77 protein-coding genes and 1 riboswitch (1 of these 78 running past the window's edge) are annotated in these 92,749 nt (G+C 43.8%); of the genes, 35 read left to right on the top strand and 42 right to left on the bottom strand.

Annotated features, from left to right (window positions below; translation table 11 throughout):
* The 4 genes from mukB to cmoM form a co-directional block, all read right to left on the bottom strand.
* Window positions 1-2,301: the 5' portion of a chromosome partition protein MukB gene (mukB, locus tag ACED45_RS03935; protein ID WP_371713346.1), read on the bottom strand. The gene continues 2,160 nt to the left of window position 1, outside the view; only the first 2,301 of its 4,461 coding nucleotides appear in the window; its start codon is at window positions 2,299-2,301; the stop codon falls past the left edge of the window.
* Window positions 2,298-3,098 carry a chromosome partition protein MukE gene (gene mukE, locus ACED45_RS03940; RefSeq protein ID WP_061018447.1) on the bottom strand — a complete coding sequence of 267 codons (801 nt, stop codon included), beginning with the start codon at window positions 3,096-3,098 and terminating at the stop codon, window positions 2,298-2,300. The genes mukB and mukE overlap by 4 nt, the downstream gene beginning before the upstream one ends.
* Entirely contained in the window at window positions 3,079-4,416 is a 1,338-nt protein-coding gene (mukF, locus tag ACED45_RS03945) for a chromosome partition protein MukF (RefSeq protein ID WP_017055049.1), read from the bottom strand. The genes mukE and mukF overlap by 20 nt, the downstream gene beginning before the upstream one ends.
* 125 nt (window positions 4,417-4,541) lie before the next feature.
* Window positions 4,542-5,327, bottom strand: a complete 786-nt coding sequence (gene cmoM / locus ACED45_RS03950) for a tRNA uridine 5-oxyacetic acid(34) methyltransferase CmoM (protein WP_146492181.1) — start codon at window positions 5,325-5,327, stop codon at window positions 4,542-4,544.
* 115 nt (window positions 5,328-5,442) lie between these two features.
* Here cmoM and elyC point away from each other — a divergent pair, with 115 nt between their 5' ends.
* Complete coding sequence (gene elyC / locus ACED45_RS03955) at window positions 5,443-6,297, top strand: envelope biogenesis factor ElyC (RefSeq protein ID WP_146492182.1); 855 nt, start codon at window positions 5,443-5,445, stop codon at window positions 6,295-6,297.
* Window positions 6,298-6,390: 93 nt separating this feature from the next.
* Here elyC and torR read toward each other — a convergent pair whose 3' ends face one another.
* Window positions 6,391-7,104: a two-component system response regulator TorR gene (gene torR, locus ACED45_RS03960; RefSeq protein WP_146492183.1), complete on the bottom strand. Its 714-nt coding sequence runs from the start codon at window positions 7,102-7,104 to the stop codon at window positions 6,391-6,393.
* Between the two features lie 256 nt (window positions 7,105-7,360).
* On the opposite strand from torR, the gene torD reads away from it, so the two are divergent.
* From torD to ACED45_RS03985, 5 genes are all read left to right on the top strand, one after another.
* Window positions 7,361-8,008 carry a molecular chaperone TorD gene (torD, locus tag ACED45_RS03965; protein ID WP_371713347.1) on the top strand — a complete coding sequence of 216 codons (648 nt, stop codon included), beginning with the start codon at window positions 7,361-7,363 and terminating at the stop codon, window positions 8,006-8,008.
* A 316-nt stretch (window positions 8,009-8,324) separates the two neighbouring features.
* On the top strand, window positions 8,325-9,329 hold the full coding sequence (purR, locus tag ACED45_RS03970; protein WP_017063507.1) for an HTH-type transcriptional repressor PurR: 1,005 nt from the start codon (window positions 8,325-8,327) through the stop codon (window positions 9,327-9,329).
* Window positions 9,330-9,499: 170 nt separating this feature from the next.
* Window positions 9,500-9,585: riboswitch (cyclic di-GMP riboswitch) on the top strand.
* A 127-nt stretch (window positions 9,586-9,712) separates the two neighbouring features.
* Entirely contained in the window at window positions 9,713-10,303 is a 591-nt protein-coding gene (locus ACED45_RS03975; RefSeq protein ID WP_019820997.1) for a TfoX/Sxy family DNA transformation protein, read from the top strand.
* 134 nt (window positions 10,304-10,437) lie between these two features.
* Complete coding sequence (locus ACED45_RS03980; protein ID WP_017072239.1) at window positions 10,438-11,118, top strand: TVP38/TMEM64 family protein; 681 nt, start codon at window positions 10,438-10,440, stop codon at window positions 11,116-11,118.
* Between the two features lie 64 nt (window positions 11,119-11,182).
* Window positions 11,183-11,500: a putative signal transducing protein gene (locus ACED45_RS03985; protein ID WP_017062099.1), complete on the top strand. Its 318-nt coding sequence runs from the start codon at window positions 11,183-11,185 to the stop codon at window positions 11,498-11,500.
* A 131-nt stretch (window positions 11,501-11,631) separates the two neighbouring features.
* Here the strand turns inward: ACED45_RS03985 and ACED45_RS03990 are convergent, their stop codons facing one another.
* The 4 genes from ACED45_RS03990 to topA form a co-directional block, all read right to left on the bottom strand.
* Window positions 11,632-12,429 (bottom strand): alpha/beta fold hydrolase, encoded by a 798-nt coding sequence (locus ACED45_RS03990; RefSeq protein WP_017062100.1) that lies wholly within the window; start codon window positions 12,427-12,429, stop codon window positions 11,632-11,634.
* A 285-nt stretch (window positions 12,430-12,714) separates the two neighbouring features.
* Window positions 12,715-14,169, bottom strand: a complete 1,455-nt coding sequence (glgA, locus tag ACED45_RS03995) for a glycogen synthase GlgA (protein WP_371713348.1) — start codon at window positions 14,167-14,169, stop codon at window positions 12,715-12,717.
* Complete coding sequence (gene glgC, locus ACED45_RS04000) at window positions 14,159-15,388, bottom strand: glucose-1-phosphate adenylyltransferase (protein ID WP_080582251.1); 1,230 nt, start codon at window positions 15,386-15,388, stop codon at window positions 14,159-14,161. Before glgC ends, glgA begins: the two co-directional genes overlap by 11 nt.
* Before the next feature lie 524 nt (window positions 15,389-15,912).
* Window positions 15,913-18,543: a type I DNA topoisomerase gene (gene topA / locus ACED45_RS04005; RefSeq protein ID WP_371713349.1), complete on the bottom strand. Its 2,631-nt coding sequence runs from the start codon at window positions 18,541-18,543 to the stop codon at window positions 15,913-15,915.
* Window positions 18,544-18,982: 439 nt separating this feature from the next.
* On the opposite strand from topA, the gene ACED45_RS04010 reads away from it, so the two are divergent.
* Window positions 18,983-19,228 carry a YciN family protein gene (locus tag ACED45_RS04010; protein ID WP_017062104.1) on the top strand — a complete coding sequence of 82 codons (246 nt, stop codon included), beginning with the start codon at window positions 18,983-18,985 and terminating at the stop codon, window positions 19,226-19,228.
* Window positions 19,229-19,273: 45 nt separating this feature from the next.
* Here the strand turns inward: ACED45_RS04010 and aroA are convergent, their stop codons facing one another.
* Both aroA and ACED45_RS04020 read right to left on the bottom strand, forming a co-directional pair.
* The gene (aroA, locus tag ACED45_RS04015) at window positions 19,274-20,554 is read right to left on the bottom strand and encodes a 3-phosphoshikimate 1-carboxyvinyltransferase (RefSeq protein WP_048659670.1); all 1,281 of its coding nucleotides are present in this window, start codon (window positions 20,552-20,554) and stop codon (window positions 19,274-19,276) included.
* 162 nt (window positions 20,555-20,716) lie between these two features.
* On the bottom strand, window positions 20,717-21,172 hold the full coding sequence (locus ACED45_RS04020; protein WP_050634895.1) for a glycine zipper 2TM domain-containing protein: 456 nt from the start codon (window positions 21,170-21,172) through the stop codon (window positions 20,717-20,719).
* Window positions 21,173-21,225: 53 nt separating this feature from the next.
* On the opposite strand from ACED45_RS04020, the gene aat reads away from it, so the two are divergent.
* From aat to infA, 3 genes are all read left to right on the top strand, one after another.
* Window positions 21,226-21,936: a leucyl/phenylalanyl-tRNA--protein transferase gene (aat, locus tag ACED45_RS04025; protein ID WP_019820980.1), complete on the top strand. Its 711-nt coding sequence runs from the start codon at window positions 21,226-21,228 to the stop codon at window positions 21,934-21,936.
* Window positions 21,936-22,634 carry an arginyltransferase gene (locus ACED45_RS04030; protein WP_371713350.1) on the top strand — a complete coding sequence of 233 codons (699 nt, stop codon included), beginning with the start codon at window positions 21,936-21,938 and terminating at the stop codon, window positions 22,632-22,634. The genes aat and ACED45_RS04030 overlap by 1 nt, the downstream gene beginning before the upstream one ends.
* Window positions 22,635-22,715: 81 nt before the next feature.
* On the top strand, window positions 22,716-22,934 hold the full coding sequence (infA, locus tag ACED45_RS04035) for a translation initiation factor IF-1 (protein ID WP_001040192.1): 219 nt from the start codon (window positions 22,716-22,718) through the stop codon (window positions 22,932-22,934).
* Between the two features lie 200 nt (window positions 22,935-23,134).
* Here infA and clpA read toward each other — a convergent pair whose 3' ends face one another.
* Both clpA and clpS read right to left on the bottom strand, forming a co-directional pair.
* Window positions 23,135-25,408, bottom strand: a complete 2,274-nt coding sequence (gene clpA / locus ACED45_RS04040) for an ATP-dependent Clp protease ATP-binding subunit ClpA (protein WP_371713351.1) — start codon at window positions 25,406-25,408, stop codon at window positions 23,135-23,137.
* Between the two features lie 39 nt (window positions 25,409-25,447).
* The gene (gene clpS, locus ACED45_RS04045) at window positions 25,448-25,768 is read right to left on the bottom strand and encodes an ATP-dependent Clp protease adapter ClpS (protein ID WP_004737430.1); all 321 of its coding nucleotides are present in this window, start codon (window positions 25,766-25,768) and stop codon (window positions 25,448-25,450) included.
* 585 nt (window positions 25,769-26,353) lie between these two features.
* Between clpS and cspD the strand changes: the two genes are divergently transcribed.
* Window positions 26,354-26,575 (top strand): cold shock domain-containing protein CspD, encoded by a 222-nt coding sequence (gene cspD / locus ACED45_RS04050; RefSeq protein ID WP_004736548.1) that lies wholly within the window; start codon window positions 26,354-26,356, stop codon window positions 26,573-26,575.
* Window positions 26,576-26,904: 329 nt separating this feature from the next.
* Here the strand turns inward: cspD and ACED45_RS04055 are convergent, their stop codons facing one another.
* Complete coding sequence (locus ACED45_RS04055) at window positions 26,905-29,130, bottom strand: NADP-dependent isocitrate dehydrogenase (protein ID WP_371713352.1); 2,226 nt, start codon at window positions 29,128-29,130, stop codon at window positions 26,905-26,907.
* A 320-nt stretch (window positions 29,131-29,450) separates the two neighbouring features.
* Between ACED45_RS04055 and ACED45_RS04060 the strand changes: the two genes are divergently transcribed.
* On the top strand, window positions 29,451-30,179 hold the full coding sequence (locus ACED45_RS04060; protein ID WP_371713353.1) for a pseudouridine synthase: 729 nt from the start codon (window positions 29,451-29,453) through the stop codon (window positions 30,177-30,179).
* Between the two features lie 133 nt (window positions 30,180-30,312).
* Here ACED45_RS04060 and ACED45_RS04065 read toward each other — a convergent pair whose 3' ends face one another.
* A complete protein-coding gene (locus ACED45_RS04065) occupies window positions 30,313-31,314 on the bottom strand; it encodes a porin (RefSeq protein ID WP_108020658.1) in 1,002 nt (333 codons plus the stop codon).
* Window positions 31,315-31,828: 514 nt separating this feature from the next.
* On the opposite strand from ACED45_RS04065, the gene dinG reads away from it, so the two are divergent.
* The 5 genes from dinG (at window position 31,829) to ACED45_RS04090 (ending at window position 36,732) form a co-directional block, all read left to right on the top strand.
* Complete coding sequence (dinG, locus tag ACED45_RS04070) at window positions 31,829-33,904, top strand: ATP-dependent DNA helicase DinG (RefSeq protein WP_371713354.1); 2,076 nt, start codon at window positions 31,829-31,831, stop codon at window positions 33,902-33,904.
* Window positions 33,905-34,031: 127 nt separating this feature from the next.
* The gene (locus tag ACED45_RS04075) at window positions 34,032-34,811 is read left to right on the top strand and encodes a sulfite exporter TauE/SafE family protein (RefSeq protein ID WP_048659683.1); all 780 of its coding nucleotides are present in this window, start codon (window positions 34,032-34,034) and stop codon (window positions 34,809-34,811) included.
* Window positions 34,812-34,833: 22 nt separating this feature from the next.
* Window positions 34,834-35,382 (top strand): primosomal replication protein, encoded by a 549-nt coding sequence (locus ACED45_RS04080; protein ID WP_048659684.1) that lies wholly within the window; start codon window positions 34,834-34,836, stop codon window positions 35,380-35,382.
* Window positions 35,372-35,542, top strand: a complete 171-nt coding sequence (gene rsmS, locus ACED45_RS04085; protein ID WP_017111064.1) for a pleiotropic regulatory protein RsmS — start codon at window positions 35,372-35,374, stop codon at window positions 35,540-35,542. Before ACED45_RS04080 ends, rsmS begins: the two co-directional genes overlap by 11 nt.
* A 56-nt stretch (window positions 35,543-35,598) precedes the next feature.
* A complete protein-coding gene (locus tag ACED45_RS04090; protein ID WP_333918251.1) occupies window positions 35,599-36,732 on the top strand; it encodes a ribosomal protein uL16 3-hydroxylase in 1,134 nt (377 codons plus the stop codon).
* 127 nt (window positions 36,733-36,859) lie between these two features.
* Here ACED45_RS04090 and ACED45_RS04095 read toward each other — a convergent pair whose 3' ends face one another.
* Entirely contained in the window at window positions 36,860-38,977 is a 2,118-nt protein-coding gene (locus ACED45_RS04095; protein WP_371713355.1) for a methyl-accepting chemotaxis protein, read from the bottom strand.
* A gap of 498 nt (window positions 38,978-39,475) precedes the next feature.
* Here ACED45_RS04095 and emrD point away from each other — a divergent pair, with 498 nt between their 5' ends.
* From emrD to xthA, 3 genes are all read left to right on the top strand, one after another.
* Window positions 39,476-40,681 (top strand): multidrug efflux MFS transporter EmrD, encoded by a 1,206-nt coding sequence (emrD, locus tag ACED45_RS04100; RefSeq protein WP_371713356.1) that lies wholly within the window; start codon window positions 39,476-39,478, stop codon window positions 40,679-40,681.
* 336 nt (window positions 40,682-41,017) lie between these two features.
* A complete protein-coding gene (locus ACED45_RS04105; protein ID WP_371713369.1) occupies window positions 41,018-43,108 on the top strand; it encodes a S9 family peptidase in 2,091 nt (696 codons plus the stop codon).
* Between the two features lie 161 nt (window positions 43,109-43,269).
* Window positions 43,270-44,076: an exodeoxyribonuclease III gene (gene xthA / locus ACED45_RS04110; RefSeq protein ID WP_048607429.1), complete on the top strand. Its 807-nt coding sequence runs from the start codon at window positions 43,270-43,272 to the stop codon at window positions 44,074-44,076.
* Between the two features lie 135 nt (window positions 44,077-44,211).
* Here the strand turns inward: xthA and ACED45_RS04115 are convergent, their stop codons facing one another.
* From ACED45_RS04115 to ACED45_RS04135, 5 genes are all read right to left on the bottom strand, one after another.
* Entirely contained in the window at window positions 44,212-47,082 is a 2,871-nt protein-coding gene (locus tag ACED45_RS04115) for an ImpA family metalloprotease (protein ID WP_371713357.1), read from the bottom strand.
* A gap of 227 nt (window positions 47,083-47,309) precedes the next feature.
* Window positions 47,310-47,987, bottom strand: a complete 678-nt coding sequence (locus ACED45_RS04120) for an ABC transporter permease (protein WP_060982332.1) — start codon at window positions 47,985-47,987, stop codon at window positions 47,310-47,312.
* 2 nt (window positions 47,988-47,989) lie between these two features.
* Window positions 47,990-48,730, bottom strand: coding sequence for an ABC transporter permease (locus ACED45_RS04125; RefSeq protein WP_146492202.1), 741 nt, complete (start codon window positions 48,728-48,730; stop codon window positions 47,990-47,992).
* Between the two features lie 78 nt (window positions 48,731-48,808).
* A complete protein-coding gene (locus ACED45_RS04130; protein ID WP_048659693.1) occupies window positions 48,809-49,579 on the bottom strand; it encodes an ABC transporter substrate-binding protein in 771 nt (256 codons plus the stop codon).
* A gap of 136 nt (window positions 49,580-49,715) precedes the next feature.
* Window positions 49,716-50,486 carry an ABC transporter ATP-binding protein gene (locus tag ACED45_RS04135; protein ID WP_004736532.1) on the bottom strand — a complete coding sequence of 257 codons (771 nt, stop codon included), beginning with the start codon at window positions 50,484-50,486 and terminating at the stop codon, window positions 49,716-49,718.
* Window positions 50,487-51,277: 791 nt separating this feature from the next.
* On the opposite strand from ACED45_RS04135, the gene ACED45_RS04140 reads away from it, so the two are divergent.
* The 5 genes from ACED45_RS04140 to ACED45_RS04160 all read left to right on the top strand — a co-directional run bounded on the left by ACED45_RS04140 (window position 51,278) and on the right by ACED45_RS04160 (window position 58,231).
* Window positions 51,278-52,819, top strand: a complete 1,542-nt coding sequence (locus ACED45_RS04140) for a DUF3360 family protein (RefSeq protein WP_048664665.1) — start codon at window positions 51,278-51,280, stop codon at window positions 52,817-52,819.
* Window positions 52,820-53,126: 307 nt separating this feature from the next.
* Window positions 53,127-55,403, top strand: a complete 2,277-nt coding sequence (pflB, locus tag ACED45_RS04145) for a formate C-acetyltransferase (protein WP_146492203.1) — start codon at window positions 53,127-53,129, stop codon at window positions 55,401-55,403.
* Window positions 55,404-55,603: 200 nt separating this feature from the next.
* Window positions 55,604-56,605, top strand: coding sequence for a lipid A deacylase LpxR family protein (locus ACED45_RS04150; RefSeq protein WP_285953225.1), 1,002 nt, complete (start codon window positions 55,604-55,606; stop codon window positions 56,603-56,605).
* A gap of 164 nt (window positions 56,606-56,769) precedes the next feature.
* Window positions 56,770-57,510, top strand: coding sequence for a pyruvate formate lyase 1-activating protein (gene pflA / locus ACED45_RS04155; protein WP_060982328.1), 741 nt, complete (start codon window positions 56,770-56,772; stop codon window positions 57,508-57,510).
* Between the two features lie 220 nt (window positions 57,511-57,730).
* Window positions 57,731-58,231, top strand: a complete 501-nt coding sequence (locus tag ACED45_RS04160; protein WP_017066932.1) for a YfbU family protein — start codon at window positions 57,731-57,733, stop codon at window positions 58,229-58,231.
* Window positions 58,232-58,331: 100 nt separating this feature from the next.
* On the opposite strand, the gene ACED45_RS04165 is transcribed toward ACED45_RS04160, so the two are convergent.
* On the bottom strand, window positions 58,332-59,045 hold the full coding sequence (locus ACED45_RS04165) for a MipA/OmpV family protein (RefSeq protein ID WP_371713370.1): 714 nt from the start codon (window positions 59,043-59,045) through the stop codon (window positions 58,332-58,334).
* 396 nt (window positions 59,046-59,441) lie between these two features.
* Between ACED45_RS04165 and ACED45_RS04170 the strand changes: the two genes are divergently transcribed.
* The 3 genes from ACED45_RS04170 to ACED45_RS04180 all read left to right on the top strand — a co-directional run bounded on the left by ACED45_RS04170 (window position 59,442) and on the right by ACED45_RS04180 (window position 64,343).
* Window positions 59,442-61,376 (top strand): PrkA family serine protein kinase, encoded by a 1,935-nt coding sequence (locus ACED45_RS04170; RefSeq protein WP_065676845.1) that lies wholly within the window; start codon window positions 59,442-59,444, stop codon window positions 61,374-61,376.
* 103 nt (window positions 61,377-61,479) lie between these two features.
* Window positions 61,480-62,751 (top strand): YeaH/YhbH family protein, encoded by a 1,272-nt coding sequence (locus tag ACED45_RS04175; RefSeq protein ID WP_065676844.1) that lies wholly within the window; start codon window positions 61,480-61,482, stop codon window positions 62,749-62,751.
* An 11-nt stretch (window positions 62,752-62,762) separates the two neighbouring features.
* Entirely contained in the window at window positions 62,763-64,343 is a 1,581-nt protein-coding gene (locus tag ACED45_RS04180; protein ID WP_371713358.1) for a SpoVR family protein, read from the top strand.
* A 198-nt stretch (window positions 64,344-64,541) separates the two neighbouring features.
* On the opposite strand, the gene sohB is transcribed toward ACED45_RS04180, so the two are convergent.
* Window positions 64,542-65,603, bottom strand: a complete 1,062-nt coding sequence (sohB, locus tag ACED45_RS04185; RefSeq protein ID WP_371713371.1) for a protease SohB — start codon at window positions 65,601-65,603, stop codon at window positions 64,542-64,544.
* A gap of 142 nt (window positions 65,604-65,745) precedes the next feature.
* Between sohB and ACED45_RS04190 the strand changes: the two genes are divergently transcribed.
* The 4 genes from ACED45_RS04190 to ACED45_RS04205 all read left to right on the top strand — a co-directional run bounded on the left by ACED45_RS04190 (window position 65,746) and on the right by ACED45_RS04205 (window position 72,030).
* Entirely contained in the window at window positions 65,746-66,486 is a 741-nt protein-coding gene (locus tag ACED45_RS04190) for a YciK family oxidoreductase (protein ID WP_371713359.1), read from the top strand.
* 154 nt (window positions 66,487-66,640) lie between these two features.
* Window positions 66,641-67,348 (top strand): translesion DNA synthesis-associated protein ImuA, encoded by a 708-nt coding sequence (gene imuA, locus ACED45_RS04195; RefSeq protein ID WP_146492210.1) that lies wholly within the window; start codon window positions 66,641-66,643, stop codon window positions 67,346-67,348.
* Between the two features lie 3 nt (window positions 67,349-67,351).
* Window positions 67,352-68,839, top strand: coding sequence for a Y-family DNA polymerase (locus tag ACED45_RS04200; RefSeq protein ID WP_371713360.1), 1,488 nt, complete (start codon window positions 67,352-67,354; stop codon window positions 68,837-68,839).
* A 98-nt stretch (window positions 68,840-68,937) separates the two neighbouring features.
* Window positions 68,938-72,030, top strand: a complete 3,093-nt coding sequence (locus tag ACED45_RS04205; RefSeq protein WP_371713361.1) for an error-prone DNA polymerase — start codon at window positions 68,938-68,940, stop codon at window positions 72,028-72,030.
* A 336-nt stretch (window positions 72,031-72,366) separates the two neighbouring features.
* Here ACED45_RS04205 and ACED45_RS04210 read toward each other — a convergent pair whose 3' ends face one another.
* Window positions 72,367-73,308 (bottom strand): chemotaxis protein CheV, encoded by a 942-nt coding sequence (locus tag ACED45_RS04210; RefSeq protein ID WP_017062139.1) that lies wholly within the window; start codon window positions 73,306-73,308, stop codon window positions 72,367-72,369.
* 167 nt (window positions 73,309-73,475) lie between these two features.
* Window positions 73,476-74,693, bottom strand: coding sequence for a sugar metabolism global transcriptional regulator Mlc (mlc, locus tag ACED45_RS04215; RefSeq protein WP_048607464.1), 1,218 nt, complete (start codon window positions 74,691-74,693; stop codon window positions 73,476-73,478).
* A gap of 319 nt (window positions 74,694-75,012) precedes the next feature.
* Here mlc and pyk point away from each other — a divergent pair, with 319 nt between their 5' ends.
* A complete protein-coding gene (gene pyk / locus ACED45_RS04220; protein ID WP_371713362.1) occupies window positions 75,013-76,458 on the top strand; it encodes a pyruvate kinase in 1,446 nt (481 codons plus the stop codon).
* 146 nt (window positions 76,459-76,604) lie between these two features.
* Here pyk and ACED45_RS04225 read toward each other — a convergent pair whose 3' ends face one another.
* Together ACED45_RS04225 and cydH are read right to left on the bottom strand one after the other, a co-directional pair.
* Window positions 76,605-77,819 (bottom strand): patatin-like phospholipase family protein, encoded by a 1,215-nt coding sequence (locus ACED45_RS04225; protein ID WP_371713363.1) that lies wholly within the window; start codon window positions 77,817-77,819, stop codon window positions 76,605-76,607.
* 41 nt (window positions 77,820-77,860) lie between these two features.
* On the bottom strand, window positions 77,861-77,950 hold the full coding sequence (gene cydH, locus ACED45_RS04230; RefSeq protein ID WP_122053551.1) for a cytochrome bd-I oxidase subunit CydH: 90 nt from the start codon (window positions 77,948-77,950) through the stop codon (window positions 77,861-77,863).
* Between the two features lie 145 nt (window positions 77,951-78,095).
* Here cydH and ACED45_RS04235 point away from each other — a divergent pair, with 145 nt between their 5' ends.
* Window positions 78,096-78,689, top strand: a complete 594-nt coding sequence (locus ACED45_RS04235) for a porin family protein (RefSeq protein ID WP_371713364.1) — start codon at window positions 78,096-78,098, stop codon at window positions 78,687-78,689.
* A 112-nt stretch (window positions 78,690-78,801) separates the two neighbouring features.
* Here ACED45_RS04235 and ACED45_RS04240 read toward each other — a convergent pair whose 3' ends face one another.
* From ACED45_RS04240 to yceD, 15 genes are all read right to left on the bottom strand, one after another.
* The gene (locus ACED45_RS04240; RefSeq protein ID WP_017062144.1) at window positions 78,802-79,206 is read right to left on the bottom strand and encodes a hypothetical protein; all 405 of its coding nucleotides are present in this window, start codon (window positions 79,204-79,206) and stop codon (window positions 78,802-78,804) included.
* A gap of 229 nt (window positions 79,207-79,435) precedes the next feature.
* Window positions 79,436-80,866, bottom strand: a complete 1,431-nt coding sequence (ptsG, locus tag ACED45_RS04245; protein ID WP_048610590.1) for a PTS glucose transporter subunit IIBC — start codon at window positions 80,864-80,866, stop codon at window positions 79,436-79,438.
* A 445-nt stretch (window positions 80,867-81,311) separates the two neighbouring features.
* The gene (locus ACED45_RS04250; protein WP_371713365.1) at window positions 81,312-82,079 is read right to left on the bottom strand and encodes a TatD family hydrolase; all 768 of its coding nucleotides are present in this window, start codon (window positions 82,077-82,079) and stop codon (window positions 81,312-81,314) included.
* Window positions 82,070-83,035: a DNA polymerase III subunit delta' gene (locus ACED45_RS04255; protein ID WP_017070536.1), complete on the bottom strand. Its 966-nt coding sequence runs from the start codon at window positions 83,033-83,035 to the stop codon at window positions 82,070-82,072. The genes ACED45_RS04250 and ACED45_RS04255 overlap by 10 nt, the downstream gene beginning before the upstream one ends.
* Before the next feature lie 6 nt (window positions 83,036-83,041).
* Window positions 83,042-83,674 carry a dTMP kinase gene (gene tmk / locus ACED45_RS04260; protein WP_171732063.1) on the bottom strand — a complete coding sequence of 211 codons (633 nt, stop codon included), beginning with the start codon at window positions 83,672-83,674 and terminating at the stop codon, window positions 83,042-83,044.
* Window positions 83,675-83,684: 10 nt separating this feature from the next.
* Complete coding sequence (mltG, locus tag ACED45_RS04265) at window positions 83,685-84,701, bottom strand: endolytic transglycosylase MltG (RefSeq protein ID WP_371713366.1); 1,017 nt, start codon at window positions 84,699-84,701, stop codon at window positions 83,685-83,687.
* Window positions 84,698-85,576 (bottom strand): aminodeoxychorismate lyase, encoded by an 879-nt coding sequence (gene pabC / locus ACED45_RS04270; protein ID WP_065583975.1) that lies wholly within the window; start codon window positions 85,574-85,576, stop codon window positions 84,698-84,700. Before pabC ends, mltG begins: the two co-directional genes overlap by 4 nt.
* Before the next feature lie 104 nt (window positions 85,577-85,680).
* Window positions 85,681-86,925: a beta-ketoacyl-ACP synthase II gene (gene fabF / locus ACED45_RS04275; protein WP_019821243.1), complete on the bottom strand. Its 1,245-nt coding sequence runs from the start codon at window positions 86,923-86,925 to the stop codon at window positions 85,681-85,683.
* A 93-nt stretch (window positions 86,926-87,018) separates the two neighbouring features.
* Complete coding sequence (acpP, locus tag ACED45_RS04280; RefSeq protein WP_004737381.1) at window positions 87,019-87,252, bottom strand: acyl carrier protein; 234 nt, start codon at window positions 87,250-87,252, stop codon at window positions 87,019-87,021.
* 166 nt (window positions 87,253-87,418) lie between these two features.
* Complete coding sequence (gene fabG / locus ACED45_RS04285; RefSeq protein ID WP_029235138.1) at window positions 87,419-88,153, bottom strand: 3-oxoacyl-ACP reductase FabG; 735 nt, start codon at window positions 88,151-88,153, stop codon at window positions 87,419-87,421.
* Between the two features lie 24 nt (window positions 88,154-88,177).
* On the bottom strand, window positions 88,178-89,101 hold the full coding sequence (gene fabD / locus ACED45_RS04290) for an ACP S-malonyltransferase (RefSeq protein WP_102478249.1): 924 nt from the start codon (window positions 89,099-89,101) through the stop codon (window positions 88,178-88,180).
* A gap of 80 nt (window positions 89,102-89,181) precedes the next feature.
* Entirely contained in the window at window positions 89,182-90,132 is a 951-nt protein-coding gene (locus tag ACED45_RS04295) for a beta-ketoacyl-ACP synthase III (protein ID WP_371713367.1), read from the bottom strand.
* A gap of 5 nt (window positions 90,133-90,137) precedes the next feature.
* Window positions 90,138-91,163 (bottom strand): phosphate acyltransferase PlsX, encoded by a 1,026-nt coding sequence (gene plsX, locus ACED45_RS04300; protein WP_017062152.1) that lies wholly within the window; start codon window positions 91,161-91,163, stop codon window positions 90,138-90,140.
* A gap of 9 nt (window positions 91,164-91,172) precedes the next feature.
* Complete coding sequence (gene rpmF, locus ACED45_RS04305) at window positions 91,173-91,343, bottom strand: 50S ribosomal protein L32 (RefSeq protein ID WP_004737376.1); 171 nt, start codon at window positions 91,341-91,343, stop codon at window positions 91,173-91,175.
* Between the two features lie 35 nt (window positions 91,344-91,378).
* Window positions 91,379-91,906 carry a 23S rRNA accumulation protein YceD gene (gene yceD, locus ACED45_RS04310; protein ID WP_017062153.1) on the bottom strand — a complete coding sequence of 176 codons (528 nt, stop codon included), beginning with the start codon at window positions 91,904-91,906 and terminating at the stop codon, window positions 91,379-91,381.
* 149 nt (window positions 91,907-92,055) lie between these two features.
* On the opposite strand from yceD, the gene ACED45_RS04315 reads away from it, so the two are divergent.
* A complete protein-coding gene (locus tag ACED45_RS04315) occupies window positions 92,056-92,637 on the top strand; it encodes a Maf family protein (protein WP_371713368.1) in 582 nt (193 codons plus the stop codon).
* The last annotated feature ends 112 nt before the right edge of the window (window positions 92,638-92,749 follow it).

Raw genomic sequence — 92,749 nt, forward strand, 5'->3', positions numbered from 1 at the left:
TTGGCGATCGTTCAGCTGAACACACACCGCGCCTTCAAGCTCATCGGCATTAAACGAGCTGTCATCAAACGCGTCTACATCGCCTTCTAGGATGTAAAGGTCTTCTGGACAATCATCAAGATCCACCAGCTTCTCTTTAATACCATCAAGATCCGAAACCACAATCGCGTGACGAGCTGGGCCGTACATCGCACTAAAGTACGGCGCATCACCAATCGTGATGTCATCGTAGATCTCAGAAAGCAGCACGCCACCCAGCGTATCCGCCAGGCCTTTCAGGCGAGGATCGTTAGAACCACCTGGCGAAGCTAAACGCTCAATCTCTTGCTCAAGTTCAGCTCGGCGCGTTGCCAACTGATCTTTTGCTACCGCTTGAGATTTCTCATCTTCAAGTACTTGCTGCATTTGAGTCATTACCGCTTGGCTATCTTCTAGCTCAGCGTCTGTTTGATCTCTTAAAGCTTCAAGTGCATCGTTTGCCGTGATCCACGCAGGAGCAATTGACTCAAGTTTTTGAATCTCTTGGTCGTGGTTTTGTTGTATACGACGTTGCTCGCTCTTCGCTTCACGCAGCTCTTCTTGAGCGTACTCAAGGGACTCGATCTGCATAGCATGACGTTCACGTTCTTCATCGAAAACCGCTTCATCAGTCAGTGAGATGTTGTGCTGTTTTTGGTATTCAGTCGCAAGCTCTTTTGCTTGACGCTGCTGAGCCACATCACGAGCCATGTCGCGGTGCTGAGCGCGCCACTGCTGTTCGTTCTCAACAACGTGTTTTGCGTTACGACCTTTTTCTAAAGCTTGCTTAGCGCTGCTAGACGCTTCTTTGCGCTCCACGTCACCAACGATGCTCTTAACTAAAGACAGTACTTTGTCGAACTGTGCTGAAGCTGCAGAAGACATATCTAGCTTGTGCTTAGTAGCCAGTAGCACTTGAGTGCTTGATTCTTCTTGTGCTTTTAGCTCAGAAACAAGAGTTAATGCACTTTCTGCCGTAATCGATTCATCACCAAGCAACTGCTTAGTTTTCTCTAATGCTTGAACCGCTTGCTGGTACTGAAGTGCACGAGTCTGCTGAACATCCAACGCTTGTTGGTAATCAGCAAGCTGAGTTTTCAGGCTATCCACTTCTTCTTCAGTGATGGTTGCCTGCTCTTCAGCAAGAAGTACTCGCTCTTGAGCTTCTTCCACTACCATCATCTGCTCTTCTAGACGCTCATTAAGCTCTTCTAGATCTTCGCTATAGCGAGCAATCTTCTCTTGCTGGCGAAGTGCAGTTTGAACCAATTGAAGATGATCCGAAGCCGCTTGATAATCTTGCTCTAGTGCCGACTCTTGATCGACCAACAGCTCTAATTCTTCTTGAACACGGTTCAACAAGTTGTTTTGATCATGCAAGGTTTCACGCGAACCAAACAGTTCACCACGGAACTTCATGGTTTGATCAAGCTTGTTACGACGGTCGTTGGCATGGCGCATGTAATCTGCTGCCACGTAGTTCGTCGATTCAGTGATCAAGTGTTTGAACAGGTCACGGTCCGACTGAGTTGTCTTGATCGCTTCTAGCGTCATGCGGTTCTCACGCAGTGCTGATTCCATGTCTTGGAATGCTTTCTTCACACCACCGTTTTGCGGTAGAAGATAATCGCGCAGAGAACGCGTAATCGCACTAGAAATACCGCCGTAAAGCGATGCTTCGATCAAACGGTAGAACTTAGAGCGGTCGCTGCTGTTACGCAGTTTCTTAGGTACCACACCGTATTCAAACATTTGCGAGTGGTAATCAACAATCGAAGAGAAGGCTTTAAAATGAGCGCCTTCGTATTGCGCTACCGCCGCTTTCACATCATTCAACTGACATACGCGAGCGTGGCTGTCTGAAACATTCTGAATCAACACATCCGTTGGTTTCACATGGCTTGGAAGGCCTTGGATTACGAACGGTTTGATGTCTACTTTCTTGTCACGACCGGCAACTTGCTGCAGTTTTACTGCAAACAATAGGCGTTGATTACGAGAGTTCACAACATCTAGTGCAGCATAACATGCGCCAGGTTGAAGCTTACCGTAAAGGCCTTTATCACGAGATGACTGTGAGCTACCCGCTTCCGTTGTGTTACGGAAATGCAGAAGGCTTTGGTCAGGAATCAGCGCTGTGATGAATGCCGCCATAGTGGTCGACTTACCTGCACCGTTACCGCCAGAAAGCGTTGTAACCAATCCATCAATATCAAAAGTACGCGCAAAGAAGCCGTTCCAGTTGACCATGGTTAATGATTGATACTTACCTCTTTCAATCATGCTTCACCTTCTACTTTTGTTTGTTCGCCATCGTTTGACTCAAGGTCAAAGTCAGCTTGATCGTTAAAAATGTCTTGTTGACCGTTTTCGTCCACGTCTACTTCTGATACGGCTTCCGCCTGTTCTTCATTCAACAAGCTACCTTGGTTAGGCTCTTGGGTATGAACCACAGCTTCACCATCACGGATAAGACGTAATTGCGCTTCTTTCATATCGTCACCAACACGAACGTCAGCGCCAAAGCGGAATACCGCTTCGCTGATACGGAACTTGCCGGTTTCACCAATCGCAATCAACATGCCGATACGGCGCAAACGACGTAAAGAAGTACGTACTTTTTCGAAGAGCTTTTCTTTATCTAGGTCAGAACCAGACGCACGGTTGGTTGCAAGCTTCATGAGTTTTTTCTCATCCGCTAACGACATCAATTCATCAAACAGTTCTTGGTTGGTGAAGATACCTTCATGAGCCAGACGTTCTGGGCTTAGGTATAAGAAACACAACACCTTGCCAACCAACATGTCTAGCTCAGACAACACACTACGACCAATTAGAGACGTAGAACGCGGACGCAGGTAGAAGAAACCTTCCGGTGCTTTTACCAGTTCCGTATTGTAGCGTTGATAGAAATGCTGAAGCTCAACTTCAAAATCAGACAGTAACGCGTGGTTATCTAGGTCTTCTGTTGAAACATGCTTACCTGAACGCAGCATGCTGTCTAGCGCAGGGAACAGTGGGTTCGCTATCGCTTTTACCAGTTTCTCTGGCATGTAATCATCAGTACTTGTTAATGACATTTGCTTGTACCTTTGCACCGAAATCGTTGATTGCCTGCCAATCTGGCTGAATAGCCTGATAGTCAGACTCTGAGTAACCTAAGCGTACGGCTTGGTCGACAACAATTCTGGCTAAATCAAAATGGTGTGTGCGAGGGTGTGCAGCGAGGTAATCGCGTAACACAAGGCCAAGATCAATTGGCGCGCCTTGCTGTTTGTGAGCTTTTAACATCTCTGCAATTCGATCGGAAAGCAGGTCATTCACTTGCTCAAATTCTTCGTACTCTACGTCGATTGGTGCTTGTCCCATCACTTCGTCATCACGAAGCACAAGCGCTTCATCACGAAGATCCGTCAGCTTCTCAGCGTCAGCGTAAGTCAATAACCAAGGTGCATCAAAGTAGTCAGTGACTGACTGACGCAAGCGCTGGCTAAAGGCTCGGTTTTTATCCATATCAATCGCGGTACGAATAAACTTGTGAACATGGCGGTCGTAGCCGATCCATAAATCGATGGCTTGTTGGCCCCAACTGGTGATTCGGTCTAGCTTCATCTGCAAGCCGAACAGGGTTTCGCCAACGAACTCGAGTTCATCGTCACCGTAAACAATTTCTTGAATATCGAGGATCTGTGTTTGCAGTTCATCACCCGCCGCTTGCAAGGTGTCTTGCAACTCTTTTAGCGTGGACGAGGTTTCTGAAAGCAAGGTTTCACAGTTGTTAATCGCCTCTCGCCAATCTTTGTTTAAAAGGTCAGCAATTTGCTGCTTAACTGTTTGCTGCTGCTCATCCATAACACGTTGGTTAAGATCAATTTGATCGAAAATTTCACCAACAGAATACTTGAGCACGCCGTAAACATTCTTTCTCCAATGTCCTGGAGTTCCGCCTTTTTGTGCTGCTTCAATGGCTTTTGCCATCTCGTCCGCAACCATTGAAAGCTGGATAGACAGTTTCAACTTAGAGAACTGACGGTGGCGTAAGTAATAATCTGAAATACCAATCGCCAATGGTGATAAGCGATAAATACTCGCACCATCGGTGATTTCGCTAGTAAAGCGGCTAATCAACTTTTGTTTAACTAACTCGTTGATGGCATTGTTGGCACGAAACGCGGACGCTTCGCCAGTATCTTCAAACAGTCGAGTGACGATGGTAAATGCATCGTGCAGTTCCCCCTCGCCCAACTCTTCATCGAACCTTTCATTGCTTAGTACTGCGATAGCAATCAAAAATGCTAAGCGCTCTGGTGGCAAGTTTAATGAAAAATCATGCTGCTTGACCCAGCCCACCAACTCATCAATTGGCTGCTCTTCGGCAGTTTGAGTCATTTCACTCATTGTGGTTCCTGTTACTGTTCTTCGTCATATCGAATGTATTAGATATGACGCCTATTTCTTTATGACGCGGGCTTCTTACGATGGCATAGCGCATGTTGTGGCTTCTTTTACCACATTCAGCGCTATTATTGCGCAGGTTTTTGAGCCCAAACGTGAATATAACGGCCTAGTGACAGATATGGCTCTTGGCGACATAGCTGTTTTTCCAGTTCCAATACATCTTCAAATTGGTAATCGCCCATGTACTCCATATTACCTATGTAGTCACTGAAAGAGCGAATGCCTGATTTACCACAGATTTCTAGACCAGCGTCTTCTATCCATTGGTAAACCTCTTCCGGCTTCAAGCCTTTTTGTGGTTGCAGCTTAAACCGTTTTCGATGTGGCATCCCATTCAATACATGAGGAATATTGCCACAAATCACATTTTTCAGGACTAATCCGTGGTGGTTGTAAAACATTATCGAGGCAACGCCACCCGGTTTAACTTGTTCAAGCAATAAATCAAGCGCCTCTTTAGGATCGGCTAACCATTCCATTACGGCATGAAACATCACAAAATCGACTTTTCCATCGAGATGTTCTGCGACTTTTTGTACCGGTGAATGAATAAATCGATATTGCTCTAACAAACCCGCTTCGCTGATACTTTCTTCTGCGAGCTTCAGCATTTCAGAAGAGAGGTCACACAGAGAAACGTTATGCCCAAGCGACGCAATTTTTTGCGACATCTGTGCAAGTCCGCCTCCAGCATCAAGCACATGCAGTGGCGAAGCTGATTGTTCAAATTTGCTCAAAGCTTGTTCTAAATCTTCCCATACGATGATCTGACGGATCTCTCCTTTGTCAGAACCGTAAATATTTTTTGCAAATTTGTGGGCAATATCGTCGAAATTACGGTCTTCAGTCACGGCTACTTGAGTTAGTATGTCCTATCGTGCCTGCTATTCTGTCACAGGAATTTCAGGAATAAAGAGGCGATGTCTCTTTTTACTACTAAGTGATGTTTTTTCGGACTATTCGGATATGTTTGAGCTGAAAAAAGTAGTGTCTTCGCTATTGATGCCACTGCCAGCAATGTTAATTCTCGCTTTTCTGGGTTTAGCCCTAGTGATGTTTACTACCAAAAGGAAGACTGGTTGCCTAATCACCCTTTCAGCCCTATGTGGTATTTTCCTAATCGCTTTCCAGCCAGTTTCTAGTCAACTTTTAATGCCAATGGAAAGGCAACACACCGCTTTTTTACCTGTCGATGAAACCGTCGATTACGTGATGGTTCTCGGAAGTGGTCACGTCGTAGATGACCAAATTCCACCGACATCAGAACTTAGTCGCACCGGCCTGATGCGCTTAAGTGAAGGGATTCGTATTCTACGCCTTTACCCTGGTGCAAAACTTATTTTGTCTGGCTATGGCGCAGGCACTGAAGTAAGTAACGCAAGAATGATGGCTAAAGTTGCATTAGCACTAGGCGTAGCAAAACCTGATATCATTCTGCTTGAAACAGCAAAAGACACCTGGGAAGAAGCCCGCCAAGCTGCTGCGTTTGTTAAGAATAAAAGAATGGTGCTAGTGACTTCAGCTAGCCATATGACTCGCGCACTGAATGAATTCAATGCTGCCGGCATGAAACCTCTACCAGCACCAACTAACTACCTTGCACAAGAAGGGATTGTTGAGCCTTGGAATAAGTATATGCCAAAAGCTCTCTACCTTGAGCAGACTGAGCGTTACTGGCACGAAACCATGGGGTTGGTTTGGCAAAGCCTGCGTGATTGGCTTGATACAAGTAATGACCCGGTCGAAGAGCCTATTGTTGTTCCCGAAGCATCCAACCTTGTTGAAGGTGGCAGTGACGTTTCTGCAGCACAGTCTCAATAAGCAGATTGCATAAAATATTCAGTAAAAAAAGCCGAGACATCAAAGATGCCTCGGCTTTTTAACATTCAAATATCCTAATACACTCAACGGGAATTAGTCACCAGCAAACATGTAACCTTCACCGTGAACCGTCACAAAAATTTGTGGGTTCTTAGGATCGAACTCCATTTTTGCACGCATACGACGGATTAGTACGTCGATGGTACGGTCATTAGGCGCATCCACACGGTGGCTAATCATATTGAGAATACGCTCACGGCTTAACACCTGATTTGGGTAAGAAGACAGTGCAACCAATAATTCGTATTCAGCTTTCGTCAGTTTAACCGGTTCACCGTTTTTGCTTAACGCACGACGAGGGATATCAAATGTCCACTCACCAAAACGAACCACTGATTCATCTTCTGGTTCTTCAGCCGCACCTGCTGCCGTTTTACGAGCGGCAGAAATACGCCAAAGTAGGTTTTTAACTCGAACCAATAACTCGCGAAGTTCGAAGGGTTTAGTAACATAATCGTCAGCGCCCATTTCAAGGCCTACAATTTTGTCGATGCTATCCGTGCGTCCAGTAACTAAAATAATTCCAATGTCTGATTGACTGCGTAATTCGCGAGTTAGCATCAATCCATCTTCGCCTGGTAAGTTGATGTCCAGCATAATGAGGTCAACGTTGTTTTCTTCTAACACGCCTCTCATTTGAGCGCCGCTTTCGGCTTCGCTAACTGTGTAACCTTCGTTCTGGAAGTATCCAACCAGTTTACTGCGGGTTACCACATCATCTTCTACGACTAATACGTGATAGCTCATCTACACCACTTTTCTTATTTAATAGTTTCAGTGACTATTCTATTCATAACTCGTAACAATTCTAGTAGTACACGAGATAAAAGCCAGAAACATGGATTTTTTTTGATACAAGACAATCTTAAACCTTGCTATTTATCTTCCATCGCAATTCAATATAGGCATTACTACTAACGAGTAACTTTGCGTTTCGCAAATAACCTTGTTATTCAGCCTTCGTACCCTAGGTATTACGAAAGACGATATTAGGATTAATCAAATGAAAGAAACGAAAGCATTCAACGAGCAAAGAGCCGAAATATACTGGTGGCTATCAAGCTTATTCGCCAAAGAGCTCACCCAAGAAGAACTCGATCACTACCACTCTGTTGAGATTCGTTCTTTCCTAACTGGTTTAGGCGAAAATGAAACACTAAAGCCTGCGATTGATCGCTTAGTCGATGCACTGAACCGTCTCCAAACACGTGAAGATGCCCAACTAGAACTGTCTGCAGACTTTTGCGATCTTTTCTTAAAGACAGACAAACACGGCGCTCTTCCTTACGCTTCCATGTATATCGGCGAAACTGGCCTTTTAAATGATAAGCCTGCAAGAGATATGGAAGAGATCATGGCCAAGCACAACTTAGTCGTGAACCAAGACTTAAAAGAGCCAGCAGACCACATCGCTATCGAACTCGATTTTCTTGGTAACTTGATCATCCGTTCTAATGAAACGGATCTTGAAGAAGAACTCGAAAAATCGTTCGCCGTTCAACAGCAATTTATCGAACAACAACTGCTTACTTGGGTACCAAGGTTCAACGTAAAATGTCATGACGTTGACGAATTCGGTTTCTACGCTTCAGTCTCAGCTCTGCTACTGGCATTCTGCACATTAGACACTCAATACCTCGCTGGTGAATAAGTTTATTGGATGATTTGGTAAACAAATTCAGCAGAATGTGACAATTCACTCGGATTTCTGGGTGAATTTTATTGCGAGTAATTTCTAGTCAGTCTAAAATTGTGACCGCAAACGATAAAATATGAAACATTCACGAAATGCTATGCTTATTAAAGTTCAGAGCATTTCGGTGTTAAGACAAGCCGCTCAATAGCGGTTTTTTGTTTTTTAGCACTTTAGTACCCAAAGAGCCCTACAAATTTAAGCTCTTAGTTAGGTAGCTTAACGGCTACTTCATTCCGTACTTTGGGAAAGTAGCTTCTAATAGGATAAAACCATGGCCACTATCAAAGATGTCGCTCGCTTAGCCGGCGTATCAACAACAACCGTTTCTCACGTAATCAACAAAACTCGCTTTGTTGCTGAAGCGACTCAAGAAAAAGTAAACAAAGCAGTAGATGAACTTAACTATGCGCCAAGTGCAGTTGCTCGTAGTTTGAAGTGCAATACAACACGCACTATCGGCATGCTAGTTACTCAATCAACTAACCTATTCTTCTCTGAAGTTATCGATGGTGTTGAGAGCTACTGTTACCGTCAAGGTTACACTTTGATCCTGTGTAATACGGGCGGTATCTATGAGAAGCAACGTGATTACATTCGAATGCTTGCTGAGAAACGTGTAGATGGCATCTTAGTGATGTGTTCTGACCTAACTGAAGAACTGAGAGAGATGTTAGACCGTCACGCTGACATCCCTAAAGTAATAATGGACTGGGGTCCAGAGAGTTCTCAAGCTGATAAGATCATCGATAACTCTGAAGAAGGTGGCTATCTAGCAACCAAATACCTCATTGAACGCGGTCACTCTAAGATTGCTTGTTTAAGTGGCCACTTAGACAAAGCAGCATGTGTTGAACGTATTGCCGGTTACAAGCGCGCACTCAATGAAGCTAAAATTTCTGCCGATGACAATATGATCATCGAAGGCAACTTCGAGTGTGATACGGCTGTTCTTGCTGCAGAACAAATCGTTGAGATGGAAGATCGTCCAACGGCGGTATTCTGCTTTAACGACACAATGGCACTCGGCTTAATGAGCCGACTGCAAGAGAAAGGAATTCGTATCCCTGAAGATATTTCAGTGATCGGCTATGACAACATCGAGTTGGCTGAATACTTCTCTCCGCCGTTAACAACGGTTCACCAACCCAAACGTCGTGTTGGTAAGAACGCTTTCGAAATTTTGTTAGAACGCATTAAAGATAAAGACCATGAAAAGCGTGTGTTCGAAATGCATCCTGAAATTGTTGAGCGAAGCACAGTTAAAACGTTAAATTAATTGATAAATTCAGTTTAATATAATTAAGCGCACCTTTAGGTGCGCTTTTTTTATCAACAACAGGAATGAACCTGGTATCATACTGGAAAGATCATTAATTGAAGCAATATCACATTTTGAAATAACAAGTGTGAGCCTCATTCAACAAAAACTTTATTCTATTCAATCAGTCACGCACAGGGCAAATCACTTGAAAGAGTGAGACGCAAAGCTTCCGGCCTAAACCACTCGTTGGTATGGTAGCGGGGTTACCGATGGCAAAATGCAGTAACTACTAATAATTTAGTAATTTACGGCTAATTGACAATTTAATTGCAACATTTTGCTAATCTCTCGGACCTGCTTATTTGGTGGCGTAGTTCAAATACACCGAGATAAATAACATGGATAAACCGATACTAAAGGACTCGATGAAGTTATTTGAGTCCCTAGGAAAAATAAAATCACGCTCAATGTTTGGTGGCTTCGGTCTTTTTGCTGATGACACTATGTTTGCTCTGGTTGTAAATGACCAGTTGCACATACGCGCAGACAAAGGCACAACGAAACAATTCGAACAACAAGGGTTTCAACCGTACGTCTACAAAAAACGTGGTTTCCCTGTCGTTACTAAATATTTCGCTTTACCTGAAGGCCTCTGGCAAGACCAAGAGAAAATCTTGCAGCTTGCAACCACGTCTCTAGGTTTTGCTAAAGAAGAAAAAGCTGAGCAATCTTCTGCTAAGCCGACCCGACTCAAAGATCTGCCTAATCTTCGACTCGCTACCGAGCGTATGTTGAAAAAGGCAGGGATCGATTCTGTAGAACGTTTATATGAATCTGGCTCTGTAAACGCATTTAACGCCATCAAAGAATCGCATGCGTCTTCTGTCAGTATTGAACTACTTTGGGCGCTAGAAGGCGCGATTAATGGTACACATTGGTCTGTTATACCGCAGCAGCGTCGCGAAGAGCTTATCAATCGCGTCAATTAACATTGTCAGTGCAATCTATATACATAACTAAGCCGCATTTACTGCGGCTTTTTTTATATCTGGTGAAAGTTAATCTATGCTTTGCCTGTCTATCTATACTATCGGTATGCATTGAAAATTTAGAGGAAGTATCAATGAGTAAGAAAATGATATTGGGTATTGTGTTGGTCGTAACCATCGTCTTGTTAGGCATCAATTTCGGCCAGTACTTAACGCTTGAAAATGCTAAGGCCCAACAAGCTGTGTTAAATGACTACATTGACAGCAACTTTATTGCGGCTGCCGCTATCTATTTTGTCGCGTATGTCATGATTACGGCTTTCTCCATTCCTGGTGCCGCTGTTGTAACCTTATTAGGGGCCGCGCTATTCGGCTTCTGGAACAGCTTGCTACTGGTATCTTTCGCAAGTGCGATCGGTGCGACCTTAGCTTTCTTAAGTAGCCGTTACCTGTTGCGTGACTGGATTCAAACCAAGTTTGGTGACAAATTGGCGACAATTAACAAGGGGGTTGAAAAAGACGGCGCATTTTACCTGTTTTCTCTGCGTCTGATTCCTGTATTCCCATTTTTCCTTATCAACCTATTGATGGGTCTAACACCGATGTCAGTGAGTCGTTACTACATTACGAGTCAAATCGGGATGTTACCGGGGACGGCGGTTTTCTTGAATGCTGGTACTCAGCTCGCAGAAATTGATTCACTTTCGGGCATCGTCTCCCCTTCAGTACTATTGTCATTTGCATTATTGGGGATATTCCCAATAGTGGCTAAATGGTTGATGGGTAAGTTTCGCTCAGCACCCGTAGCTGAATAATGTATATAGCAGAATAGTTTATAATATCTAAATAACACAGATAGCCGAATAAGGTTCTATTTCAATGAAAATCTTCAGTGCATCGAATCCGACAGAAGCTCATATCATCTGTGGATTGTTAGAAAGCGAGAATATTGCCTGTGAAGTCCGTGGTGAGGGGTTGTTCGGATTAAAGGGGGAAATCCCATTCACTGAAGAAACTGACCCTTACGTATGGTTATATGAGCCAGAATTGGCCAGTAAAGCTCGCATGCTCGTCAATGACTACCAAAAGCAGCAAGATTCGATCATCTATGAAGAGTGGCGTTGTGGTGAGTGTCATGAAGTCAACGAAGCGCAATTCGGCTCTTGCTGGCAGTGCGGTGCTGCCTCACCTGAATAGCAGGGTTTCAGTGACCTGATAGAACGATTCGGTCAGATACCTCCTCCAATTAAAAACGGGAAGCTAAAGTTAGCTTCCCGTTTTTATTTCAATTCGATTAACTCATCATCTTTGATTTCACGCCTAGAAAATCACTGAATTTGTTTTTGAATAAACGCAATCGAACGCTGATTAAACTCTTCAGGGTTTTCCACGTTACACACGTGTCCACAATTCGGGATTTCTACTAGCTCGCTCGATTCATGCGCTGCAACCATTTCTTTTACAGGCTTAATAAACATGTAGTCACGTTCACCCATCAAATAAAGAGTCGGTATTGGTAGCTCTCTATCTTTAAAATATTTCATCAAGGGGTTTACATCAGCCGTTAAGATAAACCAGCGTTTAAATTCTTTCTGGCACAGTTTTTTGGCTTCGCGGATAAAAAGGTGACGAGACTCTTTTTGGCTTTTTTGTGGCATCACAACATAAGCAAAAAGGCTGTATAACCACATGTAAGGAATGATGTGCTTGCTGAGGTTACCCAACTTGATTAACACTTGAGAGCGAGTGTTTAGCTTGGTGACAGCGCCACCCAGTACCATTGAACGTACACGGCCAGCCGCCAGTTCGGCAACGTTACGCACAATAATCGTGCCCAAAGACATGCCAACGAAATGTGCAGAACGGATCTTAAGATGGTCTAACACTTTAAGAATATCAAGCGTCACCGATTTGAACGTATAACGATTCGAAATCAGCCCTTTAAGTATATTGTCTGATTTACCGTGCCCTCTCAGATCAATGAGAAGTAAGTTGAAATGCTGTTTATACGCTTTGATCTGCTTGAACCAGATGGAGGAACTGCCTCCTGCGCCATGCACAAATACAACCCACTCATCGCTCGTAGGGTGAGTAAATGTTTTATGAAATAGTAAACTCTCAGACATACCTATCGCTTTAATTATTGGAATGGAGCTATGCCTCATCACGAGGCGATGACTAAGGATACCACGCTATTAAGAACTTTAAGTGATAATAGTGTCAAAGCTATCATTAGTCATGTGAATACCTACCTCACCTTTTCTACCTGACAAAAATGAGTTTGCAAGCTTTGTCTTCGTAAACGTGATGTGCTCTGACCAGGAAACAAAAAGGCACTCAACAATTAGAGCGCCTTCATTTATTACGAGCTGTTGTTGCCCGCCCGCTAATTTTAAAGCTAAGTCAACAAGTTAAAATGCTGAATGATACATAGCTAGGTATTCTTTAGCCGCATCTTCCCAACTAAAATCTTGCTGCATCGCATAAAGCTGAGCACGCTTAATTTCAGATGGGTTTTGTGCATAAAGCAGTAATGAACGATGTAACACAGCCAATAACGCCTGCGGTGTTGGCTCTTCAAAAGCAAACCCAGTCGCGACTTCAGGATCTTCATCGTAATCATTCACGCTGTCTTTTAAACCTCCCACAGAACGAACAATCGGCAAAGTACCGTAAGCCATGCTGTAGATTTGGTTTAAGCCACACGGTTCAAATTCCGAAGGCATCAAGAAGAAATCAGAGCCTGCTTCAACCAAGTGCGCAAGTTCATTATTGTACGCTTCTACGAACGAGAACTTATCTGAGTGAAGCGCTGATAGCTCTTTCAATTGACTCGCCAAAACCGGATCGCCAGTACCGACAATCACGATCTGAAGATCATTTTTCAAAAACTGTTCGATGATAGGCAGTAAGTAATGAACACCTTTTTGATTCGTCAAGCGACAAACCATGCCATAAACCGCGCAATCGGCAACGGGTAAACCTACATCTTGTTGCAGTTTTTGCTTACAAGCTGATTTTCCGCGAGCCATGCTGTGCTTGGTCGCTTTGTATTTACGAGGAAGGAAAGCGTCTGTTTCCGGGTTCCAAGCTCCGTAATCGCAACCATTCAAAATGCCGAACAGATCAGCTGATCTGTGTTGGAATTCTGCAGCCATACCGTGGCTACCTAATTCCGTTTTCAACTCTTCTGCATAGGTAGGACTTACAGCGTTCACTTTATCAGCGCACATCACGCCAGCTCTTAGCATAGTGACATGAGTGTCACTCACTGAAGCTTCTGGCACATGATAACTGTGCATCTCTGGCAGGAATTGTAATTCATCGTATGCGAACACACCTTTGAATACCGCATTGTGAATCGAGATAACACTGCGTGTATTTTCAAAGAAATCGTGTTGTTGGTAACGCGATTTAAGCAAGAAAGGAACGAAACCTGTATGCCAGTCATTTGCATGAATGATATCCGGTTGAAAACCAAGTTTAGGAAGCATATCAAGACAGGCTGCACTAAAGAACGAGAAGCGCTCTCCGTTATCAGCATAAGCTTGATTGTTTTCTGCGTACATTTCCGGGCGGTCGAAATACTTGGCACATTCAATACCAAAAACTGGAACGCCTTCTACGCTCAGTTTTTTCACTTGGTAAGCCGTATGAGGCCAATGATCGAGTTCAGTCGATAAAACAACTTCTGCTGAATCAATGTTTGGAATATTTCTATAGGCGGGGATAGTCACTCGAACGTCCTGTTCGAGTGTTTGCAACGCTTTCGGTAGTGCCTTGGCTACATCAGCCAAGCCACCACTTTTAATCAAGCCTTCAACTTCAGACGCTACAAAAAGTACCGAGAGAGTCTTAGTAACCAACTCGTGCTCCTTTAGAAATCACTACGACACCATCGTCAGATACGTGGTAATGCTTTTTGTCTTCTGTCAGATTTACACCAATCTGTGTACCCGGTGCGATATCTGCATCTTTATCAATGATAACGCGGCGCAGGATACAACCCTCACCCACTTTTACATCACCGAGTAAGATACTTTCGCTAATATCACACGCTGATGCGATATTGCTGCGGAAACCCAGTACACTCTTTTCAATACGCGAACCACGTACGTAACTACCGCTACAAACAAGACTATCAATGATCTGAATTCGACCATTTGCCGAATCAGTAAACGTAGCAGGTGGTAGTGGCGGGTAATAAGTGTGTAGAGGCCATTTACGGTTGTATAGCGAGAATGGCGCATCTTTCTTAAGAAGGTCCATATGCGCTTGCCAGTACGCGTCAATCGTACCTACATCGCGCCAGTAAACTTCTTCTTTCTCACCAGTAATACGATTGGTGCTGAAATCATAAACAAACACATCACCACGTGGGAACATGTTTGGAATAATGTCTTTGCCGAAATCGTGTGTCGAACCTTCTCTATCAGCATCTTCCGTTAGTTCAGCAAAAAGCTCTTTCGCTTCGAACACGTAATTGCCCATTGAAACGAGCGCTGATTCTGGATCGCCCGGGATCGACTTCGGATTTGCAGGTTTCTCTTCAAAGCCAATCATACGGCCATCAGCATCAACCTCAATAACACCGAATTCTGATGCTTCAGCAAGCGGCATGCGCAATGCTGATACTGTTAGAGCCGCTTTCTTCTCTTTATGGAAATCAAGCATCTGTTTGATGTCCATCTTATAGATATGGTCTGAACCAAAAATACAGACTTGATCAGGTTCTTCCAACTCCATAAAGCCCATGTTTTGGTAGATAGCATCTGCTGTACCTTCATACCAACGCTTTCCTTTACGCATTTGTGCAGGAATTGGGTCGATGAAACGGTCTGTTATACCACTGATATTCCAGCCTTTTTTCATATGGTGGAACAATGACTGTGACTTAAATTGTGTTAATACGTAGATCTTCATTAGATCAGCATTAACGAAGTTGTTCAAAGCGAAATCAATTAAGCGGTAACTACCACCGAAAGGAACCGAGGGTTTGCTGCGAGATTCAGTTAAAGGTCTTAAGCGAGAGCCTTCACCACCAGCAAGAATCATTCCCAATACACCAGCCATTTTATTCTCCATATATCTATAGCTTGTCGATGTTAGTACTCGTAGAGGTATCTTCCTCTGGGGGATGAGCACCAACACTTATTTCGGTATTTAGCGAATATCCATTCACATACAGTGACAATATCCTAAGCCAAACGTTGTTATGTGTGCACTATTCTTTGCACTTGGTTTTATATACGTTATCGACTTTTCGGCCGAATTCAATTTTTAATACGCCATTCTGTGGTACGTGAGCTGATTGCTTTCCTAAGACTTAAAGCAGCTCACACTACATCGTCCAGACGAAACATTACATTAACACCCGACACACATCAGGTATACAACTAAACGCTGATCTGTGAGTTACAATATTTTAATTAAGTTACATTCTCGTTAAAGTTACATAAGAAGATGTGATTAATTGCTGTTATTTATTTTGCAGTGTGAATTTAATAAATTCTCGCAGACGAAACACCAAATCAATAAGTTGCATATTTAGTCATATTGAGATCAAAAAAAAGCAGCCTAATGGCTGCTTTTTCATTAATAACGTTCAGTTACTTCTCTTTAGGCTTTTTACGCTTATCCGTAACTTCCCACTTACCGCCGATGTACAACGCAGTCCAACCGGACGGTTTTCCATCTACTTCAGTACGAACGTAGTTTTCTTTGGTCTTACGACTAAAACGAACCACTGTCGGCTTACCATCAGGGTCAGCAACTGGTGCTGATGCTAGGTATTGAAACTTAGGTGAGATACGGTCTTTAAAGCGAACCAGCTCTTCCACTAACGGTGCACGTGTTTCACGTGATTTAGGGAAGTTGCTCGCAGCCATAAATAGACCAGAAGCACCGTCACGAAGAACAAAGTACGCGTCTGAATTTTCACACGGAAGTTCAGGGAAATGTACCGGGTCTTCTTTCGGTGGCGCAACTTCGCCATTTTTCAGAATCTTACGAGTGTTCTTACAGTCTTCACTCGTACAGTCCATGTATTTACCAAAACGACCGTTCTTCAGAACCATGTCAGAACCACACTTGTCACACTCAACAAGTGGACCATCGTAGCCTTTCACTTTAAATTCGCCGTGCTCAACCACATAACCTTCACAGTTCGGGTTATTACCACATACGTGCATCTTACGCTTATCATCGATTAGATAAGCATCCATTGCCGTTTCACAAATAGGACAACGCTTTTTAGCTCGAAGTGCTGCTGTTTCAACGTCTTCTTCAAGCACGTTGATAATGCCTTCTTCATCACCAAGGTTGATTGTTGTCTTACAACGCTCTTTTGGTGGAAGTGCATAGCCAGAACAACCAAGGAATACGCCTGTCGAAGCAGTACGAATACCCATTTTACGGCTACAAGTCGGACACTCAATATCAGTTTCCACGATATGATTTGGCTTCATGCCACCAGCGTCTTCGTCTAAATCAGCTTTTTCCAAATCGCCAGTAAAGTCTTCGAAGAAGTTATCTAGCACGCCTTTCCAGCTTGCTTCGCCTTCTGCGATTTGGTCCAACTTCTGCTCCATACGAGCAGTGAAGTCGTAGTTCATTAGGTCGTTAAAGCTACCATCTAGACGGTCAGTAACAATTTCACCCATCTTCTCAGCATAGAAACGACGCTGTTCAACTTTTACATAACCGCGGTCTTGAATCGTCGAGATGATTGATGCGTATGTTGAAGGACGACCAATACCACGCTTCTCAAGCTCTTTAACTAGCGCCGCTTCAGTGAAACGAGCCGGTGGCTTAGTGAAGTGCTGTTTAGGGTCTAGCGCGATCAGGTCAAGCTTATCGCCGATCTGAACTGCTGGAAGGATCGTATCTTCGTTCTTACCCATTGGACGCTGAACACGAGTCCAACCATCAAATTTAAGGATACGACCTTTCGCTTTTAACGTGTACTCATCTGCTTTAACGCTTACTGTCGTTGAATCGTATTGAGCTGGCGTCATTTGACACGCTACGAATTGATTCCAAATTAGCGAGTAAAGCTTGTGTGCGTCTGCGTCTACGCCGTTTAGGTCTTCCGACTTAACATCTACACTTGAAGGACGAATCGCTTCGTGGGCCTCTTGAGCGCCCTCTTTGCTGCCGTATACAAGTGCTTTAGGTGGAAGATATTGCGCGCCGTACTCAGAACCAATGTATTCACGAGCGGCTTCTACAGCTTCTGAACTCAAGTTAGTAGAGTCAGTACGCATATAAGTAATGTAACCCGCTTCATACAAGCGTTGAGCCAGCATCATGGTTTTCTTTACGCCATAACCAAGACGGGTACTCGCAGCTTGTTGCAGCGTCGACGTGATGTAAGGTGCAGACGGCTTACTCTTGGTTGGGCGGTCTTCACGTTTACATACTTCGTATTGCGCTTTTTCTAAAACGCTAACAGCAGCTTGTGTTTGCGCTTCATTTTCAGGTTTAAACGCAACACCGTCTTTCTGCGCTACTTGCAGTCTAAAATCGGTTTTCTCTGCTGTTTTAGTATCAGCATGCACATCCCAGAACTCTTCAGGGATAAAGGCGTTGATCTCGCGCTCACGCTCTACCAGTAGTTTTACCGCTACTGATTGAACACGGCCAGCGGATAGGCCTCGTGCTACTTTTTTCCAAAGCAGAGGTGACACCATAAAGCCAACAACACGGTCCATAAAACGTCGTGCTTGTTGAGCGTTTACGCCATCGATGTTTAGCTCGCCTGGTGTTTCGAAAGCTTGTTGAATAGCATTCTTGGTGATTTCGTTAAAAACCACTCGCTTGTATCGCGTTTCATCGCCGCCGATGATCTCACGAAGGTGCCATGCGATAGCTTCTCCTTCGCGGTCCAAATCGGTTGCGAGATAAACATGGTCTGCGTTCTCAGCAAGTTTTTGCAATTCAGCAACGACTTTTTCTTTACCAGGTAGGATTTGGTAGTTCGCTTCCCACTCTTTATACGGATTAATACCCATCTTTTTGATAAGAGCTTTGCGATCTTTTTCTTTCTTGATACGAGCTTTATCTTCTGGGCTCATACCCTTGGTTGAAACTGCAGCAGCCTTTTGACCAGTACTTTGACCCGCCGTTGGTAAATCACGAACGTGACCTACACTCGACTTAACGACAAAGTCTTTGCCAAGATATTTATTGATAGTTTTAGCCTTGGCTGGCGACTCCACTATAACGAGCGATTTACCCATATTGACTCTAACGTCCTTAATCACGATGCTTCAGCACCAACAATTTAGCTTGTGGGCTTTTACGCATGATATTCTAAATTCATTGCTTCTTTTTTTACTATTGTGCGAGATTACTAGAAGATCAACCGCTTTTTTCAAAATTGGATCTGATCGCTCGACAATTCGACGACTCACAGATAAAAGGGTCACAATATAAAGAAGCTATAAAGTACTCACTAAGAATACTTGCAAGAGCCTATTCATCAGGCATTACGTCTAAACGGGCTCATACTAAGCTTGTCCGCGAATCTAACGCGAGCCCCATTCAATTATTTTTGCCGTAAATCACAAAATAAATTGTGGATGTTTGAAAAGACTCTCTTAATCGGTTGTGAAATCATTGAATTTCTAGTTCGACACCATAAACTCAACGTTATATTCAGTTATCAGAGATAAACTCATGACAAAGAAAGTAATAGCAGAATTTGATTTACTGCTTATCGCAAACCAAATTATCCAATCACATGATGACTACATTGAAGGCATGCGCGCAAACAGCGTAGTAGAAAAAGACGATGTACTCGTCTTCAAAGGTGAATACTTCTTAGATAGCAATGGAATGCCGACCGAGAATACAACCGCGGTATTTAACATGTTTAAATACTTAGCGCACCACCTTTCGAAAGAATTTACAATTCAGCAATAATTAAAAAGCTTGCCATTTAGGCAAGCTTTTTTAGTTCCTGAACCTTTACTGGCTCAGCATTTTCAACTTATCGAAGTAATCAGGGAATGTCTTTGACGTACAACCTGGATCATTAATCGTCACAGGCGTATCGCTCAAAGCAACCAGCGAGAAACACATAGCCATACGGTGATCATCGTAAGTATCAATCGCCGCGTGAGTCAGTTCAGCCACAGGGTTAACAATGATGTAATCTTCACCCTCTTCAACCTCGGCTCCGACTTTACGTAGCTCTGTTGCCATTGCCGCCAAGCGATCTGTCTCTTTCACTCGCCAGTTGTAGACATTACGGATTGCCGTTGTGCCTTTCGCAAACAATGCTGTTGTCGCAATAGTCATCGCAGCATCTGGAATATGGTTATAGTCCATATCAATGCCTTTCAGCTCGCCACAACGAGAAATAACATAGTCGTCACCCCATTCGATTTCCGCACCCATTTTCTCAAGCGCATCAGCGAATTGGATATCACCCTGGATACTGTTTTTACCAATACCAGTGACCTTAATCTCACCACCTTTGATAGCAGCAGCTGCAAGGAAATATGACGCAGATGATGCATCACCTTCTACTAAGAAGTCGCCCGGAGCTGTGTAAGATTGCCCTGTCGGAATCACGAACTCTTGGTAGTCATTATTGATCACGTCCACACCAAATTGTTTCATAATGTGTAGCGTGATATCGATGTAAGGTTTAGAAACTAATTCACCGTCAATTTTGATGGTCACTTCGCCTTCCGCCAGAGGTGCAGCCATCAAAAATGCCGTCAAAAACTGGCTAGAGATAGAACCATCGATTGAAACCGTACCACTCTTCAGGCCTGTACCTGTGATCTTCAATGGTGGATAGTTTTCGTTCTCTAAGTATTCAACGTCGGCACCGGCTTCTCTCAGTGCCGTTACTAAGTGGCCAATTGGGCGCTCTTTCATGCGCGGCTCACCAGTCAGAACGTATTCACCGCGACCTAAACATAGTGCAGCCGCCAGCGGACGCATCGCCGTACCCGCGTTACCTAAGAAAAGCTCTAGAGCTTTATCACTTGAGAATGCACCACCAACACCTGTCACTTCACAAACGGTTTTGTCTGCAGACAACTGGTAATCAACACCTAGCTGCGTCAATGCATTCAACATATGACGAATATCATCACTGTCTAGTAAGTTTGTTAGGCGAGTGGTTCCCGTAGAAAGTGCAGCCAAAAGAAGTGCACGGTTGGAAACGCTTTTTGAACCAGGTAGGTTAACTTCCCCGTTCACTTTTTGAATTGGTTGTAACGTAAGGCTTTCCATTAAATCTTATAGTCCTTGTACCACCCGAAGTCACTGGCGCGTATTTATTTTCGGGTGATGAATAATTCTTCGTACTTGCAGACTAACGAACTTTTCCAACGAACTCCAGAGCTAATCCCGCTCAAACCGATGATTAATTAGCCAATCGATCGTATTTACATACTAGTACGCGAGATCAACTCGAACGCCATCTGAAAAATAGAGAATTCGTACATCATCGCCTCGGTTGAACAACATCGAGTTATCGACATCTTGGATGATGTTGACCAACTTGTCGTCTTTGGTTTTGACCAGTAACTCGACCAGTTTGTACTCAACTTTATACTGTGTGTTACCTCGGTTACGAGCAATACCCGCACCTGCTACTGCACCGACAGCTGTCGCCACTTCTTTACCGGTGCCGCCGCCAAACTGGTTACCAATCAAGCCACCAATCGCCGCACCTAACAAGGTTTCCCAACCATTCGCTTTCGATTCAACGATCTCTTGCTGAGTGATGTATCTAACCGTATCAATCTCACCATAAACCACCTCGTTTACTGGTCGAGCTTGGTTTCTGTTGTAAGCTGCATTTGCCAACATGGGCAAAACAAGTAAAATCCAAAGCAACTTCTTCATGGTAAAACTCCTAAAGACCTCTTGGTCAGTGATTAATCTGTAATGCGGTACTTATGACTATATACCTAACCGAACTTGATACTACTAGTATAGAGTTTCCTTCGCCTTTCGACGCGCTTGATGAACCCAACGGTCTGCTCGCCTTCGGTGGTGATTTATCACCAATGCGAATTTTAAACGCTTATAGCCAAGGTATATTTCCATGGTATGGCCCAGGTGAGCCTATACTTTGGTGGAGCCCTGCACCGCGAGCGGTATTTAATCCTAAGACATTCGAACCGTCAAAAAGTCTTAAAAAGTTTCAAAGAAAGCACAATTACCGTGTCAGCATCAACCAAGCGACGGACAGAGTAATTGGGTATTGCTCTTCACTAAGACCCGAAGAAGAAACCTGGCTAAACAGTGACATGCAGTCAGCCTACCGCAAACTCGCTTCATTAGGTTTCTGCCACTCGGTTGAGGTTTGGCAAGATGATGAGCTAATCGGCGGACTTTATGGCTTACAAAGAGGCCAAGTCTTTTGCGGTGAATCGATGTTCAGCCTAAAGAGCAATGCCTCTAAAATTGCGCTGTGGTACTTTTGTGAACACTTTACACAATTCGGCGGACAAATGATTGATTGCCAAGTCATGAACCCTCACTTGGAATCCTTAGGCGCTATCGAGGTTGATAGGGATGAATTCCTAGGTTCCCTGCAATTACTCAAAGAATTCTCCGTTAACGATGCATGCTTTAAAACCCAATGGCTAAAGGAAATGCCTTAATGAATCCAGATTTACAACAAATCAGAATTGGATTAACAGACAATCACGCTTGCAGCTACTTATCTAACCTCGAAGAGAGAGTGGCGGTCACGCTTGATGAACACATGCACACCTCAGATAACTATGAAGTTCTGCTTGCGAATGGATTTCGCCGCAGTGGAGCAACCATTTATAAGCCACATTGCGATAATTGCTCAGCATGCCAAGCGATTCGGCTTTCTATTCCTGAGGTAAAGCTTTCCAAAAGCCAACGACGAATCCTTAACAAGGGAAAATCACTGCGTTGGGAACTGAAAGATGAGATGGATGACAACTGGTTTGATTTATACAGTCGGTATATCACCGCTCGTCACCGTTCGGGAACCATGTATCCACCAAAGAAAGAAGAGTTTCTACAGTTCTCTAAAAATGAGTGGCTTACTACAAAGTTCATGCATATCTATGATGAGAACAAGTTGGTTGCTATCGCCGTAACCGACATCATGACTCACTGTACAAGCGCATTTTATACCTTCTTCGATCCTGATATCGACATTTCGATGGGAACACTTGGCGTTCTATTTCAGATCCAACATGCCCAGAAAGAACAAAAACAATGGTTATATTTGGGTTATCAAATCGATGAATGCCCTGCGATGAACTATAAAGTACGATTTCAACGTCATCAAAGGCTAGTAAATCAGCGGTGGCAAGGGTAGAATACGCGACAACTTTACATATTTTGATTTTAACGGCACAATCAAGCCGTTGAAAACCGCCAAATTTCGAAAGAGGATTAGATGGCTAAAGAAGACGTAATCGAGATGCAAGGCACTGTCCTTGATACTCTACCAAACACAATGTTCCGTGTTGAGCTTGAAAACGGTCACGTAGTGACAGCACACATCTCTGGTAAAATGCGTAAGAACTACATCCGTATTCTTACTGGTGATAAAGTAACTGTTGAGATGACTCCATACGACCTTTCTAAAGGCCGCATCGTCTTCCGTGCTCGTTAATTTTTAATTATCGACTACGATAAGAAGCGGAGCTTAATGCTCCGTTTTTTATCGCCTAAATTTTTTACCACTCCAACATCTCTCGCATCTCTCGCATCTCTCGCATCTCTCGCATCTCTCGCATCTCTCGCAAGCATAAAAAAACGCACAACCGAAGTCATGCGTTTTATATTTAAACTTTTGAGTTATCAATCACTTCGTTAGTGCATAACCTTTTCTTTAGCACCGACATAAACAAAGTCTAGGTCGTCTTTCTTCAGGGATACCTTCACAGTACCTCCGTCGACTAAACTACCAAACAATAACTCATTTGCCAGTGGCTTCTTAAGCTTGTCTTGAATAACACGTCCCATCGGACGAGCACCCATGGTCTTATCGTAACCTTTATCTGCTAACCAATGGCGAGCATCTTCAGAAACCTCTAAAGATACGCCACGAGCATCCAGTTGAACCTGAAGCTCGACAATAAACTTATCAACAACTTGGCTAATCACAGTTGGATCAAGGCTGTTGAACCAAATGATATTATCGAGACGGTTACGGAACTCAGGAGTAAATACCTTCTTGATTTCACCCATCGCATCTGGCGCATGATCTTGTTGGATCAGGCCAATCGATTTCTTCTCCGTTTCAGCTACACCAGCGTTAGTCGTCATCACTAAGATCACGTTACGGAAATCCGCTTTACGACCATTGTTATCAGTTAGCGTGCCGTTATCCATAACCTGTAGCAACAAGTTAAAGATATCTGGGTGAGCTTTTTCGATCTCATCAAGTAACACAACAGAGTGCGGGTTCTTGATTACGGCGTCAGTTAGCAGACCACCTTGATCGTAACCAACATAACCAGGAGGAGCACCAATCAAGCGGCTCACAGAGTGGCGCTCACCGTACTCAGACATATCAAAGCGTAGAAGCTCAATGCCCATCAATTTAGACAGTTGAACTGTCACCTCGGTTTTACCTACACCAGTAGGACCAGCAAACAAGAATGAACCAACTGGTTTATTGTCTGCGCCCAATCCGGCACGGGTCAGCTTAATCGCTTCACTCAACACATCGATTGCAGGATCTTGTCCGAATACCAACATTTTCATGCGGTCATCCAGTTTCTGTAGCGTATCTTTGTCTGAAGACGATACTGACTTCTCTGGAATACGAGCCATTTTCGCAACCATTGACTCAATGTCCGCCACGCTAACCGTCTTCTTACGACGGCTTGCTGGTGCCAAACGGCTACGAGCGCCCGCTTCATCGATTACGTCAATGGCCTTATCAGGAAGGTGACGTTCATTAATGTATTTAGCTGACAGTTCCACCGCTGCACGCAACGCTTTGTTGGTATAGCGCACTTCGTGGTGAGCTTCGTATTTTGGCTTCAAGCCAATCAGAATCTTGGTAGTGTCATCTAGCGATGGTTCAATAATATCGATTTTCTGGAAGCGACGAGCTAGCGCACGCTCCTTCTCAAAAATACTGCTGTACTCTTGGTACGTTGTTGAACCGATACAACGTAATTTACCACTGCTTAGTAGTGGTTTAATTAAGTTTGCCGCATCAACCTGACCACCAGAGGCAGCGCCAGCACCAATAATGGTGTGGATCTCATCGATGAACAGAATCGCATCTTCTTCTTTCTCTAGTTGCTTAAGAATCGCTTTAAAACGTTTCTCAAAATCACCACGATACTTCGTTCCTGCTAGCAGCGAACCAATATCCAGAGAATAAATCACGCTGCTCTGAATGATTTCAGGCACTTGCCCTTCAACGATACGCCATGCTAAGCCTTCCGCGATGGCAGTTTTACCTACACCCGCTTCACCCACTAACAGAGGGTTGTTCTTACGACGACGACACAGAACTTGAATAGTACGTTCTAGCTCTTTGTCACGACCGATTAGTGGGTCAATATTGCCCTGCTTCGCTACTTCGTTAAGGTTAGTAGCAAAGTTTTCTAAACGGTCTTCGGAATTCGCTTCTTCAGCATTTTCTGCACCACCAAATGAATCAGATGATGAAGGACTGTCTCCTTCATTGCTGGCTTTGGTAATACCGTGTGAGATGAAGTTAACAATATCTAAGCGGCTAATGTCATTTTTCTTAAGAAGATATGCCGCGTGAGATTCTTGCTCACTAAAAATAGCCACAAGTACATTAGCACCTGTTACTTCGCTGCGACCTGAAGATTGAACATGAAAAACAGCGCGTTGAAGTACCCGTTGAAAGCTCAACGTAGGCTGAGTTTCGCGAGTTTCGTCGCTTTCAGGGATAAGTGGGGTCGTTTGATCGATAAAAATATCGAGCTCATTGCGAAGAGCATCGAGATCAGCCTGACAAGCTTTGAGCGCTTCCTTGGCCGCATCATTTTCTAATAATGCTAGTAGGAGGTGTTCGACAGTCATGAATTCATGTCGCTTGTCTCGCGCACGAGCAAATGCGCCATTTAAACTCGTCTCTAATTCTTTATTTAGCATAAGTACCTCCTAAGGGAACAACAGTGTTGTTCGAGCAATTTATACTTGCTCCATTGTACATAGTAGCGGATGCTCATTTTCCTTTGAGTACATCGTGACCTGCGCTACCTTTGTTTCCGCTATTTCAGCACTGTATGTGCCGCATATAGCTTTACCTTCATAATGAACCTTGAGCATCACTTCCGTTGCTTTTTCGATATCTAGTGAGAAGAATCGCTCTAGGATCTCGATTACAAAGTCCATGGGCGTGTAATCATCGTTATTTAACACAACGTTATACATCGCCGGTGGCTTTACTTTTGTTGCTTCTTTCTCCAGTAAATCTGAGCCTGGAGATGCCCATTCAAAGTTTCTGCTCATATCGCTTTGCTAAGGGTTATTTTTCGGAAGTCGTGAGTGTTTACCTAACTCAAATTTACCACATTCACGCTTTACGGTGTACTAAGAAACTGCACCGAGAAACAGTACCAAAAAATATTCCTCTATACTGAGCCTAATCCACCATTTCCATCGCTGCAAATAAAAGATCTCGATTAACAGGATTAACATATGTGATTGATTAAAAAGACGCCATAACTATTGATACTAACGATAAGATCACTGCTAAGTTACTACTTAGTTAATAGTTTGCAGTTAATCTCGAATGTGATTTGTTATTAAAATTGATCACTTTTATACCAATTTACTATTGACTGTGCTCAATCATTAGCTACATTGGAGCTAAAAGGTTTTTTAATACATTTTTGCAACATGATTTAAGATCAGTAACACGCTTCAAAAATTAACAATAAGGAATAATTACGCAGGGTAGCGTTAATTTCCGTAAGCAATGTACGAGATTCAAGCTATTAGCTGAAATTCTTTAGCTGGTAGGAATGATATCAATCGCACTTACAACAATTGATATAACAACGTTAGTAACAAAATGCATGAGGGATGTATAGCATGGCTACAGGTACAGTAAAATGGTTTAACAATGCCAAAGGGTTTGGCTTTATTTGTCCAGAAGGTGAAGACGGCGATATTTTCGCGCACTACTCCACAATACAAATGGAAGGTTATCGAACCTTGAAGGCGGGTCAGCAGGTCGACTATGAAGTAGAAAGTGGACCTAAAGGCTCGCATGCTAGCTCCGTTGTTCCTGTAGAAGGCAGCGCCGCAAAATAGGCGAATGCCAACTCATGTTAACCTCCGTCAATCTTCATTAAAGGCTGACTGGTAAACAGAATATTGAAACCGCTCATTTAATACTTGTAATACAGGATTACGTGAGCGGTTTTTTCGTTTTGGGATCTCTAAAGTTGCTCACTAGACAATTCGTTTGAGGATGTACTCTTATTAAGTTAGATCTTGGGAGTATTATAGATGAACAAAAAAGACGCTTTAACGTTGTCGTTAAAGCGTCTTTGGTTTTGACTTTATCTATAACTTATCTGTCAGACTAAGCAACTCGTTAGCAAATCACGTTCATGATTGACTAACGATGAGCCCAATCACTATGCATCAATAAACGCGTTTAGCGTTGAGCTTGGGCGCATTAGTGTTGAAACCAATGCATCGTCAAGTAGGTAGTAACCACCTAAGTCGCCAGCCACACCTTGAGCGTTGTTCAGCTCTGCAACAATAGCTTCTTCACTTTCAGCTAGTTGACTTGCCACACCTGCGAACTCAGCAGCAAGATCAGCATCAGCCGTTTGCTCAGCAAGCGCCTTAGCCCAGTAAGCTGCTAGGTAGTAATGGCTACCACGGTTATCAAGCTCACCTACTCGGCGTGAAGGAGACTTGTTGTTATCAAGGAACTCACCCGTTGCTTTATCAAGCGCATCAGCAAGAACTTGTGCTTTAGCGTTACCTGTTACTACGCTCAGGTGCTCTAGAGATGCAGCCAATGCCAAGAATTCACCTAGGGAATCCCAACGCAGGTGGTTTTCTTTCTCTACTTGTTGCACGTGCTTAGGAGCAGAGCCGCCAGCACCTGTTTCAAACAGACCACCACCGTTCATTAGTGGAACAATCGATAGCATCTTAGCTGATGTACCAAGCTCTAGAATCGGGAACAAGTCTGTTAGGTAATCACGTAATACGTTACCAGTAACCGAAATTGTATCTAGGCCTTCTTTGATACGAACCAGTGAGTATTGAGTCGCTTCAAGTGGAGCAAGGATCTTAATTTCAAGACCATCGGTATCGTATTCAGGAAGGTACGCTTCAACTTTCTTAATAAGCTGAGCATCATGTGCACGAGACGCATCTAACCAAAATACCGCTGGAACACCCGATGCACGAGCACGCGTTACCGCAAGCTTAACCCAGTCTTGGATTGGTGCATCTTTAACCTGACACATACGGAAGATATCGCCTTCCTCTACGTCTTGCTCTAGAAGCACAGCGCCTGCAGCGTCAACAACTTGAACCTGACCAGCAGCTTCAAGGATGAAAGTCTTATCGTGAGAACCGTACTCTTCGGCTTTTTGAGCCATCAAGCCAACGTTTGGTACGCTACCCATCGTTGTTGGATCGAACGCGCCGTTCTCTTTACAGAAATCAATAACCGCTTGGTAAATGCTCGCGTAGCTACGATCTGGGATCATTGCTTTGGTATCTTTTTGCTTACCTTCTGGATCCCACATTTGGCCAGAAGAACGCAACATTGCAGGCATAGATGCGTCAACAATGATGTCGCTTGGTACGTGTAGGTTAGTAATGCCACGGTCCGAATCAACCATCGCTAATGGTGGCTGCGTCTCGTATACCGCTTGTAGATCAGCTTCGATTGCTTCTTTTTGTTCTTGAGGAAGCGCTGCAATCTTCGCGTAGACATCACCGATGCCGTTGTTAACATCAACACCTAACTCTTCAAATAACTGACCGTGCTTAGCGAATACGTCTTTGTAGTAAACCTTAACCGCGTGACCAAAGATCACTGGGTCAGATACTTTCATCATGGTTGCTTTCATGTGAAGAGAAAGCAGTACGCCTTGCTCTTTAGCCGATGCGATTTCTTTTTCAAAGAATGCTACTAGTGCGGCTTTGTTCATTACTGAAGCATCGATGATCTCTTTATCTTGCAGTGCAAATGCTGGCTTCAATGTTTTCTTAGCGCCATCTTTACCTACAAACTCGATGCTTACTTCTGTCGCACCGTTGATTGTTGTCGATTTTTCACTACCGAAGAAGTCTTTGTCGTCCATACTTGAAACGTGCGACTTAGAATCTGCAGACCATGCACCCATTGAGTGTGGGTTCTTCTTCGCGTAGTTTTTAACTGAAAGTGGTGCACGACGGTCTGAGTTACCTTCGCGCAATACTGGGTTTACTGCACTACCCTTGATCTTATCGTAAGTCGCTTTTACTGCTTTCTCTTCGTCAGTGTTTGCTTCTTCTGGGTAGTTTGGAAGTGCGTAGCCTTTTGACTGTAGTTCTTTGATTGTTGCTTGCAGCTGAGGTACAGATGCAGAGATGTTTGGAAGCTTGATAATATTCGCTTCAGGTGTCTTAGCCAATTCACCTAGTTCTGCTAATGCATCACCAATACGTTGCTCTTCGTTCAAGTAGTCAGGGAAGTTGGCAATAATGCGCCCTGCAAGTGAAATGTCGCGAGTATCAACGTTAATACCAGAAGAAGCTGTAAAAGATTGAATGATTGGCAGCAGAGAGTAAGTTGCTAGCGCCGGAGCTTCGTCTGTAATGGTATAGATGATCGTTGGTTTTTCAGTAGGCATGAAATTTCCCTATAGTTCTTACAAGCTCACTTAAGTAGTGAGAGTGTTATAAATTGACCAGTAAGCCACTCAAAGAGTGAAAACTGCTTACTCGATAGTCGTACTCTATCTTATTTTTCATGCAATCTTGATGACAGCATGAACCAAATCCGTGAGTGCGTTGTTATAATAAAACACGAAGGTATAATTAAACAAATCAGGCTTAAGAGTCCATCAACTTGTTCTATTTTGTGTCATTTAGGCGCGCAAATGATAGCTCAATTCCGTTTCAGTGAAAACTTTTCAGCACACTTCGTTTACATTTTTGCAAGGTAGTTAACATGTCTACTCGCTCACGCAGCGCATCTCGTTCAGACAAACCGGCTCGTTCTGGTGCAACATTAAAACAAAGCGGTAATAGACAGAGCCGAAGCAGCGATAAAAATAACACTGGCAGTTCGCACATAAAGCAACACTCCAGTAAGCACCGATATAAAGGTAAATCAACCAACACAAAACCTAAGGTGGCAATCGAAGATCGCAAAGTGATTCTGTTCAATAAGCCTTTTGATACTCTCAGCCAGTTCACTGATGGTGAAGGGAGAAAAACGCTAGCTGACTTTATTCCAGTGAAAGACGTTTATGCTGCAGGTCGCCTTGACCGCGACAGCGAAGGGTTAATGGTCTTGACCAATGATGGGATATTTCAAGCGAAGCTCACTCAACCCAACTCAAAATCCCCAAAGACTTACTGGGTACAGGTTGAAGGCGCACCTTCTGAGGAAGATTTAGATAAATTGAGAAAAGGTGTCGAGCTAAAAGACGGTATGACACTGCCTGCTCAGGTTGAGGTGATGTCTGAACCTGTTGTGTGGGAAAGAACCCCGCCAGTGCGTTTCAGAGCGGCAATACCGACAACATGGTTAGCGATTACTATCATTGAAGGGCGTAACCGTCAGGTAAGACGAATGACAGCAAATATCGGCTTCCCTACCCTGCGACTTATTCGCTATTCAATGGGTAATATGAACGTGGGTCAGCTCCAGCCTGGTGAGTGGAAAGAGATCTAAAGTAATAATTCGATAAGTAGAGAAATGGTCGCTATATAAGCGGCCATTTTTATATGCGTTGATAAATTTCAGGCACAAAAAAGCCAGTCCTAAGACTGGCTTTTACAGCTTTACTTAACTAAGAGTTAGACTATTAGAAGTAGTAGTAAGCAGCTGCGAATACGTGAGTTTCTTCATCAACGTTATCGAAACCAGAGTCTAGCTCTTGTTTGATATCGATACCCATGTCAATTTTGTCGCTAAGAGTGTACATAGCAGCAACGTTCATGTAAGACTGGTCGATATCTGAAGCAACGTTAGACTCAGTAGTGTTAGTTGCGTAACCAGCAGCTAGAGTAAGTTGCTCTGTTAGTGCGTAACCAGCAGAAGCGTAGAAGCCTGTTAGTTTTAGGTCAGTTGTGTTGTTTTCAACACCAACTTTACCATCATCAATCCAAGCGTTAAGACCTAGTTTTAGTTTGTCTAGAGTTACGTTACCAGAAACAGAAGTTACTGTGTAATCAGAGTCTTCACGAGCTTCGTAGCCAGCGTAGATGTTAAACATTTCTTGCTCTACACCGATGTAACCATTGTAGCCCATTTCGCCTTTATCGCGGTTATCATCAGTATCGAAAACAGAGATACCGTAAGCGATACCAGAAGTAGCACCTTGGAATTTAGCTACATTGAAGCCATCAGAAGCATCACCAGCAGAAGCACCGAATTCATAAGTCATGTCGCCAGCGCCATCAACTTTATCTAGTGCTGTATCATTTTCCCAACCAAGAGAGATAACACCAGCATCAGTAGTAAAACCTAACCATGCTTTATCTACGTCAGTAGAAGGGCCTGATTGGATATCAACTTTTTGCTCATCAGAGCTGTAGTTTAGCTCTAGGTCAGTTTCGAAGTAACCAACCCAACGGTTGTTTTTGTAGCTAATAGCAAGAGTTAGACCAGTAGCCCAATCATCGTAGAATGCTTTAGTACCTGTATCGTAGTAACCACCAACACCCCATGCACCAGACACAGAGAATTGGTCTTTATGCATGTCGTCGAATTCAAAAACTGGCTTAGAGTTTTGAGAGCTTGTTTCAACTGCAAACGCAGAAGTTGATACCGCTGCGATAGCTAGCGCTAATAGAGTCTTTTTCATAATAAATCCACTGCCTTTTCTAAGAATGGGAGATCCTTGCCCGGTTCCCTTTTATTTATTGCGACTGGTCATTACCACTCTTTGTTGGTTAATCACCGTCACTAAATTTCGAGGTCTAGATTGCAAAAGATTATCCTGCGTGTCAAATAAACTAAAAACAAACCTAAAAAAAACACAAACCAATCAAAATCAAACACTTACATTTTTTTTTATCATTTTACGAGCAGCTTATCCTTAGTTTTATCAGCAAATATAATAATCCAAAAAATGTAACAAATAGAATTTAACTCCAACAACAACTCAAATAACAGCCAATCAGTAGAATTTAACACCTATAGGTCAGTGTTTTTTAAAATTTATATTTCACAACATAAATAAAAACGTTAAGTTCCTGATGGTTCAGTTTTTTTTTGTGAACAAGATCTACCTTTGATTCAAAAGCAAGCTATTTTGCGGTAAATGTACCGACTAGTGATATGTGCTACTATCCTCGCTCCGTTACGTAGGTCACAGTATGCTAACTACTAAAATTCAAAAATCTATTCGCACCAGTTATCAAAACCTCCAAGATCAGTTGGACAACTTTGTACCTCGACGTGCTCAAAATTACCTTGTTGCAGAAATAGCGAAGACACTTTGTGGTCAATACCACAAAAGTAATCGCATGATTGTTGCAGAGGCAGGAACAGGGATTGGAAAATCGCTGGCTTATTTAATGGCTACTATTCCAGTAGCAGTGCTCAATAACCGAAAAATAGTTATTTCAACAGCGACAGTTGCGCTACAAGAACAGCTCGTTAACAAAGATCTCCCTCTATATAGAAGACTGACTGATAGAGAGTTTTCTTTTATATTAGCTAAGGGCAGACAGCGTTATTGTTGTTCCGAAAAGCTAGCTGCTGCTTGTGGAGTTGATGGTGGTCAAATGGCCATGTTCGAATCTAAGCCAAAAAAGAAAGATATCGACCAACTTCAAACTATGTACCGTAGCTTGACTCAAGGTAAATGGGATGGTGACCGCGATTCGTGGCCAAAACCTATCGACAATATGATTTGGCAGATGATCGTCAGTGATAAGCACAGCTGTAACAACAGTATGCCGACTCATCGAGACTGCCCTTTCCAAAAAGCACGCTCGGAGCTGGATAAAGCAGACGTGATTATCGCCAATCACAGTTTAGTGATGGCTGATGCTGACTTAGGTGGCGGCGTAATACTGCCTGAGCCAGAAAACAGCATCTATATATTCGATGAGGCTCACCACTTACCACACGTAGCCAGAGATCACTCTTCTGCAGCGGCAAGCTTAAAAGGTGCCGCATCTTGGTTAGAGCGCTTGAATCAATCCATCACCAAGCTTTCGGGCTTGGCGGATGAAAAGCGAGTGGGTCGATTTAGAAATGAATTGCAGGATTCTGTACAACAGCTAATTCCTACTCTGACTCAGCTAAGCAAGCAGTTTGACGCCACCCATTTTGAAGATGGATTGTACCGTTTTGAACATGGTGACTTACCTGAGTGGCTAGAGAATGAATCTAAAGATCTCAAGCAACTCACACAAAAGGCGAGCCAAGCGGTTGCGAAGATTGCAGACCTTATTGCTGAACGTGTTAAAGATGGAGAACTTTCAGCAAAGCTAGCAGAGCCTGCGCTTGCGGAGATTGGCTTCTATATACAAAGAACAGAAAACCTTGCTCAGGTTTGGCGCTTAATGGCCGAACCTAAGCGCGAGAAAGGAGCCCCTTTGGCGCGCTGGCTTGAACTCAATAAAGAGAGCGAAGGCGATTTTGTTGTCAATGTTTCTCCGCTTGAGGTTGGCTGGCAACTTGACCAACAAATCTGGAGCCGCTGTGTCGGTGCGGTGCTTGTTTCTGCAACCATGAGAGCACTCAACTCCTTCAGCTTTTTCTGTCACCAAGCAGGAATCAGTCAAAAAGAAGACGACGGCGTGCAATTTCTGGCTTTGGCATCACCGTTTGATTATCAGAATCAAGCAGAGCTGATCGTGCCAGCCATGAAATACGAACCGCAAGCGCCTCAGTTTACCGAATATCTTATTGAAATTTTGCCTAAGGTAATAGAAGACAACAAAGCCAATCTCGTTCTATTCTCTTCTTACTGGCAAATGAATAAAGTTGCAGAAGCTTTGGCAACAGATTTCGTTAAAAAGTCATGGGCTTTACAGGTTCAAGGTGATACTTCACGCACCGAAATCCTAAAAAAACATAAAAAGCTCATAGACCAAGGTAAAACAAGCGTTCTTTTTGGAACTGGCAGCTTTTCAGAGGGTCTTGATCTACCTGGAGAGCTTCTTGAAAACCTGGTTATTACCAAGATTCCTTTTGGCGTTCCTACGTCACCTGTAGAACAAGCACATTCAGAATATATTGAATCACGTGGCGGTAATCCTTTTATGCAGATTACTGTTCCAGAAGCGAGTAAAAAGCTTATTCAATCTGTCGGTAGACTACTGCGTAAGGAACGAGATTCTGGTAAAGTCACGATCCTTGATAGACGCATAGTCACGAAGCGATACGGGAAATCCCTACTCGACTCACTACCGCCTTTTAAAAGAACAATAAAATACTAATTTTCCTACCCGAAAGGTAGTTATGGGCCAGTTATCGCTAGGCCCTGCATTCACAACCCAACATGATTAATCCATCGATTATTCGTGTGGCTGCCCTAACAGCCGATAACGAGAACACTAGCTATTTATGGAAATGATTGAGCCAACCATGTTGGTTATCCTCGCTCTGGTTGCATTTGCAGCGGGCTTTATTGATGCCGTCGCCGGTGGTGGTGGGATGTTAACCGTTCCAGCTTTACTGTCGCTTGGCCTGCCGCCACATATCGCGCTAGGGACGAACAAGCTCGCTGCAACATTTGCCTCATCGACAGCGGCTTTTACTTACTATCGCAAAAAGCTATTTAAGCCAGAATGTTGGATCAATGCATTCATCGCCACCTTGATAGGTGCAACAATTGGTACTTTAACAGTTGATGCAATCAGCACTGAGTGGTTAGAGAAAGTACTACCATTAGTTATTCTTGCTGCAGCGGTCTATACCATTTTTCACAAGACGCCGAATGCCAATCACAACGTGTCACCGAAACCTTGTCCTGTGCTCAAGAAAAAGCAAAAGTACCAAGGATTCATTCTGGGCTTTTACGATGGCGTCGCAGGCCCGGGAACTGGCGCGTTTTGGACAGTAAGTTCTATGGCTCTTTACCGCCTAAATATCTTGCTTGCTTCAGGCCTATCCAAAGCAATGAACTTTACCAGTAACTTCACTTCTTTAGTGACCTTTGCAATTCTTGGTCATATTGATTGGGTTCTTGGTTTAACCATGGGTGTTTGCTTAATGGCCGGAGCGTTTGTAGGGGCACACTCTGCAATTCGTTTTGGTGCGACGTTTATACGACCGGTTTTTGTTACAGTTGTAAGCGTACTTGCAATTAAACTGGCTTACGAAGCGTGGTTTGTAAACTTATAGCCACCAACAAACGAGAAGCAAAATGAATCAGTTTTCAAAGCTCAAAAGCGTTATTGATACCTTGATTGGCCATTGCTCTCAGGTCGATAAGTCTCGTGGCGCTTATCATCAAGCACTGTTTGATAGAGCCTTGTTTAAGTGTGGAGCATCGACTCTTCTTCCTTATGCCCTTGAAACTCAGGCAACTTATAACACCATTATTCGTGAACAGAGCACCAATCAACTCACTTCATCACGAGCGAATTACCTGACTGAAAGGCTGACCAACCAGATTGCAGCGATTCAACGAGAGTTAGCCAATCACGATTTGCGCCTAGACAGGAAAAGTAAATCAGGAAAAAGCTTAAACGACTTATACAACGAACTCGCACAACACCAAGATTGGCAAAAGCGGCTCGTCGATTTAGTTCAAACACGAAAGTTAGCGTTTGATTCAGCGCCACGCCACCATAAGAAAAAAGCGGAAGAGGCTTGGCAACTCGCAAAAGAACGATTGGAACGCTGTGAGGACTCAATGAAGAACATTGAGAGATTGATTAACTTAGAGAACCCTAAGCGAAATGAGCACTGATAACACATCATCACCACTGGATAACGCACCTGAAGAAGTTAAGTTAGCTGTCGACTTGATCTACTTACTCGAAAGCAACGAGATCGACCCAAAGGTTGCGTTAGAAGCAATTAAGATTGTCCAGCAAGATTTACAAGCCAAACTAGCATCTAGCATCTAGCATCTAGCATCTAGCATCTAGCATCTAGCATCTAGCAAAAAATATACAGGATTCACATGTACCAACTTAGCTTTTCTATGCCCGAGTTTCTTGAAAATTACTGGCATAAGAAACCAACCATCTTAAAAGGTGGCTTCCAGAACTTCGTCGACCCAATTTCGCCGGAAGAACTTGCTGGTTTATCGATGGAAGAAGAAGTGGATTCTCGCTTTGTTTCTAACCTCGACAACAAATGGACAGCCGAACACGGTCCATTCACTGAAGAGAAGTTTGGTGAACTCACTGAAACACATTGGCAATTGATCGTTCAAGCAGCCAACCATTGGCATCAAGGTGCAAATCAGCTGACTGAAGCGTTCCAACAATTACCAAACTGGTTGTTCGACGATCTCATGATTTGCTACTCAGCACCGGAAGGCGGTGTTGGCCCTCATATTGATCAATACGATGTATTCATAATTCAAGGCCAAGGTAAACGTCAATGGAAAGTGGGCGCGAAAGATGTTGGTCAGTACAAAGAGACCGTTCAAGCGTCTGCTCTACGCCAAATAGAAGGCTTTGAGCCAATCATTGATGAAACCTTAGAGCCGGGCGATATCCTTTATATCCCACCAGGTTTCCCACATGAAGGGAACACATTAGAGCCGTCGATGAGCTACTCTATTGGCTACCGTTCCCCTAAAGAGCAAGAGCTAATCAGCAACTTTGCCGATTTTGTGCTTGCTCATGATATGGGTGACGTACACCTGCACGATCCAGAATTCAAAACGCAAGAAGGCTACGGCAAAATTCGTTCATCGGATTTAAGCAATCTCACTGACATGTTGAAATCAGCACTAGAGCAACCTGAAACCATCAGTGAATTCATGGGTTGTCTGCTAAGCCAATCACGCCACCAGCTTGATCTCGTCGCTCCTGAGCCATTATGGACTCAAGAAGAGATTGCTCAACACTTGGAGTCTGAAGGCGAGATCCACCGTGTATCTGGCTTAAAGGCGCTCTACCACGAAAATGAAAACAACACGGCTTACATCAATGGTGAAGTGGTGAAGGTTGAAGAAGCGGATTCTTCATTACTCAACATACTTTGCGATGAAACCGTGATTACTTCAGCTGCTGCTCTATCTCCTTCGGGCGTAACGGTCGTGACTGAACTGGTGAACAAAGGCTACTGGTTTATCGAAGAGTAAGCAGCGTCAACCGCTGGTTATTGACCAGCTTCTAAAGCAACAAATAAAAAAGGGACAAATGAAATCTTCATTTGTCCCTTTTTCTATTCAAGAATTAGTTAAGGCTTAATGCTTATACCTTGAAAAACTATACCTTGAACTGATTAACCAACTTCTGTTGTTGTTGAGACAGTTCGTCAATCTCATTACCGACTTGCTCAGAAGCTGCGGCTTGCTCCAAGATCTTCGCACTCAAGTCGCGAATGTTAACCACGCTTTGGTTCACTTCACCAGAAACCGATTGTTGCTCTTCGGCTGCTCGAACAATCTGACTGTTCATGTCACTGATCGCCTCAATAGAAGTAAAGATCGAACCCAGATCTTCAACCGCTTTTTGAACATGTAGCGCTGTATCATTGGCAAGAATATTACCTTCTTGGATCGCTTCCACCACGTCTTGCGTACCCGCATGGACCTTATCGATCACCGCTCTGATCTCCCCAACGGATGATTGTGTGCGGCTTGCTAGGTTTCTTACTTCATCAGCAACAACCGCAAAACCTCGACCTTGTTCACCTGCCCTCGCCGCTTCAATCGCCGCGTTCAGTGCCAGTAGATTAGTTTGCTCGGAGATCCCTTCAATAACACTTAAGATTTCAGTGATGTTACCGTTATTTTTAGCCAATTCTTCAACAATAGGTACAGCGCTCGACATACGCTCCACCAGCTTTCTCATTTCACCGGCTGAAAGCTCAATAACTTGTTGCCCTTGCTGAGCTGAACGATTCGCTTCGCACGCTGCATCAACGGCCACTTCTGCATTTTGTACCACTAAGCCCGCAGTTTGAGTCATCTCTTCTGCCGCTGTTGCTACCAGATCGACTTCTTTAAATTGAGACTCACTGCTTTCTCGAGTGCTTGATGCCGATGCTTTAGCCTGGCTTGTCGTACTCGCCACTTGCTCAGTGGTATGAATGACTTCTTTGATCGTGTGTTGTAGCTTATCTAGAAACAGATTAAAGCCTTTCGCTAGCTGGCCGATTTCATCCTGAGATTTCACTTCTAAGCGCTGAGTCAAATCGCCTTCACCAGAAGCGATATCGTTCAGTCGCTCCACTACCTGACGAATCGGTTTCACAATAGACAATGAAGCAAACGCGATAATGGCTAGACCAAAAACGATAAAGACCATACCGGCAATCACTTCTGTTCTGATACCTTCACTTAGCTTGGTGCTAATGATGGAATCCAATTTGTTTGCATCAGCGACGACACTTTCTCTCGGTATCTCAAACAACACACCCCAAGTTTGATTAGCTGCAACAACAGGTGCAAACGCAAGTAACCACTCGCCATTCTCACTCCATTGCGTTGTTACTTCGCCGCCGAAGATAAAATCGGTCATTCGATCGCTATTGGTGTTATCACTTTGGAAGGTAGAACCGACTGCAATACTTGAATCATCAGAAGCGATGACTGAACCATCTAGGCTAACCACATAAACTTTACCAGCACCATCAAATAAGCTCTGATCAGATTGAGTGACCACACTCGTTAAGCCATCGAGTCTTAAGTCAATCCCAAGAAAACCAATTGCAACATCATCAACTAAAATAGGAACTGAAATCGAAGATGTCAGAAGTGCTGTACCACCACTATTAACGACTCTAGGTGTGCTGATACAGGTTTGCCCAGAAGATAAAGGACAGTAAAAGCGTTCGCTATTACTGTTGTCACCCAATGTTGATTCTGAAAGTACGTTCGAAAGTACATTCTCACCGTTGTCTGCCACCTTCCAATAAGGTGCAAAACGGCCTTTTTCGTTAGAGCCGACATAATCGGCATCCACATAGTTCGCGTCTTCACTATCGAGCAAGTCTGGTTTAAAGACTAAGTAAGCCCCTTGGATCGAATCAAAGTTTAAAACTGAACGACGCACCATTTCGTCCAACGCAGTACGAAGCTCTTCACTTGGGGTAAAGTTTTCATCGGCATTGTTCTTTAGAAACTGAGCATTCGCCGCTAGCATCTCAGCACGATAAATAGCTTCGTCGACGTAACGTTGAGTTTCTTGAGCATTGAGCTGAGAAACAGACGCCAATAACTGCTGAGTTTTATTGATAACTGATTCTGAGCTTTGAGATTTGATGACTTGTTGATTACTCGTTGCGTTGTAGATCGAGAAACCAATAAGAGACAGTGAAGTAATGATTAGGCAACAACCTGCTAAGAGAGTTATTTTCCACTGTACCGATAGAGAGCGCATTTAATATCCTTATTTAAGCCAAAAGACTTCCATAACCATAACTATCACACCGACAACAAATTGCTGTACACAATGTAAATGAGTTAGACGAATAGCTTAGCGAATAATTACAGCACAAATCGCTTACATATAAAACGAAAGTTTACATAAATGTTAACAAGCCATGCCTTTTACCTATTGCTTCTGCGATTTCAAAATAATCTACTCATACAATCATTGCCAATAGGCCTATTGCTCTAACATTTTGGGTATAACCTAGCATCGATATTTCAAGGAAGCTGACTCTCCCTACATCTTTAAAACGCCGCAATTTCGGATTACTTTTTCTAATCCAAGTTATAGATTTTTATCTTGATCAACTTCACATTTTTTGATTGCTAAGTCGGCAATCAAGCTCTAATATCTCGCGCCTAGATTCCCTGAATACTTTATTCTTTTGGCTCTCTTTAATGGAGTGCTAAGGCTTTTTACGTCTTTAATTTTTGGAGAGATACGCAAATGTCTGCCTCGTTTCCATTAGCGAAACTTACCTTTTTAATCGCTATTCTGACAGCCGTAGGTCAAATGACTCAAACGATGTACGTGCCTTCTATCGGTCATATGGCGGGTGAGTTCTTGGTTTCTGCGTCTTCACTTCAAGCTGTGATGGCGTGCTACTTGATCCCTTATGGTCTGTCGCAATTTGTCTACGGCCCGCTTTCTGATCGCCTAGGTCGTAAACCTATCATCGTGGTAGGTTTGATCATCTACATCATAGGTAGTTTGGTAGCCTTATTCGCTCATGAGTATCAATGGTTCCTAGCGGGTAGCTTTATCCAAGGCTTAGGCATTGGTTGTGGCGGTGCGATGTCTCGAACATTGACTCGTGACTGTTTTGAAGGCGTAGAACTGCATCGTGCAAATAGCTTAATCAGCATGTGTGTGATTTTCTCACCATTGATGGCTCCTGTTTTAGGCGGTTACTTAACAGAAGCTTTCGGTTGGCGTTCTAGCTACTTGTTCCTCGCACTGTTTGGTATCGCGGTTGTGATCACCATGATGACGAGCATGATGGAAACTCTGCCAAAAGAACGACGCAAAAATGAGTCTGTTGTAAACAGCTACAAATTCGTTCTGTCTGACAAACGCTTCCAAGGTTTCCTACTAGTTCTAGTAGCAACATTCGCGGGGGTCGCAGTATTTGAAGCCGCGGCTGGTGTATTACTTGGTGGCGTACTAGGTTTACCTGCAACCACAGTCAGCTTGTTGTTTGTTTTGCCTATTCCGGGTTACTTAATGGGTGCTGGTCTATCGAGTTACATCGCACAACGTCGCTCTGAGCGTCGCGCACTGAATGTTGGCCTAGTGTCGATCTTAGTCGGTTCAGCCGTGGTGCTGATACCGGGTCTGTTTGGTCAAACAACAGCATTAACTTTGATTGGCGGTGCAACCATTTACTTCTTGGGCGCTGGTATCTTATTCCCAGCAGCAACAACGGGAGCACTTTCGCCATTCCCATACCACGCAGGTACAGGAGGCGCGATCTTAGGGGGTATGCAGAACCTAGGTGCTGGTATCGCAACACTATTGGCATCGTTCTTCCCAGCTCAAGATCAACTGCCGCTCGGTTGCCTGATGATTGCTATGTCATTTATCGTGATGCTTGGTTTACGTTGGGTCAATCGCAAGCCTGACCACTCAAACGAAATGCCATTGGCTATCTAAAGTAAAGCTCGAATCCAGCCCAAACGAAGAAAAGGGACATACTGATAAGTGTGTCCCTTTTTTGTTGCCCGTTTTCCCTCACCTCACGCCTGCCTAAATTTCATTTAACATTACTTTGATTTTTTGAAAACAATAACAGACACTTACGTTGAAAGTGCATATCCAGAATCCAATTATAAATAACATCACTGGAAGAAAACTAACCACTAACTAAAGGATGCTGGCATTAAAACGAGTAAGGTGCACATTAAGGATCTACAGATGCGTTTCGCTTTAACCACATTAGCCGTATCGGCCGCGCTTGTCGCCGGATGCAGCAATCAAGGAATAACAACCATGAAACACTACTCTCCATCGCAACTCGTCGCTCAGCAGACACAAGCTCCTGTTGCTAAGAAAGTCCCTCATGCAATGACGATTCATGGTGATACTCGAATCGATAATTACTACTGGATGCGTGATGATGAACGCCAAGATCCAGAGATCTTGCAACATCTTGAACAAGAGAACCAGTACGCAGAGACCGTGCTGAAGCATACAGAATCAACACAAAAACAGTTATTTGAAGAGATAAAAGGCCGAATCGCGAAGGACGACAATTCGGTACCGGTGCGTAAAGGCAGCTACTACTACTCGAATAAAGTCACAGGTGACAACGAATACCCAGTACACTTGCGAGAAAAAGACTTTTTAGGTACAGACAAGCAAGTCATCTTAGACGTTAATGAACTAGCAAAAGAACATGAGTTCTTCAGTATTGACGGCTTAACGATCAGCCCAGACGAAAACTTGTTGGCCTATGGCGAAGATACCCTGAGTCGCCGCATTTACACCATCAAGATTAAAGACCTCATGACAGGTGAATACCTAAACGACGAAATTGAAGGTGCTTCGAGTGCTATCGCGTGGCAAAACGACAACCAAGCCTTTTACTACATCAAGAAAGATCCACAAACACTGCTAGGTTACCAAGTTTACCGCCACGTTTTAGGCACACCTCAAACAAGCGATGAGTTAATCTACGAAGAAACCGACAGCGCTTACTACACCTCATTGAGTAAAAGCAAAGATGGTGAACAGGTCTATATTTGGCACTCGAGCACAGAAACCAGTGGTGTGTCAGTCATCGATGCCAACAACCCAAAGGCTAAAGCCGAAGCTTTCTACCCAAAAGAGACTGGAATTGAGTACAGCATTGCTAAATTGGGTGATTGGTATTACATCTACACCAACTACCAAGCGGTCAACTTTCGTTTAATGAAAGTCGCAGCCGAAGAGATGCATGACCGCTCAAAATGGGTCGATGTCATTGCAGCAGACGATAACACTCAGCTTGTTGATTTCGAGTTGTTTGATGACCATCTTGTTTACGAGCAACGTGCGGATGGCTTGTCTAAAGTCACGGTTCGCCAACTCTCAACAGGTAAAGAGTTCCCACTTAAATTTAACGACACCGCTTTCGCCGCTTACTTAACGAGTAACTATGAGTTAGATAACTCAAAAGTTCGAATCTATTACAGCAGCTTGACTACGCCTGGAACTTACTATGATTTCGACCTAAGTACAGGTGAGTCTGAAATCAAGAAGCAAACACCCGTATTAGGTGATTTCAAAGCGGATAACTATCAATCAGAGCGAATCATGGTAACGGCTCGCGATGGTAAGCAAGTACCTGTCTCTTTGGTCTATCGCAAAGACTTATTCAAAAAAGACGGCACTAACCCAATTTACCAATACGGCTACGGATCTTACGGTTCAACCATTGAACCGACCTTCAGCTCGACTCGTCTCAGCCTGCTTGATAGAGGCTTCGTTTTTGCGATCGCTCACATCCGCGGTTCAGAAATGCTAGGGCGCCCTTGGTATGAAGACGGCAAAAAGCTGACCAAGCAAAACACGTTCAATGACTTTATCGATGTAACTAAGGGCCTAATTGAAGAAGGCTACGGCGCTAAAGATAAAGTATTCGCAGTGGGCGGTTCAGCTGGTGGTCTACTAATGGGAGCGATCATCAACCAAGCGCCTAATTTGTATAAAGGTATTGGAGCACATGTTCCTTTTGTGGACGTAGTAACAACCATGCTTGACGAGTCGATCCCTCTTACGACTAACGAATACGACGAATGGGGCAACCCTAACAATAAAGCCTACTACGATTACATGCTGAGTTACTCACCGTACGACAACATCAAGGTACAAAACTACCCGAACATGTTGGTGACAACAGGCCTACATGATTCACAAGTACAATACTTTGAACCAATGAAGTGGGTGGCGAAACTGCGTGAAATGAAAACAGATAACAATGTACTGGTGTTCAAAACCGACATGGAAGCTGGTCACGGTGGTGCATCTGGGAGATTTAAACGACTAAAAGAAGACGCACTCGAATACGCCTTCTTTTTAGATTTACTCAAGACTCAATAGATTCAACGTAAGTCGTCACGTCGTTTTATGTCGCCATTTTGTCTCTACAAATGGCGACATACATTATTAAGCATGGTTAAATACGATTAACTATCAAACTCACCAAATCAAATAATCTTTGCTGCACTATAGGCAAAGGTTTACGAGAGGTATAAAAATAAATGAAAGTAATTAGCTTCAACATCAACGGCCTAAGAGCCCGCCTTCACCAACTGCAAGCTATTATCGACAAACACCAACCGGACGTAATTGGCCTGCAAGAGATAAAAGTACACGATGAAGCCTTCCCTATTGCTGATGTTGAGGCGATGGGCTATAAGGTTTACTTTCACGGCCAAAAAGCACACTACGGTGTGGCTATGCTGTGTAAGCAAGAGCCAATCTCTGTTCAGAAAGGTTTTCCAACCGACAATGAAGACCATCAAAAGCGTATGATCATGGCAACGTTTGAAGATGAAAACGGTGAAAAGGTTACAGTACTAAATGGTTACTTCCCTCAAGGGGATAACATCAAACATGAAACCAAATACCCTTACAAGCGTGAGTTCTACAAAGACTTGATGACTTACCTAAACGATTACCACAATAAAGATGAACAAGTGATCGTAATGGGCGATATCAATATCAGCCCTATTGATGCTGACATCGGCATTGGTGAACCTAATGCGAAACGTTGGCTGAAAACCGGTAAGTGTTCTTTCCAACCAGAAGAGCGCGAATGGTTGAAAACATTGATGGATTGGGGGTTTGTGGATAGCTTCCGTTTACTGCACCCTGAAGTAAACGATCAATACTCTTGGTTTGATTACCGCTCAAAAGGTTTCGTGGACAACCGTGGCCTTCGTATTGACGTGGTACTAGCAACTCAAAAGCTTGCTGATAAGTGTACTGAAGCAGGCATCGACTACGAACTACGTGGTATCGAAAAACCATCAGACCACGCTCCGATTTGGTCGACGTTTAAATAGTCATTTTTAGGTAACAAAACTTAGCCAGATCAAGTAGCAAGCAAATAGTACTCACAACGCTGATCAGAAGCTAATAACGAAAGAGAGGAGATAATATCTCCTCTCTTTTTATTCGTGACTCTACCTGTCATATACCTAGTTAAGCGGCCAAATGGTCGTGCCGTCAACGTCTAACGGCGTCTTAGCAAACTCATCTAAACAATATCCTTGATTAGACGATGCAAAATATGTCAAAGGCATGTTACTTAGACTAAGAGCTGTGACTTGTTGCTTCGCTTTATCACTGAAACTAAATCCCCACATATCTAAGTATTGCGTCATATTCCGTTCTGCAACGTAACTCAATGCGATAAGCAACCAATCATTGTTTGTAATATCTACCGCTTCTTGTCTCGTATAATCTGAAAAACCAATCGAGCCTTTTCGATCGTTCCAAAGTTCATCACCGCCTTTCAAGCGATTAAACTCTCTCTCAATCAAGTGCAAGCGCCCTAATAAATGCCAACCCGAATTCAATACACCCTGGTGCTCTGCAAGCATCATCATTTGAATGTAGATACGAGCTCCCCAACTCCAACCAGTTTGATTTTGAGCCGCCATAGAAGCACTTGGATCAGGTTGAGTCCGACTCTGCTGTAAAAGCTGATACTGCCCTTTAAAATCTAAGCCTTGGCAAGACGATACTTTTCCTGTGTCTTTATAATATTTTGATTTACTAAAATACGAATAGTAGTTCGTTGTAGAGTGCCCATCCCAACCGCTAAACCTAAATCGACCACGCTCTAAGCCATGCCCTAACTCGTGAAGATCACCATGCCCTAATGGATGAAACGACCAGTAGGCATCATACGGGTTTCCTGAACAACCATAGCCACAGTTAGCTTGGTCTGCGTTCATATGCTTTACAATATCAATGGTCGCAATTTCCCAACCTTTTGCCTCTCCGTATTGATGTATTTCAGCAATTTCATCAATACCCGGCCCTTTAAAGCCTGCAAGTGCATGAGGAAAGTTATGTACATAACGCTCTGTGGCGAGAGCCATATCATGAGGCTGAGCCCAGTCAGCAGCACTGATAGATTCCTTCATTTTGTCCAACTTAGAATGAACCTCAAACCCCGGAGTAATGAGCTCAGCCCAATCAAACTTTCCTTCTTCAAGCTGTGCAACAAAGCTTTCGTTGTCTGCTTCACTGCGCCAGACAGGATGCTGCGCGACATTCTCAAAACGCAGCTCCACATCAATATCATTAGTATCAAAATGAACCTGTAACGTCCCACCATAAGCAGACGTGAGATAAATCGTCTCTCCCGGGTTCACAGGATAGGCTACCGAGGTTAAAAACTTTGGTCTAGCATAGCCATCATCGCCCGAAAACTCGTGAGTAGCTCCACTACGTAGCGTATTAAATGCTATCGATGTAGCTACTTCATTGCTGTCCAAACGAGTCACTTTGATCGTCTTACCAGGCAAAGCATACACGCCTGCCGCACGGAAACTTCTCTTAGACTCTAGGGTTATATTTTGGCTTACTAGAGAGGCATCCTCAAAAGTCTTGGTGCTAAAATTACCTAAGTTTGGTTGTGCCGCATTATACAAACGGCTGTTGTATGCGGCGTAATCACTATAGTAAGAACGAAGAAACTCGATTCTCTCCGTTACACCTTTACCCATCGGGTACTGAACATCTTGGCGATAACGATCCGCAAGTAACAGTAACAACTTTTCATATTCGTAATCATCGGTTGCAAACAGGTCTATTTTTTTACTATCAAGAGTCGTTAGGTGTGAACGAATACTGTTCGCCGCAGTATAGAACTCTTCATCCATATTGGAATCGTCAGGGCAAGATTTGTCCTCACACAAATTCAGGTCAACGGTGAAACTGTTGTCTTTCAATCGCTGTAAAAGCGCTTGTTGCTGGACAATATTACCCGGTATTTGATCAATCAGTTGTGTAGAATCCCAGTTCGACAAACCTAGCTTGCGCCAATAGTTATCGCCAACGTACGTCATGTGCATTTCTGCAAATAGTGCGTTACCTAAGTCCGTCATACCGCCATCAAGATGTAGGTATAACACTGGAATATTTTTACTGAACGCCAAGCGTAAACCTGAAATCACATCTTCAATGTCATCGCCATCATTTAACTTTTGAGACAAAACTAGCAAGTCAGGGTTATTGGCTTCAAGACATTGGCTTAATTTACTGCCATCACAAGTATTGTCAGCGTTGATAACCATAGAAGCGTTAACATTGTCGGTTAACCAGTTTCGTGTCGCTTGGTCATCAGGAAAGTAATGAGATTGATCAAGCTGAGCTAACACAACATTTTGTGGCGAGTCAGTACTAGAAGCCCACCGAACCAAGTTCTTCAACCAAGTATCCATCTCTTCGTTGACAGAACTTGGAAAGCGCTGCTTAGTTCGAAACGGGTTGCTTGCTAATGCGGCATAGCGGCTGTCGTCTGATGTATAACCCGCAATACCAATGACAAGCTCTTGGTCGGCATAGCCATCTTGCATCGCTTTATTGGTTTTCAAGATGATATCGTTAAAACCATAGGTAGGTAAGATAATTGCCGTATCATGTGTTGGATCCCAATGAAGACTACGTAGAGGTTCCCCTTCAGCGTTTAGGGATAAAGCTTGCTTAATATGATTGTAGGCCGAGTTGTATTGAGCGACTAACGCTTGGCTTGCATCAATGAACTCTTTGGAATCAGTCACATAAGAAGCGTCACCTGTGGACAACGCCTTTTGAACAGCAGTTTGTGGAACTGGAGTGATACCAGGCTCACCACTTCCGTCGCCTTCGTTTCCTTCTCCTCCGGAACCACCAGAACCACCAGAACCACCAGAACCACCAGAACCACCAGAACCACCAGAACCAGTTTGAGCACTTTCACCGCTACCACCACCACCACCACCACCACCACCGCATCCTAAAAGTGATAACGCGATAACACAAACAACCAAGCTCAATAGTAAGTTACTCTTTTTCATCATTATTCCATACAACAACAAAATTTTTTCGAGTCTATCTACCACCATACCTAAAGCAATTAATCTCATGAATATGTTAGTTTAATTTGAAGCAAGGTAACTATTTCGATAGAAGGTAAGTAATTGAAAGCTTCAAGGATTCAAAAGCTCACAATACTTGTTTGGTGCCATTAAAAACGGCGCTATAGAAGCGCCGTTTTATTCACTATGATTTATAGAGGATGCTATTAGCTAAGAGGTCTAAGGTAAGCAAGGAAACGTTTCTCCGCGAATTTAAAAATCGCGATGATGATAAACGTTAGCGCCATGTAGAACAGGCCTGCCGTTAGGAAAGACTCGAATGGAGCGTAGTAACGTGAGTTAACCAAACGAGCTGCACCAGTTAGATCCATAATAGTTACGATACCTGCTACCGCAGAGCCGTGAAGCATGAAGATGACTTCATTACTGTAAGCTGGTAGTGCGCGACGTAAAGCACTTGGTAAAATGATACGACGGTAAGTCTTCGGTGTACTCATGCCATACGCTTTTGCTGCTTCAACTTCACCTTTCGGTAACCCGTTAATCGCACCGCGAATGATCTCTGCTGTGTATGCTGATGTGTTAAGAATGAATGCCACCAGAGCACAGAACCAAGCGTTTTCCCATAGTGTATCTTTCACTGGGAAGAATTGATCCATACCGTAATAAATCAGGTACAACTGCACCAATAACGGCGTACCACGGAAGAAATAGATGAACGACCAAGCCGGAGCGTTAATCATCATATTTGGACTGTTACGAGCGATAGCTAATGGTATGGCGACGAATAAGCCAATAATCAAAGCGACGCAAACCATCCAAGCTGTTGTCCATAAACCACCAAGGTAAATCGGCAGGCTTTCAATTATCAATGAAAAGTCCATAACTACCTCGCATGGATACTGAATTTACGTTCAACCAGCTTAAGTAAGCCTGTCGAAACACTGGTGAAGAATAAGAAGATAAGTGCCACCGTCATATAGAAGGTAAATGGCATTTTGGTTGAACCTGCCGCCAATGCGCTAACACGGACCATGTCTTCTAGGCCGATAATCGAAACCAATGCGGTAGTCTTAAGTAGAACTAACCAGTTGTTACCAAAGCCTGGCAATGCATGACGAATCATTTGCGGTAATAAAATACGACGGAACGCTAAAACAGGTCCCATGCCATAGGCCTTTGCCGCTTCCATTTCACCGCTATCAACTGCCATGATAGCACCACGGAAGGTTTCAGCCATGTAAGCGCCAAAGATAAAGCCAATGGTTAAGACACCAGCAATAAATGGGCTGACATCAATATAATCAGGTAAGTAAGAGGTCCATTCGTGATTAGGATCACTGGATGAGAACCACTCATTGAGCCACTCATTGATGGAATACAAACTGTTGTTTAAAAGGATTTGTCCACCAAAGAAAATCAGCATCATCAAGACAAGATCAGGAATGCCTCGAATAACAGTTGTATAGAGGGTTGCAATAGCACGAGCCCAGCGATAAGGCGCTAGTTTTGCTAAGGCACCTAGCATACCAAGAACCATAGCTAAAATTAGCGACAGCAAGGCAACTTCGATTGTAAGCACCGCCCCTTTCAGGATCGAAGCTTCATATCCTTGTAAATCAAACATAATGAATTCCAACAGAACTGCGAAAAAGTTGGTAGACAGGGAGAGGAGAACCTCTCCCTTAAGAAGTGACGCTAGAGATTACTGGCCGTATACGTCGTAGTTAAAGTACTTAGCAGCGATATCTTGGTAGATGCCTTTTTCACGTAGTGAAAGGATTGCAGCATCCAATTGCTTAGTCAGATCTTTATCTTGCTTACGTAGAGCAATACCAAAACCTTCACCGAACCACTTAGGATCTGTTAGTGATGGACCAACAAACTCGTAAGCTTCACCACCAGCTTTGTTTAGTACGCCTTCTTCTAGAGCAGATGCATCACCCAGTACAGCAGCAACACGACCGTTAGCTAGATCAAGGTAAGCTTCATCAAATGAACCGTAACGAACGATCTCTACTGTGTCGCCGTAGTTATCTGTTAGGTACTTGTCGTGAGTTGTTGCTCGTTGAACGGCAATTTTTTGACCACTTAGATCATCAAAATTAAGGCCTGCACCTTTTTTAGCGATGAACTTGTTCGGGATAAGTGCGTATTTACCAGTGAAGTCGATCTTTTTCTTACGCTCTTCCGTGATAGACATTGCCGCGATGATCGCATCATATTTACGAGCAAGTAGAGAAGGAATAATGCCATCCCAGTCTTGTGCAACGATCTTACACTTCACCTGCATTTCAGTACAAAGTGCGTTAGCCATATCGACATCGAAGCCTTTCAGTGAACCGTCAGCTTCTGTCCAGCTAAATGGAGGGTAAGCACCTTCAATACCGAAACGTACTGTTTTCCATTCTTTTGCTTGAGCTACGCCCGTTGCAGCAGTTGCAGCAAGTGCCGCGACTAATAACCACTTTTTCATATCCCTACTCCTGTGATTTAGGTTTTTATGTTTTGCTAGTTTTAATATTGTGTTTGTTGTTACTTATTAACTTACTTGTTGTGTTTTATTGTTAACACCGTCACTGTTTACCTTGGCGGCGGTATTTCAATTCTGATTAGTAAATCGATGAGATAAATTGCTGTAATCGCTCAGATTCAGGTTCCGTAAACAGTTTAGCTGGATCACCCTGTTCTTCCACTAGACCTTGATGCAAGAACATCACATGGTTAGATACATCACGAGCAAAAGCCATTTCGTGAGTTACCACAAGCATGGTTCTTCCCTCTTCTGCTAGATCGCGCATTACACCAAGCACTTCGCCTACTAACTCAGGGTCTAATGCCGATGTCGGTTCATCAAACAGCATCACTTCAGGATCAACCGCTAGCGCTCGCGCAATCGCAGCACGCTGTTGTTGGCCGCCAGACAAATGACCCGGGTAGTAATCTTTACGCTCATACAGACCTACTTTCTTCAATAGTAGCTCTGCATTTTCAATCGCTTGTGCTTTAGGTACACCTAAGACGTGAACAGGCGCTTCGATAACATTTTCGAGAACGGTCAGGTGAGACCACAGATTGAAACCCTGAAAAACCATCGCCAGACGAGAACGGATTCGCTGTACTTGTTTTTCATTGGCAGGCACAGAAACACCCTGGCGGTTGTTTTTCATTTGAATTAATTCACCATTAACCCAAATCTCGCCTGCGGTAGGTGTCTCTAACAAGTTGATACATCTAAGGAAAGTACTTTTACCCGACCCTGAAGATCCGATAATCGATACTACATCGCCTTTATGCGCAGAAAGTGAAATTCCCTTTAAAACTTCATTTTGACCAAACGTTTTGTGTAGATCCTTTATGTCCAGCGCTGGTACATCTTTCATGCGCTTTCTCTCCCAAGTTTGTGAAAATGCAAGGTACTCCGACCTTTTCATGCGATACAAACTAGCACCACACGGAATAACATGCAACAAATTATTAACCTAATAATTTGGAATAAATAGCGATTCACTCTGACTTATTATGCAAAAGGTAGCGTTTTCACCTCAATTTAATGAATGAGTTCTATCAATAAGCTGTAATTAGCCCCCTTACATTGTTTAAATAAAGTTAATCAAAATGAGATTCTCGTAGCTTGATGTCTCACAAGAAAAACAGGTTTTGTGAACTTAGAAACATTGCAACCGGCAAAACATAGCGCGCACATTCAACACATCACCTCTCTATAAATCACAATTATTTTGAGGTTACTGCATTGTAAGCATTTTAGTCAGAATACAGAGCAAGTGAGTAATAGTGAGATAACTCAGTAAACAAGGAGCATTCAATTGATGCCAGAGCGGTAAAGGCTCAAAGAAGATAAGAAAACGACAGTTTGTGAAAACTAATTACACGATTCATCAATGGGAAGTTAATGAATCGCTGCGTTTTGTAGCTTTCTTTCACATACACTCATAAAGTGATCAAGATCAATCACCCTAAAGGGTAAGCTTGTTAGACTTCTCAGCAAAGAATAAGGCATTAAAAATGCCAAACATTTCTTTTAACTTAGCTGCATAAAGCACATCAAGACCGTGCAACATAATGTTAATGAGTTATAACTAAGAAATAACGCAATTACGCGAACTTATAGAATTCAATTTTAGAATTACTAACATAAAAATATGAGGAATCTATGTCAGACGTTGTGAACAATGCGAACTCTGAAGTAGAAGAGAAAAGCTATAAAGAGCTACACCGCCCTGCTTCTGAGTTTGAGAGCCGCTCAGATTATCTAGATCATGAGCTTCAGATCATGAAGCCTCGCCGCTTCGGTTTAAACCTTCCTGGTCGTGACTTCCGTTTTGAACTTGAAGACCTTGTTCCTGCACTTGCTGGTACCATTGGTATCATCGCGATGTACTCAGCAGTAATGATGTCTTGGGCTGATGGCCTAACTCAAGCTTGGGATCACGTAAACCTTGGTAAAGAGTTTGCGATTGAAGTCGCTCGTGTAGAAATGCTTATCCCTGCACTGCTGTTCTGTATCCTTGCTTCTGGTTTCTTTAACCCTAAAGCAAACCTTGCCGGTAACCACGGCCCAATGATTCCTCTTATTGGTACCATCGCTCTAGCTGGTGCTCACCCTCTTGCATTGGCAATCCTTATCGGTGTCTTCGGTCTAATCCTAAGTTTCCTAAAAGGCGGCTCCAAGCTGGTTAACCTGACTTCGGAAGGTACCGCTGGTGGCTTGCTTATCTTCTTAGGCCTAACGGGTACCATGAGCCAAATCAACTCGATTCAAACATGGGCGGTTGGTCTTCAATCTTCTACTGTTGAAGCGGGCAGCATGGGTTACGTTGGTTTAATCGTTCTTGCTATTACTATAGCTATCTACGCTTTCCTAGCAAAAGTGAACAAGCGTTGGTTAGCTATCCCAGTTTGTGCATTCACAGGCCTTGCTATTGCATTGGCGTTAGGTGCTGGTTTCGATATCGTGTTCGAAACTGAAATGGGTATTCCGAACCTAAACCCAGTTTACTGGTGGGGTTCTACTTCTGAAGGTTGGATGCTTGGCTTGCCAAACGTTGAACACTTCATCGCTTCTCTACCATTCGCAATTCTTGCAGTAGCAATGTGGTCACCTGACTTCTTAGGTCACCGTATCTTCCAAGAACTGAACTACCCTAAAAAGTCTGAAAAAGTACTTATGGACGTAGATGACACAATGACTATGTGTTCAGTTCGTCAAATGGTGGGTACTGCAGTAGGTGGTGGTAACATCACTTCTTCTTGGGGTACTTACATGATCCCAGCAGCAATCGCGAAACGTCCAATTCCTGGCGGCGCAATTTTGCTTGGTTCTCTATGTATTATTGTTGCGATTCTTGGTTTCCCAATGGACGTTGCGGTATGGCCACCAGTGATGCGTGTTGCGCTACTTGTAGGTGTATCTCTTCCTCTACTTGAAGCGGGTATGCAAATGGTTAAGGATTCAAAAGATTCTCAAGCAGCTGGTATCTGTATCTTCGGTTCAGCGGTTGTTAACCCAGTATTAGCATGGGCACTGACTATGCTTCTTGATAACAACGGTCTAATTGGTGATAAAGAACGTGCGAAGCGTCTATCATTTGTAGACAAGATTGTTATCCCAGTTGGCGTTTTAGTTATCTGTCTAGTGGCAATGCTTGCAGTTGGTATGCTAGAAAGTCAATATGGCCTAAAAGCTTGGCTATAATGGTTCTTACTACACAAAAGTAGTATTGGGATTAAAAAAAAGTTTGGGTGGCAACCCCTGTCACTCAAATTTTTTCAACTTTTTTTGGCATTTATTGATTTAGTTTAAGGTTTGCAGGAATTTTTTAGCGTAGTCTTGAATACATAGAGTAAAGACAACATATAAAATGTAGTGACAATATATATAACCATATGAATCTAATATGCTCATATATATTGTTATTAATAAGAGTGTACTACCCTTTCGAGGGGCGCTGGCTCAACAGTGTTAATGTACGTATTTTTTCTACTAAAAAGGTAGGTATGTCATGGCAGAGCAATTTGCTAAAGCTTGGGAAGATTTTGCTGCAGGTGAGTGGCAAAGCGAAGTAAACGTTCGTGATTTCATTCAAAAGAACTACACGCCGTATGAAGGCGACGAGTCTTTCCTAGTTTCTGAGGGTACTGAAGCAACTAACAAGCTTTGGTCTTCGGTAATGGAAGGTATCAAACAGGAAAACGCAACTAAAGCACCTGTAGATTTCGATACTTCTGTTATCTCTACCATTACTGCTCACGATGCAGGTTACATTGAGAAAGATCTTGAGACTATCGTTGGTCTACAAACTGAGAAGCCACTAAAACGTGCAATCATCCCTAACGGTGGTGTACGTATGGTTGAAGGTTCTTGTAAAGCATACGGTGAAACTCTTGACCCAATGGTTTCAAAAATCTACTCAGAATACCGCAAAACACACAATGCTGGCGTTTTCGATATCTACACTCCTGATATCCTAAAATGTCGTAAGTCTGGTGTTCTGACTGGTCTTCCTGATGCTTACGGCCGTGGTCGTATCATTGGTGACTACCGTCGTGTTGCACTTTACGGTATTGATTTCCTAATGAAAGACAAAGCTGCTCAATTCGCTTCTCTACAAGAGCGTTTCGAGAATGGCGAAGATCTTGCTGCAACAATGCAATTGCGTGAAGAGATCTCTGAGCAACACCGTGCTCTAGGTCAAATCAAGCAAATGGCTGAGAAATACGGTTTCGATATCTCTGAGCCAGCTCAAACTGCTCAAGAAGCTATCCAGTGGACTTACTTTGGCTACCTAGCTGCTGTTAAATCTCAAAACGGTGCTGCAATGTCTCTAGGTCGTACTTCGACTTTCCTAGACATCTACATCGAGCGTGATATCGCTGCTGGCAAAATCACTGAAGAACAAGCACAAGAAATGATCGACCACTTCGTAATGAAGCTGCGTATGGTTCGTTTCCTACGTACTCCTGAGTACGATGAGCTATTCTCTGGCGACCCAATCTGGGCAACAGAATCTATGGGTGGTATGGGTATCGACGGTCGTACGCTAGTAACGCGTTCGAACTTCCGTTTCCTAAACTCTCTATACACTATGGGTCCTTCTCCAGAGCCAAACATCACTGTTCTTTGGTCTGAGCAATTACCTGACGGCTTCAAGCGTTTCTGTGCGAAGGTATCTATCGATACTTCTTCTATCCAGTACGAAAATGATGACCTAATGCGTCCTGACCTTGCGTCTGATGATTACGCTATCGCTTGTTGTGTATCTCCAATGATCGTTGGTAAGCAAATGCAGTTCTTCGGTGCTCGTGCTAACCTTGCGAAAACAATGCTTTACGCAATCAACGGTGGTGTGGACGAAAAACTTAAGATGCAAGTTGGTCCTAAAGAAGCTCCAATGACTGACGCTGTTCTTGATTACGACAAAGTAATGGATCGTCTAGATCACTTCATGGATTGGCTAGCTAAGCAATACGTGACTGCACTAAACAGCATTCACTACATGCACGACAAATACAGCTACGAAGCGTCTCTAATGGCTCTTCATGACCGTGACGTTCGTCGTACTATGGCTTGTGGTATTGCTGGTCTATCTGTTGCTGCTGACTCACTGTCTGCAATCAAATTCGCGACTGTTAAACCAATCCGCGACGAAGATGGCATCGCAACTGACTTCGAAATCGAAGGCGATTACCCTAAATACGGTAACAACGACTCTCGTGTAGATGATATTGCTTGTGAACTAGTTTCTACGTTCATGAACAAAATCCGTAAGCTTAAGACTTACCGTGATTCAATCCCTACACAGTCAGTTCTTACTATCACGTCTAACGTGGTTTACGGTAAGAAAACAGGTAACACTCCAGACGGTCGTCGTGCTGGCGCTCCTTTCGCTCCTGGTGCTAACCCAATGCACGGTCGTGATGAGAAAGGTGCTGTAGCTTCACTAACGTCTGTAGGTAAACTACCGTTTGCTGACGCACAAGATGGTATCTCTTACACGTTCTCTATCGTGCCAAACGCACTAGGTAAAGAACAAGACAGCCAACGTGCTAACCTTGCAGGCCTAATGGATGGTTACTTCCACCACGAAGCTGGCATTGAAGGTGGTCAACACCTTAACGTTAACGTTCTTAACCGTGAAACTCTTGAAGACGCAGTTAAGCACCCTGAGAAATACCCTCAGCTAACAATCCGTGTATCTGGTTACGCTGTTCGCTTTAACTCTCTAACTGCAGAGCAACAAGCTGACGTAATCGCACGTACATTTACTGAGTCTCTATAAGCTCACGCTCAATAGACAGTAAATAATATTAGCCTCGCCAATGTGCGGGGCTTTTTTATATCTGCGGTAAATCGCACTGAACTCACCCATCCCGCGAAATGTTAGGTTGAGCAAAAAAGCACCCTATCATTCACTTTTTTTCCACAAAATCACTCAAATTACGGTAATATCGCGGTTCATAATTTAAGAGTAACTGCTCCATGAAATACCTGCGTTGTTTACCCCTGATTCTCCTCTCCTTTTCATCTTTGGCATCTGATCGTTCTACAGTCACTTTTGCTTTAGATAACGATGGTATTTTTGGTGTCGACCAAGACTATACCAACGGCTTATTTCTGGGTTACACATCATCAAGTATTACGCCATATAATTGGGTAAAACCATTGAGTCTTTCCTACTGGGGCGCAAGCTCTCTAGACAAATGGGAAATCACCATTGGCCACAAAATGTATACCCCTTCTGACATAGAGTTAGAAACGCCATCAGCCAATGACCGCCCATATGCCGGTTACCTTCACACTGAATTCAACTACATCAGCTTGAATCCACAACAAGCCCAGCGCTTTAACATAACGTTTGGTACGACTGGTGAGCGTGCACTTTCAGAAGACGCTCAGAAGCTAGTTCACTCGATCACTAAATCGGATGAACCTATGGGTTGGGAATACCAAGTTGATGATGAGTGGGCGGGGAGCGTTGGTTATTTAAGCCATTTCAACCTAATGCGTAATCAAGCTTTAGCGAATACTGACTACGAAATCTCTAACGTTTCTGAAATCAACGTCGGTAACTTTAGAAGTGATATCTCGACTGGTTTTATGTTCCGCTGGGGTACGGACTTGGGTGGTAACTTTGGTGCAGCTAACATCACCACAGAAAACCCATTCAAACCTGGCATGATCGGCGCATCAAACACAGGTTGGTTTACCTATGCAGGCCTTGAAGGTCGCTACCGATTCAACGACCTGACTATCGAAGGCGATCGCTCAGGTGTTGATGAGTACGCTAATAAAAACAACGAAGACCCAGCTATCTACGATGTAACTTTAGAGAACATTCAAGCGACTGCTGTGCTTGGTGTCGCTTGGTATAACCAATACATTGGTGCCTCTTTCGCATTAACAGCAAAAACACCGGATTACAAAGAAGCAAAAGAGTCAGTGTACACCACTGGCGGTATCACAATGTTTGCTTTCTTCTAGCCACCAGTAAGGGCTGTCGTCCTTTACTTTTCAAGTTTAATAAAGGCAATCATCTTCACAGGTGATTGCCTTTATTTTTAAAGGTCTCGTTACCATTTGACCCTATTTTATGTACCGTTTTTGTAATAAAATAAACGGTATAAATTCCTCTACGAGAATAGCTCATGTCTACAACTGGTCGCATTCACTCATTCGAATCTTGTGGTACTGTCGATGGCCCTGGTATCCGCTTTATTGTGTTTCTTCAAGGCTGCTTAATGCGTTGTATGTACTGTCATAACCGTGATACATGGGATCTTCATGACGGAAAGGAAGTAACGGTCGAAGAGATCATCAACGAAGCAAAATCATACCGTCATTTCATGAAAGCATCAGGCGGTGGTATCACCTGTTCTGGTGGTGAAGCGATGCTACAACCTGAGTTTGTTCGTGATTTTTTCCGCGCAGCTCAAGCCGAAGGCATTCACACTTGTCTTGATACTAATGGCTACATTCGTAAGCACACTGAAGTGGTTGATGAAGTACTAGAAGCCTCTGATCTAGTGATGCTTGATCTTAAGCACATGCGAGATGAGATTCACCACGATTTCATTGGTGTATCAAACAGACGTACTCTGGATTTTGCACGCTACCTACACAAAATCGGTAAGAAGACGTGGATTCGTTATGTAATTGTCCCTGGTTACACGGATACGGCTGAAGATGCTCATCTGCTAGGTGAATTCATCAAAGACATGGATAACATCGAGAAAGTAGAACTGCTTCCATACCATAAGCTTGGTGCACATAAGTGGGAAGCGCTTGGTTTTGACTACCCTCTTGAAGGTACAAACCCACCGAGCAAAGAGAAAATGGACGAGATTGTTGCTGTTCTAAGCCAGTACCATTCAAACGTAAAATACTAATCTAGACTTACGTTCATAGTGATTTCAAACGCCTCAATTTCGATTGGGGCGTTTTCTTTTATGGCCCAAACAATCCTTTCACTTTTCTTTACAACTTTTGTTTATCAATTCAAAAAATCATATTAAATCCGTGTTGAGATCATGTTTCCACTCGTAGAAATGCTGTTACTCTTACTGCAACAAAGAATACAACATTTAGTTTTTTAGTGAGGCTCCTCCCATGGAAATGACCAATGCTCAGCGTCTAATTCTATCAAATCAATACTACCTAATGTCTCAAATGGATCCTGAGAACTCAGCTAAATACCAACGTCTACAAACGATTGTAGAACGAGGTTACGAACTCCAAATGCGTGAGCTTAACAAAGAGTTTGGTTGTTTGACTGAAGCAGAGTGTCGCGAAATTATCGACATCATGGAGATGTACCATGCTATGCAAGAGTCGAACAAAATGCTTGCAGAGCAAGAGCGTGCTGAAGTAGACCAACGTCGTCTGCAGTTCTTAGGTTTTGATATCGCTTCTGAAGCACAAATCGTACATTACGTGCGTTTCCTTGTTGATTCTGAAGGACTTTACCCTCAATTCGACAAAGCCGATCACCACTTCAATAGCCAAATGCCAATGTTAGAAAAGTACCGTCGCATGCTAACAACGTGGCGTAACTGCCCTCGTCAGTACCACCTATGTGCGACAGAGCTATCTCAAATATTTAGTGCTTAGAAGATTAGCTTTAAGTGGGCTTATAAAATTTCAAAAAAGGGTTACTCATCATGAGTAACCCTTTTTTAATATTCATATATGAAGCGATAAGCCAAAGCACCTAGAATACATAAGCGACACCGACGTTAGCGGCCATGTTAATGCCACTTTCAAGTATTGGGCTATTTTCAATATCACCTTCAAGGTTGGTATATCGCACACCGCCTGTTACTCGAACATTTGGCGTCACATGCAGATAACCACCTAAACCGATAAAGTATTGGCCATCCCAGTCAGCGTCAAATTCATCTAAATTGGTTCTCGCCGCTTCCGATGAACTCACTCCGTACAGGTGATTGTTCAAACGCTTACTGTTATACGAATAACCAATAGAAGGCGTAATCGCCCAGCCATTGCGGCGAATAGGTAGGCGCCAAGCCGCTTCAGCGTAAATACCGTTATGTCTAAAACCTAAGTCGGAGCCCGCTGTTGCTTCAAACATACCCACCAGCGTAATCACTTGATAGCTAACGCCACCTAATACCGAAGCTTTACGTTCATCTAGTTTTTGAATGTCCACATTGTCTGAGTCACCTGGCTTTAATGTTCTTGGATCATAAACCGCTCGAAACACAATATTCTGAGGTGAGCCGGCTGGTAACAAACGATAGCCTGCGCTAAATCCACGCATGAAAAAGTGTTCGCCTTCGTAACCAATCATAGGAATGACTGCGCGATTTGACGGCGTGTCTTTGTACACAGCAGGAGAATAAGAAGCAGCCACACCCAATGACCATTGTGATATTTTTGCGTGCGTAGCGGTCGCCATGAACATTGTTGTTCCAACAATTGCGATTTTTAACCAAAGACTCTTCACTGTTTCTACCTATTTTTTAAGCGATTTCTGATAACGCCGCGCATTATATGGCACTTCGTTCTAAATAATCAATAGAGCTCAGTTATACATCTAATACACATAAATCCAGTGTGAGAATTATTAAGCGACCTAAAATCACAAAACAAACGGCTAGATCTGCTCGAATGTAAAATAATTTGATTCTACACGCCTCAAGTTGCCTATTGCGCTCGCTACGTTTTTCACACGCAAAATTGTAAATAAATACATAATTGTTAAGCAAAATTGTGGAAGCGGGTCTAACCTTAAAATGTAGGGAGAGCCTATTTTTCAATCGCTCGTCAGTTTTAACTGGTTAACAAGGGGAATGTGACTATGAGTATTTTTGACCACTATCAATCACGTTATGAAGCAGCCAAGGAAGAAGAGCTGACATTACAAGAGTTCTTAGCGCTGTGTAAAGACGATAAAAGTGCTTACGCGAATGCTGCCGAGCGCTTACTACTAGCCATTGGCGAACCGGAGGTCATTGACACAGCTCAAGACCCTCAACTAAGTCGTATTTTCTCTAACCGTGTCATCTCACGCTACAGCGAATTTAAAGATTTCTACGGTATGGAAGATGCGATTGAACAGATTGTTTCTTACTTAAAACATGCTGCGCAAGGTTTAGAAGAACGTAAACAAATCCTTTACTTACTTGGCCCTGTGGGCGGTGGTAAATCATCTCTTGCTGAAAAACTCAAAGCCCTGATGCAGAAATTACCAATCTATGTATTGTCTGCTGACGGCGAACGAAGCCCAGTAAACGATCACCCCTTTTGTCTATTCGATGTAAACGAAGACGGCGACTTATTGAAGAACGAATACGGTATTGAGAAACGCTATCTTCGCTCAATTATGTCTCCGTGGGCAGCGAAACGACTGCACGATTTTGGCGGTGATATTTCCAAATTCAAAGTCATCAAACTGCGCCCTTCTATCCTCGATCAAGTTGCGATCGCGAAAACAGAGCCTGGTGATGAAAACAACCAAGATATCTCATCTCTTGTTGGTAAAGTAGATATTCGTAAACTTGAGCACTTCTCTCAAGATGATCCTGATGCCTACAGCTACTCTGGTGCGCTATGTAAAGCTAACCAAGGTGTTATGGAATTCGTGGAGATGTTTAAAGCGCCAATCAAGGTATTACACCCACTACTAACGGCCACACAAGAAGGTAACTTCAACGGTACCGAAGGGCTTTCTGCACTGCCATTTGACGGCATGATTCTGGCTCACTCGAACGAATCCGAGTGGCAGACCTTCCGTAACAACAAAAACAACGAAGCCTTCCTCGACCGTGTGTACATTGTAAAAGTCCCTTACTGTCTGCGCGTCTCTGAAGAAGTTAAGATCTACCAAAAACTGCTTGAGCACAGTGAGCTATCCAAAGCCCCTTGTTCGCCAAGCACACTCGATCTGCTATCGCAATTCAGTATCTTATCTAGACTGAAAGAGCCTGAGAACTCGTCTCTGTTCTCAAAAATGCGGGTTTACGATGGTGAGACTCTAAAAGACACCGATCCAAAAGCGAAGAGCTACCAAGAGTACCGAGATTATGCGGGTGTTGACGAAGGAATGTCTGGGCTATCAACGCGTTTCGCCTTTAAGATTCTGTCTCGAGTATTCAACTTCGACCAAGCCGAAGTGGCCGCAAACCCAGTGCACCTGTTCTACGTTATTGAGCAGCAAATCGAACGTGAGCAATTCCCTCAAGAGACCGCTGAGAAATATCTAGAGTTCTTGAAGGGATACCTAGTGCCACGTTACGTAGAGTTCATCGGTAAAGAGATTCAAACTGCTTACCTAGAGTCTTACTCTGAGTACGGTCAGAATATCTTCGACCGCTATGTAACCTACGCAGACTTCTGGATTCAAGACCAAGAGTACCGCGATCCAGAAACAGGCCAGCTATTTGACCGTGCATCTCTAAATGGTGAGCTAGAGAAAATAGAGAAAACAGCCGGTATCAGTAACCCTAAAGACTTCCGAAATGAGATTGTTAACTTTGTGCTTCGTGCCAAGGCGAACAATAACGGTCAAAACCCAGTTTGGACCAGCTACGAGAAACTGCGCACTGTGATTGAGAAGAAAATGTTCTCTAACACCGAAGAACTGCTTCCTGTTATTTCGTTCAATGCTAAGACCTCAACGGATGATCAGAAAAAACACGACGACTTCGTTGCTCGTATGATGGAAAAAGGCTACACCGAGAAACAAGTTAGACTGCTATCTGAGTGGTATCTAAGAGTTCGTAAATCCTCATAAACCAAACTGTATTGAGCTGCTCACGTGAGCAGCTCGTACAAACCAATAACTCTTATACACTAATAAAAAGTAGGATCGTGACATCAGCTGAGAGGGAGTTCTTATGGCACAATTTATCGATCGGAGGCTCAATGGCAAGAATAAGAGTGCTGTAAATAGACAGCGATTCTTACGACGCCATAAAGAGCAAATCAAAGAATCTGTGGCCGATGCAGTCAACCGACGTTCAATCACCAATACTGAAACTGGTGAAGACGTTACTATTCCTCATAAAGACATCAAAGAGCCAAGCTTTCACCAAGGTCAAGGCGGCGTAAGAGAACGTGTCCACCCTGGTAATGATCAGTTCATCACTGGCGACAAAATTGAGCGCCCTAAAGGTGGCGGTCAAGGTGGTGGTTCTGGCCAAGGCGATGCAAGCCCTGATGGCGAAGGCCAAGATGAATTTACCTTCCAAATTTCAAAAGATGAGTATCTTGATATTCTCTTTGAAGATTTAGCTCTGCCTAATCTAGAGAAAAATCAGGTCAACAAAATCACCGAATGGAAAACCCACCGCTCTGGTTACCAAAGTGCGGGGATTCCATCCAACATCGCTATTGTTCGTTCACTGCAGCAATCTCTAGCTCGTAGAACCGCGATGACGGCAGGTAAAAAGCGCGAGCTTAACCTACTGATGGAGCAACTTGACCAAGTTAAAATGACGGAACCGGCACAACCCTTCGAAGAAAGTCGCTTAAAAGAAGAGATTGCCGAGCTACGCAAAAAAATTGAAAACGTGCCATTCATTGATACCTTCGACTTACGTTTTAAAAACTATGAGAAGCGCCCTATTCCATCTAGCCAAGCGGTAATGTTCTGCTTGATGGATGTGTCCGGCTCAATGGACCAAGCTACCAAAGACATCGCAAAACGCTTCTACGTGCTGCTTTATCTGTTCCTAAACCGCACCTACGAAAACGTCGATGTTGTGTTTATTCGTCACCATACTCAGGCTAAAGAAGTCGACGAGCATGAGTTTTTCTACTCCCAAGAAACCGGTGGCACCATCGTTTCTAGTGCACTGAAACTAATGAAAGAAATAGTTGCAGATCGCTACCCAGCTAATGAGTGGAACATCTATGCAGCACAAGCCTCTGATGGCGATAACTGGGCTGATGACTCTCCTCGTTGTAAAGAGCTGCTGGTGAATACGCTTCTGCCAACTTGCCAATATTACTCTTACATCGAAATAACACGCCGCTCTCATCAAACGCTTTGGCACGAATACGAAAAACTCGAGAGTAGCTTCGACAACTTCGCAATGAAAAACATTAAGACGGTGGATGATATTTTTCCTGTGTTTAGAGAACTGTTCCAGAAAGAGACAGCGTAAGGGGGCTTACCATGACAGCGAAATCAAACGTTGCAGAGAAATCAAACATTGCCGATAGAGACAAGGCTACACAGAAAAAAAACGACAAGATGCTGCCTGATGGTCCAGATTGGACGTTCAACCTATTGGAGAAATATCACGTCGAAATTAAGCGTGTGGCGCAGCATTACCGTTTAGATACTTATCCGAACCAAATTGAAGTGATTACTTCAGAGCAGATGATGGATGCATACTCAAGCATTGGTATGCCTATCAATTACAACCACTGGTCTTTTGGTAAAAAATTCATTCAAACCGAGCAAAACTACAAGCATGGCCAAATGGGCTTAGCCTACGAAATTGTGATCAATTCAGATCCTTGTATCTCTTATCTGATGGAAGAGAACACGGTAACGATGCAGGCTCTGGTAATGGCTCACGCTTGCTACGGCCACAACTCTTTCTTTAAAGGCAACTACCTGTTTCAAACCTGGACAGACGCCGGTTCCATCATCGATTACTTGCTGTTCGCTAAGAAGTATATCAGTGGTTGTGAAGAGAAATATGGCGTCGCTGAGGTTGAGCAGCTCCTTGATTCTTGCCATGCATTAATGAATTACGGCGTAGACCGATACAAACGTCCTGAGAAGATTTCCATTGCTGAAGAAACCGCAAGGCAGGAAGAGCGAGAGGCTTACCTACAATCTCAAGTCAATGAGCTGTGGAGAACTGTGCCTAAAAATCAAGACAAGGAAAAAGAAACCAAAATCCGCTTTCCTAGCGAGCCTCAAGAGAACATTCTTTACTTTATCGAGAAGAACGCACCACTGCTTGAACCTTGGCAGCGTGAGTGTGTTCGTATCGTTCGCAAGGTAAGCCAGTACTTCTACCCTCAGAAACAAACTCAAGTCATGAACGAAGGCTGGGCAACCTTCTGGCATTACACCATTCTTAACCATCTTTATGATGAAGGCTTGGTGAGTGATAAGTTCATCTTAGAGTTCCTGCACAGCCATACCAGTGTAGTCGCGCAACCTGCTTACAACAGCCCTTACTTTAGCGGAATAAACCCTTACGCACTTGGCTTCGCGATGTTTAGAGACATTCGACGCATTTGTGAAGAGCCAACCGATGAAGACAAAGAGTGGTTCCCTGAACTCGCCGGAAGTGATTGGTTAGAGGCAGTGCACTTTGCAATGCACAACTTCAAAGATGAAAGCTTTATTAGCCAATATCTTTCTCCAAAGATCATTCGTGACTTTAAGCTGTTTTCAGTGCTTGATGATGACCGAAAAAACACCATTGAAGTAAGTGCTATACATGATGACCCGGGCTATCGCCTGATTCGTGAGAAGCTTGCGGCGCAATACAATCTCAGCAACCTTGAACCCAACATTCAGGTGTTCAATGTAGATGTACGCGGCGATCGTTCAATGACACTCCAGTATGTGCCTCATGACCGTATCCCGCTTGATAAAGGCTACGACGAAGTGATGAAGCATCTCTATCGCTTGTGGGGCTTTGATGTGATTTTGGAAGAGCTCAAAGATACGGGTCATAGAGAGATTCTGACGACTTGTCCAAAACGTAATGACTATGGAGCCAAGATTTAATACCAATCGCAGTTCATCGGTGATGGCAATAAAACTCCGCTCCCCCTACACCATAGTGGTCAACCCGCTCGGAAGTGGAGCAATAAAAAAGCGCATAAGTCTGATGACTTATGCGCTTTCTTTTTAAGGCTCAAACGTCTTTAAATAGACGTGAGCCACTAAAGCTAGAGCTAGAGCTAGAGCTAAAACTGAATAAACTTAAACAATTGGCTTTTGGCCGCGTTCAATCAGTTTCATCAGCACGCTGTCTGCAGATTTGCCTGCCACGCCCGCTAGTTTGTCTGAAAGCTTTTTCTTCTGTACGTAGTGAATCGCTAGAACCGTTTTGTTCTTACATGCCTCTACGACTAAATCATCAGAAGTGCAGATCTCATCCACCAGCCCAAGTTCATGTGCTTGCGTGCCAAACCAGTGTTCGCCAGTTGCTACTTTTTCAAGATCTAACGCAGGACGATGGTCACGAATGAAGTCTTTGAATAGGCCATGTGTCTCTTCTAACTCTTCTTTGAATTTCTCACGTGCTTTATCGCTGTTCTCACCAAACATGGTTAATGTACGTTTGTACTCACCTGCCGTTAGCTGTTCGAACTCGATATCGTGTTTCTTCAGCAGTTTATTGAAGTTTGGCAATTGAGCGATAACGCCAATAGAGCCAACAATAGCAAAAGGTGCAGATACGATTTTGTCTGCGATACATGCCATCATGTAACCGCCACTTGCTGCTACTTTGTCTACCGAGATAGTCAGAGGCAAACCTGCTGCTTTGATACGATCAAGTTGAGAAGACGCCAAGCCATAGCCGTGAACCATGCCACCGCCAGACTCAAGCTTAAGTAATACTTCATCGCCTTCACGAGCCACAGCCAGAACCGCCGTTACCTCTTCACGTAATGAAGCCACTTCTTTAGCATCAATGCTGCCGTTAAAATCAAGAACGAATAGATGTGGTTCACGCTTGCTATCAAGCTCCCCCTCTTTCGCTGCTTTCTTCACTTCTTTACCGCGTGATTTTACTTTCTCTTTTTCCGCTTTCTTTTCTGCTTTATCACGGGCTTTGATGAAAGCATCGTCGTGTAGATGGTGCTCTAATTGTTCAATCGTCTGTTTATGGTGTTCAGATAGGTTCGTGATTTCCAGCTCACCTTTAATCGCGCTTGATTTCCCACCCACAGATTTAGCAATCACTAAAATTGCGATGATGGCGATTACAATGGTCGCAATCTTGGCTAAAAACAGGCCGTAGTCCAACAAAAATTCCAATGTCATATCCCCTATTGTATGAATTAGTGTATTGTAACCATCTTGTCACGATTACCAAGAATTTCTCATCATTCCTGCGGTTATCTGTGTGATTAAACATCAATGGAATGACGAACATAATAAAGAAAGAAGGATAAGCACAGTGGATTACCCAATCTCTACAGATGCCCTCAAAGATAAAGTAATTTTGGTTACAGGTGCCGGTGCTGGCATTGGTCGCCAAGCTGCACTAAGCTTCGCTCAACATGGCGCAACTGTCATTCTGTTAGGCCGCAATGTAAAAAACCTAGAATTCATTTACGATGAAATCGAAAGCGCTGGTTACCCGCAGCCTGCAATTATCCCATTGGATTTAAAAGGCGCGACAAAACAGAACTACGTTGATATGGCTGAAACCATTGAATCGCAGTTCGGTCGTTTAGACGGTCTACTTCATAACGCTGGCGTTTTAGGTACTCTGAGCCCGTTTGAGCAGATTGATGAAGAAACCTTTGATGATGTTATGCAGATCAATGTGAAGTCTGAGTTCTTGATGACTCAAGCACTTTTACCTGCACTTAAGAAAGCGGAAACGGGTCGTATAGTATTCACCTCTTCTACCGTTGGCCACTCAGGCCGTGCATTCTGGGGCACTTACGCAATTTCTAAGTTTGCTACCGAAGGTATGATGCAGATCTTAGCGGATGAGCTTGAAGACACTAACATCCGTGTTAATGCGATCAACCCAGGCGGCACGCAAACACGCATGCGTGCAAAAGCGTACCCAGGTGAAGATGCGAACAAGCTGAAAACGCCATTGGACATCATCCCACTGTACTTACACTTAATGAACCCAAGTGTGACAGACATTAATGGTCAATGTATCGACGCTCAACCTAAGTAGTTGATATTATGCCCAATCGTAAAAAGTCGCTTTAATTGCGGCTTTTTTTGTATCTAGATCAACCAACTAGCACTGACTCTCATTAATTATCATCATTTTGCTTTGCATCTTTTTCATTGTTAAATATACTGTATAAATATACAGGTATTTAATTATGCATGAACTCATAAAAAACTTACAAGACCGCCAGCTAATCTGGAAAGGGCTACAATCAACAACGCAAGGAACTACCACTTCGACAGGCTATCCGCAATTGGATAAACAGCTTGATGGTGGCTTTCCTACACACGGCGTTATTGAAGTTGAATCACAACAAGGGATTGGCGAACTGCGCCTGCTTACCTCCTATTTAGCTCAGCAAAACTCACAGAAGCTGGCCATATTCATTAACCCGCCAGGGAAGATCTGTGCCGAGTTTTTTAGCAGCCAAGGGATTGAGCTCGATAACATCTTGGTGATCGAGCCTCAACGCGACCTCGATGCATTATGGGCAGCCGAGCAATGCCTCAAGAGTGGTGCTTGTCATTCTGTATTGTTATGGGGAGCCGATCTCGAAATCCACCAAACCAAACGCCTACAAGCCGCAAGTGAAACGGGCAAGTGCCTGCAATTTCACTTTAAAGCCACTAGCCATAATCAATTATCCCTGCCCGTTTCTTTAAGCATGAAGCTCTCTTCTCACGCGCAGGGGTTAAAGGTTGAAGTGACAAAAAGAAAAGGCAGTTGGTCGTATGGCAGCTTTATTCTCGATATGACCCACAATTGGCCGTTACTGACAGAAAAAGTCATCAGCATCGACAGTTCACATCATAATCTGTCAGATAATACTGTGTTGGCCTTCCCTATTGCGAAGCAAGGTTAGCGCATGCTGTGGCTTTATCTGCACTTTCCATCTCTGCAGTTGGATACCTTGTTTAATTCTGAGCTATCTAACTCCGAGAAAGTTCACTCTAATGAAGAGTCACACGAGCAACCTATTCTCATCGTGGATGAAAAAGATCACCGTGTGCTGCAAGCTAACCAAGCTGCTCTACAATCGGGAATTTCACTTGGTATGGGGCTAGGGTCTGCGGCGGCGCTTTGCCATAACTTACACGTCCACCCTTACAGTATTGAGCTAGAAAAAAGCAAGCTCAAAGAGATCGCTCAATGGGCGTATTTGGTCACTTCTGACATGGCTTTACTACCACCGAATGGTTTGTTGATTAAAGCTTCTAATATGCTGTCACTTTACGATGGGCTAGATAACTACTGGCATGAGCTCAAAAGTCATTTAGAAACGCTCAATATCCAGTTCAGCTTCGCGACGGGTTACTCGCCACTTTCTGCGATCCTTTTGGGCAAGCAATCCATCAACCAAGTCACTAATAATGTTGAGCAAATGAAAGCATGGGTTAATCAACAAGTATTAAGTTCCAGCGAGCTGCCAACTAAGCAAGTGGAGCGTCTGAACCGCGTCGGCATTAACTTAGTGGATGACCTATTGAAACTGCCTTTGCAAGATGTCGCACGTCGCTTTGATATCGACTTGGTCAATTATGTTGGTCGCCTTAACGGACAGTTCAAGCACCCGATTGATTTCTATCATCCACCGGAGAATTTTCAGCAATATCTCGAGCTATTGTTTGATATTGAAAACATCCTATTTATCGAAAAGCCGCTGCTGAAATTGTTGAATCAACTGGAATGCTTTTTGAAGCTACGTGACCGAGTAGCGTTTGAATTAACGCTGATTCTGCATCTTAGGGATAAAGACGATCATCCTGTCTCTTTCTATTCGGCACAAGGTGATTACCTTGCTGAAAAATGGGCAAGCCTTACCCATCTAACTTTAGAGTCACTAAAGCTCACAGCACCGGTTCGAGGGCTGACTCTCTCTTTGATTCGTCATGGAGAACCGCAAGTCGCCTACCATGATCTTTTCGATGGCAATACAGGAACACTTGCCGCGTTAGATTTGATCTCATTACTGCAAGCTAAATTAGGGCAAGCCTGCATTCAAACACCGAAAATACAGCACGACCCAAGACCAGAGAAGGCCAACCAATATTTACTACCGACACTGGGGAATACGGTAAAAAAGGGACAAATTTCCCAAGATATCGCGCAACAAACTATGACAGCTTCCAACATCAACCAACAGCGACTCAGGCCCAGTATTTTACTACCAGAGCCCGAAGCCTTAACCGAAAGCGTCACCTTATCTCAGGGCCCTGAGCGTATTGTTTCTGGGTGGTGGGATGGCGAAAAAATCATTCGTGACTACTTTATTGCTCACAGTGAAAACGGTCGATGGCTATGGGTCTTTAGAACGCCAAATAAACAGTGGTTTTTGCACGGCTTATTTAGCTAGTCAGCAAGACAATTTAGTTAAGTCGCACGTTCCACGTACTCTATTTCAACATCCCTTTTCAATCATGTTTACTCGCAATGATTAAGTGAGATTACGTTATGTCTCAGCAATACTCAGAGCTTTTCTGCCAAAGTAATTACTCCTTTCTTGAGGGAGCTTCACACGCGGAAGAGCTGGTTTTACAGGCCGACTTCTTACGTTACAAAGCACTCGCTGTTACTGATGAGTGCTCGGTCGCGGGCATCGTGAAAGTCCACTCTGCAATCAAGCAACATAAACTGTCGCTCAAGCAAATTGTCGGGAGCATGTTTTGGTTAAATGAAGAATGCCAAGTGGTTTTACTATGCCCAAATAGACAAGCCTATGCCGAGCTGTGCCGCATTATTACCAATGCGAGACGTCGTAGCAGCAAAGGGCATTATCAGCTCTCTGAGTGGGATATTATGTCGGCTAAGCACTGCTTCATCCTGTGGCTACCTCAGCAAAAAAATGAAGACGCGCATTGGGGACAATGGCTTTCTCAACATCATTCCGGTCGGTTGTGGATTGGCTTACAACGACACCTCAAACAGACCGACCAACAATACACGGATTACTGCATTGAGCTGTCACAGCATCACCACCTGCCGATTACAGCTTGTGGTGGCGTGTTAATGCACAATGCTAATCGCTTGCCCTTACAGCACTCACTCACCGCGATTAAATATCAAAAACCAGTGACCGAAGTTGGCAGTCACTTACTGGCGAATGCCGAGCGCTGTTTGCGAAGCATCAATAAGCTCTCTCATATCTTCAAAGCGGAGTGGCTAGAAGAGAGCAACCGAATTTCTGAACTGTGCGAATTTGACTTAGGTAGTCTACGTTACGAATACCCAAGTGAGTTGATTCCTCAGGGTGAGACGCCCATGAGCTATCTACGTATGTTGGTTGAAAAAGGAAAACAGGCTCGCTTTCCACAAGGTGTCCCTAATGACATTCAACAAATCATCGATAAAGAGCTGGGGCTGATTGGTGAGCTTGACTACCCTTTCTTTTTTCTCACCATCCACGACATCGTGATATTTGCCAAAAGCCAAGGTATTCTTTACCAAGGTCGAGGTTCAGCGGCCAATTCCGTGGTCTGTTATTGCTTAGAAATCACCTCTGTCGACCCAAGACAAATCTCGGTACTGTTTGAGCGTTTCATCAGTAAAGAGCGCGATGAGCCGCCTGATATTGATGTCGATTTTGAGCATGAACGCCGAGAAGAGGTTATTCAATATATCTACCAAAAATACGGTAGAGAACGTGCTGCACTGGCTGCAACGGTCATTTCTTATCGCTTTAAAAGTGCAGTAAGAGATGTCGGTAAAGCATTAGGGCTACAAGAAACTCAGCTCGATTACTTCATCAAAAACACCAATCGCAGAGACAAAAGCTTAGGTTGGCAGGCTCAGTTAACTCAATTAGGACTACAACCTGATTCTTTGAAGGGGCAACAATTTATCCATTTGGTCAATGAGATCATCGGCTTTCCACGCCACCTATCTCAACACGTCGGTGGCTTTGTCATATCCTCAGGACCTCTGTATGAACTGGTTCCCGTCGAGAATGCCGCGATGCACGACCGAACCATTATTCAATGGGATAAGGATGATCTAGAAACCTTAGGCTTGCTGAAAGTTGATGTGCTCGCGCTTGGTATGCTCTCTGCAATTCGTAAATGTTTCGACCTGATCAAACGTATTCATGGGCGATCACTGACAATTGCGGAGATCACTCGCCTTAAGGACGATCCTCAGGTTTATGGCATGATTCAGCGAGCAGACACGGTCGGGATATTCCAAATTGAGTCACGTGCACAAATGAGCATGCTACCAAGGCTTAGGCCAAAGGCTTATTACGACTTGGTGATTCAAATCGCTATCGTACGCCCTGGTCCTATTCAGGGCGATATGGTTCATCCGTTTCTCAAGCGTCGAGATGGCATTGAGCCAATCAGTTATCCATCTAAAGATGTGGAGTCGGTACTGTCGCGCACCTTAGGTGTTCCTATCTTCCAAGAGCAAGTGATCAAACTCGCGATGGTAGCTGCAGGATTTACTGGTGGTGAAGCAGATCAACTCAGACGAGCGATGGCCGCTTGGAAGAAAAATGGCAACGTATTTAAGTTCAAAACCAAACTCATCGAAGGCATGCAAAAGCGAGGCTACGAAACCGAGTTTGCTGAACAAATATTTAAACAGATATGTGGCTTTGGTGAATACGGTTTCCCTGAAAGCCACTCGGCTTCCTTTGCGGTATTAGCCTATTGTTCAGCTTGGTTGAAATGCTACTACCCAGAGTGCTTCTATGCTTCTTTGTTGAATAGCCAACCCATGGGCTTTTATAGTCCATCGCAGTTGGTTCAAGATGCACAGCGACACAATGTGACGATACTTCCGGTATGTGTGAACGCTTCTCAAAACGACCACACGGTTGTCTCTCAACAGAATAGTTTAGCGATTCGATTAGGGCTGCGACAAATCAAAGGTTTGAGTGAACACGGTATCCAGAGCGTACTTGCTAATCGTCCGCATTCTGGTTATCACCATCCTAGCCAAGTAAAACAGCTATCGATGAATAAGAAGGACATAGAGCTACTCGCATCAGCCAACGCGCTACACAACGTTTCAGGAGACCGTTTCCAGACGCGCTGGGCGATAATGGATTCCGCTTCTGACCTACCTCTGTTTAGCCAAGTCTATGACGAGACTAAGGATGGTCATGGCGAACACACACTGCACAAACCCAATGAGATGCAGGATTTACTTGAGGACTTTACCAGTGTCGGTATCTCATTAAATAAGCACCCTATAACCTTACTAGAAGAAGCGAATCGATTAGGTCGATTCACTCATATGAAAGACTTGATGCAACAAAGACACAAATCCATAGTCACCGTTGTCGGGTTAGTCACAGGTAAGCAATCACCGGGAACTGCGGCAGGTGTCACCTTTGTCACACTAGAGGACAGCACTGGCAATATCAACGTGGTGGTATGGGGCGCCACAGCACGTGCTCAACAACAAGCTTATCTGACAGCTAAGGCGTTAAAGGTACAAGGGATATTAGAAAAAGAAGGAGAAGTCGTGCATGTTATTGCGGGGAAACTTATCGATATTACCGATGAAATTGTTGGCTTGAAAACCAAATCTCGGGATTTTCATTAGCGAAGTACCAACTGTTCTCAATAGGTCACTGGCTAAAGGAGGAACGAGAGAAAGAGCAACGAAAAAGGGAAGCATCCGCTTCCCTTCAATTCCAATTGTTGAGTTATGACTCAACTTCAGCTTCCGTACGTCTTTTCTTAAATTCCCTATACAGTAATAAGCTCAAAGTCATGACGACTTTAGACGTTAACCATATCATTAAGAGGAACTACCTTAGATTGTGTGTGAAAAGTTACGCTAGTAGTTGAGCATATTTCGTTAAGAAAAATATGCTGCGTGAATATTAGCAAACGTTTTCTATAAGGTCACTCAAAACAAACCGTACAACAGCATTAATTATAAAATCTGACGCATTCGCTCTTGAGTCACTTCAACCAAGAGGTCCGGCTGGAACTTGGAAATAAAGCGGTTACACCCTACTTTCTCAACCATAGCTTCATTAAAACTTCCACTTAATGAAGTATTTAGCGTAATAAACAGGTCATGCATTCTAGGGTCAGTACGTACTTCGTGTGTCAGCTTATAGCCGTCCATTTCAGGCATTTCAGCATCGGTGATCATCAACAATATTTCTTGATTGATGTCTTTGCCTTCATCACACCAGCCCTTAAGTAAGGTCAGTGCTTCTAAGCCATCACAACACTCAATAATGTTCAAACCCAACTGCGACAAGGTACCTTTGATTTGGTTACGCGCTGTTGAAGAGTCATCAACGATAAGCACATTACGTCCTATCATCTCCTGAGCTAATTGTTCGTCTAAAACGCCTTCAGAGATCGAGACATCGTAATCAATGATCTCAGCTAACACTTTCTCAACATCGATGATCTCAACAATCTTGTGCTGCTCTTCTTCTTGAATATGCGTGATAGCGGTTAGGTAGTTTGCACGGCCTGTTGTCTTTGGCGGCGGTTGAATTTCTGTCCATGTCGTGTTCACGATATTACGAACTTGTCCAACCAAGAAACCTTGTACGGTTCGGTTGTATTCCGTAATAATTAGGTTGCTCTCTTGAGATTCCGCACGAGATGGCGGAAAGCCAATGGCACTTCGCAAATCAATAACAGGCACCGATTCACCACGTAAAGAAGCCACACCCGTAATATGATGGTGAGAGCCAGGTAAGCGAGTGAGCACTGGCACTTTTAGGACTTCTTTCACTTTAAATACGTTAATCGCAAATAGTTGACGACTGTTTAAGCTGAATAATAAGAGCTCCAGACGATTTTCACCGACCAGTTTGGTTCTCTGATCAACCGAATTTAAAACGCCAGACATACAACACCTTAGTGACAAATAATAACTGTGGCTACAATAGCCTACTTCAATAGGTTAAAGCAAAGCGCCAATGCACAGAATGCTTAAACTAAGTACAACAAATGATGTTATACAAAGCTTAAGTACATGGAAAGGTTCAGGGTAAGGCTACAAGACGAGAAAAGGGGTTAACCTTCAATAACTTTCATTAACAGTTGGCCATCGTATAAGGCCTGCTTGATGAGCGCAGCACCTGGCATGGTTGCCTGCTTATAAAAACGAGATTCCACCAGCTCTAAGTCTTTATGGTAAACCGATAGACTCTGCTCTTCGATGCACTTTTGAATCGCCGGGTATAACACGCTCTTCGCCTGATTGATAACACCACCCACCAAAATTTTCTCTGGGTTGAATAAGTTAATCACAATCGCAATCGCAGAGCCTAAGTAACGGCCTAGCTGTTCAATCACTTCGACAGCCAATGGATCCCCATCAGCAGCAGCCGCGCAGATCTGTTCAATTGTGACATCTTCAAACACAGTAAGCGTTGATTCTTCACCATTTGCCAGTCGCTCTTTGACTTGCTCACGGATCGCTTGAGAACTCGCGACCGTTTCTAAGCAACCTCGGTTACCACAATGACAAAGCTTGCCTTCTTTATCGATCTGAATATGACCCAACTCACCGATGTTACCGTGACGCCCTTGCAGAACGCGACCATCAAGAATGATCCCGGCACCTAAACCGTGGTGAATCGAGATAAGAACAGAGTTGTCGTTATCTTGTGAGTTACCAAACAGCTTCTCTGCTAATGCCCATGCTCGGGTATCATTGGCAATAAAAACTGGTAGGCCGGTTTCTTTGTAGATCTCCGGCCCCAACGCCAAGTTTTCAACGTTGTAGTGCGGCATCTGCAGCACAATACCTTGCTCTGAATTCACCAGACCTGGCAGCGTGATAGCGATACTCGTCACCCTGTCGAGTTGCTCAGCATAGGTTTGGAAGAACTCATCGATTTCATGGAGAAGACGCGCAAGCACATCATCTTGATCGCGTTCATGGATATCAATTTTGGTATCGATAAGCACGTCACCGCCCAATTCATGGAGCGCGATCGTCAAGTATCCGCGACCAAGACGCATCGACAGAAACTGCCAACCTTCGTTATTGGTTTGCAGACCGACAGCAGGACGCCCACGAGTCGTGGCTTCTTGAACCGTCGTTTCGTGAATAAGGTGAGCTTCAATGAGTTCACGGGTAATTTTAGTAATACTCGCCGGAGCCAACTCACTTTGCTTGGACAGATCGATACGAGAAATAGGACCTTTAAGGTCAATTAGTTTATATACACGACCAGCATTGACCTGTTTGATATGATCAATATGGCCCGGTTGAGCCATGTACATTTTACGCTCCAGAAATCATCAACGAGGTAATTTTTTTACTTTGCGAAGTAATTGTGAAGTCACTTGGTATATCGCCGTGACCAGTATCACGTATATACATGAATCTTTGTGTATCGAGTCAAATAGTTCGAGGAAAATTAACACCCACATCGATAATTTGCGACTTAATTTTCAGAATAAAACATCGCATTTGAGCCCTGAATTCAATAATTAAAGGCAAATCAAGAAATATCCTCCTAGCTCCCAATAAATTATCAATTAATGCATATACTTAATTCAGTCTTTTAAAAGATTACTTGGCCTCACTCTAGGAGTATTCATGACAGCCGAATTAAGAAAAACGAAAATCGTCACAACGCTAGGCCCTTCTACTGATAAAGGTAACGTGCTTGAAGAGATCATCAAAGCCGGTGCCAATATTGTTCGTATGAACTTCTCTCACGGCACCAGCGACGACCATATACAACGCGCAGAAAAAGTCAGAGCAATAGCAAAAAGACACGGTACTCAAATCGCCATTCTCGGAGACTTACAAGGTCCCAAGATTCGTGTGTCGACATTCAAAGATGGCAAAATCCAACTTGCCGTAGGCGACCTGTTCACTCTCGATAGCAGCCTAGGTTTAGGTGAAGGCAATCAAGAAGCCGTTGGCCTTGATTACAAAGAACTGCCTAACGACGTATCCTCCGGCGATATCCTGTTGCTTGACGATGGTCGTGTTCAACTGAAAGTAACCAAAGTGGAAGGCTGCCGTGTTCACACCGAAGTTATCATTGGTGGCCCACTCTCAAATAACAAAGGCATCAATAAAAAAGGCGGTGGCCTTTCAGCAGAAGCGCTAACAGAAAAAGACAAGCGCGACATCGTCACCGCAGCACAAATCAAAGTGGATTACCTCGCCGTATCTTTCCCTCGCAATGGCGAAGACATGCACTACGCTCGTCAGCTTGCACGAGAAGCTGGCTTAGAAGCTCACCTCGTCGCAAAAGTGGAACGAGCAGAGACAGTCGCCACTGTTGAGAATATGGATGACATCATAATGGCCTCAGATGTGGTCATGGTGGCTCGTGGTGACCTCGGAGTAGAAATTGGAGACCCAGAGTTGGTCGGTGTACAAAAACAGCTTATACGCCGTGCTAGAGCGCTTAACCGAACGGTGATCACCGCGACTCAAATGATGGAATCAATGATTTCTGCGCCAATGCCAACCCGTGCCGAAGTCATGGACGTTGCCAATGCGGTACTCGATGGCACCGACGCAGTGATGCTTTCAGGTGAAACCGCTGCGGGTGATTACCCAGTCGAAACCGTAAAATCAATGGCAGAAGTCTGTATTGGTGCTGAGAAGATGGCGGGGGTTAACCAATCTAATTACCGTATTGACCGCACCTTCGTTACCGCAGAAGAAACTGTTTCTATGGCGACCATCTACTCAGCAAACCATATGGAAGGCATTAAAGGAGTAGTCACTCTAACTGAATCAGGCCGTACTGCACTGATGATGTCTCGTCTAAGTGCTGACATGCCTATATACGCGCTGTCTCGTAACGAAGGAACACTTAATCGCTGCACCTTGTACCGAGGTGTGACACCTATCTACTTCGAGACAGAAGCCAAAGACAGTTTTGACATTGCCCTATCTACGCTCACCTGCCTAAAAGAGCAAGAGCATCTTAAGTTTGGCGATCTCGTTATCGTCACTCAAGGCGACATTATGGATGTGGCGGGATCAACCAACTGTATGAGAATCTTGCCTGTCACCTAATGTTTGCCCGTAAGGCAAAACGATTTGCCTAATCTCAAGGCAAAAAAGGGTTATTGAACCAAGTTCAATAACCCTTTTTCATTTCAGAACACTGAATCATTAACGATATAAGAGCTAACAGCATGCTAACTCATCAACTTCAAGAATTACTTGCCAGCAGCAATGGTTGCTAACTGTGGAATGTGTGAATTGCGAGCGTTTTCCGTTGATGTATAGGTTTCTACAAATCGGTAACCGGCTTCTAAGCCCAATTCGTAATCGTGTAACAGATCCTCTTTATCACTCATTAGTGAACTCGATTTCAGCGGCTGACTTGGTGCTATCTGCACTACAAACGCATCATCCGGTGGAGAATTCAAAAAGTCTTGTGTCAGTGAGTAGGTTTGGTAATGCACCATCAGCATGTCAGCCAAGCCTGAATCAAACTTATCACCGATTAAATGACTTAAGCGATAGATATCATCCGCACCAAATAACCATCGGCCACCATTAAGCAGATCCAAATGCCCGCGGTCACGCTTTTGCTCTTTTGAGCGCATAATTTGCTGTTGGAAGAAAGAGGTCCAGTCGGTTTTCCACTGCTCCACTTTCTGTTGCCAGTGGCCTTGAACACTGTCGAAAGATTCACGAAACCATTCCAGCTCTTCGGCGGATATCGGTTTAGGTGCTTTTATTGAAGGTTTATTCACCTGAGAGCCCGCTAAATGTCCATCCCCTTCCTCTACCACGGGCTCAGTACGAATCACGACAATAGAACGAGCTTGTCTGCGCCATGCTTCTTGAACCGGTATACATGCTGATACACCACCGTCCACATAAGCACTGTCACCAATGAAAATTTCGTCATTGTACAAACGAGGAATGGCGCAGGTCGCAATCATCACTTTGTACCAGTCGTCGCCCAATAATGGGAAGTAGTGATCTCGTAAATCTTTAGAGTCCGTCACTGCCGCATAAAAATGGCGATCGCCTAACGTTTGTCGTCCCAAATCCAGATCGAACTTATAGGGATAAGCCATAATTTGCTCTAAAGCCCATTCGAGGCCTAGATTCTTTCGGTGTCGTATATAAGAAAAAAGATTGAAGAATTCTGGTGAGGTAGTGAGGTCGAGAACAAAAGAACGCCCAAGGCCTTTATCACGGCACAGATAAGCGCATAAGTTGAGGGCACCTGCTGAGGTACCGAAAAATTCGTCGAAGGGGTCAAAATTAGAAAGAAGAAAGGCATCCAGCACTCCCGAAGTAAAAATACTTCTCTGTCCGCCACCTTGAGCGACCAGTGCTGTTTTTCCAGCAATAAACTTAGCGTAATAGTCCAAGTCTATTGCTGTATCAATATTGGTTATAATCCCACTATTCATTATTCCCTGAGCACAAAAACTCAGCCTCGCAATAAATGGTATTAGCTACCAATCGCAATAAAGCCAAATGAAAGAATGATTGTGTAGATAAACGCTGTTATTTGTAGAGCATTTTTCAGATTATGGTCCATAGACACCTCTGGCTTATTATTAATTTGTCGAGTTTCTATTTAAGTACTATCAGGTGTGTGAAGTATCTTCAAGAATCGTTGAAATTAGTCGCACAATATTGATGTAACCATCACAATTAGTAAGTGTATGGACAAGGATATACTCATGAATAACAAAGCAAATATAATGGCACTGGTTGCGCTTCTTTCCATTTCAAGCGCGAATGCTTCGCCGGAGATCATCATTACTCCGATGGTGGGTTATACCGGCGGTGGCAGTGTCGAAGACCAGGATGGAAAAACTTATGACATGAAAGGCTCTGAAAACTACACTTTTGCAATTGAAACGCCACTTGAAAAAGGACGCATCGGCTTTTTCTATTCCAATCAGAGCTCTGAGTTAGAAACACTCAACTTAAGTTCCTCCATCCAATACCTGCACTTTCAAAGCAGTATCTACTACCCTGCTTCTCCTGTATTGTCCGGCTATCTAGGGCTAGGTCTTGGGGCGTCTTACGTTGATGTTGACTGGGCGAAAAACAAGTATGGATTCTCCACCTCTATCTTTGGTGGTTTAGAATACAAATTTAGTGACCGCTTAGCTTTAAATACTCAAATACGCTGGCTAGGTACGGTTGTCGATAACGACACATCCGGTATTTGTAGCGTGCCAAGCACTGGGCAAGACTGCATTATCCGCTTTGATACCGATTGGATGAACCAATTCCAGGCCAATATCGGACTCAGTTTTACTTTCTAAGTCAACGCCTGTTCTCAAGCGAAATGAGTTAGAAGAAAATCTGGATGTCTGATTTAACGACAAAACCAGCTAAATGCTGGTTTTTTCATTATTAAAACGGTTTTAGTTCAGGTTAGAACTTATAGGTAACACCTAAAGCGCCGCCCACTTGCAACTCAACACCTTTATACATATCGAGTTCAGGGTGAACTTGAGCGTAAGCATTCCAACCTTCGTAGAAATTCACTTTCACGCCTAACGGCAAGCGTAAGCCAAAGTCGTCATTCCATTCAGCCCAAGCACCAGCACCGACGTACCAGCTCAACGGAGCTTCAGTCTCGAACTGACCACGCTTCAAAATGTAATCAAAGGCAGCGCCGTCATTGCCAATCGTAGCACGGTATTTCTGATCAAATTCCACAACGACACTCAGGTCTTGGTCAATGGCGAGTCCCACTTCCAAAGCTGGAGCTTCAGAAGCTTGAGCAAACGAGGCTCCGCTGCAGCACATAAGGCCGATCAAGTAACGATGTTTCATAATATTCTCAGACTGTATTTAAAAAACGGAAGTCTACTGGAATCTCAGCAAAAGGTGTCATCGCTGGGTAAAAGATAAAAGACACGAAAAATTTAAGAGCAACCATCAACTGATCGAGTTGAATGATAAGTATCTGAGTTAATGGAGATTAAGCACAATAGATCTTTCATAGAGCAGAAAACAAAAAAGGAGGCCTTTCGGCCTCCTTTCAATTTATTGAATCAGAGAATTAACCGTTGTTACGGATCCACTCATCCATGTCTGTCTTAAGGTTGTCAGACTTAGTACCGAAGATAGCTTGTACGCCACCAGCAACTACAACAACACCTGCAGCGCCTAGTTTCTTCAGTTTGTCTTGGTCAACAACTGCTGTATCAGCTACTGCAACACGTAGACGAGTAATACAAGCGTCAAGACCAGTGATGTTCGCTTTACCACCGAATGCAGCAACTAGCTCACCAGCAAGTTCAGAACCAGTCGCAACTGACTCTTCTTCAGTCTCGTCTTCACGGCCTGGAGTTTTAAGGTCTAGAGCTTTAATCACAGTGCGGAATACGATGTAGTAAATTGCAGCGTAAGCAATACCACATACAACCATTAGGCCCATCTTAGACGCGTTGCCAGATAGAACTAGGAAGTCGATTAGACCGTGTGAGAAAGATGTACCGTGTACAAAACCTAGAGTGTTCGCAAGAACGTATGCAGAACCAGCTAGTAGAGCGTGGATTGCGTACAGTACTGGAGCAACGAATAGGAAAGAGAATTCGATTGGTTCAGTGATACCCGTTAGGAATGAAGTCAACGCAGCAGAAGCCATGATGCCCATTACTTTAGCGCGGTTTTCAGGCTTAGCTGAGTGTGCAATCGCGATTGCAGCAGCAGGTAGACCGAACATCTTGAACATGTAACCACCAGCTAGCTGACCGAAGCCATTGCCCGCTGCACGAGATGCGTCATCAGCAACTAGGTAACAAGTAAGAACACCGTTTTGAGTTTCGCCAGCAGCGTTTACACAAGTACCAGCTTCAAAGAAGAAAGGTACGTTCCAAACGTGGTGAAGACCAAATGGAATTAGAGAACGCTCAACGATACCGTAGATACCAAACGCCACTTGTGGGTTTTGGTGAGCAGCCCAATCAGAGAACGCAGAGATAGCGCCGCCAACTGGTGGCCATACTACAGATAGTAGGATTGCTAGACCAATCGCAGAGAAACCTGTGATGATTGGCACAGCACGCTTACCAGCGAAGAAGCCAAGGTACTCTGGTAGTTGAATACGGAAGAAACGGTTGAATGCCCAAGCAGCAACACCACCGACTAGGATACCACCTAGTACACCAGTATCGATTTTATCAACGCCCATTACACCAGCCATTACGCCAAGTGTAGCAGTCATGATGCCATAACCAACGATAGCAGCTAGACCCGCTACACCATCGTTGTTAGTAAAGCCAAGTGCAACACCTACTGCGAACAGTAGTGCCATTTGACCGAATACTGAACCACCAGCTTGTTCCATTAAGTTTGAAACGATTTCTGGAATGAAAGGAAGATCTGCTGCACCGACACCTAGCAAAATACCCGCAACTGGTAAAACTGATACTGGAAGCATCAGAGACTTACCAACTTTCTGCAGGCTAGCAAAAAGGTTCTTAAACATGTTTATGCTCCTGATAAAGATAAAATAATTATATTGGGTTCTAACGGCACACCCCCGTAGCCTATATGTTAGCACCCTGCGAAAATGTAACCATGTATTGCATTATATTTTCTGCCGCTAAATATATATTGATGGGGAACTAACTTTCTAGTCACTTACGAAATTTAGTTTCAAAACACGTCTTGGATCACATGTCAAATCTAGAAATGCAATCCTTTACAAGCATTTAATTAATTGAAATATATAAGTATTTTTCAATAGTCCTATTATTTTACTGAGTAAATAAAATAGGAGCGAATGTTATTTTTAGTAACAAAATTACAAATGTTATAATTAGCGCTCTCAAGTTCAACATAATTCGTAAACATTAAAAAAAAACGTATTTTTAGTGATCAAAAACACAAAAAGGGAGCTTTCGCTCCCTTTTATTTGTTTACTTAGATTTTTATTGCAAAAAAAGTTTTTGGTAATTTTTGGTCGTTTGTTCGGCAACCTCTTTCATCGACACACCTTTTAATTGCCCAATGTAGGCCGCCACTTCGACGACATATGCAGGCTGATTCTGCTTCCCACGATATGGAATGGGCGCCAAATATGGAGAATCTGTCTCGATCAGCAACCTGTCTAGCGGTAGGTTCTTAACAACTTCTTTAAGTTCTGTAGCCTGCTTAAAGGTCACAATGCCTGAAATTGAGATATAGAAACCTAGTTCCATTGCTGCTTCAGCGAACGCTTGATCTTCGGTAAAGCAGTGAATCACACCACCACACTTCTCAGCTCCGCCATCACGTAAAATAGCTAATGTGTCTTCACGTGCGTTACGAGTGTGAATGATCAAAGGTTTATTCAGCTCAACGGCTAACTCAACATGCTGCTTAAATCGTAGCTGTTGCAGCTCCGCCGTCTCTGGTTGGTAGTGATAATCTAAACCTGTCTCTCCAATCGCCACAACCTTAGGGTTGCTCGCGTATTCACGCATTGTCTCTAGGCTGAAATCACTTTCAACATCGAGAGGGTGAACGCCACAAGAGGCTTTAACGTTATCAAACGGCGAGATCATCTCGAGCATATTTTCAAACGAATCGAGTGTCACACCGACAGAAAGCAATTGGTCTACGTTAGCAGCCTTCGCCTGGTTAACCACATCTTCTACGCTGGTGTGTAAATCTTGGTAATCCAGTTTGTCTAAATGACAGTGGGAATCTACGAACATGTTTCCTCGCAAGTGGCTATCAGCCAATTCATTATGAGTAGCTCCGTATTGAGCCCAGGGTGTTGCTTTAACTGCTCAATCAATGTCAGCAGTTTATTCGATGCTGCATAAGCACTTTGATAAGACATCGCCTCACACAATGCTTTCGCACTCGGAGTGAAAGCCTGATTCGCCAAACCAAAATGCAGCTTCTGTACATCTGACAATAGATGCCAAAGCCAGCCAAGTTGAATCAAAGGGTCTTTGCTAAGCTCTGTAGAGAACTTTAGCATGTCAGGTTGAGTGCCTTTTATCACATTCACAAAGCCATCGAGCGCTTTTGTTGAAGCTTCAACGCCACCTTGCTCAAACATCGCTTTTGCTTTTAAAGGCGCGTTGTCATTGAGTGCTAAAATATACTGCGGTACCGCTTTGCCCACTTCACCATCTAACCACGCTGATGCTGTCTCTAACTGCGGACAAACCACATTGAATTGCTGACAACGGCTAATAATAGTCGGCATTAAGCGATTACTGTTACGAGTAGACAGAATGAAGATGCACTTACTTGATGGCTCTTCCAGAGTTTTCAATAGTGCGTTGGAAGCTGATTCGTTCATTGCTTCAGCAGGGTTAAGCAAAATAACGCGCAAACCACCTAACTGAGAAGACTCTTGAGCCCAGCGGTTACTGGCACGCACTTGATCAACCGTGATCGACTTACCTTCTTTCTCGGGTGAGATCACATGAAAATCAGGATGACTGCCCGACTTCATTAACTCACAGCTGTGGCAAAACCCGCACGACTCGCTTTCATAGTTCGTGCACATCAATGCGTCGGTAAGTTGGCTAATCAAAGCATCAACGCCGAGCCCTTCCGGTGCATTAACAATCACAGAGTTAGGAAAACGCTCCGCATCGAGACTTTTTTTCCACTCACTCCATACCGGTGTGAGCCAAGAATACACTTCAGCCATGACTACCTACTGTTTGTCGAGCCAAGCAGTTAGCGCGACTTTAATATCAGCGGCTACTTGCTCAATTTCTTGCTGCGAGTTAATCACAAGTACAGAATCATCTTGTTCTGCAATTTCTAGATAGCGCTCACGCGTGCGGTCGAAAAATGAGATGTCCATCTTTTCAATTCTATCAAGCTCACCACGGCCTCTAGCACGCTCTAGCCCTACTCTAGGGTCTAGGTCCAAATATAGCGTTAGATCGGGTTTAAAGCCGCCTAGCGTGGTTGCTTTCAGTGATTCCATAGTCGTGCGCGCGATCTGGCGACCACCACCTTGGTATGCCTGTGAAGACATATCATGACGATCACCCAATACCCATTGACCATTGGCGAGTGCCGGCTTGATGACGTTCTCGACTAATTGAACACGTGCTGCATACATCAACAGCAATTCAGTCATGTCTTGAAGCTTCTCGCCTTCGTGCTCTTCTTTAACCAATGAACGCATCTTTTCAGCTAAGACAGTACCACCCGGCTCGCGAGTATTAACAATATCTTCAACACCCGATGCTTTTAATGTCTCAACGATGGCATTGATTGCTGTGCTTTTGCCAGCGCCTTCAAGGCCTTCAACCACGATAAATTTCGACTGATTCATAATTATTTCTTTATCTGTTTTTTCTTAATTGCTTTAAGTAAGCTCGCACTGCACGGTTATGCTCAGTCAAACTCTTTGAAAATACGTGACCACCTGTTCCACTCGCAACGAAATACAAGTAGTTGCTCTTCTCTGGATTCAACGCCGCGTTGATAGACGCTTTGCCTGCCATAGCGATAGGTGTCGGTGGCAAGCCACTCATTGTATAGGTGTTGTAAGGCGTTGGCGTGCGTAAGTCTTTCTTACGGATGTTGCCATCGTAGCTGTCACCCATGCCATAGATAACCGTTGGGTCAGTTTGCAAACGCATACGCTTGTTTAGACGGTTAACAAACACAGAAGAAACACGCTCACGTTCTGACGCAACAGCGGTCTCTTTCTCAATGATAGATGCAAGAATTAACGCTTCGTATGGCGATTTAAGAGGCAGCTTATCCGCTCGATTTTCCCACTCTTCATTCACCACGCTCATTAGGTCTCGATGCGCGCGCTTCAACAAATCTAAATCAGTGGTGCCGTAGGTGTAGTGATACGTTTCTGCTAAGAAGAGACCTTCTAGCTTTTCGTTTTCAATACCCAACTTTTCAGCGATCTCTTTTTCAGAAACGCCATCCAATGTCTGTTGAATGAATTCGTTGTCTTTTAGCTGAACAAGCCATTCGTCAAAACGACTGCCTTCAACAAAGGTAATAGTAAACTGGTGTTCTTTCCCTTCTACAAGCACCTTTAGCGCTTGCTCTAAGGTTAAACCCGGTTCAAGCAGGAAAGTACCCGCTTTTACGTCTACAAGCTCAGGATGTAACTTACGGATTAATTTCTCGTAAGGAGAAGCCTCAAACAGCCCCTCGTTAATCAACTGGGCTAGAACGCGGTTAAAGCTGCTACCTGAAGCAACAGTCACGACTTGTGGTTTTTCTAATTGAATAACTTGTTTCAGGTTATCTTGCGCTTGGTTGTAAACATAAAAACCAGCAGCACCGGCTGCAATTAAGCACAAGATAATAAAAATAAATAACTTTTTGATCACGAGTTTAGTTGTCCTTGAAGGCTACGAGTAACGGTTCCAATGTTAAATTGCGTATCACTAATACGGGTAACTGGGGCAACCCCTAAAATGGAGTTTGTCATGAAAACCTCATCAGCTTGCATGAGTTGAGATAAGCAGTAGTCACTAATTGTAACGGAAAGTTCAGCCTGATTCAGCGCGGTTAACACTTGCTTACGCATAACCCCCGCGACACCACTTTGAGTGAGTTGAGGTGTGTATATCGACTGACCTTTGCGCCAGAACAGATTGGCCATGGTGGTTTCAATCACATTGCCCGATATATCAAGAACCACACCATCCACTTCATTAGCTTGATCCATTTCATCTTTCATCAAAATCTGCTCAAGGCGATTATTGTGCTTATGGCCAGCCAGTAGTGGGCTCAAACCTAGCGCTTGATGGCAGATACCGAGTTCAACACCGGAGTCTTGCCACGCTGAATAATGGCTTGGGTAATCAAAGGTACTGATGGTGATTGTCGGCTTGGCGATATTCTTGGTACTGTAGCCACGCCCACCCGCTCCACGACTAACGTGCAGCTTGATCCCTGCTTTTTGATTATGAGGCTTGTTGGCGTTATGGAGCTTCTTTGAACCATCAAGGCTCTTTGTGCCATGAAGAGCGTTATGTTGGATGTGTTGAAGCGCAGTATCGAGCCAAAGACTAACAACATCCCAATCAAGAGCAGAAATGCGTAGTGCTTTAAGGCACTCGTCGACACGGTGCTGATGATCGTGAAGATGTTGTATCTCACCATCACTCACGAGCATTGTCGTAAAACAGCCGTCTCCGTACTGAAACGAGCGATCCAAAATATCGATAGTTTGCTGGCTTTCTCCATCAACCCAAAACATGTTTTTCCCCATAAAAAGAAACGGCTCAATGCTAAAGCATCAAGCCGTTTAAAAACAAGTTTAATTGTGACTATCTACGAGTGTTTACGTCTTTAATAAGATGATTAAATCTTTTTGAAGATCAAACAGCCGTTTGTACCACCGAAACCGAATGAGTTACATGCAGCATATTCCATGTTGCTAACTTCACGCGCAGTGTGAGGTACTAAGTCAATATCTAAGCCTTCTTCAGGATCATCTAGGTTGATTGTTGGTGGAACAATTTGGTCAACCAGAGACATAGCCGTGATGATAGCTTCAGCAGAACCAGCAGCACCTAGAAGGTGGCCTGTCATTGATTTCGTAGAAGAAACCAATACTTGCTTGCTGCCTGCTTCGCCAAGAGCACGCTTGATGCCCTTAACTTCCGCTACGTCACCTGCAGGAGTCGAAGTACCGTGTGCGTTTACATAACCGATTTGTTCACCAGTAATGCCAGCATCACGCATAGCCGCTTCCATCGCTAGTGCGCCACCTGAGCCATCTTCACTTGGAGATGTCATATGGTAAGCGTCACCCGACATACCGAAGCCAACTAGCTCACAGTAAATCTTAGCGCCACGAGCTTTCGCATGTTCGTACTCTTCAAGAACCATCATGCCTGCACCGTCACCAAGAACGAAACCATCACGGCCTTTGTCCCATGGACGAGAAGCTTTTTGAGGCTCATCGTTACGAGTAGACAGTGCTTTAGCCGCACCAAAACCTCCCATACCTAGTGGTGTAGATGCTTTTTCAGCACCACCCGCTAGCATTGCGTCAGCATCGCCGTATGCAATCATACGAGCCGCGTGACCAATGTTATGTAGGCCAGTCGTACATGCAGTAGAAATCGCGATGTTTGGACCGCGTAGGCCACGCATGATAGACATGTGACCAGCAATCATATTCACGATCGTCGACGGTACGAAGAACGGGCTGATCTTACGAGGGCCTTTTTCAGTTAGAGCTTGGTGACCGGCTTCGATCAAACCAAGACCACCAATACCAGAACCGATAGCAACACCCACACGTGGAGCGTTTTCTTCAGTAATAGTTAGGGCTGAATCATCTAAAGCTTGAATACCTGCTGCGACGCCGTACTGGATGAACAAGTCCATCTTACGAGCATCTTTTTTAGTCATATACTCTTCGCAGTTAAAGTCTTTAACTAGACCTGCAAAACGAGTTGAGAAATTGGTTGCATCAAAGTGCTCGATATTAACGATACCACTTTGACCAGCTAGCAGGGCTTTCCAAGAAGATTCTACAGTGTTGCCTACCGGTGACAACATACCCATGCCAGTGACAACTACACGACGCTTGGACACGATTTTACACTCCGGGGATTGAGGTGATTTAAGATGAGGATAGATGAGTTAGATAAAACACAGGCGGTCGAGGTGACCGCCTGGGAGAGATTATTACTGAGCGCTAGTTACGTAATCGATAGCTGCTTGAACAGTAGTAATTTTCTCAGCTTCTTCATCTGGGATTTCAGTGTCGAATTCTTCTTCTAGAGCCATTACTAGCTCAACTGTGTCTAGAGAATCTGCACCTAAGTCATCAACGAAAGAAGCTTCGTTTTTAACTTCAGCTTCGTCTACACCTAGCTGTTCAACAATGATTTTCTTTACGCGTTCTTCGAGGTTGCTCATTTTTTCTTTTCCTTTACAGAGTTCGCTTTATGCGATGTTTTCCGTAGTTTATTCAATCTATTGAAAGTTGCAAGGTCAACTTTTCTGGTCAAACCACAATTTTCACGATTTTAACCGAAATTACGTATGATCTTGACTTAAATCATGCACAAATGTTGCACATAATTTACACCATGTACATACCGCCATTGACGTGAAGTGTTTCACCTGTGATATAAGCTGCCGCAGGTGACGCCAAAAATACCACAGCTTCAGCGATTTCGCGAGGGTCACCTAGTCGACCTGCTGGTACATTCGCCAAAGTTGCTGCACGTTGGTCATCATTTAGCGCTTTAGTCATGTCAGTTTCGATGAAACCAGGAGCTACAGTGTTCACTGTAACGCCACGAGACGCAACTTCACGAGCCATTGATTTAGTAAAACCAATTACGCCAGCTTTTGCAGCTGCGTAGTTAGCTTGACCAGCGTTACCCATAGTACCTACTACAGAACCAACGTTTACGATACGACCTTGACGCTTCTTCATCATGCCACGCAATACAGCTTTAGACATGCGGAAGATAGGCGTTAGGTTAGTATCGATGATGTCATTCCATTCGTCGTCTTTCATACGCATAAGTAGGTTATCACGAGTGATACCTGCGTTGTTAACTAGAATGTCAATCGCACCGAATTCATCGTTGATGGTTTTCAGTGTAGCAGCAATTGAGTCAGTATCCGTTACATTAAGAGCAAGACCTTTACCGTTCTCACCAAGGTACTCACTGATTGCAGCTGCGCCGCCTTCAGATGTAGCAGTACCGATAACTTTAGCACCACGCTCAACTAAAAGTTCAGCGATTGCACGACCGATGCCACGGCTTGCGCCTGTAACTAGTGCAACTTTGCCTTCTAAATTCATCATAACTTCTCTATTAAGTGGTTATTACTTAGCAGCTTCTAGTGATGCAGTGTCATTAACTGCAGCAGCTGTCATAGTTTTTACGATTCGTTTTGTTAGACCAGTAAGAACTTTACCAGGGCCTAATTCAAGTAGCTTCTCGACACCTTGTTCATTCATCGCTTGTACACCTTCAGTCCAACGAACTGGGCTGTATAGCTGACGAACAAGTGCGTCTTTAATTTTTTCAGGGTTTGTTTCAGCAATAACATCAACGTTATTGATAACAGGCAGTGCTGGCGTGTTGAACTCTAGAGCTTCTAGAGCCACTGCTAGCTTGTCTGCTGCTGGCTTCATCAGTGCACAGTGAGACGGCACAGAAACAGGTAACGGAAGTGCACGCTTAGCGCCCGCTTCTTTACAAAGTGCACCAGCACGCTCTACTGCCGCTTTGTTACCCGCGATAACAACTTGGCCAGGAGAGTTAAAGTTAACTGGAGACACAACTTCGTCTTGCGCAGCTTCTTCACACGCCTTAGCAATCGCTTCATCGTCTAGACCGATGATTGCGTACATTGCACCAACACCTGCAGGAACCGCTTCTTGCATTAGTTGACCACGTAGTTCAACCAACTTGATCGCTTCTTTAAAGTCGATAACGCCTGCACATACTAGTGCAGAGTATTCGCCTAGGCTGTGACCTGCTAGATTTACAGGTTGCTCTAGGCCAAGTTCTTGCCATACACGCCAAATTGCAACAGACGCAGTTAATAGAGCCGGTTGAGTACGAAAAGTTTCATTTAGATTTTCTACTGGACCATCTTGAACCAATGCCCATAGATCGTAACCAAGTGCTTCTGAAGCTTCTGCAAATGTCTGTTTTACGACATCATACTGTTCGCCTAGGTCTGCAAGCATACCGATAGCTTGAGAGCCTTGGCCTGGGAATACGATAGCAAACTTGCTCATTGTAATTTTCCTTTAAGCAAAGCAAAAAATTGAATAAGGCACATAAGTTATGTGCCTTGTTTGTTGATTATCACTTGGGGTTAGAATTTAACTAACGCAGAACCCCAAGTGAAGCCGCCGCCAAATGCTTCAAGTAAAAGCGTTTGGCCACGTTTAATTCGCCCGTCGCGAACAGCCTCATCAAGAGCCGTTGGTACGGTAGCTGCTGACGTATTACCGTGCTTATCAAGAGTAATAACTACTTGATCAAGCGACATCGTCAGCTTTTTAGCGGTAGCCGAGATAATACGGTAGTTCGCTTGGTGTGGAACTAACCAATCAAGCTCTGACTTATCCATATTGTTCGCAGCTAATGTGTCTTTAACTAGCTTAGAAAGCTGAGTTACCGCCACTTTAAATACTTCGTTGCCCGCCATGTGCAGCCATTTATCTGCATCACCGCCACGCTCGGGTACTTCTAAGCTTAGAAGCTCCCCGTATTTACCGTCAGAGTAAATATGAGTAGACAAAATACCTGGCTCTTCGCTTGCGCCTACAACCACCGCACCTGCTGCATCACCAAATAGGATGATAGTAGAGCGGTCAGTCGGATCACAGGTTTTTGACAGTGCATCAGCACCAATTACCAAAACGTTCTTACACATGCCAGTCTTAATGTGTTGATCAGCAACAGACAGTGCATAAACAAAACCAGAACACGCCGCAGCCAAATCAAATGCAGGGCAGCCTTTGATACCGAGCTTGCCTTGTACCTGACATGCCGAAGACGGGAATGTGTGGCTACCGCTGGTTGTCGCAACGATGATTAAATCAATCTCATCTTTGTCGATACCTGCCATTTCAATGGCATTCTCAGCAGCGTAAAACGCCATATCAGCAACGGTTTCGTTTTCCGCTGAAATACGACGCTCTTTAATACCAGTTCTAGCAACGATCCACTCATCGCTAGTCTCTACCATTTTCTCTAAGTCTGCGTTCGTACGCACCTGAGATGGCAAGTAGCTGCCAGTACCTAAAATTTTGCTATACATGAAGACTAATAATGCCTCTCGAGTAAAACCGCTTCCAAACGATCGCTAATGCGGCTGGGGACTTGTCGTTTGACCTCGTGTACTGCTTCACCAATCGCGTTGACGACTGCAGACACATCAGCACTTCCATGACTTTTAATGACAATGCCGCGCAATCCTAACAAACTTGCGCCGTTATACTGGTCGGGGTTCAAGGTTTTTAATTCAGTAAATAGCTCAGAAAACAGCATTCTGGCTATCCAACCCTTTATTGTTGAAGCCATCATGCGCGTTTTTAGCTTATCAATAAAGAGCTGAGCCGTACCTTCGCACGTTTTTAAGCAGACATTGCCCACAAAACCATCACATACGACGACATCAGCAGCATCTTGAAGTAATTGATTACCTTCAATATAGCCTATGAAGTTCACAGACTGAGTATTCGACAACATTTCAGCGCATCGTTTTACAAGGTCATTGCCTTTGATTTCTTCTGCACCGATATTCAATATAGCGACTCGTGGAGCGCGACCTAAATGTTGTTCCGCTAATGCACTGCCCATGACAGCAAACTGAAAGAGTGAATCCGCGTCACTAGAAACGTTTGCCCCTAAATCAAGCATCCATGTGCGATTCCCTGATGCTGTAGGCAAAGCTGAAACCAATGCAGGTCTATCAATACCGGGGAGGAGCTTGAGTCGGAAACGGGATAAAGCCATCAGTGCGCCAGTGTTACCACCACTCACACAAGCATCAGCCTGTGATTCGGCAACTAGATCGATAGCGGCACGCATAGAGCTACCCTGACTATTACGTAAGGCTAGTGAAGGTTTTTCAGAATTGGAAATAACTCGATCACAATGCTGGATACTCAAACGAGAATCAGGCATTCGACCTAATGAAGATAATTGAGATGTGATCGCGTTTCGATCACCTATTAGAATGACTTTTAGCTCTGGGAAATACGACAGTGCCTGCACGGCGGCAGGCACTGTTACACGAGGACCGAAGTCCCCGCCCATTGCATCAAGCGCAACGGTTAGATTTTGCAAAGGTCAACCTTACTTGTTGATAACCTTTTTGCCGCGGTAGAAACCTTCGGCAGTCACGTTGTGACGTAGGTGAGTTTCACCTGAAGTTGCGTCTACAGAAAGTGCAGCTGTAGTTAGCGCATCGTGTGAACGACGCATGCCACGCATTGAACGTGATTTCTTGCTCTTTTGTACGGCCATTGACCCTACTCCTATGTAAATTCTTAAAGAAGCAATTACTTCTTTAAGCTTTTTAAAACATCAAATGGATTCGGCTTTTTATCTTCCTCAATTTCTTCAGGAAGTTCACCAAACACCAAGTTATTTGAGTTAACGCTACATTTCGCATCGTCGTGCATTGCTATTTGTGGCAATCCAAGGATGAACTCGTCTTCAACTAATTGAATCAGGTCTAACTCACCGTACTCGTTCAGATCTACCAAATCGTACTCTTCCGGTGCTTCCTCTTCACTTTTCTCACTGTAAACAGGAGTATAAGTAAATTGGACATCGCACTCATGTGCGAAAACCTCATTACAACGTTGACACTCTAAATCGACTTCGACGTTAGCTTTACCAGAGATAACGACTAATCGTTGTTCATCAAGCCCAAATGACATTGAGACTTGCGCGTCACGTTTTACGCCTTCAGTTGCTTCAGTTAAACGCTTCAAAAGACTGACCTGAATGATACCATCCATATCGAGTCGTTTTTGAGCCGTTCTTGCCGGATCAACTGTACGCGGTATTTTTTCCTTTTGCATAGGGCGCGAATCTTATCTTCCAAATCGTGTTTAGTCAAAGGAAATGGCAAAAAAAATGTACTTTCCTGCCTTTCCTATTCAGAGCATTATGAATAGCAGGACAAGTTACGTTATCCTGAGATAAATGCTTCCTTGAATTGTAAATTAAAATGAGAAATTACCAACTAGTTTTAGCCTCTACATCACCATTTAGGCAAGAGGTCCTCAAAAAACTACAGTTAAGCTTCATTACAGCCAAGCCAGACTGCGATGAAACGCCGCTTCCAGAAGAGACGCCACAACAGTTGGTGATGCGCCTTGCTGAGACCAAAGCTAAGTCTTGTGCTGCGGAGCAACCTAGCTTAGTCATTGGTTCTGATCAGGTTTGCGTAATTGATGGAGAGATCATTGGTAAGCCTCACACGCGAGAAAAAGCGATCGAGCAGCTATCTCGTCAAAGCGGTAAGAGCATCACTTTCTATACTGGCCTTTCTGTTTGGAACAGCGAGACCAACAAAGCTGACACGCGTCTCGACACCTTCATCGTGCATTTCCGTGATTTAACCGAGCAGCAGATCATCTCTTATGTTGAGAAAGAACAGCCTTATTACTGCGCGGGAAGTTTTATGTGCGAAGGGTTAGGCATCGCGTTGTTTAAACAGATGGAAGGCAAAGATCCGAACACCCTAATCGGTCTACCACTGATCGACTTGGTCGATATGCTTGAAGTACAAGGAATTAATGTACTTTAACTAGCGCTTATCACACTTACAGAGATACCCTACTCCTTCCTTCGTCAGTCTAGGGACTAGGGAATAATGAAATGGACCCACCCTTCTAAACGGCGTCGCAATGCGCCAAGAT

The sequence above is a fragment of the Vibrio crassostreae genome, from assembly GCF_041439375.1.
GTDB lineage: Bacteria > Pseudomonadota > Gammaproteobacteria > Enterobacterales > Vibrionaceae > Vibrio > Vibrio crassostreae_D.

Coding starts and splice junctions, on each gene's coding strand:
- mukE (WP_061018447.1), bottom strand. CDS start 3,098: ATGTCATTAACAAGTACTGATGATTACATGCCAGAGAAACTGGTAAAA.
- mukF (WP_017055049.1), bottom strand. CDS start 4,416: ATGAGTGAAATGACTCAAACTGCCGAAGAGCAGCCAATTGATGAGTTG.
- elyC (WP_146492182.1), top strand. CDS start 5,443: ATGTTTGAGCTGAAAAAAGTAGTGTCTTCGCTATTGATGCCACTGCCA.
- torR (WP_146492183.1), bottom strand. CDS start 7,104: ATGAGCTATCACGTATTAGTCGTAGAAGATGATGTGGTAACCCGCAGT.
- torD (WP_371713347.1), top strand. CDS start 7,361: ATGAAAGAAACGAAAGCATTCAACGAGCAAAGAGCCGAAATATACTGG.
- purR (WP_017063507.1), top strand. CDS start 8,325: ATGGCCACTATCAAAGATGTCGCTCGCTTAGCCGGCGTATCAACAACA.
- ACED45_RS03975 (WP_019820997.1), top strand. CDS start 9,713: ATGGATAAACCGATACTAAAGGACTCGATGAAGTTATTTGAGTCCCTA.
- ACED45_RS03980 (WP_017072239.1), top strand. CDS start 10,438: ATGAGTAAGAAAATGATATTGGGTATTGTGTTGGTCGTAACCATCGTC.
- ACED45_RS03985 (WP_017062099.1), top strand. CDS start 11,183: ATGAAAATCTTCAGTGCATCGAATCCGACAGAAGCTCATATCATCTGT.
- ACED45_RS03990 (WP_017062100.1), bottom strand. CDS start 12,429: ATGTCTGAGAGTTTACTATTTCATAAAACATTTACTCACCCTACGAGC.
- glgC (WP_080582251.1), bottom strand. CDS start 15,388: ATGGAGAATAAAATGGCTGGTGTATTGGGAATGATTCTTGCTGGTGGT.
- topA (WP_371713349.1), bottom strand. CDS start 18,543: ATGGGTAAATCGCTCGTTATAGTGGAGTCGCCAGCCAAGGCTAAAACT.
- ACED45_RS04010 (WP_017062104.1), top strand. CDS start 18,983: ATGACAAAGAAAGTAATAGCAGAATTTGATTTACTGCTTATCGCAAAC.
- aroA (WP_048659670.1), bottom strand. CDS start 20,554: ATGGAAAGCCTTACGTTACAACCAATTCAAAAAGTGAACGGGGAAGTT.
- ACED45_RS04020 (WP_050634895.1), bottom strand. CDS start 21,172: ATGAAGAAGTTGCTTTGGATTTTACTTGTTTTGCCCATGTTGGCAAAT.
- aat (WP_019820980.1), top strand. CDS start 21,226: ATGACTATATACCTAACCGAACTTGATACTACTAGTATAGAGTTTCCT.
- ACED45_RS04030 (WP_371713350.1), top strand. CDS start 21,936: ATGAATCCAGATTTACAACAAATCAGAATTGGATTAACAGACAATCAC.
- infA (WP_001040192.1), top strand. CDS start 22,716: ATGGCTAAAGAAGACGTAATCGAGATGCAAGGCACTGTCCTTGATACT.
- clpA (WP_371713351.1), bottom strand. CDS start 25,408: ATGCTAAATAAAGAATTAGAGACGAGTTTAAATGGCGCATTTGCTCGT.
- clpS (WP_004737430.1), bottom strand. CDS start 25,768: ATGAGCAGAAACTTTGAATGGGCATCTCCAGGCTCAGATTTACTGGAG.
- cspD (WP_004736548.1), top strand. CDS start 26,354: ATGGCTACAGGTACAGTAAAATGGTTTAACAATGCCAAAGGGTTTGGC.
- ACED45_RS04055 (WP_371713352.1), bottom strand. CDS start 29,130: ATGCCTACTGAAAAACCAACGATCATCTATACCATTACAGACGAAGCT.
- ACED45_RS04060 (WP_371713353.1), top strand. CDS start 29,451: ATGTCTACTCGCTCACGCAGCGCATCTCGTTCAGACAAACCGGCTCGT.
- ACED45_RS04065 (WP_108020658.1), bottom strand. CDS start 31,314: ATGAAAAAGACTCTATTAGCGCTAGCTATCGCAGCGGTATCAACTTCT.
- dinG (WP_371713354.1), top strand. CDS start 31,829: ATGCTAACTACTAAAATTCAAAAATCTATTCGCACCAGTTATCAAAAC.
- ACED45_RS04075 (WP_048659683.1), top strand. CDS start 34,032: ATGGAAATGATTGAGCCAACCATGTTGGTTATCCTCGCTCTGGTTGCA.
- ACED45_RS04080 (WP_048659684.1), top strand. CDS start 34,834: ATGAATCAGTTTTCAAAGCTCAAAAGCGTTATTGATACCTTGATTGGC.
- rsmS (WP_017111064.1), top strand. CDS start 35,372: ATGAGCACTGATAACACATCATCACCACTGGATAACGCACCTGAAGAA.
- ACED45_RS04090 (WP_333918251.1), top strand. CDS start 35,599: ATGTACCAACTTAGCTTTTCTATGCCCGAGTTTCTTGAAAATTACTGG.
- ACED45_RS04095 (WP_371713355.1), bottom strand. CDS start 38,977: ATGCGCTCTCTATCGGTACAGTGGAAAATAACTCTCTTAGCAGGTTGT.
- emrD (WP_371713356.1), top strand. CDS start 39,476: ATGTCTGCCTCGTTTCCATTAGCGAAACTTACCTTTTTAATCGCTATT.
- ACED45_RS04105 (WP_371713369.1), top strand. CDS start 41,018: ATGAAACACTACTCTCCATCGCAACTCGTCGCTCAGCAGACACAAGCT.
- xthA (WP_048607429.1), top strand. CDS start 43,270: ATGAAAGTAATTAGCTTCAACATCAACGGCCTAAGAGCCCGCCTTCAC.
- ACED45_RS04115 (WP_371713357.1), bottom strand. CDS start 47,082: ATGAAAAAGAGTAACTTACTATTGAGCTTGGTTGTTTGTGTTATCGCG.
- ACED45_RS04120 (WP_060982332.1), bottom strand. CDS start 47,987: ATGGACTTTTCATTGATAATTGAAAGCCTGCCGATTTACCTTGGTGGT.
- ACED45_RS04125 (WP_146492202.1), bottom strand. CDS start 48,730: ATGTTTGATTTACAAGGATATGAAGCTTCGATCCTGAAAGGGGCGGTG.
- ACED45_RS04130 (WP_048659693.1), bottom strand. CDS start 49,579: ATGAAAAAGTGGTTATTAGTCGCGGCACTTGCTGCAACTGCTGCAACG.
- ACED45_RS04135 (WP_004736532.1), bottom strand. CDS start 50,486: ATGAAAGATGTACCAGCGCTGGACATAAAGGATCTACACAAAACGTTT.
- ACED45_RS04140 (WP_048664665.1), top strand. CDS start 51,278: ATGTCAGACGTTGTGAACAATGCGAACTCTGAAGTAGAAGAGAAAAGC.
- pflB (WP_146492203.1), top strand. CDS start 53,127: ATGGCAGAGCAATTTGCTAAAGCTTGGGAAGATTTTGCTGCAGGTGAG.
- ACED45_RS04150 (WP_285953225.1), top strand. CDS start 55,604: ATGAAATACCTGCGTTGTTTACCCCTGATTCTCCTCTCCTTTTCATCT.
- pflA (WP_060982328.1), top strand. CDS start 56,770: ATGTCTACAACTGGTCGCATTCACTCATTCGAATCTTGTGGTACTGTC.
- ACED45_RS04160 (WP_017066932.1), top strand. CDS start 57,731: ATGGAAATGACCAATGCTCAGCGTCTAATTCTATCAAATCAATACTAC.
- ACED45_RS04165 (WP_371713370.1), bottom strand. CDS start 59,045: ATGTTCATGGCGACCGCTACGCACGCAAAAATATCACAATGGTCATTG.
- ACED45_RS04170 (WP_065676845.1), top strand. CDS start 59,442: ATGAGTATTTTTGACCACTATCAATCACGTTATGAAGCAGCCAAGGAA.
- ACED45_RS04175 (WP_065676844.1), top strand. CDS start 61,480: ATGGCACAATTTATCGATCGGAGGCTCAATGGCAAGAATAAGAGTGCT.
- ACED45_RS04180 (WP_371713358.1), top strand. CDS start 62,763: ATGACAGCGAAATCAAACGTTGCAGAGAAATCAAACATTGCCGATAGA.
- imuA (WP_146492210.1), top strand. CDS start 66,641: ATGCATGAACTCATAAAAAACTTACAAGACCGCCAGCTAATCTGGAAA.
- ACED45_RS04200 (WP_371713360.1), top strand. CDS start 67,352: ATGCTGTGGCTTTATCTGCACTTTCCATCTCTGCAGTTGGATACCTTG.
- ACED45_RS04205 (WP_371713361.1), top strand. CDS start 68,938: ATGTCTCAGCAATACTCAGAGCTTTTCTGCCAAAGTAATTACTCCTTT.
- ACED45_RS04210 (WP_017062139.1), bottom strand. CDS start 73,308: ATGTCTGGCGTTTTAAATTCGGTTGATCAGAGAACCAAACTGGTCGGT.
- mlc (WP_048607464.1), bottom strand. CDS start 74,693: ATGTACATGGCTCAACCGGGCCATATTGATCATATCAAACAGGTCAAT.
- pyk (WP_371713362.1), top strand. CDS start 75,013: ATGACAGCCGAATTAAGAAAAACGAAAATCGTCACAACGCTAGGCCCT.
- ACED45_RS04225 (WP_371713363.1), bottom strand. CDS start 77,819: ATGAATAGTGGGATTATAACCAATATTGATACAGCAATAGACTTGGAC.
- cydH (WP_122053551.1), bottom strand. CDS start 77,950: ATGGACCATAATCTGAAAAATGCTCTACAAATAACAGCGTTTATCTAC.
- ACED45_RS04235 (WP_371713364.1), top strand. CDS start 78,096: ATGAATAACAAAGCAAATATAATGGCACTGGTTGCGCTTCTTTCCATT.
- ACED45_RS04240 (WP_017062144.1), bottom strand. CDS start 79,206: ATGAAACATCGTTACTTGATCGGCCTTATGTGCTGCAGCGGAGCCTCG.
- ptsG (WP_048610590.1), bottom strand. CDS start 80,866: ATGTTTAAGAACCTTTTTGCTAGCCTGCAGAAAGTTGGTAAGTCTCTG.
- ACED45_RS04250 (WP_371713365.1), bottom strand. CDS start 82,079: ATGTTCGTAGATTCCCACTGTCATTTAGACAAACTGGATTACCAAGAT.
- ACED45_RS04255 (WP_017070536.1), bottom strand. CDS start 83,035: ATGGCTGAAGTGTATTCTTGGCTCACACCGGTATGGAGTGAGTGGAAA.
- tmk (WP_171732063.1), bottom strand. CDS start 83,674: ATGAATCAGTCGAAATTTATCGTGGTTGAAGGCCTTGAAGGCGCTGGC.
- pabC (WP_065583975.1), bottom strand. CDS start 85,576: ATGTTTTGGGTTGATGGAGAAAGCCAGCAAACTATCGATATTTTGGAT.
- acpP (WP_004737381.1), bottom strand. CDS start 87,252: ATGAGCAACCTCGAAGAACGCGTAAAGAAAATCATTGTTGAACAGCTA.
- fabG (WP_029235138.1), bottom strand. CDS start 88,153: ATGAATTTAGAAGGCAAAGTTGCACTAGTTACAGGCGCAAGCCGTGGC.
- fabD (WP_102478249.1), bottom strand. CDS start 89,101: ATGAGCAAGTTTGCTATCGTATTCCCAGGCCAAGGCTCTCAAGCTATC.
- ACED45_RS04295 (WP_371713367.1), bottom strand. CDS start 90,132: ATGTATAGCAAAATTTTAGGTACTGGCAGCTACTTGCCATCTCAGGTG.
- rpmF (WP_004737376.1), bottom strand. CDS start 91,343: ATGGCCGTACAAAAGAGCAAGAAATCACGTTCAATGCGTGGCATGCGT.
- yceD (WP_017062153.1), bottom strand. CDS start 91,906: ATGCAAAAGGAAAAAATACCGCGTACAGTTGATCCGGCAAGAACGGCT.
- ACED45_RS04315 (WP_371713368.1), top strand. CDS start 92,056: ATGAGAAATTACCAACTAGTTTTAGCCTCTACATCACCATTTAGGCAA.